This window comes from Paenibacillus sp. YPG26, assembly GCF_023704175.1.
GTDB lineage: Bacteria > Bacillota > Bacilli > Paenibacillales > Paenibacillaceae > Fontibacillus.
Window position 1 is genome coordinate 586,200 of sequence record NZ_CP084530.1, and the last position, 115,343, is coordinate 701,542.

At 51.2% G+C, this 115,343-nt stretch carries 109 protein-coding genes, 1 pseudogene and 1 riboswitch (2 of these 111 cut by a window edge); of the genes and pseudogenes, 82 read left to right on the forward strand and 28 right to left on the reverse strand.

Annotated elements, in window-relative coordinates; translation table 11 throughout:
• On the forward strand, positions 1-102 hold the 3' portion of the coding sequence (locus LDO05_RS18830) for a hypothetical protein (RefSeq protein WP_276575535.1). The gene continues 21 nt to the left of window position 1, outside the view; 102 of the gene's 123 nt are visible here — the last part of the coding sequence; its start codon lies beyond the left edge, outside the window; it ends in the stop codon at positions 100-102.
• Between the two features lie 112 nt (positions 103-214).
• Here the strand turns inward: LDO05_RS18830 and LDO05_RS02615 are convergent, their stop codons facing one another.
• Positions 215-1,771: a potassium/proton antiporter gene (locus LDO05_RS02615; RefSeq protein ID WP_251377371.1), complete on the reverse strand. Its 1,557-nt coding sequence runs from the start codon at positions 1,769-1,771 to the stop codon at positions 215-217.
• 238 nt (positions 1,772-2,009) lie between these two features.
• Between LDO05_RS02615 and LDO05_RS02620 the strand changes: the two genes are divergently transcribed.
• The 4 genes from LDO05_RS02620 (at position 2,010) to LDO05_RS02635 (ending at position 5,877) form a co-directional block, all read left to right on the forward strand.
• Positions 2,010-3,515, forward strand: coding sequence for an HD-GYP domain-containing protein (locus LDO05_RS02620; protein WP_251377372.1), 1,506 nt, complete (start codon positions 2,010-2,012; stop codon positions 3,513-3,515).
• Positions 3,516-3,689: 174 nt separating this feature from the next.
• Positions 3,690-3,890 carry a CsbD family protein gene (locus tag LDO05_RS02625; RefSeq protein WP_251377373.1) on the forward strand — a complete coding sequence of 67 codons (201 nt, stop codon included), beginning with the start codon at positions 3,690-3,692 and terminating at the stop codon, positions 3,888-3,890.
• 182 nt (positions 3,891-4,072) lie between these two features.
• Complete coding sequence (locus LDO05_RS02630) at positions 4,073-5,500, forward strand: ATP-binding protein (RefSeq protein ID WP_251377374.1); 1,428 nt, start codon at positions 4,073-4,075, stop codon at positions 5,498-5,500.
• On the forward strand, positions 5,497-5,877 hold the full coding sequence (locus LDO05_RS02635; RefSeq protein ID WP_251377375.1) for a RidA family protein: 381 nt from the start codon (positions 5,497-5,499) through the stop codon (positions 5,875-5,877). Before LDO05_RS02630 ends, LDO05_RS02635 begins: the two co-directional genes overlap by 4 nt.
• A gap of 109 nt (positions 5,878-5,986) precedes the next feature.
• On the opposite strand, the gene LDO05_RS02640 is transcribed toward LDO05_RS02635, so the two are convergent.
• Positions 5,987-6,745, reverse strand: coding sequence for a TspO/MBR family protein (locus tag LDO05_RS02640; RefSeq protein WP_251377376.1), 759 nt, complete (start codon positions 6,743-6,745; stop codon positions 5,987-5,989).
• A gap of 254 nt (positions 6,746-6,999) precedes the next feature.
• On the opposite strand from LDO05_RS02640, the gene LDO05_RS02645 reads away from it, so the two are divergent.
• Both LDO05_RS02645 and LDO05_RS02650 read left to right on the forward strand, forming a co-directional pair.
• A complete protein-coding gene (locus LDO05_RS02645) occupies positions 7,000-10,104 on the forward strand; it encodes a DEAD/DEAH box helicase (protein WP_251377377.1) in 3,105 nt (1,034 codons plus the stop codon).
• Positions 10,105-10,303: 199 nt separating this feature from the next.
• Positions 10,304-11,209 carry a hypothetical protein gene (locus tag LDO05_RS02650; RefSeq protein ID WP_251377378.1) on the forward strand — a complete coding sequence of 302 codons (906 nt, stop codon included), beginning with the start codon at positions 10,304-10,306 and terminating at the stop codon, positions 11,207-11,209.
• A 230-nt stretch (positions 11,210-11,439) separates the two neighbouring features.
• Here LDO05_RS02650 and LDO05_RS02655 read toward each other — a convergent pair whose 3' ends face one another.
• Positions 11,440-11,811, reverse strand: a complete 372-nt coding sequence (locus tag LDO05_RS02655) for a hypothetical protein (RefSeq protein WP_251377379.1) — start codon at positions 11,809-11,811, stop codon at positions 11,440-11,442.
• 287 nt (positions 11,812-12,098) lie between these two features.
• On the opposite strand from LDO05_RS02655, the gene LDO05_RS02660 reads away from it, so the two are divergent.
• Complete coding sequence (locus LDO05_RS02660) at positions 12,099-12,872, forward strand: zinc ribbon domain-containing protein (protein WP_251377380.1); 774 nt, start codon at positions 12,099-12,101, stop codon at positions 12,870-12,872.
• Positions 12,873-12,953: 81 nt separating this feature from the next.
• Entirely contained in the window at positions 12,954-13,262 is a 309-nt protein-coding gene (locus LDO05_RS02665; protein WP_346657610.1) for a hypothetical protein, read from the forward strand.
• Between the two features lie 337 nt (positions 13,263-13,599).
• Here the strand turns inward: LDO05_RS02665 and mscL are convergent, their stop codons facing one another.
• Complete coding sequence (mscL, locus tag LDO05_RS02670) at positions 13,600-14,076, reverse strand: large conductance mechanosensitive channel protein MscL (RefSeq protein ID WP_251377381.1); 477 nt, start codon at positions 14,074-14,076, stop codon at positions 13,600-13,602.
• A gap of 241 nt (positions 14,077-14,317) precedes the next feature.
• A riboswitch (purine riboswitch) is annotated at positions 14,318-14,417 on the forward strand.
• Between the two features lie 129 nt (positions 14,418-14,546).
• Between mscL and LDO05_RS02675 the strand changes: the two genes are divergently transcribed.
• Positions 14,547-15,131 (forward strand): xanthine phosphoribosyltransferase, encoded by a 585-nt coding sequence (locus LDO05_RS02675; protein ID WP_251377382.1) that lies wholly within the window; start codon positions 14,547-14,549, stop codon positions 15,129-15,131.
• An 18-nt stretch (positions 15,132-15,149) separates the two neighbouring features.
• A complete protein-coding gene (locus LDO05_RS02680; protein WP_251377383.1) occupies positions 15,150-16,502 on the forward strand; it encodes a nucleobase:cation symporter-2 family protein in 1,353 nt (450 codons plus the stop codon).
• A gap of 256 nt (positions 16,503-16,758) precedes the next feature.
• Here the strand turns inward: LDO05_RS02680 and LDO05_RS02685 are convergent, their stop codons facing one another.
• The 3 genes from LDO05_RS02685 to LDO05_RS02695 all read right to left on the reverse strand — a co-directional run bounded on the left by LDO05_RS02685 (position 16,759) and on the right by LDO05_RS02695 (position 19,448).
• Complete coding sequence (locus tag LDO05_RS02685; RefSeq protein WP_251377384.1) at positions 16,759-17,097, reverse strand: DUF4870 domain-containing protein; 339 nt, start codon at positions 17,095-17,097, stop codon at positions 16,759-16,761.
• 106 nt (positions 17,098-17,203) lie between these two features.
• Positions 17,204-18,382 (reverse strand): MGDG synthase family glycosyltransferase, encoded by a 1,179-nt coding sequence (locus LDO05_RS02690; RefSeq protein ID WP_251377385.1) that lies wholly within the window; start codon positions 18,380-18,382, stop codon positions 17,204-17,206.
• Positions 18,383-18,428: 46 nt separating this feature from the next.
• A complete protein-coding gene (locus LDO05_RS02695; RefSeq protein ID WP_251377386.1) occupies positions 18,429-19,448 on the reverse strand; it encodes a serine hydrolase domain-containing protein in 1,020 nt (339 codons plus the stop codon).
• A gap of 491 nt (positions 19,449-19,939) precedes the next feature.
• On the opposite strand from LDO05_RS02695, the gene LDO05_RS02700 reads away from it, so the two are divergent.
• The 8 genes from LDO05_RS02700 to LDO05_RS02735 all read left to right on the forward strand — a co-directional run bounded on the left by LDO05_RS02700 (position 19,940) and on the right by LDO05_RS02735 (position 26,851).
• Positions 19,940-20,128, forward strand: coding sequence for a hypothetical protein (locus LDO05_RS02700; RefSeq protein WP_127199002.1), 189 nt, complete (start codon positions 19,940-19,942; stop codon positions 20,126-20,128).
• Between the two features lie 148 nt (positions 20,129-20,276).
• Positions 20,277-21,026: a type I methionyl aminopeptidase gene (gene map / locus LDO05_RS02705; RefSeq protein WP_251378586.1), complete on the forward strand. Its 750-nt coding sequence runs from the start codon at positions 20,277-20,279 to the stop codon at positions 21,024-21,026.
• A gap of 385 nt (positions 21,027-21,411) precedes the next feature.
• A complete protein-coding gene (gene coxB, locus LDO05_RS02710; RefSeq protein WP_251377387.1) occupies positions 21,412-22,449 on the forward strand; it encodes a cytochrome c oxidase subunit II in 1,038 nt (345 codons plus the stop codon).
• A 90-nt stretch (positions 22,450-22,539) separates the two neighbouring features.
• Positions 22,540-24,348, forward strand: a complete 1,809-nt coding sequence (ctaD, locus tag LDO05_RS02715) for a cytochrome c oxidase subunit I (RefSeq protein WP_251378587.1) — start codon at positions 22,540-22,542, stop codon at positions 24,346-24,348.
• The gene (locus LDO05_RS02720) at positions 24,345-24,971 is read left to right on the forward strand and encodes a cytochrome (ubi)quinol oxidase subunit III (RefSeq protein WP_251377388.1); all 627 of its coding nucleotides are present in this window, start codon (positions 24,345-24,347) and stop codon (positions 24,969-24,971) included. Before ctaD ends, LDO05_RS02720 begins: the two co-directional genes overlap by 4 nt.
• A gap of 3 nt (positions 24,972-24,974) precedes the next feature.
• Positions 24,975-25,295 (forward strand): cytochrome C oxidase subunit IV family protein, encoded by a 321-nt coding sequence (locus LDO05_RS02725; protein WP_251377389.1) that lies wholly within the window; start codon positions 24,975-24,977, stop codon positions 25,293-25,295.
• 102 nt (positions 25,296-25,397) lie between these two features.
• The gene (ctaG, locus tag LDO05_RS02730) at positions 25,398-26,291 is read left to right on the forward strand and encodes a cytochrome c oxidase assembly factor CtaG (protein WP_251377390.1); all 894 of its coding nucleotides are present in this window, start codon (positions 25,398-25,400) and stop codon (positions 26,289-26,291) included.
• Positions 26,292-26,386: 95 nt separating this feature from the next.
• Positions 26,387-26,851 carry a DUF420 domain-containing protein gene (locus tag LDO05_RS02735; protein WP_251377391.1) on the forward strand — a complete coding sequence of 155 codons (465 nt, stop codon included), beginning with the start codon at positions 26,387-26,389 and terminating at the stop codon, positions 26,849-26,851.
• A gap of 160 nt (positions 26,852-27,011) precedes the next feature.
• Here the strand turns inward: LDO05_RS02735 and LDO05_RS02740 are convergent, their stop codons facing one another.
• Entirely contained in the window at positions 27,012-27,554 is a 543-nt protein-coding gene (locus tag LDO05_RS02740; RefSeq protein ID WP_251377392.1) for a hypothetical protein, read from the reverse strand.
• 265 nt (positions 27,555-27,819) lie between these two features.
• On the opposite strand from LDO05_RS02740, the gene LDO05_RS02745 reads away from it, so the two are divergent.
• The 9 genes from LDO05_RS02745 (at position 27,820) to LDO05_RS02785 (ending at position 38,211) form a co-directional block, all read left to right on the forward strand.
• The gene (locus LDO05_RS02745; protein WP_251377393.1) at positions 27,820-28,533 is read left to right on the forward strand and encodes a hypothetical protein; all 714 of its coding nucleotides are present in this window, start codon (positions 27,820-27,822) and stop codon (positions 28,531-28,533) included.
• A 93-nt stretch (positions 28,534-28,626) separates the two neighbouring features.
• On the forward strand, positions 28,627-29,040 hold the full coding sequence (locus tag LDO05_RS02750) for a GntR family transcriptional regulator (protein WP_251377394.1): 414 nt from the start codon (positions 28,627-28,629) through the stop codon (positions 29,038-29,040).
• Positions 29,037-29,957 (forward strand): ABC transporter ATP-binding protein, encoded by a 921-nt coding sequence (locus LDO05_RS02755; protein ID WP_251377395.1) that lies wholly within the window; start codon positions 29,037-29,039, stop codon positions 29,955-29,957. The genes LDO05_RS02750 and LDO05_RS02755 overlap by 4 nt, the downstream gene beginning before the upstream one ends.
• Positions 29,958-29,959: 2 nt before the next feature.
• Positions 29,960-30,865 (forward strand): ABC transporter ATP-binding protein, encoded by a 906-nt coding sequence (locus tag LDO05_RS02760; RefSeq protein ID WP_251377396.1) that lies wholly within the window; start codon positions 29,960-29,962, stop codon positions 30,863-30,865.
• Complete coding sequence (locus LDO05_RS02765; protein WP_251377397.1) at positions 30,858-32,138, forward strand: ABC transporter permease; 1,281 nt, start codon at positions 30,858-30,860, stop codon at positions 32,136-32,138. The genes LDO05_RS02760 and LDO05_RS02765 overlap by 8 nt, the downstream gene beginning before the upstream one ends.
• Before the next feature lie 303 nt (positions 32,139-32,441).
• Complete coding sequence (locus tag LDO05_RS02770; protein WP_251377398.1) at positions 32,442-32,600, forward strand: glycine zipper domain-containing protein; 159 nt, start codon at positions 32,442-32,444, stop codon at positions 32,598-32,600.
• 254 nt (positions 32,601-32,854) lie between these two features.
• A complete protein-coding gene (locus LDO05_RS02775; protein WP_251377399.1) occupies positions 32,855-33,514 on the forward strand; it encodes a stalk domain-containing protein in 660 nt (219 codons plus the stop codon).
• Positions 33,515-33,551: 37 nt separating this feature from the next.
• The gene (locus tag LDO05_RS02780; RefSeq protein WP_251377400.1) at positions 33,552-34,028 is read left to right on the forward strand and encodes a hypothetical protein; all 477 of its coding nucleotides are present in this window, start codon (positions 33,552-33,554) and stop codon (positions 34,026-34,028) included.
• 412 nt (positions 34,029-34,440) lie between these two features.
• Positions 34,441-38,211: an S-layer homology domain-containing protein gene (locus LDO05_RS02785; RefSeq protein ID WP_251377401.1), complete on the forward strand. Its 3,771-nt coding sequence runs from the start codon at positions 34,441-34,443 to the stop codon at positions 38,209-38,211.
• A 62-nt stretch (positions 38,212-38,273) separates the two neighbouring features.
• Here the strand turns inward: LDO05_RS02785 and LDO05_RS02790 are convergent, their stop codons facing one another.
• The gene (locus tag LDO05_RS02790; RefSeq protein WP_251377402.1) at positions 38,274-39,107 is read right to left on the reverse strand and encodes a DUF2935 domain-containing protein; all 834 of its coding nucleotides are present in this window, start codon (positions 39,105-39,107) and stop codon (positions 38,274-38,276) included.
• 335 nt (positions 39,108-39,442) lie between these two features.
• Here LDO05_RS02790 and LDO05_RS02795 point away from each other — a divergent pair, with 335 nt between their 5' ends.
• From LDO05_RS02795 to LDO05_RS02830, 8 genes are all read left to right on the forward strand, one after another.
• Positions 39,443-40,684: a cation:proton antiporter gene (locus LDO05_RS02795; protein ID WP_251377403.1), complete on the forward strand. Its 1,242-nt coding sequence runs from the start codon at positions 39,443-39,445 to the stop codon at positions 40,682-40,684.
• Positions 40,685-40,844: 160 nt separating this feature from the next.
• Complete coding sequence (locus LDO05_RS02800; RefSeq protein WP_251377404.1) at positions 40,845-42,125, forward strand: ArsB/NhaD family transporter; 1,281 nt, start codon at positions 40,845-40,847, stop codon at positions 42,123-42,125.
• Positions 42,126-42,141: 16 nt separating this feature from the next.
• On the forward strand, positions 42,142-42,420 hold the full coding sequence (locus tag LDO05_RS02805) for a hypothetical protein (RefSeq protein WP_251377405.1): 279 nt from the start codon (positions 42,142-42,144) through the stop codon (positions 42,418-42,420).
• A gap of 160 nt (positions 42,421-42,580) precedes the next feature.
• The gene (locus LDO05_RS02810) at positions 42,581-43,744 is read left to right on the forward strand and encodes a cation:proton antiporter (protein WP_251378588.1); all 1,164 of its coding nucleotides are present in this window, start codon (positions 42,581-42,583) and stop codon (positions 43,742-43,744) included.
• Positions 43,707-43,907 carry a hypothetical protein gene (locus tag LDO05_RS02815; RefSeq protein ID WP_251377406.1) on the forward strand — a complete coding sequence of 67 codons (201 nt, stop codon included), beginning with the start codon at positions 43,707-43,709 and terminating at the stop codon, positions 43,905-43,907. The genes LDO05_RS02810 and LDO05_RS02815 overlap by 38 nt, the downstream gene beginning before the upstream one ends.
• 451 nt (positions 43,908-44,358) lie before the next feature.
• The gene (locus LDO05_RS02820) at positions 44,359-44,757 is read left to right on the forward strand and encodes a DoxX family protein (RefSeq protein WP_251377407.1); all 399 of its coding nucleotides are present in this window, start codon (positions 44,359-44,361) and stop codon (positions 44,755-44,757) included.
• Positions 44,758-44,802: 45 nt separating this feature from the next.
• Entirely contained in the window at positions 44,803-45,414 is a 612-nt protein-coding gene (locus LDO05_RS02825) for a flavin reductase family protein (RefSeq protein ID WP_251377408.1), read from the forward strand.
• A gap of 132 nt (positions 45,415-45,546) precedes the next feature.
• Positions 45,547-46,167, forward strand: coding sequence for a DUF1349 domain-containing protein (locus tag LDO05_RS02830; protein WP_251377409.1), 621 nt, complete (start codon positions 45,547-45,549; stop codon positions 46,165-46,167).
• 23 nt (positions 46,168-46,190) lie between these two features.
• On the opposite strand, the gene LDO05_RS02835 is transcribed toward LDO05_RS02830, so the two are convergent.
• Positions 46,191-47,507, reverse strand: coding sequence for a sugar phosphate nucleotidyltransferase (locus LDO05_RS02835; protein ID WP_251377410.1), 1,317 nt, complete (start codon positions 47,505-47,507; stop codon positions 46,191-46,193).
• Positions 47,508-47,552: 45 nt separating this feature from the next.
• Positions 47,553-48,377 (reverse strand): DUF6492 family protein, encoded by an 825-nt coding sequence (locus LDO05_RS02840; RefSeq protein WP_251377411.1) that lies wholly within the window; start codon positions 48,375-48,377, stop codon positions 47,553-47,555.
• A 309-nt stretch (positions 48,378-48,686) separates the two neighbouring features.
• Here LDO05_RS02840 and LDO05_RS02845 point away from each other — a divergent pair, with 309 nt between their 5' ends.
• The 13 genes from LDO05_RS02845 (at position 48,687) to LDO05_RS02905 (ending at position 63,301) form a co-directional block, all read left to right on the forward strand.
• Positions 48,687-50,192, forward strand: a complete 1,506-nt coding sequence (locus LDO05_RS02845; RefSeq protein ID WP_251377412.1) for an FTR1 family iron permease — start codon at positions 48,687-48,689, stop codon at positions 50,190-50,192.
• Positions 50,193-50,226: 34 nt separating this feature from the next.
• The gene (gene efeO, locus LDO05_RS02850; protein WP_251377413.1) at positions 50,227-51,408 is read left to right on the forward strand and encodes an iron uptake system protein EfeO; all 1,182 of its coding nucleotides are present in this window, start codon (positions 50,227-50,229) and stop codon (positions 51,406-51,408) included.
• An 18-nt stretch (positions 51,409-51,426) separates the two neighbouring features.
• Entirely contained in the window at positions 51,427-52,668 is a 1,242-nt protein-coding gene (efeB, locus tag LDO05_RS02855; protein ID WP_251377414.1) for an iron uptake transporter deferrochelatase/peroxidase subunit, read from the forward strand.
• 322 nt (positions 52,669-52,990) lie between these two features.
• Positions 52,991-54,232, forward strand: coding sequence for an ABC transporter substrate-binding protein (locus LDO05_RS02860; protein ID WP_481857015.1), 1,242 nt, complete (start codon positions 52,991-52,993; stop codon positions 54,230-54,232).
• A gap of 68 nt (positions 54,233-54,300) precedes the next feature.
• Complete coding sequence (locus tag LDO05_RS02865) at positions 54,301-55,167, forward strand: carbohydrate ABC transporter permease (protein WP_251377415.1); 867 nt, start codon at positions 54,301-54,303, stop codon at positions 55,165-55,167.
• Positions 55,167-55,985, forward strand: a complete 819-nt coding sequence (locus LDO05_RS02870) for a carbohydrate ABC transporter permease (protein WP_251378591.1) — start codon at positions 55,167-55,169, stop codon at positions 55,983-55,985. Before LDO05_RS02865 ends, LDO05_RS02870 begins: the two co-directional genes overlap by 1 nt.
• A gap of 36 nt (positions 55,986-56,021) precedes the next feature.
• Positions 56,022-57,707 (forward strand): glycoside hydrolase family 13 protein, encoded by a 1,686-nt coding sequence (locus tag LDO05_RS02875; protein WP_251377416.1) that lies wholly within the window; start codon positions 56,022-56,024, stop codon positions 57,705-57,707.
• 122 nt (positions 57,708-57,829) lie between these two features.
• On the forward strand, positions 57,830-58,834 hold the full coding sequence (locus LDO05_RS02880) for a LacI family DNA-binding transcriptional regulator (protein WP_251377417.1): 1,005 nt from the start codon (positions 57,830-57,832) through the stop codon (positions 58,832-58,834).
• Between the two features lie 192 nt (positions 58,835-59,026).
• On the forward strand, positions 59,027-59,734 hold the full coding sequence (locus LDO05_RS02885) for a response regulator transcription factor (RefSeq protein ID WP_276575540.1): 708 nt from the start codon (positions 59,027-59,029) through the stop codon (positions 59,732-59,734).
• A 1-nt stretch (position 59,735) separates the two neighbouring features.
• A complete protein-coding gene (locus LDO05_RS02890) occupies positions 59,736-60,671 on the forward strand; it encodes a sensor histidine kinase (protein WP_251377418.1) in 936 nt (311 codons plus the stop codon).
• 151 nt (positions 60,672-60,822) lie between these two features.
• Positions 60,823-61,746 carry an ABC transporter ATP-binding protein gene (locus tag LDO05_RS02895; protein WP_251377419.1) on the forward strand — a complete coding sequence of 308 codons (924 nt, stop codon included), beginning with the start codon at positions 60,823-60,825 and terminating at the stop codon, positions 61,744-61,746.
• 16 nt (positions 61,747-61,762) lie between these two features.
• On the forward strand, positions 61,763-62,434 hold the full coding sequence (locus LDO05_RS02900) for an ABC transporter permease (RefSeq protein WP_251377420.1): 672 nt from the start codon (positions 61,763-61,765) through the stop codon (positions 62,432-62,434).
• A 15-nt stretch (positions 62,435-62,449) separates the two neighbouring features.
• On the forward strand, positions 62,450-63,301 hold the full coding sequence (locus LDO05_RS02905; RefSeq protein ID WP_251377421.1) for a CPBP family glutamic-type intramembrane protease: 852 nt from the start codon (positions 62,450-62,452) through the stop codon (positions 63,299-63,301).
• 129 nt (positions 63,302-63,430) lie between these two features.
• Here LDO05_RS02905 and LDO05_RS02910 read toward each other — a convergent pair whose 3' ends face one another.
• Entirely contained in the window at positions 63,431-64,351 is a 921-nt protein-coding gene (locus LDO05_RS02910) for a DMT family transporter (protein WP_251377422.1), read from the reverse strand.
• Between the two features lie 129 nt (positions 64,352-64,480).
• Between LDO05_RS02910 and LDO05_RS02915 the strand changes: the two genes are divergently transcribed.
• Positions 64,481-66,013, forward strand: coding sequence for an aminotransferase-like domain-containing protein (locus LDO05_RS02915; protein ID WP_251377423.1), 1,533 nt, complete (start codon positions 64,481-64,483; stop codon positions 66,011-66,013).
• 28 nt (positions 66,014-66,041) lie between these two features.
• On the opposite strand, the gene LDO05_RS02920 is transcribed toward LDO05_RS02915, so the two are convergent.
• Positions 66,042-67,649 carry a helix-turn-helix domain-containing protein gene (locus LDO05_RS02920; protein ID WP_251377424.1) on the reverse strand — a complete coding sequence of 536 codons (1,608 nt, stop codon included), beginning with the start codon at positions 67,647-67,649 and terminating at the stop codon, positions 66,042-66,044.
• A 158-nt stretch (positions 67,650-67,807) separates the two neighbouring features.
• Between LDO05_RS02920 and LDO05_RS02925 the strand changes: the two genes are divergently transcribed.
• The 4 genes from LDO05_RS02925 (at position 67,808) to LDO05_RS02940 (ending at position 71,803) form a co-directional block, all read left to right on the forward strand.
• Positions 67,808-68,806: a FecCD family ABC transporter permease gene (locus LDO05_RS02925; RefSeq protein ID WP_251378593.1), complete on the forward strand. Its 999-nt coding sequence runs from the start codon at positions 67,808-67,810 to the stop codon at positions 68,804-68,806.
• A complete protein-coding gene (locus LDO05_RS02930) occupies positions 68,803-69,804 on the forward strand; it encodes a FecCD family ABC transporter permease (RefSeq protein ID WP_251377425.1) in 1,002 nt (333 codons plus the stop codon). Before LDO05_RS02925 ends, LDO05_RS02930 begins: the two co-directional genes overlap by 4 nt.
• A gap of 18 nt (positions 69,805-69,822) precedes the next feature.
• Positions 69,823-70,830 (forward strand): ABC transporter substrate-binding protein, encoded by a 1,008-nt coding sequence (locus LDO05_RS02935; RefSeq protein ID WP_251377426.1) that lies wholly within the window; start codon positions 69,823-69,825, stop codon positions 70,828-70,830.
• 196 nt (positions 70,831-71,026) lie between these two features.
• Complete coding sequence (locus tag LDO05_RS02940) at positions 71,027-71,803, forward strand: YheC/YheD family protein (RefSeq protein WP_251377427.1); 777 nt, start codon at positions 71,027-71,029, stop codon at positions 71,801-71,803.
• A gap of 636 nt (positions 71,804-72,439) precedes the next feature.
• Here LDO05_RS02940 and LDO05_RS02945 read toward each other — a convergent pair.
• The 3 genes from LDO05_RS02945 to LDO05_RS02955 form a co-directional block, all read right to left on the reverse strand.
• Entirely contained in the window at positions 72,440-73,144 is a 705-nt protein-coding gene (locus tag LDO05_RS02945) for an AIM24 family protein (protein ID WP_251377428.1), read from the reverse strand.
• A gap of 60 nt (positions 73,145-73,204) precedes the next feature.
• A complete protein-coding gene (locus tag LDO05_RS02950) occupies positions 73,205-73,615 on the reverse strand; it encodes a hypothetical protein (RefSeq protein ID WP_251377429.1) in 411 nt (136 codons plus the stop codon).
• 205 nt (positions 73,616-73,820) lie between these two features.
• Positions 73,821-74,711, reverse strand: coding sequence for a helix-turn-helix transcriptional regulator (locus LDO05_RS02955; protein ID WP_346657612.1), 891 nt, complete (start codon positions 74,709-74,711; stop codon positions 73,821-73,823).
• Between the two features lie 189 nt (positions 74,712-74,900).
• On the opposite strand from LDO05_RS02955, the gene LDO05_RS02960 reads away from it, so the two are divergent.
• Both LDO05_RS02960 and LDO05_RS02965 read left to right on the forward strand, forming a co-directional pair.
• On the forward strand, positions 74,901-76,250 hold the full coding sequence (locus tag LDO05_RS02960; RefSeq protein ID WP_251377431.1) for an MATE family efflux transporter: 1,350 nt from the start codon (positions 74,901-74,903) through the stop codon (positions 76,248-76,250).
• Between the two features lie 535 nt (positions 76,251-76,785).
• Entirely contained in the window at positions 76,786-79,035 is a 2,250-nt protein-coding gene (locus tag LDO05_RS02965; protein WP_251377432.1) for an endonuclease MutS2, read from the forward strand.
• A 164-nt stretch (positions 79,036-79,199) separates the two neighbouring features.
• Here the strand turns inward: LDO05_RS02965 and LDO05_RS02970 are convergent, their stop codons facing one another.
• A complete protein-coding gene (locus LDO05_RS02970) occupies positions 79,200-79,685 on the reverse strand; it encodes a GAF domain-containing protein (protein WP_251377433.1) in 486 nt (161 codons plus the stop codon).
• Between the two features lie 178 nt (positions 79,686-79,863).
• On the opposite strand from LDO05_RS02970, the gene LDO05_RS02975 reads away from it, so the two are divergent.
• The 3 genes from LDO05_RS02975 (at position 79,864) to LDO05_RS02985 (ending at position 82,467) form a co-directional block, all read left to right on the forward strand.
• Complete coding sequence (locus LDO05_RS02975) at positions 79,864-80,157, forward strand: hypothetical protein (protein WP_251377434.1); 294 nt, start codon at positions 79,864-79,866, stop codon at positions 80,155-80,157.
• A 177-nt stretch (positions 80,158-80,334) separates the two neighbouring features.
• Positions 80,335-81,729, forward strand: coding sequence for a DNA-binding protein (locus LDO05_RS02980; RefSeq protein WP_251377435.1), 1,395 nt, complete (start codon positions 80,335-80,337; stop codon positions 81,727-81,729).
• Positions 81,730-82,248: 519 nt separating this feature from the next.
• The gene (locus LDO05_RS02985; protein ID WP_251377436.1) at positions 82,249-82,467 is read left to right on the forward strand and encodes an aspartyl-phosphate phosphatase Spo0E family protein; all 219 of its coding nucleotides are present in this window, start codon (positions 82,249-82,251) and stop codon (positions 82,465-82,467) included.
• An 89-nt stretch (positions 82,468-82,556) separates the two neighbouring features.
• On the opposite strand, the gene LDO05_RS02990 is transcribed toward LDO05_RS02985, so the two are convergent.
• Complete coding sequence (locus tag LDO05_RS02990; protein WP_251377437.1) at positions 82,557-83,543, reverse strand: alpha/beta hydrolase; 987 nt, start codon at positions 83,541-83,543, stop codon at positions 82,557-82,559.
• A 162-nt stretch (positions 83,544-83,705) separates the two neighbouring features.
• Between LDO05_RS02990 and LDO05_RS02995 the strand changes: the two genes are divergently transcribed.
• The 9 genes from LDO05_RS02995 to LDO05_RS03035 all read left to right on the forward strand — a co-directional run bounded on the left by LDO05_RS02995 (position 83,706) and on the right by LDO05_RS03035 (position 92,415).
• Positions 83,706-84,284, forward strand: a complete 579-nt coding sequence (locus LDO05_RS02995) for a GNAT family N-acetyltransferase (protein WP_251377438.1) — start codon at positions 83,706-83,708, stop codon at positions 84,282-84,284.
• Positions 84,284-85,045 carry an energy-coupling factor transporter transmembrane component T family protein gene (locus tag LDO05_RS03000; RefSeq protein ID WP_251377439.1) on the forward strand — a complete coding sequence of 254 codons (762 nt, stop codon included), beginning with the start codon at positions 84,284-84,286 and terminating at the stop codon, positions 85,043-85,045. The genes LDO05_RS02995 and LDO05_RS03000 overlap by 1 nt, the downstream gene beginning before the upstream one ends.
• A gap of 98 nt (positions 85,046-85,143) precedes the next feature.
• Entirely contained in the window at positions 85,144-85,737 is a 594-nt protein-coding gene (locus LDO05_RS03005) for an ECF transporter S component (RefSeq protein ID WP_251377440.1), read from the forward strand.
• A gap of 3 nt (positions 85,738-85,740) precedes the next feature.
• On the forward strand, positions 85,741-87,447 hold the full coding sequence (locus LDO05_RS03010; protein ID WP_251377441.1) for an ABC transporter ATP-binding protein: 1,707 nt from the start codon (positions 85,741-85,743) through the stop codon (positions 87,445-87,447).
• Between the two features lie 227 nt (positions 87,448-87,674).
• Complete coding sequence (locus LDO05_RS03015) at positions 87,675-89,165, forward strand: MDR family MFS transporter (protein ID WP_251377442.1); 1,491 nt, start codon at positions 87,675-87,677, stop codon at positions 89,163-89,165.
• A gap of 117 nt (positions 89,166-89,282) precedes the next feature.
• Positions 89,283-89,627, forward strand: coding sequence for a hypothetical protein (locus LDO05_RS03020; RefSeq protein ID WP_251377443.1), 345 nt, complete (start codon positions 89,283-89,285; stop codon positions 89,625-89,627).
• 159 nt (positions 89,628-89,786) lie between these two features.
• The gene (locus LDO05_RS03025; RefSeq protein ID WP_251378594.1) at positions 89,787-90,500 is read left to right on the forward strand and encodes an ABC transporter ATP-binding protein; all 714 of its coding nucleotides are present in this window, start codon (positions 89,787-89,789) and stop codon (positions 90,498-90,500) included.
• A gap of 89 nt (positions 90,501-90,589) precedes the next feature.
• Positions 90,590-91,849, forward strand: coding sequence for an ABC transporter permease (locus tag LDO05_RS03030; protein ID WP_251377444.1), 1,260 nt, complete (start codon positions 90,590-90,592; stop codon positions 91,847-91,849).
• An 80-nt stretch (positions 91,850-91,929) separates the two neighbouring features.
• Positions 91,930-92,415, forward strand: a complete 486-nt coding sequence (locus LDO05_RS03035; protein WP_251377445.1) for a GNAT family N-acetyltransferase — start codon at positions 91,930-91,932, stop codon at positions 92,413-92,415.
• Positions 92,416-92,514: 99 nt separating this feature from the next.
• Here LDO05_RS03035 and LDO05_RS03040 read toward each other — a convergent pair whose 3' ends face one another.
• Complete coding sequence (locus LDO05_RS03040; RefSeq protein WP_251377446.1) at positions 92,515-93,789, reverse strand: BaiN/RdsA family NAD(P)/FAD-dependent oxidoreductase; 1,275 nt, start codon at positions 93,787-93,789, stop codon at positions 92,515-92,517.
• A gap of 340 nt (positions 93,790-94,129) precedes the next feature.
• On the opposite strand from LDO05_RS03040, the gene LDO05_RS03045 reads away from it, so the two are divergent.
• The 3 genes from LDO05_RS03045 (at position 94,130) to nadE (ending at position 97,170) form a co-directional block, all read left to right on the forward strand.
• A complete protein-coding gene (locus LDO05_RS03045) occupies positions 94,130-95,704 on the forward strand; it encodes a two-component system sensor histidine kinase NtrB (RefSeq protein WP_251377447.1) in 1,575 nt (524 codons plus the stop codon).
• A 99-nt stretch (positions 95,705-95,803) separates the two neighbouring features.
• Positions 95,804-96,238, forward strand: a complete 435-nt coding sequence (locus LDO05_RS03050) for a BrxA/BrxB family bacilliredoxin (protein WP_251377448.1) — start codon at positions 95,804-95,806, stop codon at positions 96,236-96,238.
• Between the two features lie 122 nt (positions 96,239-96,360).
• The gene (gene nadE / locus LDO05_RS03055; RefSeq protein WP_251377449.1) at positions 96,361-97,170 is read left to right on the forward strand and encodes an ammonia-dependent NAD(+) synthetase; all 810 of its coding nucleotides are present in this window, start codon (positions 96,361-96,363) and stop codon (positions 97,168-97,170) included.
• 104 nt (positions 97,171-97,274) lie between these two features.
• On the opposite strand, the gene LDO05_RS03060 is transcribed toward nadE, so the two are convergent.
• On the reverse strand, positions 97,275-98,114 hold the full coding sequence (locus LDO05_RS03060; protein ID WP_251377450.1) for an alpha/beta fold hydrolase: 840 nt from the start codon (positions 98,112-98,114) through the stop codon (positions 97,275-97,277).
• A 150-nt stretch (positions 98,115-98,264) separates the two neighbouring features.
• Between LDO05_RS03060 and acpS the strand changes: the two genes are divergently transcribed.
• Both acpS and mutY read left to right on the forward strand, forming a co-directional pair.
• Complete coding sequence (acpS, locus tag LDO05_RS03065) at positions 98,265-98,654, forward strand: holo-ACP synthase (RefSeq protein ID WP_251377451.1); 390 nt, start codon at positions 98,265-98,267, stop codon at positions 98,652-98,654.
• A 32-nt stretch (positions 98,655-98,686) separates the two neighbouring features.
• Positions 98,687-99,874, forward strand: coding sequence for an A/G-specific adenine glycosylase (mutY, locus tag LDO05_RS03070; protein ID WP_251377452.1), 1,188 nt, complete (start codon positions 98,687-98,689; stop codon positions 99,872-99,874).
• Between the two features lie 100 nt (positions 99,875-99,974).
• Here mutY and LDO05_RS03075 read toward each other — a convergent pair whose 3' ends face one another.
• Both LDO05_RS03075 and LDO05_RS03080 read right to left on the reverse strand, forming a co-directional pair.
• The gene (locus tag LDO05_RS03075; protein WP_251377453.1) at positions 99,975-100,169 is read right to left on the reverse strand and encodes a hypothetical protein; all 195 of its coding nucleotides are present in this window, start codon (positions 100,167-100,169) and stop codon (positions 99,975-99,977) included.
• A gap of 174 nt (positions 100,170-100,343) precedes the next feature.
• Positions 100,344-100,958, reverse strand: coding sequence for a superoxide dismutase (locus LDO05_RS03080; protein WP_251377454.1), 615 nt, complete (start codon positions 100,956-100,958; stop codon positions 100,344-100,346).
• Positions 100,959-101,172: 214 nt separating this feature from the next.
• On the opposite strand from LDO05_RS03080, the gene LDO05_RS03085 reads away from it, so the two are divergent.
• The 6 genes and pseudogenes from LDO05_RS03085 (at position 101,173) to folE (ending at position 106,213) form a co-directional block, all read left to right on the forward strand.
• Positions 101,173-102,390, forward strand: a complete 1,218-nt coding sequence (locus LDO05_RS03085) for a chromate transporter (RefSeq protein ID WP_251377455.1) — start codon at positions 101,173-101,175, stop codon at positions 102,388-102,390.
• 349 nt (positions 102,391-102,739) lie between these two features.
• Positions 102,740-103,177: a GNAT family N-acetyltransferase gene (locus LDO05_RS03090; protein WP_251377456.1), complete on the forward strand. Its 438-nt coding sequence runs from the start codon at positions 102,740-102,742 to the stop codon at positions 103,175-103,177.
• Positions 103,178-103,299: 122 nt separating this feature from the next.
• A complete protein-coding gene (gene lepB, locus LDO05_RS03095) occupies positions 103,300-103,896 on the forward strand; it encodes a signal peptidase I (RefSeq protein WP_251377457.1) in 597 nt (198 codons plus the stop codon).
• Positions 103,897-103,925: 29 nt separating this feature from the next.
• Positions 103,926-105,104 (forward strand): annotated as a pseudogene (queG, locus tag LDO05_RS03100) (tRNA epoxyqueuosine(34) reductase QueG); the annotation flags it as partial.
• Between the two features lie 235 nt (positions 105,105-105,339).
• Positions 105,340-105,570 carry a YneF family protein gene (locus LDO05_RS03105; RefSeq protein WP_251377458.1) on the forward strand — a complete coding sequence of 77 codons (231 nt, stop codon included), beginning with the start codon at positions 105,340-105,342 and terminating at the stop codon, positions 105,568-105,570.
• Between the two features lie 49 nt (positions 105,571-105,619).
• The gene (gene folE, locus LDO05_RS03110) at positions 105,620-106,213 is read left to right on the forward strand and encodes a GTP cyclohydrolase I FolE (RefSeq protein WP_251377459.1); all 594 of its coding nucleotides are present in this window, start codon (positions 105,620-105,622) and stop codon (positions 106,211-106,213) included.
• Positions 106,214-106,324: 111 nt separating this feature from the next.
• Here folE and LDO05_RS03115 read toward each other — a convergent pair whose 3' ends face one another.
• Both LDO05_RS03115 and LDO05_RS03120 read right to left on the reverse strand, forming a co-directional pair.
• Positions 106,325-107,647 (reverse strand): Fe-Mn family superoxide dismutase, encoded by a 1,323-nt coding sequence (locus tag LDO05_RS03115; RefSeq protein WP_251377460.1) that lies wholly within the window; start codon positions 107,645-107,647, stop codon positions 106,325-106,327.
• A gap of 86 nt (positions 107,648-107,733) precedes the next feature.
• Positions 107,734-108,762, reverse strand: coding sequence for an alpha/beta hydrolase (locus tag LDO05_RS03120; RefSeq protein ID WP_251377461.1), 1,029 nt, complete (start codon positions 108,760-108,762; stop codon positions 107,734-107,736).
• Positions 108,763-108,995: 233 nt separating this feature from the next.
• Between LDO05_RS03120 and LDO05_RS03125 the strand changes: the two genes are divergently transcribed.
• Both LDO05_RS03125 and LDO05_RS03130 read left to right on the forward strand, forming a co-directional pair.
• The gene (locus tag LDO05_RS03125; RefSeq protein WP_251377462.1) at positions 108,996-109,739 is read left to right on the forward strand and encodes an IclR family transcriptional regulator; all 744 of its coding nucleotides are present in this window, start codon (positions 108,996-108,998) and stop codon (positions 109,737-109,739) included.
• Positions 109,740-109,858: 119 nt separating this feature from the next.
• Positions 109,859-110,155 carry a hypothetical protein gene (locus LDO05_RS03130; RefSeq protein WP_251377463.1) on the forward strand — a complete coding sequence of 99 codons (297 nt, stop codon included), beginning with the start codon at positions 109,859-109,861 and terminating at the stop codon, positions 110,153-110,155.
• A 207-nt stretch (positions 110,156-110,362) separates the two neighbouring features.
• Here the strand turns inward: LDO05_RS03130 and LDO05_RS03135 are convergent, their stop codons facing one another.
• Genes LDO05_RS03135 through LDO05_RS03145 form a run of 3 tightly spaced genes read right to left on the reverse strand, consistent with a single transcriptional unit; the run spans position 110,363 to position 113,557 of the window.
• Complete coding sequence (locus LDO05_RS03135; RefSeq protein ID WP_251377464.1) at positions 110,363-112,006, reverse strand: alpha/beta fold hydrolase; 1,644 nt, start codon at positions 112,004-112,006, stop codon at positions 110,363-110,365.
• Between the two features lie 46 nt (positions 112,007-112,052).
• Positions 112,053-113,153, reverse strand: a complete 1,101-nt coding sequence (locus LDO05_RS03140) for a DUF1648 domain-containing protein (RefSeq protein WP_251377465.1) — start codon at positions 113,151-113,153, stop codon at positions 112,053-112,055.
• A gap of 2 nt (positions 113,154-113,155) precedes the next feature.
• On the reverse strand, positions 113,156-113,557 hold the full coding sequence (locus LDO05_RS03145; RefSeq protein ID WP_251377466.1) for a GntR family transcriptional regulator: 402 nt from the start codon (positions 113,555-113,557) through the stop codon (positions 113,156-113,158).
• 174 nt (positions 113,558-113,731) lie between these two features.
• Between LDO05_RS03145 and cysK the strand changes: the two genes are divergently transcribed.
• Positions 113,732-114,667 carry a cysteine synthase A gene (gene cysK, locus LDO05_RS03150; protein ID WP_251377467.1) on the forward strand — a complete coding sequence of 312 codons (936 nt, stop codon included), beginning with the start codon at positions 113,732-113,734 and terminating at the stop codon, positions 114,665-114,667.
• A gap of 147 nt (positions 114,668-114,814) precedes the next feature.
• Here cysK and LDO05_RS03155 read toward each other — a convergent pair whose 3' ends face one another.
• Positions 114,815-115,343: the final stretch of a copper amine oxidase N-terminal domain-containing protein gene (locus tag LDO05_RS03155; protein ID WP_251377468.1), read on the reverse strand. Its footprint extends 656 nt past the window's final position; only the last 529 of its 1,185 coding nucleotides appear in the window; its start codon lies off the right edge, out of view — the gene reads right to left on this strand; the stop codon is at positions 114,815-114,817.

A 115,343-nucleotide genomic window follows, 5' to 3' on the forward strand; every position in this document is an offset into this window, starting at 1 on the left:
TGGTATACCGTTGGTTTTTATATACTCTTGGCGGTCGGAATCGCCCTGCTGGGCGGCTGGCTGCTCTGGCTGAATAAGAAAGCCAAGAATAGCAAAAAGTAGTCGCTCCTCCCGTTCCAGTCACACAGTCTGGAAGCCAATTATGATCACAAAGGCCCGTCAAAGTTATTGCTTTGACGGGCCTTTGTGCAAGCTGGCCCAGCAGCGGGATGCCTTACAGTGGGTCTTTCAGCTCGGGCTCCTTGGGTTCTTTATTCGTGCTCAGATCAGGCTCACCCCGAATGAGTTCAGGCTCGGGAGCCCTGGGGGCAAAGGGAACCTCCTGAAAGCGGAATACCTTCTTGATCCGCTCACGTTCGGATTTGGGACCGAGGATATAGAGCGTGTCTCCCTCTTCAATAGTGGTATCTCCAAGAGGGGTAACGATCTCCTCCCCGCGTATGACTGCGGTCACCAGCACATCAGGCGGCAGCCCGAGACTGCGGATTTCTTGACCAACGACCACCATGCCAGCATGGATATGGAGGTGGTTGATCTCCGACTTGGTCTTGCCCAGAGAGACCAGCTCCAGCAGCGAGTGGGACTGGTTGGTTACTGTATCGACAAGGCCGAGCTTGACGGCAAGCGGAGTGATGGTCGCTCCCTGAACTAGCGCAGAGGTCAGGATGACAAAGAAGACGACATTGAAGAACAGCCGACCATCGGGCAGACCGCTGATCAAGGGATAGGTGGCAAGTACAATAGGTACGGCGCCCCTTAGCCCCGCCCAGGAAAGTACGAGCTTTTCTTTGAAGCTGAATTTGGAGAACACGGTGCTTGCAAATACGCCAATTGGACGGGCAACCAGCATAAGAATAAGGGACAAGGCAAGCCCTTGAAGCATGATAGCCGGGAGTTCCGCGGGAAAAACGAGCAGACCGAGCAGCGTGAACATGGTGATCTGCATAATCCAGCCAAAACCTTTGTTGAAGTGAAGAATGGACTGGCGGTAGGTGAGATCGGAGTTACCGAGCACAAGAGCCATGACATATACAGCGAGCAGGCCGCTGCCATGAAGTGCTGAAGTCAGACCATAGGTCAGGACGGCAAAAGCGATGGCCAGCACCGGATATAACCCGGATGAGTCAAAGTTAATCCGGTTAATCACTTTCACGGCAATCCAGCCAAGCAGAAGTCCAAAGACAAGTCCCAGCCCCATCTCCAGAATGAAAGAGAAGATTAAATGGATCAGGTTATGATCGTCGGGATGTTGAATCCATCCAATCAGGGTTACGGTCAGAAAGACGGCCATGGGATCATTGCTTCCCGATTCCGCCTCCAGGGTGGAGGTCAGCCTTTCTTTGATATTCTTGCCTCCGAGCACAGAGAATACCGCGGCAGCATCCGTTGATCCAACGATAGCACCGAACAGGAGACCATCAACGAGGGGAACATCCAGAATCAGCATGGCGCATACCCCCACTACGGCGGTAGTAAAGAGGACACCTACTGTGGCAAGCAAGAGGGCGGTGGGTAATACGGGTCTGATGGTGAGAAACTTGGTCTGCATCCCTCCCTCGAACAGAATGACGATCAGGGCAAAAGTGCCGACGAGTTGAGTAAGGAAGGCGTTATCGAAATAGAAGAAATTGCTAAGTACCATCCCAGCAGCAATGAAGAACACAAGTGCGGGAAGTCCAAAACGGCTTGAGAACTTGGTCGCAAAGACCCCAACTAACAATAGGCTGGCCAGCAGGATAATAATCGAACTGGTTAAGGCTGTTAAGTCCATGGCCACCTCCAGGTAATATGAATTTCATCTCTAGTGTACTTCTGCTCTACGGAAATTATTAGACATGAACGGCAATTGTTGAAACAATGGGCCGAGCATGTCAACTACGATCCTTTTGTAGAAGGTAAAGTGGCGGAACTGCCGAATATAAATTGTAGCTCTGTCAAATTATTGGCAGAAAGTGCCGATAATGACTTGTAGTCTTCTCTTATAGCAAAGGAAGGGGCGATACGCTTCGATGATCTACCGTACCTTTATCTCCCGGCTCATGCTTAATTATCTCATTGGATCCATAACGGCGGTTGCCGGAGTTGGAGGGCTGATGATATTTACCACACTGGATATCCCGTCTAGTGAATATTTATGGCTTGTCCTTGTCCTGGCCGTCTCTGTGTCCTCGATGATGAGTCTGGAATGGATGGTCTTCCGCCGTCATATTAGACCGGTCAAGATGGCTTTTCAGCAGGATATTCATGATTATCCCCAGCTGCAGAGAATCTATATCCGTCTTCACCAGCTTCCTTCCCTGGCGGTGAAAAGGATACTTGGACCACATCTGTTCGGTCTGTCCGTTCCCGCCGTCCTCCTGACACAGTGGCTGATTCAGTCGGGGAGGCTTCATATTCCAAAAAGATATGTCATACTGGCTATCCTGGGTGCCCTGCTTATCGCTGCCATGCATGCCATGATTGAATTCTTTCTGACTTCCTATGCGATTCGGCCGGTGCTCGAAGAGCTTCAGCGCATGAGCAGCCGAAGGTTCGGTCTTGAGCTGTCACTGGGCGGTCAGGTGATGATGTCCATTAAGCAGAAGTTCAGATGGGGAGCGTTCCTGATCGGGGCTTTTCCCCTGCTGCTGTATGGGCTGGCCGTCCAGCTTCGGATTGGTCATCTCCAGATCTCGGGAGTGGAGTACTGGAAGTGGGCAGGTTATATTCTCATTGTTGCTTTGGGATTCGCCCTCTTCGCCGCCTGGCTGTTAACCAGAGATGTGGAGATTCCGATCCAGCATCTATATGAGCGTATGGCCGAGGTGAAGGAAGGCAACCTAAACGCACAGGCGAAGGATATATTCTCGGATGAATTCTCAAAGCTGGTGTCCGGGTTCAACCATATGCTTAGCGGTATTAAAATACAGTCGGATCTTAATAATCAGCTGATAGGAAGTTATTTCGCCACCCTCGCGGCCGCACTGGATGCCCGGGATCCTTATACAGCGGGCCATTCCCTGCGTGTGGCTGATTATGCGGTACAGATTGGACTGCTCGCGGGACTGCCCGGAGAGAAGGTGGATGCGCTCCGCAAATCTGCGCTGCTGCATGACATTGGGAAGATCGGGACAAGGGATTCCGTTCTGCTTAAGGAAGGCCGCCTTACAGATGAGGAATTCGAGCAGATCAAGCAGCATCCGGCTATGGGAGAGAGCATTCTGCGGCAGATTGAACCGGCTGACGCTATGGCTCCTTTTCTGTCCGGGGTGCGGTCCCACCATGAACGATTTGATGGAAAAGGATATCCCGATCAGCTGAAGGGAGAAGAAATCCCCCTTTTCGGGCGCATTATCGCGGTGGCTGACGCATTTGACGCTATGACTTCCAACCGGCCTTACCGTAAGGGGCTTGATGCGGACCGGGCGATTCAGATTCTTGAAGAAGGCCGGGGAACCCAATGGGACCCTTACTATGCCGGGTTGTTCGTAGAAGATTACCACAGGAGAAAGAAACAGGGGGAGTATGCGGGTTAAGACAAGGAGACTTTTCGAAGAGCGAAAAGTCTTTTTTTTGTCAGCTTTAATGAGGGCGAACCGAGTGAGCGGGGGATTCATGCAGAGAAGGCAAGGGTAAATAACAAGGGAGAGGATCCTTTATCATACTTCGTAGAACCTACATCAATTATAGATTTCGAGGAGCTGATAACTATGGATAGCAATGTATTTAAAGGAAAGTGGAACCAGCTTAAGGGTGAAGCCAAAGTACAATGGGGCAAATTGACGGACGATGATCTGGATGTCATCGCTGGCGAGAAGGATAAGCTTGTAGGTAAGCTTCAGGAGCGGTATGGCCATACGAAGGATGACGCGGAGCGGGAGTATAACGACTGGGCCCGCAGTCGCCAGTAGGATAGTCAGAATACCAATAGATGAGTATGGAGACATAAAGACGCAGACCTTCCCATAGGTCTGCGTCTTTATTTGCCGTGGATATGCTATCTCTAACCTATGCTTCGTGCTATGATGGGAGAAGCGGGGTATTTCTTGAATATTCCATACATATGAAGGGTTCCTACAACAGGAGTGAGCAAATGGGCTTTAGGGATATGTTCCTGATGAACTTGGGGATGTTGATAAGTGTGGCCTACCTGGCGAACGTGCTGTACAAGTACTTGTTCAATTTCACGTCGGGGAAAGTGAAATATGCCAGTTCCGTATTACTGATGATTTTTGCGGGTTGGATTTGTATGAAATTCGGGTTTCGGTTGGGTGATAATGTCATCTTCGATCTGAGATTTCTCCCCCTGCTTATCGCGACCGCCGTCTATTCACAGCCGCTGACCATTATGATTATTGGCCTTGGAATCGGGCTGGTGAGACTTACCTTCGGTGTTAACGAAGCGGCCCTGGCGGGATTGTATAATCTTGCGATCCTGGGTGTCCTGTGCGCCGGACTGAATATCTGGCTGCGAAGAAGTCAGCTGCGGCTTCTGGTGAAAGCGGGCCTTACAATCCTCTTTGTGAATATCATTAATACGATTAATATCAGTTGCTTCGGGGTTATCCCGTTCGACCGGTATATGCTTGAGATAGCCCCGGTAGTTTTTCCGATGGGAGTGGGCTTAAGTACAGTGTTTGCTCTGATCTTGAGAGACTTCCAACTGGAGAAGAACCTGACTCTGGAGCTCAAATACACGAACGAGCTTCTTACGAAGCAGGCGGAGGAGCTCCAGAAGACCCGGATCAAGCTGGAGGAACGGGCCAATCAGCTGCTGCTGGCCTCACAATACAAGTCTGAATTTCTGGCTAATATGTCTCATGAGCTGCGTACACCGCTCAACAGTATCCTGAATCTGGCCCAGATTATCGAGGAGTCTGGCCCCAAGGGTGCCGATGATGAGAACCCTGTATACGGGGCTATCATACATAAGTCGGGCCAGGACCTGCTCCAGCTGATTAACGACATCTTGGACTTATCGAAGGTCGAAGCGGGCCGTCTGGAAATTTCAAGGGAAGAGATCAGCCTTCGTGAGCTTGGGGAAGTGATTGACATGCAATTTAGACACCTGGCGGAGCGGAAGGGACTTGAGTTTGAGATCAGACAGGATGAAGATCTCCCGGATCAGATAGAGTCAGATCCCCTGCGGATCCAGCAGGTGCTTCGCAATCTGTTAGCTAACGCTTTCAAGTTCACTGATGAGGGCAAAGTCAAGCTGGAGATCCGCAGGGAGAAGCCGGAGGATCTGACTCAGGGAGAGTGGATTGTATTTGCCGTGACGGATACTGGAATCGGCATAGCAGAGGACAAGCACAGGCTCATCTTTGAAGCGTTCCAGCAATCTGATGGTTCAATCAGCCGTAAATACGGTGGAACGGGACTTGGGCTATCCATCAGCCGTGACCTTGCAGATCTGCTGGGAGGCTTCATTCGTCTTCAGAGCAAGAAGGGGATTGGAAGTACATTCTTGTTCTTCGTTCCCCTAAATAACCATACAGAAAAGGAAGGGATATCATCGTGAACAAAAACGCAGTCTCAACAACTAAAGCACCGGGCGCAATTGGGCCTTACTCTCAAGGAGTTGAAATTGGTAATCTTATCTATACCTCGGGCCAGCTTGGGCTGGATCCGGTAAGCGGTGAGCTTGCTGAAGGCGTAGAGAAGCAGACGGTACAGGCGCTTCGGAATGTTCAAGCGATTCTCGAAGAGGCGGGAAGCGGTCTGGATCAGGTCATCAAGACTACAGTATTCGTGAAGGATCTGGCTGACTTCACGAAAGTGAACGAAATATACAGCACCTTCTTCACTGAGCCGTACCCGGCCCGCAGTACCGTAGAGGTAGCCCGTCTGCCCAAGGATGGACTGGTTGAAATTGAAGTGATCGCACTCAAGAAGTAGAAGCGGATTCACCGAGAAATAGAATGAAGCAGAAAGAAGACAGCTCTGATTAAGAGAGCTGTCTTTCTTTTTCTATAACATTGAGGTATAGGCATGACGGAAAGTGAACCTAGTCTCGTTCCCGGATTCGAATGAACAGCATCCAGACCGAATATACAAAGAGGATAAGAGCCACAAGTCCCGCTACCAGATAGACATTCCGGGTATCCTCCTGCTTGATTGCAATGGCAATATAGGCCCAGACAAAGACAAGCGGGAGCACACCGTCCCGGGCCGGGTAGCTGAGCACCACGGCCAGGACAGCACCGATGGCCAGCATAATAATGGCCCGCTGGGGACTTGAGAGTCCGAAGCCGTCCCATTCATTCCTGGAGAGGACAACGGCTGTATTCACCAGGGTGGCCACACTGATCCAGCCGAGATAAATGCTGAAGGGTAGACGGACGAACCAGATCTCGCCTAGCGTGGGGAAGGTGATAGCGCGGGTTTTGCGGTAGATCACAACAAGGCTGATAAATAATGCAAGCATGGCGGCTAAGGAGAGCTCTATGTATAAATAATGCCACAAGATAATCCATCCCATGTTGAGTATGCAGGAGATCACGAACCAGATTCCGATGGATTGTACCGAATCCCGGCCTTCATATGAGCGGTTCGCTTGATAGATCACAAAGCAGGCCAGCAGCAGATAGATTAGGGACCAGATCGAGAAGGCGTATCCCGCGGGAGTGATCGGCGTAGGATACATATCTGATATTTCCCCGGTAGAACGTCCACCGAGAGGCAGTACCATGGCAAGTGTATTCATGATGATAACGCCTATAAAGAAGAGGACATTCCACCATTTATAAGAATTTTGAGTATACATGCAAAGCCTCCAGTCAAAAGTTTATTATAATGAATATACCCAGAAGCTGGATATTGCAAGCGTGCAGCGAAAAGGACCAGGTGCTCTTGTCCTCTTCACTTGATGCATATGCAGAAGATGGAGACTCAACGACTAATTATGGAACATTTTTGTGTAAGAGAGAACTGACCGTTTTTAAAATGACGGTTTGTCGTATAATATGTTAGTAATGTATGTGTACCGGATATGCAATCGTGAATAGACAGGAGAAAGCAATGAATCAACACTTGTATGGAATTTGGCTCGGAGACGTATTCTTCTGCTTCTCGGGGGAAGCATCGGAATCGAAGGTGGATGCCTGGACAGCCTCACTGAGGAGGCTTGAACTCGCTTACGGGGCGCGTCCTTTTCAGCAAGCGGCACTGCGGCTTGCCGAGCTCCGCTGGACAGCACCTGCTCTTCGCGGCGCAGCCCGCCGGGGTGAACGGAAGGGACTGCTGGGGAGAACACTTGAAGGCTTGGCCCTGTCTCCCGGGGAAGCTTGGCCTCTGCTGCTGAATTACGAGGAGTCGGAGATGACGGCGAAAGGGATAATGCCAGGGGAGGAAATGACCTACTGGAGCTGCGCGGCAAAATTTGCGCTGGAGCTGATGCTCCGCGGCGCCATTGCCCCATCGGCACGACCGGCTGCCGTTCCGGGTGCCCGCAGACGGAGCGGTCAATTGGCGCTCAGGGCGGTATGGGGGCCCCGGCTGGATGATATCCATGACGAGGAACGGTTCCGGCAGCTTGCTGGCAGCATGCCGCCTATCGGGCTTGCGCCTGTGCAGCATGTGTCTTCGGAGGAGGAGCTCTCTGTAGAAGCCCGTCAGCTCGGTGTGCTGCATTCTTTTTTGACGGCGTTCATCGATTATGAAGTGCGCAACACAACCAAGGAGCTTGGCAAGGAGCTGAACTCCGTGAAAGGCAGATACCGCAGAGGCGTCTCGCCGCTGATTGAGCTATGGTGGGAAGGACTTCTGAGCGGTGACAGACCCCTGGATATTCAAGGGACTGCGGCTGAAATTGAAGAGCTGGCCGGAGAGATCTCGATTCTGGGCGGAGACCTGCCTGACGCATCCTCAGAGGATGAACCAGCACCAGGTGCCGGATTTCGCCTCTGCTTAAGACTGGAGCCCCCAGGCGAAAGTGAGGCGGCAGAGTCTTCGGCGCGCACATGGGGACTGTCGGTCTGGGCCGAGGTGCCTGAGGATGCGACACTTCTGCTCCCGGCGGCTCTGATCTGGAATCAGCCGAGCCAGGAAATGCTGATCCGTGGACGGAAATACAGCGGAGTGCAGGAGAATCTGCTGCTGCGGCTGGCTAAGGCTGCGGAGGTCTCGCCGGAAGTGGCCGCCGCTATGCAGGTGCCCCGGCCTGAATTCGTCAAGCTGAGTCCTGATGAGGTCTATTCGTTCCTTAGCAAGTCGGTGCCCGTGCTGCGGAAGCATGGGGTCACTGTACAGATGCCTGTACGATGGACTAAGGAAGGCAAGCGGCGGGCCGGAGTCCGGATTAAGACTTCAAGCTGGGATCCGGTAGAAGCGGGCAAGGGAGAGAAGCCCAAGCTGGGGGTTGAACAGGTCGTCCATTTCGAGATGGAGGCTGTGCTGAGCGGCCATAAGCTTACCCAGGCGGAGCTTGCCGAGCTTGCTTCAGCCCGTGCACCTCTGGTGCTTTTCCGCGGGGAATGGATTGAGATTGATGTCAAGGAGATCCGTCAGGTCCTGCGTTATATGAAGAAGCACGAGCAAGGCAGCATGACCTTCAAGGAGCTTATGCATCTGACGAATGATTCCCTGGAGGAAGGTCGTTATGAAGGCCTGTACGTGGAAGGGGTAGAGACGACCGGGCTGATCGCCGCACTGATGGAAGGGGGAGTGCTTAAGAATCTGAAGCCTCTTCCTGTTCCAGTGTCTCTGCAGGGAACACTCCGGCCTTATCAGGAGCGGGGATATCAGTGGCTCTCTACCATGAAGTCACTCGGATTCGGCGCTCTTCTCGCAGATGATATGGGTCTTGGCAAGACCGTTCAAGTGATCACCACCCTTCTAAGTGACCACGTGGAAGGTACGAGGCTTATTGTCTGCCCGACATCTCTGCTGGGGAACTGGCAGAAGGAGCTCAGCCGGTTCGCCCCGGAGCTTCGGCTGTATATCCATCATGGAACGAACCGGCTTCATGGAGAGCCATTCATGAAGGCGTGCAGGGAGCATGATATTGTTCTTACAACCTATCATCTGGCGGGACGTGATGCCAAAGAGCTGAAAGAAGCCCAGTGGGAGTCTATTATTCTGGATGAAGCCCAGTATATTAAGAACTACAGTACCAAGCAGGCACAGAGTGTGATGAAACTGAGCGCTCCTCATCGTATTGCGATGACGGGAACACCGGTAGAGAACCGGCTTAGTGAGCTGTGGTCAATCTTTCAGTTCCTGAATCCCGGGTATCTTGGCACTTATGCTTCTTTTCGCAAGCAGTATACAGGAGGAGGAGAAGAGCAGGCGACCGAGCTGCTCCGGCTGCGGAAGCTTGTTGCCCCGTTCCTGCTGCGCCGTCTGAAGAGTGATCCGGACATCCGCAAGGATCTGCCGGAGAAGATTGAGATCAAATCGTACTGCTCGCTGACGGTAGAGCAGGCAAGACTATACCGGGTGGTCACCGATGATCTGATGTCCCGGATTCAGGAGAGTACCGGTATTGCCCGCAAGGGACTCGTGCTGTCATCACTGACCCGGCTCAAGCAGATCTGTGATCATCCTTCACTGTATGACCAGGCGAGACCGGAAGGGATGGCGGGACGATCCGGCAAGACCGAGCGTCTTCTGGAGCTGCTTGATATGATCCGTGAGAACGGCGAAGCTGCACTAATCTTCACGCAGTATGTCCAGATGGGCGAGCTGCTTGTGAAGCAGCTGGCAGAGCATTATGATACAGCTCCATTCTTCCTACACGGGGGAGTGGCTAAGAATGACCGGGACCGGATGGTGAATCTGTTCCAGGAGGGCAAGGGTCCCTCCATCTTCATTCTGTCCCTCAAAGCAGGAGGCGTGGGCCTCAATCTTACCCGCGCCAACCATGTCATTCACTTTGACCGCTGGTGGAACCCGGCTGTGGAGAATCAGGCCACCGACCGTGTCTTCCGTATTGGACAGGAGAAGAATGTGGAGGTTCATAAGCTGATCTGCCAGGGAACGCTGGAAGAACGGATTGATGAATTGATAGAACGGAAGAAGTCTTTGTCCGAGCAGGTGGTAGGCTCTGGGGAGCAGTGGCTGACCGAGATGTCGAGCGAGGAGCTGCAGAGCCTGATTACCTTGCAGACGGGTGACTGGGGTTAGGATCTTGCAGGTGGACAAATGGGACCGGCATGACTAGACGACAGATGGGTCGCGAGTAAGCCGGTTGAGCTAACGTGAACCTGATGGAACCGGGCCAGCCTGGGTTTCAAGCTGGTTGTGCAGCATTATTCATATTCAACCGGAGACGTGACTTAAGAGGGCAGTTGAAATCGCGAGATCAGAAGGAGGGGGACGGGTGATGAAGAGGACCAAGCAGGAAGGACGGGTGACCGCTTCCGAAGGTGAGCTTCAAGTGGAGCTGGGTGTGAACCAAGAGCAGCAGGAGAAGGCCGCAGTGGAAGGGACAGCGGAAGTGGAAACGGGAACGGGAACTGATACTGAAACAAAAGCGGAAACAGAAACAGGAACGGGTACTGATACAGAAACAGAGGCGGAAAACACGCGTCCTGTCTGCACAGTAACCTTTCCGCTTGCTGCGCCGGACGCCGGGCTGCTGGCCCGGCTTGTGGAGCAGCTCGGCTCGCGCCCCCTGGAGCTCGCCGAGCTGCTCCAGGGCGGGCAGCCCGCCAGCGCTGCGGCGCTGCTGCCTGCGGAGCCGCCATGGGCGCAGGCGCCGGGCGGCACAGCTTCCGGCGCGCCAGCTGGCGCCTGTAGCTGCGCCGCCAGCGGCTGCGCCCATGTCGCCGCGGCCGCGAAGCTTGCCGCGGCGCAGTGGAAGGCCGCGCCGCAGCTGCGCTTGGCGGCGCTGGGGCTTGCGCCGCAGCGCCTGCAGGGCGCGGTCTTCGCGGCCTGGGCGGCGGATGCCCCTGCGGGAGCATCCGATCTGCCGGCCGCGGCTGCCCGCCGGAGCGATGCGGGCAGCCGCGCGGAGCGCCAAGGCCCGGCCCTGGCCGAATGGCTGGCCGAGGCGGCGGAACAGGACCGGCTGCATGTGCCCGGTCCGCAGTTCCATGACGTCAAGATCAGCTTGACGTCAGAGGAAGAGCAGCCTGCGCCTGCTGCGGATGCGCAGGCCTGGGCGGAGCTGCTGCCGGGGATTCCCGGCGCGGCGGCCGGGGTTAGACGCATCGAAGCCCGGCTGATGGAGCGGACCCGGGAGCAGGGGAGAAGACTGTCCGCCGTGCGGCAGTCTTCCTCACCTTAGAGGCGCCACTCCCAAGCGCTCAGGTGTATTTAATGCACTAACCGCACAAACCGCACAAGCCGGCACCAACTCGTAACAGGTCACTCTAAATCACTTCAATCAAACTAAGTTGCTCCTGAACCAAGAGAACAAGGCTGGCTTCGCGAGAATGCTCGCAAGGCCAGCCTTGTTCTCTTATCTTGAAATCCTGGTTCATTACGCAGGAAATCTTGTTCCTTAGCCCACGAACCTTATTTATTCGTGGGTGAACCTTCGCCATATCCTTTGTCGTCGTAATCGGAGTTCTCCAGCTTGCCGAGCACCCCCAAGCTCTCGATGGCCTGTCTCGTCTTCTCATCGCCGATCTGATGCAAGTACGCATAGACAGCGATAAGCTTGTCGTTGTAATGATCGGTGGCTTCGTCCTTGTCGGCCGATTTATACGGGACGGGTGCCCGCTTCAAGGTGTACTCGTCCTCTTTGGCTAGCTCATCCAGCTTATCCCGGAGCAGACCGAGCTCTTCATCATCCAGATCTACTTTGTATTCTGCCGATTCATTCTCTACGTCTTGAATAAGTTGATGTGTGACCGAAACGTAATATCGCGTCTTCGCATTATTCATCCCAAGTTCACTCCCGGTATTTTTATACTTCTATACACGTGGTTTCGGCGGGTGAATCAGGGCATTTTCCCAGAAAGGTCGAAATCTGGTATGATATATGGGATGAATGATATACTGCATGAAAGAGTTGTCTGGTTTCTTGAAAGTAATTTATTCATGGGATGAAGTATCGGGATTTGACATGGATAATGGTTTCAATTCATAGTGAAGTGTATAAGACAATTAAGAAACCAGATGCCGCCTTTCAATTCAGGGAAGGTTTTAGGGGAAATGGGAGGAGAACGTTTATGGATTTCTTGCAGCGAATTAAAAAGGGTGCGGGTAAGGCGACTGAGCGTGCGCAAAATGCGGTTGAAATCAGCAAGCTAAATAACCAAATTTCAAATATTGAACGTGAGATGGGGATTTACTTCCAGCGTATGGGGCAGGTCTTCTATGAAGGATACCGCGAATCGGATATGTCCAAGGCCGAGAAGGAAATGATGGATCTGGCTAAAACCTGTGATCTGCTGAATGAAGAGAAGGATGAGCTTAGACTCAAGATCGCCTCACTGCGCAATGAGAGATTATGCGCGTGCGGCAAGGTGGTTCCTGAAGAAGCGATCTTCTGTCCTTATTGCGGCCAAAAGCTTGAGAAGTATGACGGCGGCGCTGCGGCCAAGAAAGCTCAAGACGTGGAGCCTGTGGCTGAGGCCCGGGAAGAAGCAGCCCCTACATACCAGGAGAAGAAATCTATTGATTTGGATCCAATTATTCTGGAGCCGGAATATGTCTCAGAGCGTGAACGGCTGAGTCCCGAAGAGGAGGAACGCCGTCTGCGTGAGCTGGAGCGCGAACGGGAGCGGCAGCTCGAGCTGGATCGGCGTATTCGCACATGGAAAGAGAATGTGCTAAGTCCTGACCAGGAGCAGGAGCAGGGGAAGCAGGCTCATTCAGCATATCCTGTGGAAGAGAAACGGTATGAGGATACTCCGCTTGAGAAGACGAACTGCCAGATTTGCGGGGCGCCGATTCCTAAAGGGACTAAGTGGTGCCCGAGCTGCGGATCTGAACAGATTTAGGCCTTTTGCAGTGAAATAACGCACATCGCATTAATTTACTCTATATTAGGGTAGACTTCTAGAAACGACCAAGGAGTGTTGATGATGGAGTGTATTGTGCATTTTGATGTAGTTCATCCCGAACAAGTCAAGGCGCTACGGGGATTAATTATACTGGAAGCGGGCAAAGCGCCAACGGAGGCTGACTTCCTCAGTATGTTCCAGGATATGGGCTATGAACTCAGGCTGTCCGATAAGGAGAAGCTCGTATTTACCCCTCTGAATGCGGACGCGGATTATAAGGAGATTCGTATCCGGGATCTGGATACCGGGGAAGATTCATATGTGGAGGACCGCAACTTGAAGTCCGTAATCTCGAATCTTCTGCCTCCGCAGTCCAAGCCGCTTTAGAAGAATAGGAGCATTGTATTATAGAAGGGAAGGCCAACCGGAATTGATATGCTCCCCTTGGCAGACAGGTTTTATTATTTCACCTGTCTACCTAACGGGGGCACTTCAAATCGGGTGGCCTTTTTTGAGTTATACTAATACATCTCTATAAGATTGAGGCGTATATACCTGGTCTCTAACCATGGCATGAATCAATTCCACGTACACTGCACCCCAGGCGTGGCTCTATTGGGGAGTCCTGTTAATCCTCTTTTCAGTAACTGTGTATTTTTCTGTCTATCCGAAGATTCAAACGGCTGGAGGGATGAAAGATACTCCTCACCTTTATAAGCTCATTTTACCTTCCAAGTTCTGCTCCCTCGCCCTCCAGCACCGAGGTGCAGTGAGCACAACGGGTCGCTTTGGCCGGAATATCGGACATGCAATAAGGACATTCCTTGGTGGTCTTCTCCGGCTCGGGCTTCTTCTCTTCCGCACGGCGGATGAAGTTAATGCCTTTAACCAGCATGAAGATGCAGAAGGACACAATGAGAAAATCAATCAGGGTATTGATGAACTGACCGTAAGCGATGACAGACTTGCCTTGTTCAGTAACCTTAGCCAGCGAAGGCCAAGGGGAACCGACATTATCCAGCGGATAGTACAGGTCCTTAAAGTTCACGTTACCGAGAATCTTGCCGATCGGAGGCATGATGATATCATTGACCAGCGAAGTCACGATCTTCCCAAAGGCCGCCCCCACAATGACCCCCACTGCCAGATCAATCACATTTCCTTTAACCGCGAATTCTTTGAATTCTTTTATAAAACCCATGCTCGTCTCTCTCCTTTTATCAAATAACAAAAAGTTCATGCAGTCTATTGTACATGAATGATAATTCTGGGCAATAGTGTCTTTTATAGTATAAAGCTAGAATAAGCTGCAGGCGAAACATGTCGGATTTTGAAAAAAAATCGAAAACTCCACGAAATACCTCTTTATTTCTGGGCATTTCTTAAGTTATACTTCTAACATTGAATGAAACCTATTTATATACTTTCATTTCTTTTTCATTAGGAAATGATTCATTACTTCTCGTATATGTGCTGGAATGGGCCCGCACGTTTCTACCAGATCACCGGAATGATCGGACTACGGGCAAGAGCAGATTGTGAATTCACTCCGTGCCAGCGTGAATAGCTGTCGCCGTGCTTAGCCCATTCTCCGAACTTCGGAGGATGGGCTTTCGAAATCTATCAGGAACAAGCCGATCTGCAGTTCAGAAATTGGAGGGGGAAAAAGAGATGAAACTGTTAAGGGATAAGGTTATGCAGGAAGGGATCGTGTTAAGCGATCAGGTACTGAAGGTCGATTCATTTCTGAATCATCAGATGGATCCGGTGCTTATGAAGGAAGTGGGACGGGAGTTCACCCGCCGCTTCGCAGGTGAAGAGATTACGAAAGTGCTGACGATCGAATCCTCAGGTATCGCTCCAGCCATTATGACGGCCCTGGAGCTTGATGTGCCGATGATTTTTGCGCGTAAGCATAAGTCGCTGACCCTTCGGGATAACATCCTGGTTGAGAAGGTATATTCCTTCACGAAGAAGGAGTCGAACGAGATTACCGTATCGAAGAAGTTCCTGTGTCCGGAGGACCGGGTGCTGATCATTGACGATTTCCTGGCTAACGGGGAAGCCGCATTTGGACTGGCCCGTATTGTGGAACAGATCGGCGCCAAGGTGGCGGGGATCGGAATCGTGATCGAGAAGGCGTTCCAGCCTGGAGGAAGACTGCTGCAGGAGGCTGGTTATCAGGTGGAGTCTCTGGTACGCGTTGCTTCTCTGGAGAACGGAACGGTCACTTTTGCGGAAGACGTTATTGAATAATTAGAGGGCAGGTGCAAGATGGCGAGAGAACGTATTTTTCAGAGAAACAGACACCCTATGCAGACTTTCTCATTGGGGATTCAGCACGTGCTGGCGATGTATGCCGGTGCGGTAATTGTCCCGCTGATCGTAGGTGAAGCATTAAATTTGAGCCAAGAGCAGCTGACCTATCTCATTGCCATTGATCTGCTGGCTTGCGGTGTGGCATCCCTGCTTCAGGTATGGGGTAACAAGTATTTCGGGATTGGACTTCCGGTTATGCTCGGGTGCGCCTTCCAATCCATCTCTCCCATGATTGCGATTGGGACCGAGGAAGGAATGGGCGTCTCCGCCATATATGGCGCGATTCTTGCATCAGGGCTGTTCGTGTTCCTGTTCGCAGGCATGTTCAGCAAGCTGATCCGTTTCTTCCCGCCGGTGGTCACAGGTTCAGTGGTTACGATTATTGGGGTGACCCTGATTCCTACAGCCTTGGGCGATCTTGGCGGCGGCAATCCCGAGAAGAATCCGGAGTTCGGGAGTCTGCTGAATCTGGCGCTGGGCTTCGGCGTCCTCCTGCTGGTTATACTGCTTAATCGCTTCGCCAAAGGGTTCGTGCGTTCGATCTCCGTCCTGCTTGGTCTAGTCCTGGGTACCCTGGCTGCCGCGCTTATGGGTAAGGTGGATTTCTCTCCGGTACTTGAAGCAAGCTGGTTCCACGCGGTTCAGCCGCTTTATTTCGGAGTACCGACCTTTCATGTGTCCGCGATTCTGACGATGATCCTGGTGGCGATTGTCAGCGTAGCGGAATCGACAGGCGTGTTCCTGGCACTGGGCAAGATTGTGGATAAAGAAGTGACCTCGAAAGACCTGGCCAGGGGATACCGGGCTGAAGGCCTTGCCATTATGCTTGGCGGACTCTTCAATTCATTCCCTTACACGACCTATTCCCAGAATGTCGGCCTTGTCCAGATGAGCCGCGTGAAGACCCGCGATGTGATCGTGGTCGCGGGCGGATTGCTGGTCCTCATCGGCTTCGTACCGAAGATCGCGGCGCTCACCCAGATCATTCCAACGGCTGTGCTTGGCGGTGCGATGGTGTCCCTCTTCGGTCTGGTTCTCTCTTCGGGCATACGGATGCTCGGGGATCAGGTGGACTTGAACCGGTATGAGAATCTGCTGATCATTGCCTGCTCGGTCGGCATGGGTCTTGGTGTTACCACGGTACCAACCTTGTTCGACCAGCTTCCAAGCTGGCTGCGTATTCTTGTAGATAACGGGATTGTAGCAGGGAGTGTGACAGCCATCATCATGAATCTGTTATTCAATGGGATGCGCGGGGCTTCGGAGTCATCCTCCGCAGCTTCCCATGGGGAGACTTCGGGCGTCTGAATTTAAAAGCTATGGCAGCTTCTACTGTCTGAAATTACTGATTAAAATTATAAGCCGCAGGTCCTCTAAACAGGATCTGCGGCTTTTTGTGCTGCATACAAAGGCCAGAACTTCATTCCATGGAATAACAACGGACAATAGCTGTTAGGGATATGGCGTCCAATTGAAATGGATAGCACCTCCGTAGAGCACCGAGACCTCTTCGATATTTGGTACCTATATAGCCGTAAATATCTCTCTGTGGCTGTGAAGCAAGCTAGAGGCGCCGCATCTGATCCTCAGCAATATCGCCGATAAGAGGCACTTTATAGAATCTTCCCATCAGGGATGCCAGCATGAGAAGGACCCAGAAGACAGCGCCAGTCAGCCCGAGCAGCATGGAGGCGAGCCCTCCGATTAGCGGGACGAATCCGGCTGCCACATGACCAAGGGCTAGCAGGCCGAACAGGATAATGGATTGAAGAGCATGGAACATGACATACCGGCTGCGCTTCTCCAGGGCAAGCATAACCGCACCGCCTGCGAATGGAATGAGATAACAGAGAAAGCCCGCCAGGTTCTCGGGCAGACCTGTAGAGGATCTAAAGGGCGACAAGAAATCACCTTCTACACATACAGGATGAAGGAGCGGCCATTAGCCACTTGTCCTTCTCTCTACATTGTATGCATAGCCCGTCTGCCCAGAACTAGAGCAGCCTTTCCTAGACCGCTCCTACAGGACAAGCGAGTTCAGCATCCGCCGGAGCAGAGTTCCAAGTCTCAGAGAACCATTGTTCCAGAATATCATTCACAATCAATTCGGCGGAATTGGGCCTCCGCAGGAGTTCAATCCGCTCTTGCCTTTCTTCGAGATGGTCTATGGCAGCGAATAACCCCTTAACCTGGTCCACCAAGTCGGAAGGTGTATAGGCGATGGACGCGATTCCCTTACTCTCCAGATACCGGGCGTTATTGAGCTCTTGACCAGGCACAGGCCTGTACAGGAACATCGGCAGGCGGCTGGCCAGAGACTCGGACAGAGTGATGCCCCCTGGCTTGGTAATGATGCAGTCACAGGTCTGCATCAGGCGGGCAACCTCGTTCACGAAGCCGAATACCTGAAAGTTCGGCCTGTCTCCATACTGCTCCTGCAGAATGCGCTGAAGCTCCACATTTTTGCCACAGGCGGCAATAACCTGGAAGTCCCCGCTGCCGAGCAGGGGCTGGATCATATCGCGAATTCCTTGCATCACGCCGTAAGCGCCCGCCATAAGAAGAACCGTCTTCTTACGGGGATCCAGCTTCTCCGTAACTCGGGGGTCGGGCTCATGTGTCCGCCCGAAGTCAGGCTTGATGGGAATCCCGGTGGCCAGCACTCGGTGCTCTGGAATTCCGCGGCTGACGGCTTCAAGCTTCAGATCATCCGTAGCCACATAGTAGCGGTCCACTCCGGGATGAATCCAGCGGCCGTGGAGATCGAAATCGGTCACCACATTTACAAGCGGCAGGGACAGTCCGGTCTTCTTCATCAGCTTGGGCATGACCAGCTGGGGGAAGGTGTGAATGATCAGATCCGGCTCATGATCGGTAATCATCTGTTCAAGCTTGCGCATGCCGAACGAGTGCAGAATATTTGAGAAGGGCTTATCCGGCTGCATATCCTTGGTAACGTTATACACCCAGCCATAGACGGCTGGAAGGGTCCGGAAGCTCTGCATATATACGAATTTGGTTAAGCTGTTAATGACAGGGTGTGCCATAGCCATCAGATCCAGAAGCACCACATTATGAATACCCTTATGATGAAAAGAAGCCTCAATGGCCTTGGATGCCTGATAATGGCCATCTCCATAGCTTGCGTAGAGCACCATAATTTTCGGTGATTTGGCTGCAGCATTCATACAGATCAATTCCTCCTCTGACATCTGGGGCTTGAATGTTATCTTGTCATGTCCGCATAGCTGGGATTACATAATTCCTCAACAGCTGCCGGGGATTTCTCCACCGGCTCACCGTGCTGTCGGCTGTAAATACCACGGTTGCTTCCAAGGAGGGGATCAGAATAATCTGCTGACCTCCGTGGCCGTGGGCGTATGTGAAATGGACTCCATCTTCCGTGCCGTTCCACCACTGATAACCATAGCTGCCATATCCGAAATAAGGTTCAGACCGCGGGATGAACGATTGCTGGAGCCACTCCTCCGGCACGACCCGCTTCCCTTCCCATATCCCCCCATTCAGGCACATCTGGCCGAATTTGGCCATATCCCGGGAAGTAAGGGACAGTCCTATATGACCCATAGTATGCCCTTCGGCACTTGCCGACCACCCCGCATGATAAATGCCAAGGTGCTCAAATAAATGCGACTGCGCGTAACTAAAAGCGCTGTACCCGGTCATCTCTGTTAACAACACGGAGAGCATATGGGAATCGGTACTTCTATACTGAAATGTCCCCAGCATTTCCTCTTGAACGGGCAGTCTCAAGATGAACCTGGCCAAGCTGCGGCTCTTGTGGAACCGGTGAATGAACTTCTCTCCAAGCTTTGAGCCGGTCTCCCAGTAGAGCCCGGAGGTCATAGTCAGAAGATGTCTTAAAGTTATTGTATCCCATAACGGATCAGGCCGGGATGGGGCATATTTGCTCACAAGCCCCCACACGGGGCTGTCCAGGTCCTGCATTTCGCCTCGCGCTAAGGCAATCCCGATCAAGACAGACATGAAGCTTTTGGTAGCGGACCTGAGATCATTCAGCGAGGCGATATGATAGCCGTTATAATACTTCTCATATATGAGCTGGCCGCGCCTGACAACGAGGAAGCTGTGCATTCGGGGGTACTTGCGCAGAATTAGAGAATCCGCGTCGTCCAGCCATGCGGGGTCTGTATCCAGATCTTCCGGCCGCGCGGACGGGAAGGATGGAATGGAGGCGGCGGATGAGACAAGTATAGGTGTAGGCTGGTTCATAGGGATCCGATCCTCCTGCCGGGGAATTTGGCTTCTACTCTTATTTTAACCCTTAGTTTGCCCGATAAATAAACTATATGTAAATTCTTTCCCTAATCGCCTGGCAAAAATGTGCGAAATGAAGAAAGCTGAAACCCTTTATTGAATATGATACAATGGAAAAGGATAGGAGGTCGTTCGAATACCCCCCGGGTCTACACTAGAGAGACCGGTCTGTGTGACAAGAGAGACTTAGCAGGCTTGTTTCAGTAAGACTTATACAGGGTATTTAAATTGTCAGATGCCTGCCGGAAGGCAGAGTTTATGTTCCTATGAACCGCTGCCAGCTTGGCTGTTTTTTTTCGCCGAAGCTTGCCGGGTGGCTGTGAGGGCTTGCTTGTCCCACTTCTGCTCATTAGCGGCACCAAACCACCATATGATAGTACTTGCAGATCTTTTCGGCATTCTCGAAATCGGAGCATTAACTACAAGCGTTCTGGGAGGGAATTACTATGGCAACGAAAGGTCACAATGAAGTCAAAGAAAGTCTGCGCGAGATGACACGGATTTTCAGGCCGAAGGACCCCAAGAAATTTGTCAAGGAGTATGTCCGTAAATACCGCATTATGGGTGGCTATGAAGAAGAACTGACGCATCTGGTTGAACATGAAATGGGCAAGTTGGACTCTTCCGTGTCCTGATCATCTGATCCATGAAGAAATAACGCACTACAACTATATAGACATAACCCAACCGCCTGCGGACAGGCGGTTTTTTTTGTTCTCTTGCATACATATATTACATCACTCTGTCAGGAGTGGATGTCTTGAGCAGGAGGAGGGGGAGCGACTGAGAGCAAGTCTGAGAACCAAGGAAGAGATCAAGCGGATACGGGAGGCCGGGCGGATTCTTGCCGCGTGCCACCGGGAGATTCGGAAGCTGCTTGCCCCGGGAATCTCCACGCTGGAGATCGATGCTTTTGTTGAGAGCTACCTGAAGAAGCACAAAGCTACACCTGAACAGAAGGGCTACCGCGGCTTCCCGTATGCAACATGCGCCTCTGTCAATGATGTGGTATGCCATGGATTCCCGGATTCCCGGCAGCTCCAGGCAGGTGATCTTGTAACGATTGATATCGTAGTGAACAAGGACGGCTGGCTCGCGGACTCGGGCTGGTCCTATGCCGTGGGGTCAGCCGGCCCCGCCGGACAGTATTTGCTTGATAAGACACATGAGGCGTTGTATGCAGGAATTAACAAGGCCGCAGCAGGAATGAGAACAGGGGATATTGGCCATGCGGTGCAGACCGTGGTGGAGCATGCAGGGCTTGGCATCGTTGCACCGCTGGTAGGCCACGGGATCGGTAGAAAGCTTCATGAGCCGCCAGACGTGCCCAGCATCGGCAGCCCTCGTACAGGTACTTTGCTCAGGCCGGGGATGGTCATTACGATTGAGCCTGTAGTTACACTTGGCGAGACAGGGGCGGTGTTCTGGGAAGAGGATGGCTGGACCGTACGGACAGCGGATGGTTCCTTGGGCGCCCAATTCGAACACACCGTAGCTATTCTTGAGGACGGACCGCAAATATTGACGGACTGAAAAAGAGGGGAGACTCTCTTTTTTTGTCTTCTATTATACTGAAAAGAAGCGGAATTTTAAGAAAAATGTCACATTTTGAAGTTCATATTTATGGTCCTTACAGAGCTTGTCAAGGTCAAATCCAGGCAGGGGGCATGACCAAGGGGGGATGGGTGAAATCGCTTGCAAACCCAGTGTTGGCGCGACTTTTCGTAATTTTGAACAATTTGTGAACTACCCTTGAATCATTGACAAATTTGTGTACTAATCATATGCTTAATTAGTGATTGTTCGAATTGACAGGATAGCAGTTTCCGTGATAGAGCAAGTCGATTGTTTCCTTATTATAGGGAAGGGGTACTTGTGACTATCAGCGGAAGACAAACGTTAAAAGTGGGGTAGATCAATGATGAAACGGTGGCAGGCTGTGAAACGGCTCTTTCCTTTTGTGGGGCTGGTGCTGTTGTTGTCCGCTTGCGGTCGCGAGGATTTGTCCGCATTAAGACCTCAAGGACCTGTAGCACAAGGACAATTTGATTTAATGAAGCTTTCCATTGCAATTATGATTGTCGTTCTGCTCATTGTATTCGGTATTGCCGGTTATGTTTGGATGCGTTTTCGCCGTAGACCGGGACAAACCGACATTCCTGAGCAGGTGGAAGGCAACTTCAAGCTTGAAGTGATCTGGACTGTCATTCCCTTAATTTTGGTCATTATTCTGGGAGTTGCTACGGTTCAGAAGGTATTCGCTCATGGCGAGAATTACTGGAACGACAAGAACGCGGTGAAGGTGAAGGTGACTTCACACCAGTTCTGGTGGGAATTTAACTATCCTGATTATGGTGTAACCACTGCACAGGATCTGATTATTCCAACGGGTAAGAAGATTGCCTTTCAATTGAAGACAGCCGATGTTCTTCACTCATTCTGGGTACCTTCATTGGCAGGGAAGACGGATACCAATCCGGAAGGCGCTATCAATAACGCCTGGTTCACTGCAGACAAAGAAGGCGTCTATCTTGGTAAATGTGCCGAGCTGTGCGGTCAATCCCACGGCCTAATGGAATTCAAAGTCAAGGCGGTCAGCCAGGAGTCATTTGACAGCTGGGTTAAGGCCATGAAGGAGCCTGTGGCTCTGCCGGAAGATCAAGCAACCGCGGAAGTCTTCAAGAACCAGTGTCTGACTTGTCACGCGATCGGCAGCGAAGGCGGTCCGTCCGCACCGAACCTGACAGGAATCGGTGGACGTGAATCGGTAGCCAGCATTCTTATTAACGGACAGGACGGCACCGCGAAAGAAAACCTTAAGACCTGGCTTGAAGATCCTCAAGCCGTGAAGCCAGGCAACACGATGCCGAATCCGAAGGAAGACCTGAAGCTAACCGATGAACAAATCGACGCGATAGCGGATTACTTGGCAAATTCAAAATTAAAGACTGACTGATTCACCCGCATGGAGCAACTTGGATAGGAATTTTTAAAGGGGGTACAAACCTTGGCTCACGCTCACAGTGTCAAGCGCCATACGGGACTGATGGACTGGTTAACCACAGTTGACCATAAGAAGATCGGCATCCTGTACTTAATTGCCGGGGCTTTATTCTTCGGAATCGGCGGAATCGAAGCTTTATTGATCCGCTGGCAGCTTATCAAACCCATGAACGACTTTGTGTCAGCGCAGACTTTTAACGAACTTATAACCATGCATGGCACCACAATGATCTTCCTTGGCGTAATGCCGCTCATCTTCGCTTTGATGAATGCGGTTGTTCCGCTTCAGATCGGGGCACGCGACGTTGCGTTTCCTTTTCTTAACTCGCTTGGCTTCTGGACGTTCCTGTTCGGTGGTGTTCTTCTGAACATCAGCTGGGTTATGGGCGGCGCGCCGGATGCCGGCTGGACGGCTTACACTCCGCTGTCCTCGAAACTCTACAGTGATACACACGGGGTTGATTTTTACACCGTGGGTCTGCAGATCGCAGGTCTCGGAACCCTGATCGGGGGCATCAACTTCCTGGCTACGATTATTACGATGCGTGCACCGGGAATGAGCTTCATGCGTATGCCGATGTTCACATGGACCGCATTTATTACTTCAGCTATTATTCTATTTGCTTTCCCTGCCATTACCGTGGGACTTGTCCTGCTAAGCTTTGACCGGATACTCGATGCGAACTTCTTCGATGTCAGCGAAGGTGGTAACCCGGTTCTATGGCAGCATATATTCTGGATTTTCGGACACCCTGAGGTGTACATACTAATCCTTCCGGCTTTCGGTATTATTTCCGAGGTCATTCCAACCTTTGCCCGTAAGCGGTTGTTCGGATACAGTTCCATGGTGTTCGCTACCATTCTGATTGCCTTCCTCGGCTTCATGGTATGGGCTCACCATATGTTCACTACGGGCATGGGCCCGGTAGCGAATGCGCTGTTCTCGATCTCGACGATGCTGATCGCGGTGCCAACAGGTATCAAGATCTTTAACTGGCTATTTACCTTGTGGGGCGGGCAGATCCGCTTCACAGCAGCTAATCTCTACGCATCCGGCTTCATTCCTACCTTTGTTATGGGTGGGGTTACAGGGGTTATGCTTGCATCCGCACCTGCGGATTACCAGTTCCACGATACGTATTTCGTAGTAGCGCACTTCCACTACGTTATTGTCGGTGGATTGGTTCTCGGACTATTCTCGGGCCTGCACTACTGGTGGCCTAAGATGTTCGGCCGTGTACTGGATGAGAAGCTTGGCAAGATCGGCTTCTGGTTCTTCATCATCGGCTTCCATCTGACCTTCTTCGTGCAGCATTTCCTTGGTCTTATGGGTATGCAGCGCCGTATCTTTACTTACCTGAGGGGGCAAGGCTTTGATACTTTAAACCTCGTAAGTACAATAGGAGCTCTGCTGATGGGCGTTGGGGTTCTCGTATTCTTGTTCAACGTAATCGTAACAACAAGAAAGCCTGCGGGTGCGCCTAATGATCCATGGGAAGACGGCCGTACACTGGAGTGGTCGATTCCATCTCCTCCTCCGGAGTACAACTTCAAGCAGATCCCGCTTGTGCGTGGACTTGATGCTTACTGGAAAGAGAAGATGGCTGGACATACGGAGATGACCCCGGCTGAACCGGTTGGTTCCATCCACATGCCATCGGCATCCATTCTTCCATTTGTCATGTCAGCGGGTATCTTTGTTGCAGGGCTTGGATTTATGTATCATCAATATGTAGTACTGGTTCTGGGTCTGGTTATCACGTTCGCCTGCATGGCGATCCGGTCGCTGTATGATGATCACGGCTGGCATATCGATCCAGAGGAGACTACAGAGAAGGGGGTAAAAGAATGAGCGCACCCCATGCTGAACAGGTGACATCGGCTCTTCCCCATGAACCGGAGAAAGCCACACTTGAGGGCCGTAATAAAGTACTCGCGTTCTGGTTGTTCCTCGGAGGGGAAGCCGTGCTATTCGGAACGTTGTTCGCCACGTTCCTGGCGCTTCGGGAACAGATTGCCGATGGCCCGAGCGCGAATGAGTTGTTCAAGCTGCCAATTGTGGCAGCCGCAACCTTTATCCTCCTGGTAAGCAGCTTGACCAGTGTATTCGCCATCCAGGCGATGCATAGAGGGAATAAGAAGTCGCTGTCTTTATGGTTGATCGTTACCGTTATTCTTGGCCTCGGCTTCCTTGGCCTTGAGATATACGAATTCGTAGAGTATGTAACACATGAGAAATTCGGCATGACGACGAGCGCGTTCAGTTCGGCGTTCTATACGCTGGTCGGCTTCCACGGAGCCCACGTGTTGTTCGGGGTGGTATGGATCTCGCTGCTGATTGGCCAGCTGGCCAAGAAGGGCTTGACTGTTGTAACAGCACCGAAGGTTTACGTATCCGCGATGTACTGGCACTTTATCGACGTTGTATGGGTATTCATCTTCACCGTCGTATACCTCCTTGGAAAGGTGGGTTAAGACATGTCAGAGCATAATACGAACCAAGGCGGCGCGGTGAAGCACAGACACCGTACGGAAGGGCCTCAGAAGCACATCGTTGCCTTTATCTTCTCCATCGTGCTCACTCTGATCGCCTTTGCAGCCGTGGCTGCGGGCGGTGTCAATGCCTCATTTACGATCATTCTATTGGTCGTCATGGCGATCCTGCAGGTGCTTGTTCAGTTGGGATACTGGATGCATCTTAAGGATAAGGGGCATATGATTCCGATTCTGTTCATGGCCTTCGGATTCTTCGTAGCCGGGACAGCCGTAATTACAGCTTTATACTGGGTTTGGTGGTAAAATAGAGAGGAGGCTGGCTTACAGCCCCCTCTTTTTTGTACGATGAGACATTTGTCACACAATCGACAGTAAATCCGTGCCAGCAGATAAGGAGGTTTTGGTATGCTGGGATTAGAATATTTCAGCTTTAGAGATTTATGGAGCCCACTGTTCTTAGCCGTGGTCCTTCTGATTACCGCAGGCTATTTACTGCTAATGGGGCCGCTGAATGAGCGTTTCAAGAACGGCAGCCCAGTAAGTGCGGGAAGGAAGATCGCTTTTGCAGCCGGAATGCTGGTGATCTATCTGGCTCAAGGCGGGCCTGTCAGCCTGCTGGGTCACATTATGTTCAGCTTCCATATGCTTAGTATGGCGCTGACTTATCTTGTAGCCCCTCCGCTGCTGATGCTGGGCATACCGGATTGGGCATGGAGAGGGATTCTGAAGTACAATCCGCTGCGCCGCTTGTCTTTTCTCGCTCATCCTATTGTGGCGGCCGTGCTGTTCAACGGGTTGTTCTCGTTCTATCATATTCCTGCGGTCCATGATTACGTCATGCTTCACTTTGGGGTTCACCGGCTGTATTACTTGGTGTTATTTGCTTCATCGGTCCTCATGTGGTGGACACTGGTTAACCCGCTTCCGGAATATTCGGAGACCAAGGGTCTCAGGAAGATGGCCTATATCGCGATAAATATGGTGCTGCTTACTCCGGCGTGCGGGCTGATTATTTTCTCATCGACAAGTCTCTATGCGACCTACAATGATCCGGCCGTTTGGGCCAAGGCGATGGGCTACTGTGTATCCGGGGATACTTCGGCTTTACTCCAGGTATTTGGCGGGCCAGGGTATTTCGCCTATATGGATACACATGTAGATCAGCAGGTTGGCGGTATTGTGATGAAGTTTATACAGGAGATTATTTTTGCTTCCATGCTAGCCATGGTGTTCAGGAATTGGTACAAGCAGGACAACAAGGATGATGAAGTATATGGAAATGAGCTGAAGAACGCCTGACAGCACTTGATTCCATGTAAATATGCTGATCCGGAGCTCTGCGGGAACGCGGCTTCGGAATTCAGCAGCAAGTCGAACAGGAGGATGAAGTTAAGATGGATATGTACACGCTGTTTCCCACAATCAGTACGTCCTTTATCGTAATCAGTGCGATTCTGGTTGCTATTGGTTGGGGACTCATTATTAAGGGGAGAAAGGAAGCGCATAAGAAGGTGATGATTGCCGGAGCCGTGGCGGCTCTGATCTTCTTCATCATCTATGCCTCCCGGACGATATTAATCGGCAACACGAATTGGGGCGGCCCGGCTGATCTGGCGATTTATTATCAAATCTTCCTGATCTTCCACATTATTCTGGCCACCGTTGCCGCTGTATTTGGTCTGACTACACTCACCCTTGCCTTCAAAGAGAAATTCGCGAAGCACCGTAAATGGGGACGAGTGACGGCGGTAACCTGGTTCTTCACCGCGATTACCGGTGTTGCCGTGTATGTTCTGCTGTATGTTCTGTATCCAGGCGGACACACCAAGTCCATGATCGATACGATTTTTGGATTATAGGGTAGAGATCAGGTAACGAATTGTGAACTGTATAGGATAGAGTGATAGGTAAAAGGCCGGCGGGAGAGCCGCTGGCTCAGTCTGTAGACAAAGTTCCGAAAGGAACGGGTCTACAGACTTTTTTTATTGAGGGAATACCTTGTCTATGGTTAATTGTAATTTAAGGTTCTAGCAGCTTAGATCGCTCAGCAACTTTGAACCAGTTATCAGAACCGATTTCTTCTACGATTCGTTCTTTATCGGTAGTATTCTGGAAAGCCTCGCTATACTTGAATTCCTTAATATAATCATTTCCCTCTGAATCAATAATGTACATATAGTATTCTGCGGTTGAGGTACCGTTCATTTCATAAGCATACTGAAAAACATAGATACGATCGATTGTCCCGGCTGAGGGTAGCACGGCAGGAATACTGCTTTCCTTCCAGTCATTCACATGCTTTAAGATTCTCTCATCACTATGTACCAAGAACAATTCGGGCTGAGGTTTTTTTGATCCTGTCCTGTAGACGGATAAGTAAGCTATTGCTGGAGCATGCTTGGTTCCATTCGCACTTAGCCGGCTTTCAGCCGGGTTGGGGTGGGTACTTGCGGCTTGGTTTTGGTTTGGGCTTTGGCTTTGGCTCATACTCACGGAACAAGCGGCCATAGTTGTAACTACTAATACAGATGTGAATAACACTAGCTTCTTCGGCACTTTCATACGACAACTCCCCGAGTCAATAATTAGCATTCCTCTATGATGTTCCAGATTATCACAGATGTGGATTTATATCTTGCATAATAACTGTTTCCGTGTGTGGCTGTAGATTCCTGCTTAAATTTTAGAAATTTACATCATCCTCATTGACATGGTTAATTCTGGACATTATACTGTGTATAAAGATATATACAGTAAGCACATTGATCACAGTCTATACACACTACATACCTGATCACTTCATCAAGATAAGAGAGGTTGATGTTTTATGCATACATGGAGAGATGGCTGGTTTATTTTTTGGAACAACTTAAGGAGTGCGCCATTCTACCTCCTATGGAATATCGTCTTCATGCTCTATATGGGATTTATGACCAGCCTATTGTTCACACCGGAGAATAGAGATCTGACAGATTCCGTACCTGATTTCATGATGCTTCTGGTCATTCCGTTCACCGGGTTCATGTTCTGTAAAAGAGGTTTCAGATACCTGATGGATGACTCTTACACGCAGATGCTATTTTATTACCGAACCCTGCCCATACCGCTGAACGTGGTTATGCGGAGTAGAGTCATACAAGTTTTATTCGCTTTGCTATTCAATAATCTGATCTTTTTTGGATTCCTGCTTCTTGTGAATTACTCGTATTGGTCGGAATTAAGTACAGTCGGCTATATCTCATTCGCGCTGACCTGGGTTGGTTACGCTTTGCTGATGACCGGAAGTTATATCTATTTCGAGTATTTGAAACGGGGTGTGATCTACATGTGGGCAAGTATGATCGTGAATGCTTTGGTAGCCACCCTGGCCTTCGTAGTGTATATGAATGGAGGCAATTTGATCCGCTGGATCATGGAATATTCCAAACAGTACGGACTTCTGTCGCCTGTAATGTGGGGCAGCTTGGCCATCGGAGGACTGCTCCTTAGTCTGATATGCCGCATAACGCTCCGGAAGATGGCCGTAAGGGATTTGGCTTAAGCTTATAGATGAACGATATCAATCAGAGTCTTCAGTCTGCTGCACATAATATAACGATTTTCTACTTTGAGAACTGAAGGTGAGGTGCGAAAGGTGTGGATTCCCATTCAAATTAATGAGAACAGCGCCGAGCCTTTGTATCACCAGATCAAGACACAGCTTCGCTCGCTCATTGTCAGTGAGCAGATTGAGGAAGGAACGCTGCTTCCTTCCATCAGGGAGTTCGCAGGGAGTCTGAACTGCAGCGTGATTACAATCCGGCGCGTATATCAGGATCTGGAGAACGAGGGGTTTTTGCGTACACGGCAGGGAACAGGTACTTTCGTAGCCAAGGTGGGTCAGGGGGAACGAAGTGAGTACCGCAGATCGGTCGTACAGGAAGCCGTTGAAGCGGCTGTGGATACGGGGCTCGCCGTGCAATACGGAGAAGACGAGCTTAAGGCGCTGTTCCTGCAAATATTGAAGCAGAAATATCATCACCAGCAGAAGGAGGACGATTCCAAGTGACAGAAGCATTGGCCATGCAGATGATAGGGGTTCGCAAGAACGGAAGGCGCAAGCCGATAGGCCCTCTGAACCTGGAAATACCGTCTGGCTATGTGGTGGCTCTGGTGGGGCCGAATGGTTCAGGCAAGAGCACGATTATGAACCTTATCCTGCAGACCCTTCAACCAGACGAAGGGGAGCTGAGCTGGTTCGACAGGAAGATAGGCGGGGTGCTGCCAACAGAGCTTAGACAGCTGATCGGATATGTCCCGGAGGTTCCTTTATACGAAGAGAACAATAAGACGGCCGGGGAAGCCGCCGCCTTCAGGGCTCACTGGTATCCAGGATGGGATCAGCAGAGGCTGGAGGAGCTGCTCATCCGCTTCGAGGTGCCAGAGAAGGTAAAGCTAAGCAAGATGTCCAAGGGAGAGCGGCGCAAGTTCGAGATTGCGGCCGCGCTGGCCTGCCGGCCCAAGCTCCTGCTGCTCGATGAACCTTCATCGGGACTGGATCCTTTTGCCTGGAAGCATATGATTGAAGTGCTCCGCAGCTGCCTGGAGGAAGAGGAGATTACGATTGTACTCTCGACCCACATTGTGGATGAGGTGAAGCGTCTGGCCGACTATATTGCGCTGGTCCATCAGGGCGAAGTGAAGGGCATGGTGGAGAAGGATGCGCTCATGGGCTGCTGGAAGGAGCTCTGGGTCCGTGCTTCAGACAGAGCCCGGCTCGAAGGACTGGCGGATATTCTTGAGATTCATGAGGCAGGCCCATCCGGCTGGCGGCTTAGGGTACAGAACGCGGCGCAGCTTGAGGATATTTTGCTGGAGCGGGGAGTAAGTATCTTGAAGAGTCAGGGGCTTGAGCTTGAGGACATCCTCACGTTATGGATGAAGGGCAGATTGCCTGAAGAGATCAAATGGAAGAGGGGAGAATAGGAATGGCGCAACCATTGGTAATTGATAATCTATTCAAGCAGTATGGGGAGAAGACAGCGGTTAACGGAGTCTCGCTGGATGTGAAAGAAGGAGAGATCTACGGACTTCTGGGTGGGAACGGCGCGGGGAAGACGACAACAATGCGGATGGTTCTGGGGATTATCTACCCGGACGGAGGACGCATTCAGTACCATGGCAAGGACTACAGCAGTGAGCTTCAGCACGGTATGGGATACCTGCCTGAAGAGCGGGGCTTGTATCCGAAGGTGAAGGTCAGTGACCAGATCATCTACTTGGCGCGCCTGCGCGGGATGAGTTCCAAAGATGCCGAGAAGAGCCTTCGCTACTGGCTCGACCGGTTCGAGGTGCCCGAGTATTACGACAAGAAGATTGAAGAGCTGTCCAAAGGGAACCAGCAGAAGATGGGCTTTATCGCGGCGGTGGTTCACCGTCCGAAGATTCTGATTCTGGATGAGGCCTTTAGTGGCCTGGACCCGGTGAATGTCGAGATTCTGAAGTCCACTGTAAAAGAGCTTCGCGATAATGGAACAAGCATCCTGTTCTCCACTCACCGCATGGAGCATGTTGAGGAGCTGTGTCAGCGGATTACGATTCTTCACCGTTCCAATCCGGTATTACAAGGCAATATCAGAGAGATCAAGCAGCGTTACCCTAGAGAGCAGATTGTACTTAACACTATCGGAGAAGTAACGGGACTTGAGAAGATACAGGGCGTACAAAGTGTAGAAAAGCGTGAACGCGGCTACCTGATACATATTAACAACGTTGCAGCCGCAAGAGAAGTCCTGCATATGGCCATGCAGCAGAGTGAAGTCGAGCATTTCGAGATCAAAGAACCAACGCTTAACCAAATCTTTATCCAAGAGGTGGGTGAATCCAATGAATAAGCTGGGAACGGTTATTGGCTTTACATTTTGGAATAAGGTGAAGACAAAGGCATTTGTGGTTACAACGATTATATTTGCACTGCTTGTTACAATTGGAGTTAATGTTCCTTATCTGATCAAATTGTTCACCGGGGATGACGGCAATAATGAGACGAAGATCGGGCTGATCTACGGCAGTCAATCCGAGATTGCCCTTCGTCTTGAACAGTTCGCGGCGAGTCAGCCGCAGGCCGGCTTCAAGCTGGTGAAATATGAGCAGGCCGATGAGAAGGTGCTCGCCAAAGACATTGAGGACAAAAAGATTGACGGGTATCTACAGTTCAAGGATGCTCCAGCCGGGCAGTTCCCGCAGGCGGTGTATACCTCTAAAGACGGCAATCTCGGAATGGGACTTCAGAGTACCCTGCAAAGCGGGCTGCAAATTGTGAAGACCCAGTATATCACCAAGGGGTCATTGAGTGATGCCCAGGTAGCAGCATTGAACCAGCCGGTTCAGATCGACGCCCAGCAGGTTAAGGGGCAAGACGGCGCTGGGACAACTGGCAATGAGAAGCAGACAGGTGCGAACTATGTTTTTGTCTATATCATGATTGTGCTGTTCTGGATGACGACTATGATGACAGGGAACATGATTGCTTCGGAAGTGACTTCCGAGAAGAGCTCGCGGATTATGGAGATTCTGATTACAAGCGCGTCTCCGTTAACGCAGATGTTCGGCAAAATTATAGGTATGTTCCTGATCGGTATTGTGCAAATCGTGGTCTTCGGAGCCGTACTTGCCATCAATGTGATGCTGCCTCATAACCGTGCCGCGTTCTCCCAATTTGATATTGATATCAATCAGCTCGATCTCAGCGTGCTGCTCTACGGACTAGTGTTCTATGTACTCGGATATCTGCTGTTCTCGACCTTGTTCGCGGCTATAGGCTCCATGGTCAGCCGTACTGAGGACCTGGGTCAGGCAGTTATGCCGATTACCATGATCAGTCTGGCTTCATTCTACATCGGTACGTTCAGCGCATCATCACCTAACTCACTGATCCTCAAAGTCGCATCTTACATCCCGTTCACTTCCCCGGTATCCATGCTGATCCGTGTAGGTCTGGGAAATGTGGCGATGTGGGAGGTAGGCTTATCCCTGTTGATCTTGATTGTCTCCATCTTCTTATTCGGATGGCTGTCCGCCAAGATCTATCGCACCGGGGTGCTCATGTACGGCAAGCGTCCTACCTTGAAGGAAGTCCGCAAAGCTATGCAGGCTTATAAGATCTAAGTATATAGCTGCTGTATATTTGAATTTAAGCGATTCTGAAAAGATAGATTTAGGGGAGGAATTGTAATGACAAAGCAATTCTATCTGCTAATTATGCTAATGTTCTGTCTTACTAATACATTGATTTTAACGAATCGAAATGAGCTGCCTATTAATGATTTGGTACTGGGGATTATGACTGGCATCTCGATAGTAGGAAATATCTATATATTAGTCCAGTTGAGCAAGAGAAAAAGCCTAAGGAAACTATAAACTCTCAGGTAACCGGATCACAGACTAACCAAAACAGTGAGGTGGTGCCAGATGAGAAAGGATATATTTGGAATCAGCTTGGCTATAGGTGTCGCTCTAGGAACCGCATTTGGTCTGATTATGGACAATTTGGCCATAGGTATTGCGATTGGAGTCGCCCTAGGGGCCGCGTTCGGAGCCAACTATGACAGAAGGGACCGGAACAAGTAGTCCTATCGTGAAGGCAGTTACCGCAGAAAGACCAGGAGGATCAGAACATTGATCCTTCTGGTCTTTTCTACATGCAGTACTAACTAAGCCGCGCTGATACTGGCCTTGCAGTAGTGCTTTTCATTAGTAATGGTGTGTTTCGGGCTGCGCTGGTTTAATTTAGATAGTATACTGAAATATGTAATTATTTGGATTCCAAGCTGCTTTATCAGGTTAATGACTTAAGGAAGACAATACGTGAAGAGGGGATAGCTATGATAAGGAAAAGAAATCTTGGAATTGCTCTTGCAATTCTCGGCATGACGGTTACAGGAGCTGCGGGTGTATATGCTGGCAGCAATCTTCAACAAATCAAGGCTTATCTGAATTATGGGCTGGGCGTGGAGGTTGACGGCACCTTACTCAAGGACAGCTCAGGACGCAAGCTGAATCCGATCACTTATCAGAATGTCACTTACCTGCCGGTGCGGGCAGTGGCTCAAGGTTTAGGCTCTACGGTCAATGTTAACCCTGCGGGCAATACGGTACAGATCAAATCCGGGCTAACCGACACAGTGCCGGGTACTTCGCCATCCATACCTGCAACGGACACGAAGGTCAAATCTAGTTACCTGCCCTCTGATTTCAGAATTCCGGAGGATGCGAAGTTTAATGCGTTCATTCAAAGCACGGCAGCCGGCAAGAAATACGTCATTGTTGAGTTCACCACCAAAGATAGTTTTGAGACGTTGTACAGCGAGTATAAAACCTACCTGACGAACCATGGCTTCCAAGATGTTATCGAGTCCAAGAATGCGGATGAATTCAGCTTCAATACCAAGAATACAACCCAGTCCTGGATCATTAGCGGAACGATCACCAAGAAAGACAATGAAACGCTAAGCTCCATCACCATTAACTGGTCCGAACAATAGTGTACTTATCAATTAGTAAAGGACTGATCTCATGCGAATGAAATCCAGCATTGCTCTGCTGCTCTTAGCTGCTTCTGTGTTGACTTCGGCCTGCGGAACTGAGCCGGCTGTGAAGAAGCAGGCAGACACCGTCCCTGTCTCCACACCGAGTGCTCCGGCAGAGAACAGCACCACGCCTACAACTACGAACGGGGCAGCTGCTCCGAAGTATTTGCCGCCAAGCTTGCCAATTCCGGAGGATGCTCAATTCACCCATGTCCAGGAGACGATGGAGAACAACAAGAAATCGTCCACCGTTATTTTTCTCACAGGAGAAGAGCTTGAGAAGCTTGGAGAGGACTATAAGCAGTTCTTCCAAGCGGAACAGGTGAAAGACAGCAATGAGCTCATCGATAAATCCTCCATCGTAATGAACGGAGAGGTTGCCGGGAAGTACAGCCTGTCCATTACAGGAGGAGCCTCCGGAAGCAAGCCGGAATTACGGGAGATTACTATTCATTTCGACGAGCTGTAACTTCCGGGTGAAGTGAGGCCTAACTTGAAGAGAATGAACAGGGTGGGACAATTAACTGGATATCAGAGAAGTAACCGCTAAATGGCCAGGAGATCAGATTGTTGATCTGCTGGTCTTTTTTCAGTTAGGGGATCATGGAGCAGGGGGGGATTCAGTTAAGTTGTTCTTGGCTTTGTCCATGAAATAGCGGCTCTAATCTATTGTCTTTACTGGCTAACAGGCAAGTTGAGAGAGGAGAACACCGGCGCTTCCAACAGAACAATAAAAAATTCAAGTTATTACATAATAAAATCAATTTACTCTTCTAACCATTAAAAATACCATATTACTAAGTCATCCTGCTGTTATGTAACTCGCAGAAGGTCAGCAGCAGGTAAGCATTAATTCTAATCCAATCAAGAGGAGGATGTTCATGAAGAAAAGTAAAAAGTGGCTGGTCATGCTGTTGGCTTTCGTCACTGTAGCGGCTTCCGGCCTGGTCACCGCCAAGCAAGAAGTGCAAGCAGCCACTTCGCTCACGCCTGCCGCGGCGAAGATTCCCGGCAGCAGCAACCCGGTCATAACACATAAGTACGGTGCCGATCCTTATGCCTTGACTTATAACGGTCGAGTCTACCTCTATCTGACAGATGATCAGGCCCAATGGGAGCTGACTCCCGATACGAATAACAATTACTCCAATTGCCGCAGCATTACCATTATCTCTTCCGCGGATATGGTGAACTGGACCGACCATGGCAAGGTGCCGGTTGGCAAGCAGGTAGGCGGAACTACCTGGGCGAACAATGCGTGGGCCCCGGCGATTGCTGTGAAGAATATTGACGGTAAGGATAAGTTCTTTCTGTACTTTGCCGATAATGCGTCAGGTATAGGCGTATTGGAAGGCGACTCTCCGATCGGACCTTTCCATGATCCGCTAGGGAAGGCCCTCATCGACAGAAGCGTCCCCAATGTCACCATGAAGAGTGTGCCTTGGCTCTTTGACCCGGCCGTATTGGTCGATGACGATGGTAAGGCCTATTTATACTTCGGGGGCGGGATCGACGGATTGGATGCTAATAATCCCAAATCATCCCGCGTCGTACAGCTGGGCGATGACATGACCAGCATCGTGGGAACCCCGGTAGAGATTGATGCCCCGAGAATATTTGAAGATTCCGGCATTCATAAAATTAACGGCAAGTATTACTATTCCTACTGCTCGAACTTTAGCGGCAAGGATGGAGCGGGTTACCCGCCTACGGGCACGATCGCTTACATGGTCAGCGATAATCCAATGGGACCATTTGAATACATCGGGCCGATTCTTCCGGGACCGTATGTGTTTGGTAACGGGGATGCGGGAAATAACCACCATGCCATCTTTGAGTTCAAGAATAAATGGTATATCACTTACCACACTCGCCAGGTCAACATTGCACAGAGACAGATTAACGGTCAGACAGGCCACAGGGATTACCGCTCGCCGAGTATCACCGAGCTTCAGATTGATTCGGAGACCGGGTTGATCACCCCGCTTGTGATGGAGAACAAAGGCGCGGATCAGTTACAGCCTTTAGATCCATATACTAGAGTGGAAGCCGAGACCATTGCATGGAACGGAGGCATCTCTACCGAGTCATCCAGCCAGCCGGGTGAAATGGTAGAGAGCATTAATCTGCAAGTACGTGATATCCATCAAAATGACTGGATTGCGGTTGCCGATGTGGACTTTGGAGAGACCGGAGCCGGTGCGTTCACCGCAAATGTTGCAAGCGGTTCCAATGGCGGTGCCATTGAACTACGGCTGGACAATCCGGATGGCGCTTTGATTGGAACCCTTCCAGTCTCGTCTACCGGCGGACCGGATCAGTGGAAGACCATGACAACAAATGTCTCAGGCGCTGTGGGCACTCACGATCTGTATATGCTGTTTAAGGGAGAAGGCACAGGCAATCTCTTCACATTCGATTACTGGAAATTCACGGAGAAGAGCGATTCCAAGGAGCTTGTCGCTATTCAGGCAACTTTGAACAAGCCCAAGATCGACATTGCCGCCGGCAGCAATACAGCCAATCTAACCGTCAACGCCATCTATGCCGATGGAACCCGTGCCGATGTTACCGCCGAGGCGGTGGCAGTGCCGGAACAAGAAGAGATTGTCAATATCAGCAGCGGTGTGGTTACCGGACTTAAGCATGGGGCAACGAACATTAATATAAGTTATGGTGGGAAGACCTCTGTTTTGTATGTGGAAGTAAAAGATTTGAAAGATGAGCTTACGGTGAAGAAGCTTAGTATCGACAATGCCAAGCCGATACTCGATAAGGGCGGCAAGGCTTCATTTAAGGTAACCGCTAAATATGTAGACGGTCATACCGAGGATGTGACTGAAGCGGCATCATACGACAATGGTGCCCCGAATGTGGCGGAGGTACTGAATGGACTGATTACGGCCAAGGACAGCGGTACTTCTACTGTGGTTGTCAGTTTCAAAGGCAAGGCAGGCTATGCGGTAACGGCCCAGCTCTATGTCACCGTCTCGAACCTCTCGGAACCCGTTAAATATGTGATCAGAACAAGTAATCCTGTATTTGATGGACCTGCAAAAGTAGTATACGGTGACGTCATCGGATTTTTTGACGCAGGGAAGAATGGAGAGCCTGACGGTGCGGTTACGTTTAAAGTGAATGTACCATCTGCGGGGAAATACAAAATGTCCGTATTCAATGCTGTTGTATACGGAACCGTGTCCCATCAGTACACGATAAATGGGGATGCAAGCAGTACGGTCAAATACACTTATCCAGGTGCGGCAGGATGGAAGTTATCTCCGTTCTCTCAAGAAATTACGTTGAATGAAGGAGATAATACAATTAAGATTGCCCACGATCCGGGGGTAGGTGGTGCGGCAGAAGTCCAGTATGTTGTACTGCAGGGGTTAGACGGAGACCATGCTTTTATTCCGGTTGCAGGCGTATCCCTCGACAAGTCCACCCTCACGATGAAGGCAGGGGACACGGGCACTTTAGTTGCTGCTGTGAATCCAAGCACGGCGACAGACAAGAAGATTGTTGTTGTCGCAGAGGGAAGCGCGGCTGCAGTTACCGAAGCTATATATGGTGAGGACGGTACACTCCGTGTGCAGCTCAAGGCTGTTGAGCCGGGAACCGCAACGGTCAAGGCGTATGCCGGAGGCTTCGCTGCGGAGACCCTTGTAACCGTAGAGGGAGAAGTGACCCAGCCAGAGGTTGCAGTAACCGGGGTTACCTTAGATAAGAATACGGCTGCGATTGAAGTTAATCATACAACACAACTGAGCGCCACAATTACCCCGGCAAATGCAACGAATAAGAAGACTGTATGGTCCAGCAGCAACGAAAGCGTAGCGACGGTTGACCAAGCCGGACTTGTTAAAGGAATGAAATCAGGTACCGCAATCATTAAAGTAACGACTGAGGACGGAAAACTCAGTGCGCAATGTATAATCACCGTTAAAGACCCGTCCAGCGGCGGCAATCCAGGTGGCGGCAATCCAGGTGGTGGCAATCCAGGAGGTGGCAGCTCTGGCGGCACGGGCTCGACCAAGCCTGACACGCCAAAAGACGGAACTGAACCCGTAGGACAAAAACCGTCGGAAGAGCCAAAAGAAGGCCAGCCAGCTTCTCCTAAACCAGTGGAATTCAAAGATGTGGTTAGTCACTGGGCAGGAAAAGAGATTCAAAAGCTGGTAGAAAAGAAAATCATAAGCGGTTATCCTGACGGAAGCTTCAGACCGAACCAGGAAATTAATAGAGCCGAATTTATCGCGCTAATCTGCAGAATGCTGCAATTGAAGCCTGTTGACGGACAATCCGCATTCAAGGACGTGAACTCGGATGTATGGTATGCCGGTTATGTGAATGCGATAAAAGCAGCTGGAATCGTTCAGGGGTATGAGGACAGAAGCTTCAAGCCTAATCAAAAAATCACAAGAGAAGAAGCCTTTGTGATCCTTTATAGGGCGGCTGCCGGTAAGCTGAATGCCTCAGGCAGTAACCCGAGCTTTACGGATGATGCGGCTGTATCGGCATGGGCAAAAGAAGCGGCAGATGCATTAGTGGAGGCAGGCGCAGCAAGCGGGTATGCGGATGGCACCCTGAAGCCCAAGAATAATATCACCCGCGCCGAAGCCGTTAAGGTTCTTGCTTACTTTGTGAAATAATCTAGCAATAGGAAGAACCTGCTGAGTTTATCAGCAGGTTCTTAGCTGTATGCACAGGGATTCTACTGGGGAAATGAGGGCTTCTTAAGGGAACAGCTCATGGCTACCTCTCTTAGCTCGGGAGCAAAGGAGCTGAGGGAGATGATGAAGTAACAGGTCTCGGGAAAGTGGTGCTCCAGAAACCGGAGCGTGGTTTTGTTCAGCACCTCTGTATTCTCGTAGCGTGTGACCACCATGTTGATGAAGCTGTTCAATTCAAGCACGGTGGTACCTACTTCACGAGCCAGCAGCTGCTGACGTTTGAACCCGGGAGGGGAGAATCGCAAGTAACCTACCATAGCCTGGTTCTGAACTATGAAGCTTTGTATCTTGGCGGAGTAGACATCCAGACGCTGAATGATCTCTCTTTCCAGAGGATCCAGTGAATTCCGTAGCAGGATAGCATGGCCAAGCTGATCCTCCAGCCATAGATCCAACAACTCGACTACGGACAGCTGGGGAGCGTACTGGCCCTGCACATAATAAGACAGCTGGCGTAAGTACTCCTGGTTCTCGTTGAGAGTGCCGTTGAAGTAGGTAGGGGACAGGCTGACCTGAACTTCATTATTAATCCGCAGCCGCTGCAAATTCCCCTCAAACTCATAATATCCCTTGGCGACCGGCCAGATCTCTTTGGCTAACTGGATCATCCTGTCTGAATTTACCGCTTCGTCCCTGGGCAGGCTGTACAATTTGGTGACGAGATCTCCAAAAGCTTGAATATACCGGTCAGCCCCCGTTATCCATTGTTTCTCATAGGGAGCAAGGCCTTCCAATACGAATATGGCGTGATCCTGCAAGATGGGAAGCCAAAAATCGTGCTCCTCCCAAATGGTGATGCTTCTAACTTCTGACAACGTGCTTCACCCCGTTCTACCGATATTCTCTGAGAATCATGCAATTATAGATATGCCTGAAAGAGACTATAAATTCCTGCCCGGAGCTGAAGAACGCGGCGATTATTCTTTACATTGCGAGCAGCCCCTTGTTATAATGACGCTAGAATTTGATACTGAAGATCACCGGAGGAGCCTGCCAACAGCGGGCTCTCTTTGTCTTTTTATACTTTAGCAGACTACAGTGATGCTTGATAACTGCTTTAAATCCTATGTACTTGGTTATGATGTGAAAGTAATGTTTGTAGTGAACATGCTTATATTATGAATGAGTCAAGAAAGGGGTAGCCTACAAAATGCACCATTTCAATGAAATTTTCATCCAGTTATTAATTCTTCTGGCGGTCTCTATGTTCGTGATTGCGATTGCCAAGAAATTGAACCAGCCTTACTCAATCGCACTAGTTATCGTCGGGCTTCTGCTGGGGATAACGCATGTTCCTTTATTAGAAGCAGCCGAGACATACATAACGCAGACGCATGTTTTTCAGGCAATTATTATCTCATTATTCCTGCCTATCCTGCTCGGAGACGCTACCCTGAAGCTGCCCTTCTCCCATCTAAGGGAGCAGAGCAAGCCCGTTCTGGCTCTGGCGCTCGGAGGAACTCTTCTGTCCTTCCTGATTATCGCGCTCAGCAGTTATTACGTGATAGGTCTTCCACTTATTGTGGCATTTACCTTTGCCTCGCTGATGAGCGCAACCGATCCGATCAGCGTTATCTCGATCTTCAAATCGCTGGGGGTTCCCAAGTCTGTCGTCACTATTATTGAGGGAGAATCCCTGTTCAATGACGGGATCGCGGTCGTCTTGTTCCAGATTTCCTCTATTTATCTCCTGTCTTACATGGAAATGGGCTGGGTTCCGGGCATCGGGAGCGGGGTGCTCCTGTTCCTCAAATTCGCACTGGGCGGTGCAGCCGTGGGCGCGGTGATGGGCTTCGCATTCTCCCAACTGATCCGGTTCTACGATGATTATCCGCTGGAGATTGGATTCTCTATGCTGCTCTTCTTCGGTAGTTACTTTATTGCAGAGCATTTCCATGTATCAGGTGTAATTGCGGTGGTTGTAGGCGGACTGATCTTTGGCAGCTATGGATCGAAGATCGGAATGTCGGAGCGGACAGAAATGAACATCAACTCATTCTGGGATGTCATCACCTTGATCGCCAATTCACTGATTTTCCTGATGATCGGCCTGGAGATCAAGAATATAGACTTTGCCCACAAATGGCAGATGATTATACTGGCCATTGTCATTGTCCTCGTTGGACGGACACTGGCACTGTATACGAGCGTTTCGATGCTGCGAAGCTTCCCAAGACCCTGGAAGTCTGTGCTGAACTGGGGAGGACTCAAAGGGAGTCTGTCTATCGCGCTCGCGCTGAGTCTGCCGCAGTCGTTCGAAGGGCGGGAAGACGTGCTGGTGCTGACCTTTAGCGTGGTCCTGTTCTCACTGCTGGTACAGGGCTTAACGATTAAGCCCCTGGTAATGAGGCTGGGTCTCGGGGGTCAGAAGCAGGAGTCCAAGCACAATTAATCTTTACATGTACAAGTATACTTTGATATAATGACCTAGAATTTGATATCGGAGATCACCGGAGGAGCCTGCCAACAGCGGGCTCTTTTTGTCTTTTTTTCAGATATATCGCATTGTCTAGAGAAATACAGTACACAGAGCATCATTTGGGGGAGGATTTATGGAACAACAGGCATACTGGGCAATAGGCATATTTTTATTCATTTACGCACTGATCATTTCGGAAAAGATTCACCGGACCATTGTTGCTATGCTGGGTGGCATCCTGATGGTAGGGTTCGGGATTGTCAGCCAGGAGAAGGCTCTGCATCACATTGATTTCAATACCTTGGGACTCCTGGTTGGAATGATGATCATTGTTAGCATTACCGCGGAGACGGGATTGTTCAAATACATTGCAATTTGGGCAGCCAAGAAGGTGAAAGGGGAGCCTGTCCGGATTCTGATTGTGCTCGGGCTCATTACGGCATTCGGTTCGGCGTTCCTCGATAATGTGACCACGGTACTGCTTATGGTCCCAGTTACATTCAGCATCACAAGGCAATTGAAAGTGAACCCCTTTCCATTTCTGTTCACCGAGATTATCGCATCCAATGTAGGGGGGACGGCAACACTGATCGGCGATCCGCCGAATATTATGATTGGTTCGGCGGTCAAGGAATTAACGTTCATGGCGTTCATTACGAACCTGGCACCCATTGTAATCATTATCATGCTGGCGTATATTCCTTTATTCGTCTTGATGTTCCGGAAGAAGATCCAGACTACACCCGAGCTAAAAGCAAGCCTGCTCAAGCTCGATAATTCGGAGCTGATTACGGATCACAAGCTGCTCCGCAAATGTCTGGTTATACTAGGGTTAACCATCTTGGGATTCTTCCTGCATCAGACGCTGCATTTGGAATCGGCAACTGTGGCTCTTGCGGGGGCGTTCCTGCTCCTGCTTATGACCGGGGAGCACACGATGGAGAAAGCACTCTCCCGGGTGGAATGGACAACGATCTTCTTCTTTATCGGATTGTTCGTACTTGTATCCGGATTAGTGGAGACAGGAGTAATAGCGGAATTGGCTGCGAAGGCCATCGAGTGGACCGGAGGCGATCCGCTGGCTACTTCCATGCTGATTCTATGGCTCAGCGCCATTGCCTCTGCCTTCCTGGATAACATTCCTTTTGTGGCGACCATGATTCCCATGATTCAGGAGATGGGGCAAATGGGTATGCAGAATCTGGAGCCGTTATGGTGGAGTCTTGCGCTTGGCGCCTGTCTGGGAGGGAATGGTACCCTGATCGGAGCGAGTGCGAACCTGATTGTAGCCGGACTGTCCGGCAAGGAGGGTTATCCTATACGTTTCGTGGATTATCTGAAGCTTGGATTCCCGCTCATGCTGCTCTCGATCGCGCTGTCGAGTGTGTATATTTACCTGCGTTATTTGATGTGAGGAACGGGGGGCTGTTATGTTAACCTATCAGATTGACCCGAAGAGGCTGGATCTCGCCGAGACCCAGGATGGCACGGATATTGAATTCTATATCAAGCTTCATGATGAAGTACACGTAGATCAATTCAGACTCGTGCAGCAGGTCTTCGACAGTAATGCGGATTACACGGATGCGCTGTTCTATGCTTACGCTAACCATGAATATAAAGTGATTGTGCGACAGGAGCACTACAACGATTTTGTGATTGAACTATTCAAGGCCCGCCTGCTTCGAAGTCTGGAGTGGACGGATTAGGGATTCCCAAGCTTACATTCGAATAAGTTGTACCTGGAGGAGCCTGTCACCAAGGGAGAGCTGTGTCTAAAACACAGCATTCCCGTGGTGGCAGGCTCTTCTTGTCTAAAATAGCTGTAAATTGGGCATCCATAAATTTGCGAAAGTGAAGGTGAAGAGTATGTTGATTTTTGAAATGGCTATTATTCTACTGGCTTCCAAGCTTGCGGGAGATCTAAGCGTCAAGCTGCGTCAGCCGGCAGTACTTGGCAAATTATTAATCGGGATTATTTTGGGACCTGCTCTGCTCGGACTTATCCAGGAGACAGACATTCTGAACGAGATCAGTCAGATTGGTGTGATTCTGCTGATGTTTATCGCGGGACTGGAGACCGACACAGAGGAATTCAAGCGGACTGGTAAGGCCTCAACCTATGTCGGACTTGCGGGTGTGATATTCCCATTAGCCCTTGGGTACGGAGCGGGGATTCTGCTTAATATGACGCCGCTGCATGCCGTATTCCTGGGACTTCTCCTGTCAGCCACAAGCGTAAGCATCTCGGTACAGTCCTTGAAGGAAATGGGCCAGTTAAAGTCCAGAGAAGGCACAACCATTCTGGGTGCCGCTGTGATTGACGATGTACTGGTGATTATAGCTCTTGCCTTCCTGATGAGCCTGTCGGGTGGAGATGTTAATCTAGGCCTGGTTATTCTGAAAAAAGTCGCTTTCTTCGCGGTCGCAATCCTGTGCGGTTGGAAGCTGGTTCCTTGGATTCTGCGCAGGTTCGCACCGCTGCAAGTATCCGAGAGCGTGGTATCAGCGGCTCTTATACTCTGCTTCATGTTCGCCTATCTGGCTGAATATACTGGAGTTGCGGCAATTATCGGAGCGTACATCGCCGGGGTGTCGATCAGCTTAACCGGCTACCGGCATGAAGTGACAGAGAAGGTGGAGACGATCAGCTACGCGTTCTTTGTTCCGGTGTTCTTTACAACTATCGGTGTAAAAGTGGACTTCACAGGCATGTCCTCGCATATCGGACTGATTATCTGGCTCAGCCTGCTTGCTATCGCGACCAAGCTGTTCGGCTCGGCACTTGGCGCAAGAACAGCCGGCTTCAACTGGCGGAGTGCCATGGCTATCGGGGCAGCGATGGTATCGCGCGGAGAGGTCGCGCTCATTATCGCCGCAATTGGGCTTGAGGCGGGCTTGTTAGCTCCAGACATGATGACAGTCTTAGTTATTGTCGTGCTCATCACGACCATGGTTACGCCTGTATTGATGAAGCTGTTCTTCAAAGAACAGGATGAAAGTAAGCTTCAGGAAGCGGGCGGGAGAAGCTGAAGCTAAGGTCTGGATCAGGGCGGGAGAAGCTGGAGTTGAAGTTGAAGTTAAAGTTGAAGTCTGGCTGGATCAAGGGCGGAAGCTGCTTGTTGACCGGCGGCTCGAAGGAGTGATAGACGTGGCTAATTATAGCCTGGCCGGAGCATTGGGTAATTCCGTGTGACGCTTGAAACAGGAGAAGTTATTCTGACCATATTAAGGGGGCTGTCCATGGCAGCCCCTTTTTAATATTTTCTCATAGAAGACCATTGACAGATTCAACGAAGTATAATATCTTTAATTCAAGATAATTAAATTAAAGATAAAGGCGGTGACCATTATGACCATGGTCCATAAGCTCCTAAGCAGGGAACTGGGCAGTCCGGGCAAAGGATAGAGCGAAGGCGAGTAGTAGATAGGGAAATGCGAATAGCGATCAGTGACTAGTGATCAATTTTACGAGTGGAGAGAAAGAAGAAAGAGACAAATAAAGCATTGAGAGAAATGAAAGAATACAGGGAAAGAAATAGTGCAGAAGAAAACAGTGCAGAAGGAAACAGAAAGCATAAGGACTTTTTTTGGTCAAATATCTTAAAATAAAGATAAATAAAAAACAAAAATGGGAGATGAATATTATGATGGATTTGGGATTGTTGATTATTCGGTTGGTTATCGGGTTGTTGTTCATTGGTCACGGGGCACAGAAGCTGTTCGGGATGTTCGGCGGTTACGGCCCTAAAGGGACTGGGGGCTGGATGGAATCGGTAGGCATTAAGCCTGGTGTTGCCATGGCGGTGATCGCCGGCTTGATGGAGCTGGTGGGAGGAGCCTTGTTGGCTCTTGGACTGCTTACTCCGGTCGCCGCAGTCTTGATTGCCTTTACTATGGTAGGCGCCATTGTGAAGGTGCATGGTCCGAATGGTCTATGGGCAACTGCGAATGGATATGAATATCCACTGGTTGTGCTTGTGGTAGCTGTTGGGGTTGCGCTTACCGGAGCAGGAGCTTATTCACTGGACGCGGTTCTTTTCTAAGTTGTTATATAAGTGAGCATACAATAAGTTTAGAGGAGTACGCCTATGATATCCATTGACCCTGCACTTCAGGAAGATAGGGATAATTACAAATTGCTTATTGGGAGCGTGGTCCCCAGGCCGATTGCACTGGTCACTACGCTTACAGAGAAGGGAATACTGAACGCGGCCCCGTTCAGCTATTTCTCTATCGTCTCCAGCAGCCCGCCTTTGTTGTCCGTGTCGGTCCAGCGCAAGGACGGCCAGATGAAAGATACGGCCCGGAATGCAATCCGGCAGGGTGAGCTGGTCATCCACATTGTAGATGAAGCCAACGTGGAGGCCGCTAATCAAGCGGCGGCCAGCCTGCCGCCTGATGATAGTGAAGTTACCGCGGCTGGGCTAACCCCGGTGCCTAGTGAAGCTATCCATGTCCCGGGCATTGCTGAAGCAAAGGTTAGAATGGAATGTGTGCTGGAGCATGCATTCGAGCTGGGAGGTACCCCGGAGGCACCTGGCTGTGATCTGCTCATTGCCCGTGTGGTTCGCTTTCAGGTTGCGGAGGAGATCATTCACAGCGGAAGAATTGATGCCGGGAAGCTGGCACCCGTTAGCCGGATGGCGGGGGACACTTACTCCTCATTAGGGCAGTTGTTCCCACTAGAGCGGCCGCAGTAACTACACGAAATAAGCCAGCAGATTGGTCATACCCTGTATACTTGACAGAGGTATGACCAGACACTGCTGGCTTTTCTTTGAATTACCTGATTTGTTATTATCAACATATCTAAAGAGAGGGAGAGTGATAGAGTGAGAGTGAGTCACACCATTAACTTCAGGGCGGAGCATGCTTTGCCTGAAGATTATTACTGGGTCAATGAGCCCGAACTGGTCAAGTGGAATGAGAACCAGGGATTGGTGCTTACGACCAAGCCGGATACGGATTTCTGGCAGCGAACGCATTATGGCTTTCAGCGGGATAATGGACATTGTCTATTTACCAAGGTGGCGGGGGATTTTGCTTTTGCCGCAGAGGTCTCATTCGCCCCTGTGACCCAGTACGATCAATGTGGCGTTATGCTGCGTGTCAATAAGGAGCATTGGATCAAAGCCTCGATTGAATACGAGAATGAATCTTTTAGCCGGCTCGGTTCGGTGGTGACCAACAGAGGATACTCAGACTGGGCGACCACAGATATTTCGAATGACATCAAGTCGATGTCTTACCGGATCAGCCGGCGGGGTCAGGATGTATTAATTGAGTATAAAGCCCCGGAGGCAGAGTGGAAGCAGATGCGGATCGCTCATTTGCATGAGTTGGCGGAGATCGTGGAGGTAGGTATCTATGCTTGCAGCCCGCGTGACCGTTCTTTCTCCTGCTCGGTAGCACAGATTTCCCTGGGTCCTAATCGGTGGGAGCAGGAGGAATAGTAGCGGGTTGATGGGCTGGAGAGTCAGTCTCTGGCCCCCTTTAGCTGCACGCTTACGAACTCCAGCTCCGTGTCAGCTACAAGACTGCACGGAGTGCCAGACTTTATCTCAAGCACATCTCCGGATTTTACGGCCCTTGGTGGACAGTCATCAATCGTCACTTGTCCTGAACCGGATAGGATCATCCAGATCCCCTTCCAACCCGGTCTGCCAGGCTCACGAAGCTGCTCGCCCTGAAGGACACGGACGGTGGATATGATCTCATCAGGTGCCTCCGAAGGACCGGAACGGCGAAGAATCTTGACCCGGCCCCAGCTGTATTCGGTAGTTGAAGGCAGTATAGACCGTCCGGGGTCCAGCTCCTTGATCCGGCTGCTGTTCTCTTTGGAAGCGACCAGAATCCCGTCTGGACTCGCGGCGATGATCAGGTTGGATACACCAATCACATGAATCGGCTGATCCAGTTCGCTGACCAGATGCGTATGCCGGGAATCGTCCGAGATGCTGCCGGGTCCAATCGATTCGGTTCCCAAATGCTTGGTGAACGTATCCCAGCTGCCCAGGTCCTCCCAGGCTCCCTCATAAGGAACAACTACCGTATTCTTCGTATGTTCCACAATTTCCTTGTCGAAGCTTGCTTCAGACAACCCCTCATATATTTGCACCAGCTGTCCATTATCTTCGGGCAGACCAAATTCAAGAAGTGCTTTAGAAATGAACTCTAGTGAGAATGCAAAGACCCCGCAGTTCCACAAGGCCCCCTTCTCCAGCAGCCTGCGTGCCTGAGTCATGTCCGGTTTCTCCGCGAATCTGGTTACCCGATAATAGCCATCAGCCTTATCTGTCCCGGCTGCTTCAGGTACAATATAGCCATATTGCGTCGAAGCACAAGCAGGCCGGGTTCCGACCAGGGCGATGTCAGCACCTGAGCTTGATAGAACCGATGGCAAAGTACGAAGCAGCTCGAAGAAGCTTGCCTCTACAAAGGGATCGACCGGCATGAAGATCAGAGGCTCATTCAGATCAGCATCCGGCTGAGACTTCAAGTAAGTGCAGGCTAGGGCAATAGCCGTCAGAGTTCCACGCTTATAGGGTTCTGTAAGGATAGGGATGAGGTTCCCAATCTGACTGCGCACAAGCTCCAGCTGGCTGTGATGGGTGACAATGGCTGTTGAGCCAAGCAGACCGGCCTCACCGAGCTGCCGGCATACCCTTTGGATCATAGATTCTCTGCTCCCGTCTGGGCCGGGCAGCAGCTTAAGGAAGGCTTTGGAACGGACTTCACCGGATAGCGGCCACAATCTTTTGCCGGAACCTCCGGACAGCAGGATGATTCTCATGTGCACACCTCCTTGGAGATACCAAATAAGAGCTCGGCCCTGGCCTCATATAGAGTTCTTCTTACGAAGGGAATAGCCGCTGCGTTTATGGAAGGACAAAGAGCGGTAAGCACGCGCTAACTGCTGCCTCTCTGGAGCGGGAACCGCCAGGATGGATTTCTTGAATTCTCTATTGAGGGTAGGTCTCAGCGTGATCGCGCTTGGATAATTCGAGCGGAGAAAGTTACCATAGGTCTCAAATTCGGAGAAGCCAAACTGCTTCCTGCGGTTAAGCTGCTTCAGGATCGCCGTGTACCAGCGGACACCGTGTCTGTGCTCGATGATCCGCTTGAGCCGGCTTAGCTTGACCGAATCAAACAGCATGTAGTGGTTAACAAAGGACTTGGGAGAGCGGGCCTTCTGTCCGAGCAGGCGGGCATGAATATGGAGATATTCCGGATGCGTCCAATTCCGGTAGTAGAATATGGTCTTGCCGTTCTGCAGAAAGGTATGGGGGCGAATCAACACCGTATCCGCATCCGTCACGAGAAAGTGACGGTTCCTGCAGATCCTGTCGCCATTCAGCTTGAGAAGCTGCTGATAGAGCCAGCCTGAGCGGTCCCAGGTGCTTGACCGGTAGGTAATATCTTTCTTGGTGATCGGCAGCACGTGATGCTCATGGACAAAGGTACAGTTCTTCGTCCGGCATAAACTCCGGATTCTCGCACTCTCCGGGGATACGATATAAATGGTGCCGATAGGGTGCTGGACATAGCTGCGGATTCCGTCAATCACAAAGGGCAGGGTGCCAAGATCCTTTTCAATGGCAGGTATCAGTACATCAATCGGGGTTCGCGCGCTTAACGAGGCCAGAGCTGTGATGTCGTTCATCTCCCTTTATTAAAGTCTATAAAACTCATGCCGTCTTAAAATCTTAAAGCTATAGTTCAAGATATGCCGGGGAACGGAGGACTGTTTGTGTATCTGTCTTCTGCCGTCCGCCGTCTTAGGGTAACGCATCATATAGTCATTTCTCTCATAAATAATGTTGTCACTATCAGTTAGTGATAGATTGCCGGGAACCCGCATTGTATTGACAGCAGGGGTCTTTGTCTTTATAATATTTCTAGCCAATAATGAGAATCATTATCACTGGGTTCGGTAGATTTACAATCGCTTAAGGACGGGGAGTTGACAGGTATGTTAGGCACGGGCTCGAAGCTGGGGCGGGTTCTTTCCATGATGATATTCTTTCTTATCCTGACGGGAGGTTCTGTCCTGCCGCTCGGTATCACTCCTTCTGCAGCTGCAGAGGCTGCCGCAAGCGGGAAGATGGAAGGTGTCCTGGGGAATCTTAGCAAGCTGAAGACGGCCCTTGGCCAAAGTGATCTTGATCAGGCGGCAGCGGCTTTCCGGCCGATCAAGAAGTGGTGGAACACGAACAAGCATGAGGTCAAGAAGAACTCGTTGTCGATGTCTCTCGAGATTGAGGGCCAGATCGCCGGAATTTCGCTAGACCTGCTGAATAAGGAAGCCTCCAAGGCCTTGGACAAGGCGGGTACGTTGGAATTCTCATTGATTAATTACCGGGATGGTGCTTATATCGGCAACGATGGGAAGCAGCAGATGACCTTGAGTGTCTACATCATGAAGCTTAGAGGAGCCGCAGACCTGATCGGGAAGCAGCAGTGGACTGAGGCGGGAGCCGAAGTGAAGCAGCTGCAGCAGCAATGGTTGACCGTGGAAGGCGATATTGTCAGCAAATCAGCCGAAGTCTACAGCAGCACCGAGAGAGATCTCGTTCTGCTGGATGCTTATTTGGCCAATCCTGAGCAGAGAGATCAGGCACAAATGGTTATCAACCGGATGATTAGCGCTCTGTCTCCCCTGGCTGGAGCGGAGTACACCTGGATTGATGCGGCGCTTATTCCAATACGCGAAGGGCTCGAAGCGCTGCTTGTAGTCGGCGCCCTGCTGATGTATGGGAAGAAAGCGGAATCTACAGCAGCCAGCCGCTACGTGGTCTTTGGATCAGCTGCAGGACTGCTCGCCAGTATAGCCGTGGGATTTGCAGTGGTTGCCTTCTTGTCATCGAGCTCGTTCGGTCTGAGCAATTCCTTGATTAACGGCTGGACCGGCGTTCTGGCCAGCTTCCTTCTTCTATATGTCAGCTACTGGCTGCACCGCAATGCGGATGTGAACCGCTGGAAGCAATTTGTGGAGAGCAAGAGCTCCAAGGCGCTGTCGGGCGGGAAGATGTTCTCGCTAGCCCTGCTTGCTTTTTTCGCCATCGTGCGTGAAGGACTGGAGACGGTAATCTTCCTTATCGGGATGGTAGGCAAGATGTCAGGCGCATCACTTGCAGGCGGGATCGCTGCAGGGTTCGGTGTGCTCGCCTTGGGCGCGTTTATTCTGATCAAAGCAGGAACAAGGCTGCCAGTAAGACCTTTGTTCCTGGTATCCAGCGTAATCGTCTTTTATCTATGCTTCAAATTCATGGGCTCAGGGATTCACAGCCTCCAGATGGCTGGCGTACTCCCATCGACAGTGCAGGAATACCTGCCGGAATATGCGGCAATCAGCCTGTATCCTTCCTGGTACAGCACCCTGCCGCAGCTGATCTTCCTGCTGGCCGGAATACTGGTCCTTATCCTGAGCCGCACATCAGGCAGACGCACCAAGCTTCGCACAATATCATCGCTGTAAGAACACTTTTAATCATATCGGGGGAATTAAGATCATGTTGTTCAAAAAGATAACGTCCATTGCTTCCATCTCAGTTGCGAGTGTGCTCCTGCTGAGCGCGTGTAACCAGGCTGCTCCCAAAGAAGCGGCTCCGGCAGAGAAGACAGCCACGAATCAGACTCAGGCTGCTGTAGATACGAAGAATCCTGTAGCTGAGGATGCAGGCAAGCTGCAGGAGGAGGTTAAGAAGCTTCAGGATGCCATCGGCAAGAAGGATACGGCAGGTGTGAAAAGCCTGGGCAAGTCGATCAACGATACGTGGCTGTCCTTTGAGAACACGGTACGCCAAGCGTTCCCGCTTGAATATACAGAAGTTGAGAAGTATGAAATGCCGATCTTCTCGGCATCCGCCTATGACAAGGTTGATTTCGAGAGCCTGAGTTCCAATGCCGATAAGCTGTATACCGCTTTGGAGCAGTTGAAGAATGCCAAGCCTACTACCGCTAATACGTCCGAGCTGCTGAATAAAGCTGTAGACAACTACAAGGCCTTTGTCGATGAACAGGCGGATAACCTGGCCGTGCAGACCAAAGCCTTCGCTGAAGCGGTCAAAGCTGGCGATAGCGAACGGGCGAAGCAGGAATATACGAAAGCCCGGGTATACTTCGAGACGATCGAGCCGATTGCAGAGAGCTTCGGAGACCTGGATCCCAAGATTGACGCCCGTCTGGCAGATGTAGAGGATGAGAGCACCTGGACTGGATACCACCGGATTGAGAAGGCGCTGTGGAAGGACAAATCACTCGCCGGACAGGATAAATATGCTGACCAGCTTATCAAGGATACAGAGGAGCTGCAGAAGCAGATCAAGGGCCTTAAGCTTGAGCCAAAAGTGATGGTTGCGGGCGCAATCGAATTGTTAAATGAAGCAGCAACGTCCAAGATTACAGGGGAAGAAGAGATCTATTCCCGTACAGATCTGGTCGACCTTGCCGCCAACGTGAATGGCTCGAAGACCGTATATCTGGCAATCATACCTGCGTTAAATGAGAAGAATCCCGATTTGGCTACCCAATTGGATAAGCAGTTCCTGGCAACCGAAGAGCTTCTTCGCGGCCATCAGAAGGATGGACAGTATGTGACCTATGACAAGCTGTCCACAGAGCAGATTCGCAAAATCAGCGATCAGCTCAGCCAGCTGTCCACGTTAATGACTCAGACGGCAAGTATTCTGTAGGTACCGGGAGAGATAAGAATGGAACTCGAACCTAACGAGAAGCAGAAGCAGAGTGTATCGCGGCGTGACTTCCTCAAGCTATCCGCCATAGCAGGGACTGGAATTACACTGGGCGCAGCGGGTATGGGGGCGATCATGGGGATCGTGAAGCCGGAGAGCGGAAAGGCGGCCGCGCTGCCTAATGACCGGATATCCCTCTACGGACAGCATCAGGCTGGAATTGTCACTCCACAGCAGACCTATATGTATTTGGCAAGCTTTCACCTAACCGGCGATGATCGTTCCTCGGTCATTCGCTTATTCCGGGACTGGACCAAGTTCTGTGATCTGAGCACGGCCGGTGGCACAATGAAGACGGGAGACAACACCCTGCTTCCGCCGAGTGATACCGGCGAGACCCTGGATCTGCCTGCTGCGAAGCTGACTATAACTTTCGGCTTTGGCCCTACTTTTTTTCGGCAGGAAGGCAAGGACCGCTTTGGTATCGCGGCGAGAGCCCCTCGTTACCTGAAGGATATTCCGCGCATGCCCCGCGAGAATCTGGACCCGTCGCTGTCAGGCGGAGATGTCTGTATTCAGGTGTGCGCAGAGGATCAGCAGGTGGCATTTCATGCGGTGCGTAACCTGATCCGTCTGTCTACCGGTTATGCCACTGTGAACTGGATGCAGGAAGGCTTCATTAGCGCAACGCCGGGGAAGACACCCCGGAATCTGTTCGGCTTCAAGGATGGCACGGCGAACATCGAGCACGATACCTCTTCCGGTTACGACGATGTCGTCTGGGCAGGAGAAGGCGAACCCGATTGGATGAAGGGGGGCTCTTATCTGGCCTACCGCAAGATTCGGATGCTGCTCGAGGTGTGGGACCGTACTTCGCTTAAGGAGCAGGAAGATACCTTCGGGAGATTCAAGGAATCGGGAGCCGCCTACGGAAGAACAGGGGAATTTGATGCTGTGGATATGTCTAAGCAGCCGGATACTGCCCATGTGCATCTAGCCAAGCAGACAGGCCAGAGAATTCACCGGAGAGCCTATTCGTATACGAATGGAGTCGATCCGCGCACAGGGAATGTGGATGCCGGGCTTCTGTTCCTGAGTTATCAGAAGAACCCGGAGGCACAGCTTCTTCCGATGCTTAGATTGATGCAGTCCAGAGATAAGCTCAACGAGTATACCATGCACGTGGCCAGCGGCCTGTATGCTTGTCCGAGAGGGCTCAGAGAAGGGCAGTATATTGGCCAGAACATTCTGGAAGGATAAGTCCCAAAGACCTCTCTCCATAAATTGGAGAGGGGATTTTTTTTAGCTAACTAATTGACAAAGAAAAAGGGGGAGTTTATATTCTTAGTAAGCGTTTACGCTAATTGCGTACGAATGCTAACAATCACACGAATTTAATCACACATATTTTTTTCACGCAAAAGGTAAACGCTTACTTTTTGGACAGAGGATGGTGTTAAGGGAGTAGGGGACTTGCTTGGAGCTGTATCTTGGATTTGAGGCTCATTGTTCGCGGGGGTAGAGTAAACGTTTTCTATCATGTCATTTTCACACAATCAAATTACATTCAGGGGGAATTACGATGACAATGAAAAAAGCAATCATGCCGCTTCTTGCAGGAGTGTTAGCTGTGTCGATGTTAAGCGCGTGCGGGTCCAAGAGTGACGGAGGGTCATCAGGCGGAGCGGTAAAAGTGGAGTTCTTCCAGAACAAGCCCGAAGCCAAGGCTACCTTCGATAAACTGATTGCCAAGTTCAACTCAGCTAACCCGAACATTAAAGTGACCCAGGTGAATCCACCGGATGCGGAGACGGTACTCAAGACACGCGTTGCCAAGAAGCAGGTTCCCGATGTCATCGGTATGGGTGCAACAGATACCTATTCCACCTTGTCCAAGAGCGGTCTGTTCGAGAATTTCACGAATGATCCGTTGACCAAGAACATTCAGCCGGCCTACCTCGATATGCTGAAAGCCCAGACCGGGCTCAGCGAGCTGAACGGAATTCCATTCTCTACGAATGCCAATGGTGTGATCTATAACAAAGCGATGTTCAAGGAATTGGGTCTGACCGTTCCCACAACCTGGGATGAATTCATGGCCGTCGCACAGAAAATTAAAGATGCGGGAAAAACACCATTCTACCTGACGGTGAAAGATTCCTGGACTACACTCATTCCGTTCAACGGGCTGGAGCCAGGTGTTGTAGGGATTGATTTCTTCAAACAGCGCAAGGAAGGCACAGTTACCTTCAAGGATAAATTCCGCGAGGTCGCTGACAAGCAGCTGCAATTGCTGTCCTTCGGACAGAAGGACATGTTCGGGAAAGGATACAACGATGGCAACGTAGCGTTCGCCAAGGGACAGTCCGTAATGTACCTTCAGGGCGTATGGGCGATTCCTGAAATTCAAAAGGCCAACCCTAGCATTGAGCTTGGTGTATTCCCGTTCCCGGCTACCAATGACCCGGCCAAGAACAAGCTGGTATCAGGAGTGGATACCCTGCTGACAGTATCCAAGAGCTCTGAGCACAAAGCCGAAGCCAAGAAATTCATCGAGTTCCTGCTGCAGTCGGAGAACGTGAAGCAGTATATTACGGAGCAGAAGGCATTCCCTGCGGTACAAGGTGTAACTCAGGATGATCCTAGCGTAGCTGATCTGAAGCCTGCTTTTGAGAAGGGCGAGTTGGTAGACTTCGCCGACCATTACATCCCGGGCGCGATGAAAGTCGATACGATTATCCAGGGCTTCCTGCAAAAGAAAGACGTGGATGCCTATCTGAACTCCCTGGATACAGAGTGGGACAAAGTCGCTAACCGCAAGTAATTAAGCAAAAATGAGGGGAGAAAGGCGGAGTATTTCCTTTCTCCCGCTTTCTTCAGGGAGGACTCCAGATGGCAAAGCGCCGAATCGCCTATTATCTGATGACTATACCAGCTCTTGTACTGTTCTTTGCTTTTCACACGTTCCCGGCGATCCAGGGGATCTACTACTCCTTCACGAACTGGGATGGATTTAATACAGCCTTCGACTTTGTAGGCTTCAAGAATTACGTGAACCTCTTCAAGGATGAGAATGTGCTGAATTCATATCTGTTCACATTCAAATACGCCATAGTGGTCACAATTCTGATCAATGTGCTCAGCCTGCTCATTGCGCTGGGTCTCAATTCGAAGATCAAATTCAAGAACTTCTTCCGCGGTGTGTATTTCCTGCCCAATATTCTGAGCGTTCTTATCGTGGGCTTCATCTTCAACTATATCTTTGCGAATGTGCTTCCTGTATTCGGGGAGAAGATCGGCAGCGCATTTCTCTCGGAGAACATTCTTGGGAAGGAGAACTGGGCCTGGATCGGAATTGTCTTTGTAGGCGTATGGCAGGGCATTGCCTTCAATACCATTCTGTATCTTGCCGGGCTTCAGACCATCTCCAAGGACTTGTATGAAGCTTCAAGCCTGGATGGAGCCAGCCGCTGGAGAGAATTTTGGAGCATTACGTTCCCGCTGCTTGCGTCATTCTTCACGATTAACATGGTGCTTGCGATGAAGGGAGCCTTGATGGTATTTGACCAGATCGTAGCCTTGACTGGCGGCGGGCCGGGAAGGGCGACCCAATCGATCTCACTGCTGATCTATAACGGCGGCTTTCAAGGCGGGGAATTCGCCTACCAGTCTGCCAATGCAGTCATTTACTTCATCGTGATTATCGTGATCTCCGCGCTGCAGCTTAAATTTCTACAAAAACGGGAGATGGATATGTGATGAGAAAATCAACGAATTGGCCGATTACAACTCTCATTGCGCTGGGATCACTGCTCATTTTATTCCCGCTGTACTTAACGGTAAGCATCGCCCTGAAGAACCCGGAAGAAATGGCGCGTTCCATCTTCGCCCTGCCGACAGGGCTGCACTTTGAGAATTTCGCAAATGCGATAGCAGCAACCGACTTCTTCACCGCATTCAAGAACAGCGCGCTGGTAACGGTGATTTCGGTCTTGTTCATCCTGCTGACGAATTCTATGGTATCCTATGCGATTGCGAGGAATATGAACAAGAGGTTCTTCAAAGGCTTGTATTTCTACTTTATCAGCGCTATGTTCATTCCGTTCCAGATTATTATGCTTCCCGTCGTCAAACAGACAACGGCCTTCAACATGAATAATATCGTGGGACTCATTATTCTGTATGTAGTATATGGGCTTGCGTTTAATGTATTTGTATATGTGGGCTACATCCGTTCAATTCCTTACGAACTGGAAGAGGCGGCTACCGTGGACGGGGCAACCACCTGGGGAACGTTCTGGAGAATTATTTTCCCGCTGCTTGCACCTATCAATGCCACCATCGGGATACTGTCCTGCTTGTCCTCGTGGAATGACTTCCTGCTTCCACTGGTCCTGCTGGGCGGCCCGGAATCGTATACGCTCCCTTTGGTTCAGTATGTGTTCCAAGGCCAATTCAGCACCGACTTCAACCTGGCCTTCGCATCGTATCTGCTTGCGCTCCTGCCGATGGTCATCGTATATCTGTTCGCCCAGAAATGGATTATTAACGGAATTACGCAAGGTGCTATCAAGTAAGAGAACTATTAAATCAAGATTAGAGGAGATTAGACAATGGATAGACAGTGGTGGAAAGAAAGCGTAGTGTATCAAATCTACCCACGGAGCTTTATGGACAGCAACGGGGATGGCATAGGGGATTTGCAGGGTATCATTTCCAAGCTTGATTATCTGAAGACACTAGGCGTGGATGTAGTATGGCTCTCGCCAGTCTATGAGTCTCCTAATGACGACAATGGCTATGATATCAGCAACTATCAGGCGATCATGGATGACTTCGGAACCATTGAGGACTGGGAGGAGCTGCTAAAGGGCCTCCATGACCGTGGGATGAAGCTGATTATGGATCTGGTAGTCAACCACTCCTCAGACGAGCATCAGTGGTTCGTAGAGTCCCGCAAATCCAAGGATAATCCCTATCGTGATTATTATATTTGGCGTCCGGGCAAGGACGGCAGGGAGCCGAACAATTGGGGTTCCTTCTTCAGCGGTTCGGCTTGGGAATACGACAAGCACACCGATGAGTATTTCCTTCATCTGTTCTCCCGCAAGCAGCCGGATCTGAACTGGGAGAATCCGAAAGTCCGCCGGGAAGTGTACGATATGATGACCTGGTGGCTCGATAAAGGCATTGACGGATTCCGGATGGATGTCATCAACCTGATCTCCAAGGAGCAGCAGCTTCTGGATGCGGAGGGGCCGGAAGGCCAGTACCATTTCGGAGGCAAGAGCTTTGTGAATGGGCCGCGTATCCACGAATTTCTTCAGGAGATGAACCGTGAGGTATTGTCTAAATATGATGTGATGACCGTGGGCGAGACAGTCGATGTGACACCCGAAGATGCGGCGCTGTTCGTTGGCAAGGATCGCGGCGAGTTGAACATGGTATTTCAGTTCGAGCTGATGGGCATCGACAGCGGTCCTAACGGCAAGTGGGATGTGACGCCATGGACACTTGCCGATTTCAAACGGGTGGTTAGCAAATGGCAGACCGCGCTCCAGGGCAACGGCTGGAACAGTCTGTACTTGAATAATCATGATCAGCCGCGGATGGTATCACGGTTCGGTAATGATTCATCGCCGGAGCTTCATAATGTATCAGGGAAGATGCTGGCTACCCTGCTCCATACGCTGCAAGGGACGCCTTACATTTACCAGGGTGAAGAGCTTGGCATGACCAATGTGCGCTTTGAATCTATTGAAGATTACAAGGATATTGAAATTCTTAACATGCATCAGGAATATATGGCTGCGGGCAGAGATGAGAAGACAATTATGGAATCCATCTACAGCAAAGGAAGGGACAATGCCCGTACGCCAATGCAGTGGAACAGCGGTCCTCAGGCCGGATTCACCACCGGAACTCCGTGGCTGCCCGTTAACCCTAATCACGTAGACATTAATGCGGAGCAGGCTGTGGCTGATCCGAATTCCATATTCCACTACTATAGAAGATTGATAGAGCTTCGCAAGCAGCATGATATCATCGTCTATGGCGACTATCAGATCCTAAGAGAAGAGGATGAGCAGATCTATGCTTACCTGCGTACTCTTGGCAATGAGAAGCTGCTGGTTGTGCTTAATTTCTACGAGGCTCCGGCGGAATTCGTACTGCCAGACCAAGTTGTGTTCTCCCGGCAAGAGCTGCTGATTAGCAACTACGAAGTGCCGGCAGATAGTATTCTTAACCACATAAGCCTTCGACCATACGAGGCTAGAGTGTACAAGCTGCAAGATTAATCACGATTAACGATGATTTCCAACACATAAAAAGCACGTTCTGTTCAGATCTATTCCCGACTCTGGAAAAATGAGGTATGCTATAGAGTAAAATTGATTCATTCAAAGAGGAATGTGTAGCTATGAATCCAACAATTAAGGACGTGGCCAAGAAGGCCAACGTATCCATTGCGACGGTATCCCGGGTTCTTAATAATCTGACAGGATATTCGGATAAGACCAGGCAAAAGGTACTTCGGACAATTGAGGAAATGGGCTATCAGCCTAACATGATTGCGCGGGGCTTAATTAGCAAGCGCACACAGACCATAGGTGTACTCTTCCCGAATGTATCCAGCTCCTTCTCATCGGCACTGCTTCATGGAATTGAAGAATTCGCCTACAACCATAACTACAGTGTGGTGGTGTGCAACACGGATGAAGATGGAAAGCGGACACTCAAGTGTCTGCAGGTGCTGCGGGAGAAGCAGGTTGACGGCATTGTCTTCGCAAGTGAGCAGCTTAAGGATGAGTACTATAACGCTCTCGCAGTCTCGGGAATTCCCGTGGTCCTCGTCTCCTCGGAGACGGACCAACCGGGTATGCCTTATGTCAAAGTGAATGATAGGGAGGCAGCCTATGATGCGACCGAATATCTCATTCGCAGAGGGCATACGCGGATTGCCATGATTGGGGGTACGAAAAGTGACCCGCTTGCCGGAGTACCCAGAGTCGAAGGTTACGCGAAGGCGCTTGGCGATCACGGTATTCCTTTTCGGGAAGAATATGTGGCTTATGGGGATTTCGGTTTTGAAAGCGGTTGTAGAGCTATGGAAGAGCTGCACAGCCGTTCCCTGGATATCACAGCTATCTTTGCAGCGAGTGACGAAATGGCCATTGGTGCTCTCTCGGTGGCTGCACGTCATGGGATACGAATTCCAGAGGAGCTCTCAGTAATAGGTTACGATAATGTGGAGCTTGCGGAGATGGTTGTACCCCCGTTAACCACGGTGAATCAGCCTTTAAGCTTAATGGGGAGTACCGCTTGCGAGAAGCTTATCAGTATGATTGAGACCGGCCAGGCTGCCCAGAGCACAATTGCCTCGCACCATATAGTGGAAAGACAGACTGTGAGGACGCTTAATTAAGGGAGAAGCTGAGTGATTGGCGCCGCTGGCTATAGGCTGAATTTTACAATAATTCATAGACAACTTGTGGGAGACAGAACTGGACTTAGGTCCAGTTCTTTTATTTTAGGAATTCCATATTGTGACATATGGCGCGGGGATGTTAAGGTTAAGTGAGTAAGATGATTCTAGTAGAGCAAGGCGGGACAGAGCGTGCAGCATAAGATATTGTTAATAGAAGATGATCCGTCTATAAGTGAAATGGTGCGGGATTATCTGGTCAGAGAAGGTTATGAGGTTGCCACCGCGTTCGATGGGCATGAAGCGGAGACGGCCTTTGCGCAGGGGGGTTATGATCTGGTTCTGCTTGATCTGATGCTTCCGGGACGTAACGGTACGGAGGTGCTTCAGCTGATCCGGCAGGAGAGCCTGGTGCCTGTCCTCATTATGTCCGCCAAGGATAGTGATGTGGACAAAGCGCTGGGACTCGGCTTCGGTGCCGATGATTACATAACCAAGCCATTCTCCATGATTGAGCTTGCTGCCAGGGTGAAGGCGGCGATACGCCGGGCGGGATATTATGCGGCTTCAGAACAGCAGACGGAGTCTTCTGCGGGCAAGCCTCTTCACCTTGGGGAGCTGATCATTGATCTGGATAACTTCTCAGTAATGAAGCGAGGAGAAGATGTGAAGCTGACGGCCAAGGAGTTCCACATTCTAAGGCTCTTCGCAACCAATCCTAACCGGGTGTTCACGAAGGCACAGGTATACGGATTTGTCTGGAATGACGACTATTTCGGCGACGACAATGTAATTAATGTACATATGCGCAGACTGCGCGAGAAGATTGAAGACGATCCATCCCACCCTACGTACATTCAGACGCTGTGGGGCATTGGTTACAAGCTGGGGGAATTCTAACGTGATCCTGATCTTATCTCTTGTCATCCTCATTCTGGCCGTGCTCCTTGCTATGCAGCTAATGAAGCTCAGGGCCCGTTCCCGGCAGCTGGATGAGATCCATCAGGCGGTAAATGCAATCAAAGAAGCCGGCACCCTGGAACGGGTGCTGCTGTTCACTGACGATGTGCAGCTTCAGCGTCTTCTGGTCGATATGAATCGACTAATTGAGGATACCCATCAGGTCGGGGCGAAGCAGCGAGCACTTGAGTCCTCTATGCGAAGGATGCTCTCCAACATTTCGCATGACCTCAAGACGCCTTTGACCGTAGTCCTGGGGTACACCGAGACCATGATTCAGGATAACCGCCTCTCTGATGAAGAGAGGGAGAAGCTTCTACATAAGGTTCACAGCAAGGCGGCTGAAGTTCTGGAGCTGATCAACAAGTTCTTTGACCTGGCCAAGCTGGAATCCGGAGATAAGCAGCTGCCGCTTACGCCGGTTAATGCGGGTGAAGTATGCCGCAGGAATATCCTCTCCTTCTACGACTTGATCCATGCCCAAGGAATGGAGGTCAACATCGAAATTCCGGAGAGCCCTATCTTCCTTTTATCCAATGAAGAGGCACTTGACCGGATTCTGCACAATCTGATCTCCAATGCGATCCGCTACGGAAGCGAAGGGAAGCTGCTGGGGCTTAGCCTGCGTGCGGATGAATCGGACGTGGTGATCGAAGTATGGGACCGGGGGAAGGGGATCCAGGAGAGTCATCAGGATAAAGTGTTCGAGCGTATGTACACCCTGGAGGATTCAAGGAACAAATCGTATCAGGGAAGCGGCCTTGGGTTAACCATTACCAAGCGGCTTGTAGAGCAGCTGAACGGCCGGATCACGCTGAGCAGCAAGCCTGACGTACGCACGACGTTCACGGTGAAGTTTCCACGAATGAAGGTGTAGGTTCACGGTTAGTGCTATTTGATCTACCATACTTAAGATATAAGTAAGATTCAGTTAATAAAAAAGAGAATTCCTCTCCTTATGATAAAGATATACAGATGAAGCAAAGCAAGTGCTTCTCAGGTGAGAACCACACAAGGGAGATGAGAATATGGGATATATACTTAAGACCAGTCACTTAACCAAGACGTTCGGCGGCAGTGATGTGGTGCAGGACGTGAGTATGAAGATAGCGCAGGGTGAGATTTACGGGTTCCTTGGGCCCAACGGTGCCGGCAAGACCACGGTCATGAAGATGATTACGAATCTGATCAAGCCGACAGGCGGGGAGATCGAAGTTTTCGGGGAGAAGCTGACAGAGAAGTCGTACGGCGTGCTTAAGCGGATGGGCAGCATTATCGAATACCCGATATTCTATGACCGGTTGTCAGCCCGTGAGAATCTCGATCTGCACTGTGAATACATGGGCTTCTACGACAAAGGGGCGGTTAGGGATGCGCTGGAGCTTGTGAAGCTGCATAACATTGAGAAGAAGTCAGTCAAGGACTTCTCCCTAGGTATGAAGCAGCGCCTCGGTATCGCCAGGGCTATAATCACCAAGCCGGAATTTCTAATCCTTGATGAACCTATTAATGGTCTTGACCCTGTCGGGATCAAGGAGCTCCGGGATATCTTCAAGATGCTCAGCCAGCAGTTCGGCATTACGCTGCTCATCTCGAGCCATATTCTTGGGGAGATTGAGCAGATTGCCGATACTATAGGTGTGATCCGTGAGGGGCGGCTTGTTGAAGAAGTAGCGATGAGCACGATTCGGGAGAAGAATACGGAATATATTGAGCTGACGACCAGTGACTACAAGAAAGCGGCATTTGTGCTGGAGAATAAGCTGAACATCCGTAATTATAAAGTGATTGACGACAAGTGCCTGCGAATCTATTCGGATGGGATCTCGCAGCGGGACTTGGCCAAAGCTCTGGTGAATGAGAATGTAGACATCGAATCGCTTAATCTGAAGCGGCATTCGCTTGAAGATCACTTCCTTAGCTTGATCGGCGGAGGTGAGGGCGTTGCTTAAGATGATGAGGCTTGAGATGAAGAAGTTTAAGCTTTGGGGAATAGCAAAAGGGGTAATCATCTGTAACCTGGCTATTATGGCTTTTGTCACCGCGATATATTTTGGAGAAATTGAAGAGCTGAATTCCTCTTTTAGCACTTATGATTCTTTCTTTACTATTATTGAGACGTTGATTAGAGTCACCTTTCTCATTTTTGCCTCGGTCTTGATGTCGAGGCTTGTGATCGAAGAATACAGGAACAAGACAATACAGTTAATGTTCATGTATCCGATCAGCCGTAAGAGGATTTTGGAATCCAAATTAATTATTGTATTCGCATTTACAGCGATTGTTATATTTCTATCGAATACAGCTCTTGATGCCATAGTTATTTTGATAGATCAGGTTTTTTATAATATTATTCCCGAAGAGCTGACTACCGAGACAATAATTAAGAGTTTCGTACGTATTGTGTTCACCTCCCTCTCAGCGGGGGGGATTAGTCTGATTCCTCTTTATTTTGGAATGAGGAAGTATTCGGTACCAACAACGATCGTATCTGGAATATTGATTAGCAGCTTAATCTCTTCCAATACGAATGGGTTCACACTCAGCAATATTATCGCAATCCCTATCGGGCTGTGCCTTGTAGGAATTCTCATCGCTTACATGACGATAAGGAATGTAGACACCAAAGACGTTGTATAAGAAAGGACTGCAAGAATGCTTAACAAACTAAGCGGTTATAAAGGCGTAATCCTCCTATGCCTCACCAATCTGCTGCTGCATTATCTTGTCCTCTATCCACTTGGATTAGGTCAGTATATAGGGCCGGAGCATCCTTATCTGTTCGGGATTATTAGTTTGGGGATCGGGCTCGTCCTGCTTACGGTAACAATTTTATATATTCGAAGAGTGGAGCATAAGCCGCTCGCTTCTCTACGAATCAAGAGCGGCCGCAAGCATTTGATCTTCTCGCTAGCAGTTATCTTGGTAACGGTAGTCCTGCATCTCGTCTATCTGAAGAGCCTGGATGAGGCAGGGATTCTGAGAGCTTACTTCAATACTCACTATTTCGAGAATGCGCAGCTTGTACCTATGCTGCTGGTCACCGGGGCAGGCTGGTTCATCAATGCCTTTTATGAAGAACTGCTTCGTGCCTATATCGTGCTGAAGCTCAAGCATTGGGCTCCCGTGCTTATGTTCCTGACTATTGGCCTGTTGTCCATTGTCATGTCTATATTTGAGGGTCTGGATATGGTCTACTCGGCGCTAGTCTTTATCGTGAACACAGCATTCCTGTATGTATATCTGAAGAGCGGCTCCATCATCCCGGTTACCTGTGCACATTTTATTTACAACTTTACACTGGGGCATCTCTTCGGCAATGGAGCTGTGGCATTTCTCAGAGTCGAGGGAGAGACCTCCCTTTGGTACGGAATTGCGCCATTTCTTCTCTACATTGTCATTCTCCTAGTAATGACCAAGCTGATCTACGGGGATGCTTCTGTACAGCACTGTATAAGAAAAATAGAAAAGAGCGGGCAGCAATCCCGGGCAAGCCGGATCCACTAGCTCTCAATAGAATATAGCCAAGCAGGCCCGGAGGAATCTCTCTCCGGGCCTGCTTGGCTATTGTCCTTCATGTCTGTGGTTACCCGGAATATACGGATCCCTGGCTGTCATCCAATGTTCCCGGAAGAGTCACGATCCGCTTTCGTTGAAGCTGATCTTGCGGCCAAACAGCTGGCGAAGCGCAGGGGCATTAATGAGGATAAGCCCGCTGATTATGACCAGCACCCCCGCAAGTGTATTCCAGGAGACGGGTTCATGATACAGCAGCATGCCCAGCAGGAGGGCAATGACCGGGGAAATATACAGCCAGGTTGACGGGAAGAGCGGGGTGGTCCTTGCGACCAGCCAGTAAAAGATCGAATGAGCGACCATGGAGCCAATCACAATGAGATAGAGCAGGGAATAGATGGCCTGCGGCTCTAGCAGAGAATGGAGATGTACATCCTCTGTGAAGAACGACATGACCAGCAGTCCGCCTCCGCCGTACATCATCTGGGCCGCATTCAGTGCAATGGGCGAGATTCCTTGGAAGCGCGGCATGACATGCTTGGAATAAAGCGCTCCGCCCGCGTAGAAAATTTCACCGATCAGAATCGTGACCGAGGCCAGGATCCAGAAGCGGCTGGTGTGCACCGTAATACCCGGAAGCAGGAGCAGCGCAACGCCCGCGAATCCGATCAGGCAACCGGCGACAGCGGTTATTCGTGTCCGCTGGCGCAGGAAGATCGTCTGGAGTAGTAGAATCATGATCGGTCCTGTAGCGGACAGCACCGCGGCAATACCTGAAGATATATACTGTTCGGCCCAGTATAACGTAGCGAAGGTGCCAAAGGTAAGCCCGAGCCCTGTAAGCATCATCTCCTTGCGCAGCAGCAGAGCTAGCGGAGCCTTCCGTCTCCATACCATGAAGCCGAAGAGGATCAGCCCAGCCAGGAAGAAGCGGAATCCCCCTCCGAAGAATGGTGTAAGCCCCGCATCTATTCCCCATTTGATAGCCAGAAAGGTTGTACCAAAAATCAGACACATCACTGAAAAAGCCAAGTAAATCATACACGTATCCCCCTTTTGCTCTATTATAAAGAATAGGATATAGAACAGATCAACGATAAATAGAACAGATGAGGGGGGATCATCCTTGTTATGGTTCTATACTTGAAATGAAGCAAAGGGGGATGTCTCATGAATAAGCCAAATTCCGTCAATGAGGAGCTCATTCACAATGGAATTGAACATGTCAGTGTAAATGGGAAATCGGACATCCATGTGCAGTCTGATCGGGGGCTGGGCGGTACCCATCCACAGCAGCGGCTGTTCCAGCAGGTATACGATCTTCTGCTTGAGAAGCTTGCGGGCAGGGAATGGGGAGAACATGAGAAGCTCCCTTCGGTGAGAACTCTAGCTGCGAAGCTGGGTGTGCACAGATTAACGGTGCTCAAAGCTTACCAGCTGCTGAGAGAGACAGGTCATGTCTACGTTAAGGAAAAGTCAGGCTACTACGTGCTGCCAGAGAAGCAGCGCGAAGATCATACAAGCACGAATGTGGGTAATTATCTCCCCGAATCCGGAGACTGCTGGCCTGTACGGCTGCACTCGTTCTCACAGGCCTTGGTTGATCCGGCTCTGCTGCCGAATCGTTATTTCTCGGAGTATGCCAAGAAGGTGTTCGACTTGTATCCCAAGGTGCTGAGCACCTACTCCTCTGTGCAGGGAGATGAAGAGCTCCGCTCTGTACTATGCCGCCTCTTCGCTAAGACGCATCAACTGCATCTGACCGCGGATGATCTGCTGATCACAACCGGAGCCCAGCAGGCCATTGATCTGATCGCAAGGGCTTTCGTACAGAGGGGCGATGTTGTTCTCATCGAGAGACCTACTTATCATGCGGCTATCACTATCTTTGAGGGGTATGGAGCCCGCCTGGTGCCTGTAGATATATCTCCAGATGGGTATGACCTGGTCCAACTGGAGAAGCTTATGAGACAGCATCAGCCCAGGATGTTCTATATCAACCCCACTTTTCATAATCCGACCGGGTATACGGTTCCTGTACGGCAGCGCAAGCTGCTGGCCGAGCTTGCTGAGCGGTACCATTGTCTGATTGCCGAGGATGATTCCTTTCGCGACATCTATTTCAACGAGGCACCGCCGCCGCCTGTAGCATCCTATGATACGGATGGATGGGTGCTCTATATTCGCAGTTTCAGTAAATATGCGGCCCCAGGGCTGCGCGTAGCCGCTGTATGCGCCCAGCCGCCACGAATGAACCTCCTGCTGCAGTACAAATACCAGATGGATAACGGGGCTCCGCTGCTGAACCAGAAGGTATTCCTGTTATATCTGGCTTCAGAGCGGTTAACCGGACATTTGGAGAAGCTTAGAATTGCCTTGGAGCTCCGTAAGGTTGCGATGGAAGAGACGTTAAGGGAAGCAGGCTGGACGTGGGAGAGTCCTGATGGAGGATTAAGCTTATGGGTTCAGCTTCCTGAGGGTGGAGTGTCAGCCGAGATCCTACTGGAACGCTGTGCGCAGCACGGCGTCTCGTTCTCTCCAGGTATTGCCCATGATCCGCTGCGGGAGATGCGAAGCTATATCAGGCTCAGTTATTCATTCGTGAATGAGGCCGAGATCAAGACTGGTATGAGGAGACTCATAGAGTCGGCCAATCCTTCACATTCTCCCCAAGCAGCGGTAGTGATTGAGCGAAGGGTCTGAGGACTGAGGACTAAGGACTGTCTCCCGCCTACTGGAACTGCCCGAAGTAGCGGACACATTCCTGAATTGTAAGCTCTCTGCCTAGCGGCCCCCAAGGGTCCCATTCCTTGCTATCCGGGACATATACTTGCCCGTCTGCGACTGCACGCAGCTCCCGCCAGACCGGATTCGTACTCAGCTTGCCCAGCGCGGCCGGATCACTCCAGACAACCAGAATCCGCTCAGGGTCCATTTCTGCTAACCGGGACAGCCCTTGACACAGATAAGCCTGCTCATCCGCCATCTCATAAGGCTGGAATCCAAGCTGCCCGAACAGCAGGTCACTGAGAGCATGATTGTTCCCCGTATACAGACGTATGTCATCCTGCATGACGCGAATTACAGCCCATCTTCCTTGGCCGGTAAATGACCTGAGCGAGTCTTTGCCGGTCTGCTGGACATGGGCCATTCTTCTAACAATCTCCTCCGCCTCGTCCTCCTTACCCAGGATGCCGGCAACGGCCTCCAGATATCCAGTCCAGCTTGTAATTCCATTTAGATGAACGGTGTTCTCATATCCAGCCCAGGCGGCACCCCCCAGGTTATTGTTGAAGTCCATCTTGATAATCACATCAGGAGAGAGCGGGGTAAGCTCGGTATAGCGGATTCTGCGTTCCGCATTCAGCGCAACGGTATCTTTAAGGAGACCGGTTAAGTAGCTTGGATAACCAAGACCGGCATAGGTGCTCGGAAAAGAAGGCCCTGCCACCGGCTTAACGCCGAGCGCCAGCATATGATCCTGTAGAAAGAGGTGGCTGACGATAGCCACTCTTTTGCCATGTCTTTTGCGGTACAGGGTAGGGGACATGCCTTCGCTCTTCTTGAACGTTCTGCTGAAGTACAGCTCGTCCTGATAACCGACATGGCGGGCCACGTCCTTCAAAGTCCGGTCCGGCTCACGCAGAAGGGTCTTCGCCTTCCTGATCCGAAGCTGAGTCAGGTAGCTGCCGGGTGACAGACCGGTAACTCTCTTGAAGGCCCGGCAGTAGGAGCTCGGCGTTAAGCCGGCCAGCTCGGGGAGACGTCTCAGCGGGAAGCTGTTCATATAATTCTGCTCCATCCAATTGAGGGTGCGTTCAATCGCGTTGTCGGTTTTTCCATAAGACAGCCTAGTGGAGGAGAGCAAATAAAGCAATTGGTTGAACAGCATGCTCCGGCTGAATTCCGCACCGGATTTCATGGATGCACCGGGCTCCTCGGATTGAAGCAGTTGAACCACAAGCTCCTTAATGTCAGGCAGATGGAAGGAGTCCAGATTGAAGAACTCCTCAGCCACCGGTGACAGCCCCCATTTGGCGACAGCAGGCGGAGCAGGTTCAGCCGCATCCAGCATGACGCCCAGATAATGAATATACACAAGCGTCAGCGATCCTTTGGCGGAAGCCTGGAGCTCGAGGGAGGTCTCGGGGGCGATGTGCAGGACCGCGCCCGGTTTAAGCTCGTATCTATATCCTCCAAGCTGCGCTGTCCCGGTACCTTCCATGACCAAGCCGAGGGCAGCCCGGCGCGCCCGGAAGCTTCTTATTTTGCGGCCAGCCGGGAGCTTGTGCTGTTTGATTGAGAGAAGAGCATAGACAACAGGAAATTTCATAATCATTGAACCCCATCCTTCAGACAATATAATCCATGAAAAGAAGACAAATTCGTCCATAGTCAAAAGACTGCATTTTCATTATATTGAAATTGAGAATCATTATCAAATAGAAAGGGTAGGCCATTTTCATCCGGCTTGACTGTAACTGTCTTATGGAATGTATGATCCGAAGTGCCAGAGGGAAGCTCATGATACTCGCTGTGCTTATCTTACTCCTGTCCCTGGGCATGATAGCCAGCCTCATGCTGGGTTATCATCGGTTCGGAATGAAGGCGTTAGTGGGTGCCGTATTTCAATTCAATGGTTCGGAAGACCATTTGCTGATACGAACTGTAAGAATTCCGGCCGTCTTGATCTCTGCCGCTGTAGGTGCGGGCTTGGCTGTTGCGGGCGCAGTGATGCAGGTGTTGACCAGGAATCCGCTGGCGTCCCCATCACTGCTTGGCATTAACGCAGGGGCTGTTCTATTGATTGTGATCTTTCTATCCTTCGCCAGTGGAGATCCCGGCATGGGGGAATTGGTGTGGATCGCATTCACAGGCGCGGCGATGACAACGGTATTCGTCTATGTACTGGGAAGAGCTGGTCCTGGCGGGTTTCAACCAATTAAGCTGACCCTGGCGGGCGCAGCCTTCGCTGCCCTGGCTTCCGCAGCCACATCTGCAGTGATGCTGCTGAACAACGAATCGCTTGGCGAGACGCTGTTCTGGCTGATCGGTTCAGTGACAGGGAGGAAGCTGGAGCATTTAACAGCTGTAGCTCCCTATATGCTTGCGGGTCTGCTTATCGCGCTGGCTATGAGCCGATCTCTGAATGTCATGGCTCTGGATGAGGATGTTGCCGCAGGGCTGGGCCAATGGGGAGGACCGGCGAAGGCTGCGGCCGTCCTTAGCGTTGTGCTGCTTGCAGGCGGAGCTGTCGCTGTGGCAGGGCCGATCGGCTTCGTTGGGTTGATTGTGCCGCATATATGCCGGTATTTGATCGGTAGTAATCATTACTGGCTGCTTCCTTATTGCGCTGTAGCCGGGGCACTGCTGCTTGTCTCTGCAGATCTGGCATCGAGGTATGTGCTCATGCCCAAAGAAGTCCCCGTTGGATTACTGACAGCTATGCTTGGGGTTCCCTTCTTCATCTATCTCGCAAGGAGGGGAGCAGCATGAGACGGGCTGTAATATTCGGGCTAGTTCCTCTGCTGTTACTGGTGCTGCTGGCCTCCATGATCTGGAGTGTGTCGACAGGGGCGCTGCCGATTTCTTTTCTTAAAGCCGGGGCCGCCTTGTTCGGAGGCGGGGATGAGCAGACAAGGCTGCTGATCTTCAAGCTCAGGCTGCCAAGAGTGCTCGTAGCGGCTATGGTTGGAGCGGGTCTTGCCGTTGCGGGGACGATCCTGCAGACGATCTTCCGCAATCCGCTGTCAGCACCTGATATTGTGGGCATTAATGGAGGGGCATCTGTCGCAGCCGTTGCCTTCTTGACGCTTATGAAGGCCGACGTCAGTATTCACTGGCTTCCTGTTGCGGCCTTCGGCGGTGCGCTCATCGCAGCTGCACTTATATACATATTGGCTTATACCAGAAATTCATCCCCGCTTCGCCTCATTCTTGTTGGAGTTGGCATCTCCTCGGCTGCATCAGCGCTTACTACTTTTCTTCTCATTAGCGGGGATTCTTACCGTGCAGATCAAATATTGAATTGGCTCACGGGAACTGTGTATGGCAAGTCCATGGAGCACGCGGCTGCCCTGCTGCCTTGGGTCGTGATCTTTATTCCGCTTGCCTGGGGAATGTCAAGGCATCTGAATGTCATGCTGCTTGGGGATACCGTGGCTATGGGGGTCGGGAGTGCCGTAGAGCGTACCCGCCTCGTGCTGCTTCTAATCGCGGTATGTCTGGCTGCATCTTCTGTTAGTGTAGCGGGAGGGATTGCGTTCATCGGCCTGATGGCCCCGCATATCGGACGAAGACTGGCTGGTAATCAGCATGCGGGGCTGATACCTGTGACTGCGCTGATTGGCGCTATACTGCTTGTCCTGGCTGATCTAGCCGGAAGAACAGTATTCGCCCCGAAGGATCTGCCTGCAGGCATATTTACGGCAGGTCTGGGTGTACCCTTCTTTTTCTACCTATTCTTCAAGAACAACGGCACGTCCGTCAAATAAAAAGGAGAGATTCATCCCATGAAATTATTACATCCTAATCACAAGTTCATATCATTAACGATCATGCTATTGCTGGCATTCTCAGTTGTCTTGTCCGGCTGCGGTCAAGATAGCGGCAAGAGTGCGGAGCAGAAGCCGGCGGATACGTCCGCAGCGGCCGCAGCGAATCCGGTAGACGAAGAAATCCGCAAGGTGAAGCACAGCATGGGTGAAGCCTCCATTAAGGGTACGCCAAAACGTGTAGTAGTGCTTACACAGGAAGGCACAGAAGCCCTGTTGGAGCTTGGGGTTAAGCCCGTGGGCGCGGTGAATTCCGGTCTTGGAGATGACTGGTTCCCTCATATCCGAGCTGAGATGGAGGGGGTTACAGAGCTTGGAGACGAGTCGAAGCCGAACGTGGAGCTGATTCTCGGTCTGAAGCCGGATCTGATCATCGGCAACAAGATCCGGGATGAAGAGATCTATTCCCAGCTGGAAGCTATAGCCCCAACCGTATTGTCAGAGGAGCTCTCAGGGAGCTGGAAGACGAACTTCAAGTTATATGCGGAAGCGCTCAATCTTAAGTCAGAAGGGGATGCCGTTCTAGCGAAATACGAGACGCACATTCAGGAAGCGAAGTCGAAGATCGGTGATAAGTTGTCTTACAAAGTATCGCTCGTCCGTTTCCTTCCTCAAGCGGTGCGCCTGTACAAGAAGGATACTTTTGCCGGTGTGATCTTAAGCGACCTGGGCTTCGCCCGTCCTGCCGTTCAAGACAAGGATGAGTTCATGGAAGTGATCGGCAAGGAGCGTATGGCCGACATGGATGGAGATGTAATGTTCTATTTCAATGCCGACTATGACGAGAAGAAAGGCGGCACGAAGATGCAGCAGGAGTGGTTCAAGGACCCGCTCTTCACCAATCTGAATGTAGCTAAGAAGAATAAGGCATTCCAAGTTGATGAAGTGATCTGGAATTTGTCTGGCGGGATTAAATCCGCCAATCTGCTAATCGATGATATTGTATCTAAATTTCAGTCTCTATAACCCATAATGTTCAGAGCTGTCCACTCAAGTGTTCAATTGAATACTTGATGGGCGGCTTTTTTTATGATCCGGCTGGTAACTCCCGGTGTCCTATATGATTTAGGCTGCTGGTTCAATCAACACTGCAAGGGTTCGCATACGATAATTTGTGTGAAATCCTGTTCGTTCATGAGATGGATAGAGAGGGACGATGACGATGATTGGGCAGAAGAAAAAGTCTTCAAGAAGCACACTGACAAGCAAGTGGATAAAGACCAATGTACTGCTTAAAAATCCGGCGATCCGCAAATACATCCCGGATACCCGAAGATTTAACGCCCAGAATCTGAAGAGCATGCTGAACGCCTATGGGATGGTCTACATTAAGCCGGAGCGTGGGACGCACGGACTGGGCGTAATCCGGGCGGAGGTGGGGATAGAAGCTGGGAAGCCGTATAAATACCAGTTCGATACGACAACAAGGACGTTCAGTACATTGGCGGCCTATTACGCCAGCTTGAAGAAGGCGGTAGGAACCCGCAGCTATTTGATCCAGAAGGGGATACACTTGCTCAAATACAACAATCGCCGGTTCGATATCCGTATCATGGTTCAGCTAAGCCCCCAAGGGAAGTGGGAGACAACGGGACTGATCGGGAGAGCGGCGCAAGAGGGCAAGATCGTCACCAACTATCACAGCGGAGGACGCCCCATGTCTGTGAACGTATTGCTAACCCCTCATGTCACAGGCACCAGGCAGACAGCCCTCATTCAAGAGCTGAGCCGGTTCGGAGAGCGAATTGCCAGAGCTTATCAGTCCACTTATCCGAATTTCAGACAGATCGGGGTGGATGTCGGCCTCGACCGGTCACTAACCCCCTGGATTATTGAGGTCAATACGAGTCCTGACCCGTATATATTTAATCAGCTGTCAGATAAAACGATGTACCGCAAAATCATGCGCTATAGACGGGCACAGGGCATCAAGAAGTAATTCACTGGATGAATACTAGGCTGTCCCTGGCGGGTAGTCTCAGACTGCAGGGATTCTCCCGGCAGTCTGAAAGTGCTTGGCAGCACTCTTGTTTTATTTTTCAGAGAGTAGAGGATTCTAGCTAAATTGACCGGCTGAAGAGACGAGAATCCTATTTTAATAGCTTAATGATCTTGGCTACCAGGATAAGAAAGAAATAAATCAAAAATACATTGATTAGATAATAATCAATACGAATTGAACTCTGCTGTAGATTACTCCACAACAGAATTTCATATCCGTGATGTAGAACTTCTGTATGGCCACCCTTATAGTAAATAAAGGAAAAAGGAAATCCAATTCTACTCAGATTTTGTCCTAGAAACAAGGACAGTGCCGCTAAAATTGTGCTGAGACCTAAAACTTTTATGTTTATTTTCATCTGAATCACCTCACCGTTATTCTAATAAATACATATTCATAGCTTAAGGGAGATTGTTAATTTACCTTCATAAAACTTTAAAATAATGAAACTTCGAATCCCGCCAACAAGTAAGAGCCAGAGATTGTCTTTTCCGGCTCTTATTTGTTGGATTTAAACAGTAAAGTTGTAGTCTAAAGCTTATTTGAGATATAAGCCATTTATTATAGATTCGTCTATTTGATAAATACGCCCCCGAAGGGAATGGCCTCCCGAAGGAATCGCTTGACGATGCCGTCATTGCTCAGATCCTGTTCCAGCCGCTGGCTTTGGCGTCCTGCCTGAAGAATGACTTTCCCTGATCCGGTCATCTTCCACTGGTAGCTCATGTGCTGGCTGGCCAGGTGATTCCCGTATACCGACAGCTCCATCTTTGCATTCTCCGGGTAAGCAACCACGCTGCCAGCATCGACGTACAGCGGCTCATTCGGGTCCAGAGCCACCTCGCATACCTGACCTTCAGTCAGTATACCGATCTGCCCGCTGCCGGAGAACTTCATCTTCACGGCATCCCGGGTGATCAGCATATTCTTCATATTCAAGATCCGGGTCTGCATGGTTACCCCCTCTGTATAGAAAAAGAGATGGCGGAAGTCGTACAGAAGATCGCTCTCCGGGGTAAGCTCAATCGGCTTCATACTATAGGACGCCGGAAGGGCGGCTACAAATTCACAGCCGCCTTTCAGATCGGCCTGGATCAGCTTCTTTTTGCGGTACATCCCTTTTACATTCATAAGCCGGTCGCTCCGGTTGGCGGATGGCCCTTTGAAGGCAATAATCTGCTGGGGATGAAGGACGTGAATCTTCTCATTCTCTTCAAGCAGGAACCTGACCGCTTGTCCACCAATGTGGCTTGATTCCGTCTCGTGGATAAGCTGCATGACGGTTCTCCTTCCTTAGTTGTGTAGTGAATTGCTGCGCTTGTGGTACAAGCTCAGTGCTTAGCGCCGCAGGACAACGCGTAGCACCCGCAGCAGAATAAAGTATCCGGCTAGCAGCGCGGCCCCGGTAATCAATAAGACACGAATCCGCTTGGAGCTGGCCTGGCGGGCAGCCTCCTGGTCCATAAGGGTCTGTACGGTCTCGGTCAGCTTCTTATTCTGCTGAATAAGAGCTTCGTTCTGCTGCCGATAGGCCTCCATCGTTCCTTGAGCCTCTTCAAGCTTGTTTACCGTGCTTTTATAGTCCTCTTTCAATTGATTGACTTCGTTAGGGAGCTCGGTAATCTCCTGGACCCCATTGAACAGGTCATCGAAATATCCCGCGTTAGCGGAAGGTGTGATATAAAGTGAGCCAGCACATATCATCGGCAGGAGCACCAGGATTATTTTTCGGAATAGGCAGTGCTTCATCCAGGTTCACCACCTTATTATTAGTAGATTTCAACAAGTATTACGTACGGGGACTCCGCAAAGTTTCCGAGGCAGGTGCTGCTCCATAGGGATATATATTATTACCCGGGCAGGACGAGTCTGCATTTCAGATGGGATTTAAGAACTGAAGCTTCGACCATGATTGTAAAGGTTTGGAAAATATAAGTTTAGAAAAAGCTTGGAGCTAGGAGAACCGCTGCCTGAATTTGCGCGGTGACAGCCCTTCCTGCTTGGCGAACGATGAGGTGAAATAAGCGGGATGGTTGAATCCCACCTCCTCGGAGATCCGGGTAATGGACAAATCGGTCTGCAGCAGCAACAGCCTGGCCCGGGCGATCCGGTATTTCAGTAAGTAAGCCGCAGGCGAGCAGCCGAATACCTTTTGCATACAGCGGGCGATGTACACAGGGTGAAAGTTCAGATGTTCCCCAAGCGCCTTGGCGGTTACCTCCTCCTGATAATGGGCTCTGAGATAGGCGGCAGCACGCTCCGCACAAGCAGCCTTTGGAGAAGGGGCGTCTGTAGTCAGCGTATCGGACAGCTGCTGAATCACTTCCTGGAACAGGGCCTGCTGACGCAGCCGCGTACCAGGCAGATGAACATTCTGATTCATCAGGGTGAGCTCGTGCAGCATGTCATAGAACTTGTCAGGCTGCAGGAGGGGAGTATATTGGGGAACGCAGATCATAAAGGGAGTGATGGAATAGGCTGGCAGGAATGGAGGCGCTTCTACGGCAGAGTCCCGCGGGTAGCCGGGCATGGATATAGAATCCTCGATCGGCTGCCACTCTCCCTGGGTATGAAAATGCAGCCAGTAATAGTGGGTTTCCTCCGTACACGCGAGAGTAGAATAGTGATAAGCGTCAGGACGGAGAATGAGCGAGTGTCCTTCCCTTACCTCATAGTGCAGGTCTTCCTCACCCACATACAGAGTTCCTTTCATGACTACGAGCAGATCGAATACGCCAATATTCCGTCTCGCAGGATGCTTACTCCCGGCCGGGACCTCGGCTAATCCGCTAACGATGTAATAGGGCAGGGGAGGAACAGATAATTGCAGCAGCGGCACACACATTCACCTCCGGGATATGAATTCAGGTTGGAAATTTTGAAGTTTGGGTTCAAATACTGATACTACGCTCCCAGTATACCATCTATAATTTGTTTACACATACAAAGTTACTTGGGAAGGTGTTGCTAGGTGAGCAGTTTGGAAAAAAATAAGTTTACTCTATGGGCGCTGTCGTGGCCCATTTTTATTGAATTGTTTCTGCAATTTTTGCTGGGCGCGGTGGATACGTTGATGGTCAGCCGGATTTCAGATGATGCGGTTGCGGTCGTCGGCTTCTCCAATCAGCTGTTCAACGCGTTAACCACGCTCTTCGCAACGGTTGCCGGCGGCGCGGGCATCTTGATTGCCCAGAAGCTTGGCTCGCATAGAGAGGAAGACGCAAGAACCGTAGCGATTATCTCGCTGAAGGTTACGGCTCTGATCGGAGCCTTGTTAAGCGTGCTGCTGATCGCCGTGCCCGGGCCCATTGCACAGATGCTGCAAATGCCGGAAGAGCTGCTGCCGCTCGCTAAGACGTATATCTCCATCGTTGGAGGCGGCATGATTCTGACGGCGATCATGTCCACACTCAGCACAGCGATCCGGAATACCGGCAATACGCAGGGACCGATGTATACAGCGGTCGGCATGAACATCATTCATATTGTGATGAATTACGGGTTTATATTCGGGGCGATCGGGTTCCCGCAGTGGGGGCTTGCGGGGGTAGCGGTATCCACATTGGTCAGCAGGCTCATCGCTACGCTCGTGCTTGTGTTCATATTTATCGGCACATTTCAGCGTAACATCGTCTGGTCGGATCTTCGCATCTTTGACCGCAAGCTGTTCAAGGAGATTATGCAGATCGGCTGGCCGCTGGGCGTGAATATGGGCTGCTGGGTGTTCTCGCAATTAGCGATCTTCTCATTCTTAGCCATGCTGGGGACCCAGGTTCTGGCGGCAAGAACCTACATGAACACGCTGGAGTCGTTCTGCTTCCTGCTGGGCTATTCTATCGCACTGGCCGCGCAGATTCAGATTGCCCACCTGTTCGGAGGGGGGAAGACGAAGGAAGCATACAAGTCCGCCTACCGGGCTCTGAAGTTCGGGCTGCCGCTGGTCACCATAAATGCATTCATTCTGCTGCTCTTCGGCAAGTCCCTACTCGGATTGTTCACAACGGATCCAGAGATTCTTACGATCGGGGTGTCCCTACTCTGGATGAATCTGCTGCTGCAGCCGGGCAAAATGCTGAATATGGCGCTGGGAGATGCACTAAATGCGCTTGGTGATACCCGGTTCGTCATGTACAACTCGCTGGTCTCCATGTGGATTATCGCAACAGGCTGCTCTTATCTGTTCGGAGTATCGCTGGGATGGGGCGTTGTTGCGATCTATGCTTGTATGATTATCGATGAATATGTCCGCGGGGCGGTGGCATTGATCCGCTGGAGAGGGCGCAAATATCTGCGGAACAAAGAAGCCGAGATGGAGCGTGAACGCACGGAAAGCTTGAGGGCGGCTGTGCCTGCTTCAAATGAGGACAGACTTAGCTTTAGCTAGAGGAATTCCTCTGGCTAAAGCTGGTTGACTCGGGAACATGTCTTCTGTTAAATTATAGGAAGAATTGAACCGCGGGGATCGCCTCGCCGGGTATCATTCCTATATTCCATTTTGGTAAGGGGAAATCTTGATGTTGGTGAATGTTCTTAACTAATAAATTTCATAAGACTGTTACGAAGGAGATGACTGGCGACGCTGGCTTTAAGCGTATGCTCTGTTTGATTCTGTCCTTCTGCGGTCTGAGATTTAGTTAAGAACACGCGGTACATCAAACGGCGCCTTACCTGCTGTTTTATTTCCAATGTACACTACACCGTGCTGTTTTTCAGCACGGTTTTTTTGTGTTACGGAGGGGATTGGGACAGCTGTATATGGGGTGGACTGAAGAGGCTGGATGCTAAGCTGCTTTCCTGGGGAAGGCGGTTAGAGACCGGTATATCTACAGTGCACTCCCTATTTAGAGGGCAAAGAATGACGTTAAGCATTCTTTGCCCTCTTTGTGTTATCTAATTATAAATTTCAGGAGGTTACACAAATGCAGCATTATACGCTAAACACACTGGAGTACGACCAGATCAAGCAGGATATCATGACTTATGCCGTCTCTTATGCAGGCAGGGAGATGGTCAGCAGCCTTGAGCCGACGAATCTGATTCATGTGATCCGAAGGTCCATGCAGGAGACGCTGGAGGCGAGGCTCATACTCGAAAAAGGCTCCAGTATCCCGCTGCCGTCCCTTGATGGAATTGAGCAGGTCGTGTCCCTGCTCGGAACAGGATACCTGTTCGGGGAAGAGGACCTCATGGCTGTCTACACCTTCCTGCACAGCTGCACCCAGCTGCGGAAGTATATGGACGGCAAGCGGGAGCTGGCTCCGGAGATAAGCTCCTATTCGGCTTCGCTGCGGGAGCTTCCGGATGTGCAGAAAGAGATTCTCAGGTGCATTCGTCATGGAAGAGTAACCGATGAGGCCAGCCGCGAGCTGGCGAAGGCGAGACAGCGCATGAATTCAGTGAGAGAACGTATCCAGAAGAAGATTCAAGGTATCATGTCCAGATATCAGACGATCCTGCAGGAGAGTCTGGTCAGTGTCAGGAATGGGCGCTATGTCATTCCGCTGAAGAAGGAATATTACCGCCAGGTCAAAGGGAGCGTACTGGATTATTCAACGAGCGGGCAGACGGTATTTGTGGAGCCTTACGAGATATCGGGGCTTCAAGCTGAGCTTGAGCTGTTGCAGGGGGATGAGAGCAGGGAAGAGGCCAAGGTTCTCAGCATGCTGTCCGACATGGTGGAGCAGGGGACCGAAGAAATCCGGATAAATATCAAGATTACCGGAACTTATGATTTTATCTTCGCCAAAGCCCGGCATGCGGTCGCCATAGGGGGCCAGGCGGTGGAGCTTAGTGAAGAAGGCCAGACCCGGCTGCTTGGCGCCAGGCATCCGAAGCTGCTCCAGAACATGGTTCCACTGGATATCGAGATAGGGAAGAGCTTCAGAACCCTGATTATCACAGGGCCGAATACCGGAGGCAAGACCGTTGTACTCAAGACCCTGGGATTACTAACCCTCATGGTGCAGTCGGGTCTGCTGGTTCCAGTGCTGCCCGGAAGCAGGTTCGGCGTCTATTCGAGAGTCATGGCCGTGATCGGGGACGGACAAAGTATTGAACAATCCCTAAGCACCTTCTCCGCCCAGATTACCAGCTTGGTGGGCATGCTTGCCGCGGCAGATTCACGGACACTGCTATTAATCGATGAGCTGGCTGCCGGGACGGATCCTGGAGAGGGGATTGCGTTATCCACGGCCATTCTGGAGGAACTGAGCGGGCAAGGGGCTTCGGTACTTGTGACTACTCATTTCAATGAGCTAAAAGTTCTGGCGGCGAGAACACCGGGCTTCGAGAATGCCCGGATGGAGTTCGATCCGGTATCCCTGCGTCCGCTGTACCGTCTGACCATTGGTCAGGCCGGACAGAGCTATGCGATAGAGATTGCCGATAAGCTGGGTATCCCTGCTGCTGTGCTTGACAGATCGAGGGCGCTGCTTTACAAGCAGCCCGTCCGGGCAGAAGGGGAACGATATCCGGATGACCGGGAAGGGCCGGAAGAGTGGCGAGACCCTGTTATAAGTGACGTGGGAAGCGAGGAGCAGGTCGGCTCCAGGGAGCAGCCGGCTCGGAATGTCTCGGAGACAGGTACAGGGCGGATAGAAGATGGGGTTGGACGAACAGATGCGAGGGCTGGAGGAACAGAAGCCGCAACAGGACGAACGAAGGCAGGGACTGAGCGGGCAGAAGCTATAACCGGACGGGCAGAATCAAGGACTTGGCGGGCAGAAGAAGTATCTGAGCGAACAGAAGCGGGAACTGAGCGAGAGGAAGCCATAAATACACGACTAGAAAAAGACCACAGTGATCAAGCCCAACTTCCTGGTGCTCAGGAAGAGCGTGAAGCATCGGCAGACCCGGTGGAGCAGCCAGCTGCGCCCCGGAGAGCTTTTGAAATTGGGGATGCCGTTAAAGTCACCTCTCTTGGAAAGGTAGGTATTGTGTACGAGGCTCAGGATCGGCAGGGGATGGTCGGTGTTATGGTTCAGAAGCAGAAGATGCGGGTTAACCATAAGCGCTTGAAGCCGTACATCTCCAAGGAGGAGCTGTACCCAGATGATTATGACTTCGATATTGTCTTTGAGACGAAAGAGAACCGGAAGAAGAAGAAAGTAATGAGGAAACGGCATGTGGAAGGAATGACCATCATCCATCAGCCTGACCAAGACAGGTAGACGTATAGAGCTTGCTTTGATAGACAGCTGATCCGCGTCAAGTATGTGAATCATAACCAGAGGCTAATAAGCGGATCAGCATAATCAGCGGCATTAGCGGCAAAAGGGACATCAATTCATTCCAAGGCGGAATGAGGCTGATGTCCCTTTTTGTAACCGCATGTCTAGACTGCCAGCTCTTCGGTAAGAATCTGAACGAACTTCTCCAGATACTCCTTGTCCAGTTCATCAAATCTTCCCTTCAGCGGGCTGTCAATATCCAGCACGCCAATCAGCTGGCCGTTCTTGATGACCGGAATGACAATCTCGCTGTTGGAAGCCGCATCACAGGCAATATGACCCGGGAAGGCATGGACATCCTCAACAACGAGCGTTCTACGCTCCCCGGCGGAAGTCCCGCATACTCCGCGGCCAAGCGGAATGCGGATGCAGGCCGGAAGCCCCTGGAACGGGCCAAGCACCAGCTCTGTACCGTCGAACAGGTAGAAGCCAACCCAATTCACATCTTTAAGAAATTGGCCAAGGAGAGCTGAGGCATTAGCCAGATTAGCGATCAGGCTGGGCTCACCGTGAACGAGTCCTCTCAGCTGACCAAGAACAGTCTCGTATTGATCATGGCGGGTGCCAGTATAATGATCTGCATGAAACATAGGTGTTCCCCCTTTTGGTGAATCAACGTTTTAATTAGAGCCCTTTTTGAGCCGGATGTCAACAGGTCATTCCCTAGAAATCAAGGCCCGGTAAGGCTTGAAGGCCGCTGAGTGTTTCCTAGGTAGCTGCTCGGGGTAAGTACAGTCTGAGCATCTCACACCGGAAGGAGAGTTATGTATGCGCGCAGATGTGCAAAATTTGTTTATCCGAATTCACATGCTCCACAAAGCTGGAATGGAAGATATTAATATGGGGGACATGCTGCTGCTGCTTGAGAAGCATGGCTACAAGGTTGCCGAGCGTGAAGTGAAGCAGGAGCTCGAGAGGCTGACCGAGGACAATTTCCTCACGCCCCACGATGATCAATATTCAATTACCGGTGCGGGGATTGAAGAGCTGAAAGAGATCAGAGCCGTGCTTCATGGACTCTGCAGCGAGGTTCTTCAGCCGGAGGCGGAACAGACAAGATAATCAAGGTTTAGCTGATATATAACATAGCGAAAAAAAGGCGGCTCTATTACTTATTTCAGAAGGATTTTCCATCTAATCCGGTGAATAACTAATAGGGTGGCCTATTATTTTTTTAATTAACCATTTGTTAAAAATATGCAATTTTGGTATTATTATAGATAGATTAGGAGGTGCTGAATGGAGTCTATGAGCTCAATTCGTTCGGAAATTGAGGATCACCTTTCGAGCTCCGGTTATACACTCACCACATTCGGACACCTTTCCGGAATGAACAGGGGCAGTCTTAGCGCAATTCTGCACGGAACTCCCCCAAAGCCTATAGCTATAAGACAATTAGACATTATTACAGAGACGCTGGGATACCCGGAAGGGTGGTTCTACCATTTATATCTGGATGAGTGTTTTGCCGGAACGAAGGTTTCGCGAAGACGGCTGGAGCCTTATTTGATTCGATGTGCCGAGCTGAACAAGGAGGAATGTCTGAAGGCGGCAATTGTAAGATTGCTGGAGACACCCAAACCGATTGGGATTCTGTTCGATATAGGCGAGAAGCTATATCAGAAGGGCCGAATAGCGGAATCGGCCTTGTTCCATGAAGCTGTGGCGGAGATGGAGAAGGACAGCCATTCCGAGCGTCTCGCCATAAGTCAGTACCGGTTGTTCATGGGAAAGCAGGGACCGGATGCGGAGGAGAACTGGAAGGCCGTGATCCGGTTCGAGCCTTTTCGCAAGCGGCTTCCGGAGAATCACCAGCTTGATGCCCTTCTGAAGCTTGCTAATGTCTGCTTTACACTGCATAAGTGGAAGGAAGTAGAGAAGTACTCTGATGAGCTGAGAGCATTGGCCCAGGCCGTATACCGGGAACAATTGAGACGGAAAGTACGGGAGAAGTCTTGTGAAGTGCTGGATACAGAACGGCACCTGGTGGTCTATTATGGTCAGGGCTATCTCCTGAAGACGGTCGCTCTCCAGAAGCAGGATCTGTATGATAAAGCGAAGAAGTACGTCACCGGCTATGCAGACTTAAGCTGGTTCGAGAATTTGAACGAAATAGGCTGGATGGAAGTCAAGAAATTCAAGGTCTGGGCCCGGGCGAATGCCTATACGCTGGAGATGCTCACTGGGAACATTGATATTTTGCCGGATTACTGTCAATTTCTGCAGGATCACCCTGAAGAGATTCTTCCTGGTCTGCTGACCATTGTTGAATCGGCGAATAAATACGGTTTCTATGCCGACCCTGTTATTGAACAGTGCTCCCAGGTGATCCAGAAGCTTAACAATCAGAACCCCATTGAAGTGGACAGGCATTATTCCTACCGCTACCAGCTCTCGATCTACCATTTCAGGAAGAATCAATATATAGAGGGAATAGCCCACATCCTGGTTGCCCTGAAGCTGGCTTACCTGCAGAACAATGATAGAGATGTCATTCAGAGTGTGACCTTATTTGAGGCTTACAGGGCTCATGCATCGGAACAGCAGAAGAGGGAATACCAGCTTTTGATGGAGGAGATCAGAAGCAAGGAGAAAGGTTATCCTACCGTGGGCCGCCGCTATCATTTCGCATAGTAATCAATTTCGCTGAAAAATCTTTACAAAAATAGAAGTTACCTAGTATTATAGACTTATAGGGAATATTATCCAAATTAGTATAACCCTGTACTACTCACAGATCTATTTCGGCATAAGAGAATGAAATAAAGTCCTGAATCAGGAGGTGAGCAGAATGAAGAAGGTAATCTTGTCTCTGGTCTTGGCTGTAGGAATCTTTAGTGGCGTTGCTGCTGCAGCACCAGCTTCTCACGGCGGTATTCAACCTTTGCTCAACCATGGCGTTGGCGGCTAGGGAATCATACCCGAAGAGCACTCGAGAGAGTGCTTTTTTAATTTCATAGACATTAAGCCGGATGGAATGACTGTAGAATTATCAGGTGCAACCGATAGATACAGATATATAGTGCTTGATATGCAGGTCGTTCGCAGCTGGATAATTCCGACATAAATCCTGATTTTTTGTTTTTGAAAAATATGTTTTTTTGGCATCATGGGGTATGATAAGCTGGTAATGATAGGAGAGAAGGTGAGAATATGGCATCCAAGGCTTATCAACCGCATGAACGACCTAATAAAGGCAGCAGAGTAAATGAAGAACTTCTTACGATTATAGAGAGTCTTAGATACGAACTGGCGGCTATGGCTGGAGAACAGGATTTCACCAATCCCCATGTTCTGGAGCTCAGCCAGCGGCTGGACAAATATATCGTTATGGCACAACACCAAATGGTCAGCGGTTATGCAGTGGAGTAGATTATGGCTAATTGCCTGTGTAAAATAACATAAGCCGCCTTAGCTTGAATCTGACAAGCATAAGGCGGCTTTAAGGCGTTCGGGTATTCTTAGTGCTGCGGCGCAGAAGTAATAGAGATGCCGGACTGGGTGGGCTGACCCGCGTCTATCCTTGAAGTAGAGCCTTCAAGAACTCCATCTATGAAAGCGTGCACCTTCCTGGTGTAGCCTTCGGGGTCCACTCCGTAGGCTTTGGCATGCTTGGCCCCGTCAATGATTAGCAGATCCCTGATTCCAGACTTGGCATCATACATATCCCTGCTCATACGGGTAGGTACATAAGTATCCGCCGAGCCATGAATGAACAACACGGGCAAGAGACTCTGCCGAACCGCCCGGATAGGGCTGACCTGGTCAAGTCGGAACCCCGCCTTGCGTTCAAGGCGCTTATCAATGAGAGACATGAGAGGAAACGCGGGCAGCTTGTTCAGAACCGTCAGTTGATAACGGATTAACTCGGTCAGATCGGAATAAGGGCAGTCGGCAATCACAAATTGGACGTTCGGATGGGCGATGCTCAAGTATTCCAGAACTGTTCCACCCCCCATAGACTGACCATGAAGTCCAATCAGGACATCCTCTCCGTAATGTTCGCGAACCCAGCCCACCCATACTTCGATATCATATTTCTCTTGGAAGCCGTAGGTGGTATAACGGCCTTGGCTTCTGCCGTGGCGGCGCTGATCCACAAGCAGAACGTTAAATTCCTTGTCCTCGAACATGCCTGCGAATTGAGAGGATACCTCTAAGGCCCCCGTATATCCATGTACGATGATAGCCCAGCGTGGGGAGCCTGGGTGGGATTCCAGCACATGTCCCCTTAACAGCAGGCCATCGCGTGAGGTAACGCTAACTTCCTTTTTGATCAGAGCTTCAAATTTCTCACGGGAGAACACTCCTGTCTTCTCCATAAATTTGAACCGCCCTTCGTACGTCTGCGGCCGCATTTGCGTAATCTGACGGAAGCCATACCGGGTGAGACCGCTCAGGGTAAGCAAGATAATGAGTACTACAATAATCACAACGGTGTATGTCATGAGAGAGATTCCTCCAAACCTGGTTCTTAATGCTTATATTATCACCGAAATGTTAGCTGGAATATCGTCTCTGTAAAATTGTTGTCAAGACTTTGACGAGAACGGAGTAAGTATGGTTACCTAGGTTAAGTGGTTAGAACTGCTCAAGGAGGAGTGGACAGAATGTACAGATGCGGGGGAGTCATTCCTGAGCTTCATAGCAGCCGCCTGCGGCTTAGAAGGCTGGAGGATAGTGACGCGGCACAGCTCTTCAAGTATTGGGGGGATGACGAGGTCGTCAGGTATCTGAACATGTCCAGACTGGAAACAGTACAGGATACGCTGGATATGATTAACTTGCTTAATGGCTTGTCCGAGAGCGAAGATACCCTGAGGTGGGGCATTGAGCTGAAGGAAACCGGCGTTCTGGTCGGCAGCTGCGGATTCAATGTATGGCAGCTGGCCGGAGCCAACCGGGGGGAGATCGGCTACGATCTTGGGGTAGATTACTGGGGCAGAGGTTATATGCCGGAGGCTCTGCTCACCCTTATGGAATTCGGCTTTTCTGTGATGGGGCTTAACCGGATTGAAGCGCTTGTGCTGCCGGAGAACAGCGCCTCAAGAAGGATGCTGAACAAGCTTGGATTTCAAGAAGAGGGGCTGCTGCGGGAGTATCAGCAGAATGAACAGGCTGAAGGGTATATTGATCTGTATTTATATGCGCTTTTGAAAAGGGAATTTGTGCAGAGGAGCGTGACATAGTGAGCGGCAGAACTACAAAATTAAAGGGACGCTTCGTTCTTCAGGGGTTCGATCCTCTAAGCAAGCTGGTTGCTCTGATCTGTCTTGCTGCACTCGCGATGCACTGGGAGAATCCGCTTCCGCTGGCATTAATGCTTGTGTTCCTGGCAGGCGCAGCGTGCTTCGGAGCTGGGATGACGCTTGGGGCACTGAGGCAGAGAATGGCTTTTATCGGCGGATTCAGTCTGCCTCTATTCCTGTTGACCACACTTGCGGCCCCGGGCGGCAGGGTGCTTGGGTCGATCGGACCTCTGGAGCTGACTACAGGAGGGCTGTACGATGGTGGTGCGGCCGCACTTCGGATGTGCTGTCTGTTCCTTTCTTCGCTGGTCTACATTGCTTCCACCGATCCCGGAGACTTCGTGATAATGGTGGTACAGAAGCTGAAGATTCCGTATCGGCTGGCGTTCGGGGTATCGATTGCGCTGACATTCCTTCCCCTGCTAGAGCAGGAAGGCAGAGCAGCCGCCGCAGCCCGGGAGATTCGGGGTGGCCGCCCAGTGCGGGGAGTCCGAGGACGGGTACAGCGGATCAAGAGTCATGTGGCTGCCATGTTCACTGCTGCGATTAGACGGATCCAGCAGACGGCGGGAGCCATGGAGTCCAAGGGGTTCGGAGCCTACCCCGGCAGAACCTTCCTCAGAGAGGTGCCGCTTCAGATGAAGGGGCTGCTCATGATGCTGGCAAGTGTGATAGTCACCGCCTGCATGTGGGTCCTGTAGAGGGCTGGACGGCCGATAGAATTATAAATAGGACTTGACGCAGGATAATTGTTAACCTAAATTAATATTGTTAGTTGACAATAGAAAGGGAGATCAAGATGGCAAGTTCCAGAAGAAGCATGGTTGCTTCATTCTCAACCATGGAAATTGTACTTATGGCCATGCTGGCCACAGCCAATGCGGTGATGACGACATACATATCACCCGTCAATCAGGCGCTCAATACGTTGGGAGGGCCGATTGCCACATCATCCATAACCGGAATATATATGATCTATGGACTCCTCGCTTATTATATTATCCGTAAGCCCGGAACAGCGGTTATTACCTACGGGATTGGCGGCGTGGTACAAGCTTTCATGGGCACGGCTTACGGTATAGCTTCCTGCTTCGTCGCCGCGGCATGCTACATGGTGATTGCCGAGCTTGTATTTGCAGTCGTCCGCTACCGCAAGTGGAGTCTGACGGTTCTAATGATAGCCGGAGGAGCCATGGTGCCAATCTGGTTCTTCTTCGCAGCGAACATGTTCGGCTATACCAAGTGGGGAACTCCGGTCCTGCTTATTGCGCTTGGGGTAAGGATTCTGAGTGGGATTCTGCTGTGCGGCCTTCTTACTAAAGTTCTGGGAGAAGCTCTTGTCAGAACCCAGCTGCTGAGACGCTTCGCGATCAGCCGGGGACAGGAAGCCTAGATCTTGAAAGCTCCGGTGATCGAGCTGTATAACGTGACCTACACATACGAGACGGAGAACCGGCCTGTGCTGAATAACCTGTCCCTGGTTGTGGAGCCGGGTGAGTGGGTGGCTGTAACAGGGCGGAGCGGAAGCGGCAAGTCCGCACTGTGCCAGCTGCTGAATGGATACCTTCCCCGTGCCGGAGGTGGAGAACGGCAGGGCATCGTCCGCATCGGAGGAATTGACCCGCTTGAAGCGGAGATTGCGGAGATTGCCGTGCGCATCGGGGTTGTCTTCCAGGACCCGGATGCCCAGCTGGTGCAGGGAAGGGTGGAAGACGAGGTCGCCTTCGGCCCCGAGAATCTGTATGTTCCCGCACCCGTGATTGCCGGGCGGGTAAGCGCAGCCCTGGACGCCGTCCGGCTGACGGAGCAGCGGACAAGCTCTGTCCATGCGCTGTCCGGTGGTCAGCGGCAGCGGACGGGCATTGCCGCGGTCCTGTCCATGCAGACACCAGTCATCGTCTTCGACGATGCGGCGTCCAGTCTGGACAGGGCTTCGCGGGAGCAGCTGCTCGCGCTGCTGCAATCGCTGCACGCGGAGGGGCGCACGCTCTTGACGGTGTCCAGCCGCGTCGATGCAATCGCAGCGGCGGCTGGGCGCCTTGTGGTGCTTGAAGGCGGGGCCGTTGCCTTGGACGGCCCCGCGGCAGAGCTTGTGCGCACCGGGCGGGATCGCCTGGCGCAGCTCGGCGTGCTGCCCCGCGGGGCGGGCCCGGGCGGCGCACAGCCAGCCGCACAGCCGAGCGCTGCGCCAGCCGCTGCGCCGGCGGCGCTGCCGCGGGGCGCGGGCCCGGACGGCGCACAGCCAGCCGCGCAGCCGGGCGCTGCCCGAGGCGCTGCGCAGGCGGCGCTGCCGCGGGGCGCGGGCCCGGACGGCGCACAGCCAGCCGCGCAGCCGAGTGCTGCCCGAGGCGCTGGGCCGATGGCGCGGCCCCGCACAAGCCTGCGCGGCGCGCTTGCCGCTTCGGGCCAAGGCGAGCCGCCGCTGCTTGAGCTGCGGAACCTCACGTTCCGCTATCCAGGCAGCGCCGCCGCTGTGCTCCGCGGCATCAACCTGTCGCTGCGCCCGGGGGAGTGGGCGCTGATCTGCGGGGAGAATGGCTCCGGCAAGACGACAATGTCGCAGCTGCTGATGAACCTTCTCCCCATGCCCCGGGGCTTCTTTTACTGGGAAGGCAAGGAAGCCTCACGCATGAAGACCTATGAGCTGGCGGAGCAGATCGGTTATCTGTTCCAGGAGCCGGAGCACCAATTCGTTGCCTCGAACGTATTGGATGAGATACTGTTCGGACCCGCACGGGACCTGTCGCTTGAACCGGGAGCTTCGGTTCCCGAAGAAGTGAGGCTGCGGGCGGAGCGGCTCCTTGAAGCCGCCGGACTCAGCGGGAGACTGGATGCCTCCCCTTATCTGCTAAGCGGGGGAGAGAAGCGCCTGCTGGGTGCTGCAGCCCAGTTCATGTCCCCCAAGAAGCTGTATATTCTGGACGAGCCCACAGCAGGCACCGATTACGCTGGAACAGAGCTGTTGATTAATCTGTGCAGGGCAGCCTCGGGGGAAGGTGCGGCGCTTCTGATCATCACCCATGAACCTGAACGTTTTGAAGATGAGGCGGATACCCTGTTCACCCTGGATCAGGGTGAGATAAGCAGATCATCCATAAGCTAGCTGTCCGAAGGGATACCCTTCGGGCGGCTTTTTTGTCGTTCGGATTTATGGACTTCCTTTGGGCAGAGGTTTATAATTACATTTTGCAAATTGTTAACACAGCATCGTCTACAATGCTAAGACTAAAGAATTACCCAGAGCAACAGTGTGAAATGATTCTGGAGAAGCGTGTAAATCATCATTTCAATCAACATAGAAGGGTAGGTCATATTCACGTGCAGTCCTCTTTGAAGCGAAACTATATTTTGGCCGGCCTCCTGCTGTCAACCTTTCTTGCAGCTATCGAAGGCACGGTGATCGGGCCCGCGGGACCGAGAATTGTTGGTGACCTTGGCGGGGCCCAGCTGCTCAGCTGGGTGTTCACCGCCTATTTGCTAACGATGTCTGTGGCAACGCCGATCTTTGGCAAGATCAGTGATCTGTTCGGACGGAAGCTGGTATTTATCATCGGCTCGGTACTGTTCCTGGGTGGATCCCTGCTGTGCGGATTTGCTGGAAGTATGGAGCAGCTGATCATCTTCCGGGCAATCCAAGGGATCGGAGCCGGCGGGCTGATTCCGGTAACCTTTACCATCATTGGAGACATCTATTCCATAGAGGAACGTTCCAAGGTGCAGGGCTATGTCAGCTCGGTATGGGGGATTTCTTCCCTGGTTGGACCTCTGCTCGGCGGGTATGTGGTGGACTCCTTGAATTGGAGATGGGTGTTCGGCTTCAATATTCCGTTCGGCCTGCTCTCCGTTGTCTTCATTATCAAATATTTGAAGGAGAACATAGAGAGAAAAAAGGTCAAGATCGACTATGCCGGCGCCGTGACTTTTACGATCGGGGTAGCCGCCCTGCTGTTCGGGCTTGCGGCAGGCGGACAGTATTTTGCCTGGAATTCACCTGAACTTCTGGTTATTCTTCTGGTTGCCGTTATCGCTCTGGTGTTGTTCTTCCTTGTGGAAAAGAAAGCCGAGGAGCCGCTCGTACCCCTCAAGCTGTTCCGCTATAGAGACATCGCCTTCTCTAATATTGCGAGCCTGCTGACCAGTGCTCTGCTGATCGGACTCACCTCCTATTTTCCGTTATGGGTACAGGGGGTTCTTGGCAAGAGCGCGACCCAGTCGGGTCTGCTGCTTGCACCGATGTCCGTGGCCTGGCTTATCGGATCGGTGATCGGAGGCCGCTTGATCGTCAGACATGGCTCGCGCCTGATCTCGTTGATCGGACTGCTATTCGTATTGGTTGGCGCGGGCGGCATGGCATGGATTACGGACGAGACTCCGCAATACCTGCTGATGGTATGGAATGCGCTCTACGGGCTTGGATTTGGCTTCTCGTTCACCGTATTTACAATCATCGCCCAATCTTCTGTGGGCTTCAATCTAAGGGGCGCATCCACCGCGCTGAATTCGTTCGTGAGGTCGCTCGGCCAGACAATTGGAGTTGCTGTATTCGGGGTATTGCTTAACCAGCATATTTCCAGTGCGGCTGAAGCAAGCCGCAGACAGGGAACCGCCGTGACCCAGGACGATATCAACAAGCTGTTATCCCCAGAGAAGATCGCTGATCTGCCGAAGGAGTTGTGGAATACACTTCGTCATTTCCTGGAGGGCGGTCTCCAGCTTCTCTTCATCATTATGGCTGTGATTGCCCTGTTTGGTACGCTGAGCGTGCTTGGTCTGCGGAACAAGCCCCCAGGTACAGAGGAGACGAGCCGGGATCAAGCTTAAGGCTGATTATACGGCTATAGACTTGTGGGAGAGTGGCTGCGCTGGCCTTGACCGCCGGGATGAAGTATAAAAAAGGGTATGCCTCCACACCTTAACAGGTAAGGGGAGGTGTGATAGATGAACGAACCGTTCAATGTGGACCAGAATATGCTGGTTAACGCCTGGCAGCAGCAGCTGCCTGAGTTCCTGAATTCGGGAGACAGCGCCCAGGTGCTTGCGGATGCCAAGGATCCTCAGAGTCTGCGGATTCATATTAATGCAGCAGGGCATCAGTTCTATTCCTTTGACTTCCAGTGTACTTACCTGGATCCTCGCGAGATTAAGGTGAGTCTTGTGGATGTGGAAAGAGCCGGGGATCATGTGGATGAGCGAAGAGATGTCATACAGGATCTCGCCGCCGATTATTCCCGCCACCTGCATGAATGCGCGCAGGCCTTGCACAGAATTACGAATCAGTCTTAGATAAGCAGAGAGGGAAGAGCAGGCTCCTAACCGGAGCGCTGCTCTTCTTTTCTTTGGATTTTTTTGCGACTTTTCAGGGGTTATGCACGTTATTTTAATAAGCTGGGAATTGATTATAGTATCGTGAATACATCCACCTATAAGGAAGGAGCGGGCAGCTTGACTTACGACCAGGAGCATGTGATTCAAGTACATATTGAGGAAGCCGGATACGAGAAAGACAACCCGAGAATCCACGGCGTAGATATCGATGTGCGTGCTGGAAGGCTGACGGGCTTAATTGGTCCGAACGGGGCAGGCAAAAGCACCACGATCAAGACCATCCTTGGTCTGCTGCCGCATTCCAAGGCTGATATCAAGTTCGGGGGAACTTCCGGCAGCTATGCCTATGTCCCCGAACAGCCTGTCTATTATGATACGCTGACGCTCTGGGAGCACATGGACCTCGCCGCGGCCGTCTATGGACTGGAGGAGGCGGAATTTGAACGTGAGGCGTCATATCTGCTGGAGAAATTCCGTATGAGCGAGGTCCGTGATCATCTGCCGGCAAGCTTCTCCAAAGGAATGCAGCAGAAGATGATGCTGATGATCGGCTTTCTGATCCGGCCGGAGGTATACATTGTAGATGAGCCTTTTATCGGTCTGGACCCGAGAGCGACCAAGGACTTCCTGGGACTGCTTGAGGAAGAGCGGCGAAGAGGAGCGGGCGTGCTGATGTCCACGCACGTGCTGGATACTGCGGAGCGTATCTGTGATGATTTCATTCTGATCTCGAACGGGCAGGTGGCGGCAAGCGGAACCTTGGAGGATATCCGCGAAGCAAGCGGTCTTCCGGGAGCTTCATTATTTGATTGTTTCGACAAATTGACTTAACGGCCGCGGGAAGAGGCATTGTCCTCTGTTATATCAGGTCTATCCCGTTCTGACTGGCCTGAATCCACACGAGAAGGAGGAATCCGGGTATGCCGATGATCAGCAGCGAGCGCCTGTTTATGCGCCGGTTGATGGATCATTGCCGTAAGCAGTATGGCGTCATTCGTTCTGTCATAGATATCACAGTTGCCCTGTATATCGTTATTCCAGGAGTTCTGCTGCTGGCGCGATTATATTACGATCTGCTGGCTAGTCCGCCTGAATGGCTGACTCAGCTTCCTTTTGTTGTAATCCCATTGATTCTTATGCTGGTGATAAGTCAAAGCGGGGGGCTCATTCTATACCGCGAAGCCGCTGATATGCTGTTCCTGAAGCAGCATGAACGCTGGCAGAGCCGCCTCCTGCGTCTGGGCTTGTTCTTCAGCATTGCCTATCAAATTATAGTTGCAGCCGTTCTGGTGCTTATCCTTACTCCTGTGCTTCTTCAAGTCTTCCAACTTAACCTGACCGGAATTATCCTGCTGTTCGTAATTACAGCCGCATACAAAACGGCGCTAATTCTTGCAGAGCACCTCGTGCAGGTGCTGTTATCCGGCTGGCGCAGACACGTGGTCAAGTATTTAGCGTTTTTGCTGCTCGCAGCCGGGTATCTGTGGCCATCTGCATTGCTAATCACATCACCCTTGTGGGCATGTATCGCTGTGATAGGAATCATCGCTCTCGCGGCTGTGCTGGCTATCGTCCGTCTCCGGTTAAGAGGAACCTTTCTGGCTGATGTTCGTGAGGACGAGAGGCAGAAGACCGAGCTGACTGCCGTGCTGCTCTCGGGAGCCGTGGATAAGCCTCGTGAACAGAAGTCAAGACCCTGGATATTCCGGAAATCCAACCATCTGCTTCGTTCACGTGAAGCTCCAGAGCGGATTGCCGAGTCTGCCGTCAAGGCCTTCTATCGCAGTTATGTGAACATCCCGTTGTATTTTCAATTTACATTTATAGGCATGACCGCGTGTTATTTGCCTCCTTTTCCGGTAAATGTTCTGGTCTACCTGTCACTGATTATCTTGCTGTCCTACTGGATGAGCGGGTATCGTAAATATTTCCTTAACTCCCGGTTCATGAACATGCTGCCTTTGGAAGAGTCCACCGCCCGCCGCTTGGCGCCTCCGGCGATGAGATTGCTCATGCTGCCAAGTGTCCTGCTGTTAAGCTTGAGTCTTGGCGTTAAAATACTGCAGATCTGGTGGGCTGTCCCTGTCTTTATTCTTGTCGGGCTTGGGGTGAACTGGTGGGTAAGCGCGTCATTATGGAAGGTATTTGGGGTCGGCGCAGCAGACCGGAGGTCAGCATAATGGAACATTGCAGCTTGTAGTATACAAGTGTCCTCCTTGAATAATAGATTGGCTATATCAAATAACGGGAGCTGGTATAAATGGAATACCGTGTGCGTCCGATGAGTCCGGATGATATCAGACAGGTTCAGGTGGTGGCCAGAGCAAGCTGGCATACAGCCTACCAGGGGATCATTCCCACTGAGATTCAGGACCGGTTCCTGAATTCAGCTTACAGTGATGAGATGATGAAGCGGCGCCTAGAACAGTCATTCCTGTATGTTGCTGAAGATCGCGGCCGGATTGTTGGATTCGCCAATTTCTCACCTGTAAATGAAGACAAGGTAGTGGAGCTTATGGCGATCTATCTGGAGCCTGAATATCAGGGTAGAGGAATAGGCTCGGCACTTCTGCAGGAGGGAATTGTCCATTCGGCTGGAGCGAAAGAGGTCTATGCCCATGTCGAGAGAGAGAATAAGGCCGGAAGAAGATTCTATGAATCGAGGAGGTTCGTTACAGCTGCCGAGTTCGATGATGAATTTGACGGTCACAGGTTAAAGACTCTACGAATGGTGCTCACACTATGAGCTTCATAACAGAGGGCTTCGCTGCCCTCCAATGATAACAGGCCACCCATGGAACTCATCCATGGGTGGCCTGCTTATATATGCCCGTCCCGGGACGGACTAACGCTGATGACGGGTGCTCTCTCCGGCGTGGTAACCCGCCGTATATCCTGTAGTGAAGGCGGCTGTAATATTATAACCGCCTGTGTAGCCGTGGATATCGAGAACCTCGCCGCAGAAGAACAGACCGGGCATCAGCTTGGATTCCATCGTCTTCGGATCAATCTCCTTCAGGTGTACGCCTCCTCCTGTTACAAAGGCTTCCTCAAAAGGCCGGGTTCCCGTCGCCTTCACCGGAAAGCCCTTGAGTACAGAAATAAAGGCGCTCCAGGGCTCCTTCGGCAGATGCTCGTACGTAGTATCGCCAGGAAGCCCGGCACGGCTGAAGAGAAGCGGCAGAAGCCGCTCGGGGATCGTTCCCTTGAGGACATTCTTGAGCGCCTTCTTCGGTTCAGCCGCGGCCAGGCGGCGAAGCTCCTGCTCCAGCGAGCCGGCAGAATGATCCGGGAACAGGTCGATCTGAAGCTGGGCTTCCTGCATCTTATGCTTGTTCTTCACCTGCCTGATGAACTGGCTGCAGCGAAGCGCAATCGGACCTGATAGTCCGAAATGGGTGAAGATCATGTCCCCGCGGTGGGAGATGACCGCCTTGCCTTTCGGATTCATAACGGACAGCTCCACGTCCCGAAGAGACAAGCCTTGCAGTTCCCGGCTTACAATGAACGGCTCCTTGGATACGATAGGCACTTCCGTAGGGTACAGCTCTGTAATGGTATGCCCCGCGGCTTTGGCCCAGGGATAGCCGTCCCCTGTGGAGCCGGTGTGGGGAACGGATCTTCCTCCGGTGGCCACGATCACCGCGGGAGATAATATTTTTTTGCCTGATTCCAGCAGTACGCCCTGTACACCTTCCGCACCATAGAGAATCTCCTTAACCGGTTCCAGCGTGCGCAGCTTCACGCCTAGCGAGAAGGCTTTGCCAACCAGCGCATCGACTACCGTCTTGGCTTTATCGGATACCGGGAACATCCGTCCGTTGTCTTCTTCCTTCAGAGCGATACCAAGATCCTCGAAGAATTGGATAATGTCCCGGTTATTGAAATTAGCGAAGGCGCTATAGAGAAAACGCCCGTTGCCCGGAATGTACCGGATCAGCTCATCAATCTCTTTGGCATTGGTTACATTGCAGCGTCCCCCGCCCGAAATGCCCAGCTTACGGCCCAGCTTGTCCCCTTTATCCAGGAGTACAACGGATGCGCCCTGTCTCGCCGCGGCAATGGAAGCCATCAGTCCCGAGGGGCCGCCTCCGATCACAATTACTTCATATCGATTCATGGTGTCTTCCTTTCACTAACCTTGTTGTTGTTAAGTATATCCTATACGAGTGCACCCGCAATACATAATGGGGCATGGTTCCCTATAAAAAACCTATAAAAAACCTCTATAAAAGACAAACCTAAGGGGGTCCATAGGTTATTGTAAAATATTGTCGGCTATGATTTAATCGTTAACAGAACATGCTCCGCGAAGGAGGAAGAACGTGGTTGCCGTTAAGGAAGTGTTACTTCAACTACTCATTGCGTGTTCGCCAGCCTTTCTATTTCCCCTTGTCTTTGAGAGGAGCAACCCACACCCTGCGCAGAACCAAAGGCTGGAGAGAACCTCGTACTACAATATGCTTCTTATGTCTTGTCTGATCAGTATTTTTATCTGCTCCTTGTTCTCGTCTGAGCTATTCGGGATTATCCCGCTTAATTATTTTTTGCCATCCCTGTTCATAGGGATATTGTATGGAAGAAGACGTGACGGCTTGATCCTGGCTGCGGTGGAGCTGGTTATCTACGCAGTTATGGAGACTCCCTTTGATCTCCCGGACTTCCTTCTGCACACAGGTCTCTGCATGTACCCGTTAGTATTCCTGGCGGCTGGCCGGTTCAAGCGGAGTGGACGGCATGCGAAATATGTCACGCTATCTTTGTTTCTTCTTGTCGGCCAATATTTATCGACCTCGATGTCCTTCCTAAGCCTGCCCATGTCTTACCGGATGAACCTTACGATCATCATATTCGGAATTGTGAATATAATCGTTGCGGTTCTGATTGGCAGCCTGCTCCTGTTTGTAATCGAGAGCTCCCTGGACAAGGACAAGCTGCAAATCCAGGTGACGATGTTATCCAGACGCTACTTCCGTGAAGCTGAGAAGCTTCAGCAGATGATGGATGCGGCTCCATTATCGATCCTACTGCTGGATCAGGAGGGGAGGATCGTCTCCCTCAACCGTACATTCCTGACATACTATTGTGCAACGCATCCTATGGCTACCAGGGAAGAACTGGTAGGCAAGTCCCTCCAGGAGATTATCAAGGAATTCGATTACGAAATTGTAGGTCAGCGGGTGGATAAGACGCCTCTGAACACAGAGAATACCAGTGAGCTGGTACAGAGCAACGGCAGGACTTTCTTTGCTAGCACCTCGCCCATCAAGCGGGGACTCACGGAAGAGACGGTGGGAGCCGTGGTCATTATTCAGGACATCACAGAACTGGAAGCGCTTAGAACAGAGCTCTTCAATGTGGACCGCCTCACTCTTGTCGGACAGATGGCGGCAGGGATTACCCACGAAATCCGTAATCCCATGGCCGTGGTCAGAGGCTTCCTGCAGCTGATGAAGGAGAAGAGTCCTTCCACCCTGGATAACTACTACCGCATTGTGATGGATGAGCTGGACCGTGCCAACAGCATTATTAGTGACTTTCTCTCCCTGGCTCAGACCCGCAGTGTGAACAAAGAGGATTGCCATCTGCACGATATTATTCAGGAATTAAGTCCGCTTCTCTGGGCCGATGCGAATCTCCGGGGGCAGAGCATAGAGCTGAAGCTGGCGGAGCAGCTTCCCCGTCTGAAGCTCAATACCAAAGAGATTAAGCAGGTTATTCTGAACCTGTCCCGGAACGCGATGGAGGCGATGGAAGAGAAGGGTCAGCTGACCTTGGAGACGCGGAGCACCCCGGGCGGAGTGGAGCTTTTGGTGACAGATACAGGTCCTGGGATACCGCCCGCGAAGCAGGAGAAGCTGTTCCAGCCTTTCTTCACAACCAAATCACAGGGTACCGGTCTCGGGCTTGCCCTCTGTCTAAGTATCATTGAGCGTCATCATGGCAAAATCTCTGTCAAATCCGAAGAAGGCACCGGCACGACCTTTTCTGTTCTGTTCCAGGAAGATGCAGGGCATCATACGGATGACAGGTGAGGTACAAGCGGAATTTGCTTTCCTGATCCGGAGTTGTATAATAAACTTATCTTTGAAAAACAAGCTGTGAGAGATTAGTAAGTTAAGGAGTGAAGGATCATGTCCATGTCTTTTGACCAATATATGAGAGATATGGTTCAACCTATGAGGGATGAACTGACTCGTCTGGGAATTCAGGAACTTCGTACGCCGGAAGAGGTGGAAGCAAGCTTCCCAGCCTTGAAGGGTACTTCATTAGTAGTTATTAACTCGGTATGCGGCTGTGCTGCCGGGCAATGCCGTCCAGGGGTAGCCCAGGCGCTAGGGCACGACCTTACACCAGACCACTTGTTCACTGTGTTCGCGGGTCAAGACAAGGAAGCGACAGCGAAGGCGCGCGAATACTTCGCCCCTTATCCGCCGTCTTCTCCTTCCATCGCGCTGCTTAAGGATGGGGAGCTCGTTCACTTTATTGAACGGCACCAAATCGAAGATCGCTCTGCAGAGGAGATTGCGGCTGATTTGACCAGCGCATTCGACCGTTTCTGCCGGTAATACTGAGATGATACGCCCTGCAGATCGGACAACCGATTGTGCGGGGCGTTTGGTTTACGTGGAAGTGGGTTAGTGTACATAGTGAAGGTACAGCTCGTTAAAGCCAATAGAGAGGTGATCATATGAGTTTGCAGCAGGAAATTATTGAACGTTTGGGTGTCAAGCCAACTATTGATGTTGATCAGGAGATCCGCAGACGTATTGATTTTCTTAAAGAATATGTGAAGAATTCTGGCACTACAGGACTGCTAATAGCCATTAGCGGCGGGCTCGACAGTGCGGTAGCGGCGGGTCTCTGCAAGCAGGCAACGGATGAGCTTACAGAGGAGCTCGGCAGGGAATATATCACTCTGGGTGTATATCAGCCTTACGGAACTCAAGAAGATATTGCACACAGCTACGAGGTGGCCGAGGCCTTCGGGTTGACCAAGACGGTAGAGACGAACATTGAGGAAGCCGTCAATGAAATTGCGCTTGAGACCGAGCATGGATTGAAAAATATCGGTATTTCCCGGCATATCAGCTATCAGGGGAAAGGGAATGTTAAGGCAAGAACCCGCATGGTGGTTCAGTATGCCATCGCCTTTGAACTTAATCTGCTGGTAGTAGGTACTGACCATGCTTCAGAAGCCATAACCGGATTCTATACTAAATGGGGCGACGGTGCGGTGGATATCACACCACTCAGCTCACTTAACAAGCGTCAGATCCGACAGATTGCAGCCAAGCTTGGCGTGCCGCAGAGCATTCTGGACAAGGCGCCTACAGCTGGCCTCTGGGAAGGACAGACGGACGAGAAGGAGCTTGGTGTCAGCTACGATGACAACAGCGACTATCTTGAGGGCAAGGAGATCAGTGCCGAGGCTCGTGAGCGTCTGGAGAAATATTATCGGAGAACAGAACACAAGCGCAGTCCCATTCCGGGGATCTAAGGCTCTCTGAAGCTGACCGGACATGGCGCATAGCGAATCATAAAGTCAGGGCCGCCCCTATCGGGACGGCCCTGTTATCATGTGAGGTAAGTATATGAAGAAGATTACTTGTTGATCACAGAATGATGCCGATTGCGGAGCACATCCGAGATGAACAGCTCGCTCGCGTTGAGGGCATCCTTCAGCTGTCGGCTGGCTCCCTGGAAGGGGTGGACCGTGTTAAAGGTATGATTGCCGCCTTGAATCTGTATCCAGGGAATATGAGGATTCGCCTGCACGAGCCGGCGGGAGCCTTCAAGAAGATGATCTTCGGTGCCTTGGACAAGAGCAACCGCGAAGTCGGCAAAAGCAATTCGTCCCAGAATATCATACCTCGCCTGCTGCCGATCAAGGTCTTCGAGGATAACCATGTCCAGCGGCATCCGCTGCCCGGTTCTGCTGTTAATCACATGGCTTCGGCCATACTCACGCATCCCGGTCTTCTGCTCCTCTGTGAACAGGTCAAGATTCGTAACACCGTTCCAGGACAGAACCCCTGTTAAAGTGCGCGGATGATCGAAGCCATAGACCAGGCATACCCCGGCGCCGCGGCTGTGCCCGATCAGAAAGAGAGGCAGTGAGGCGAGCTTCGAATCTTGCCGAAGATGGGCGATAAGAACGTCCATATCACGAAGCTCCCGGTCGTAGGTATTAACCGCGAACTTCTCCATTTCCGTGAATTCCTGCGGATGATCACCAATCCCGTTATGGGAGAAATTGAAAGTGATGACTTCATGATGCCGGCTCAGCTGATCAGCGGCGTAGGGGAACATGGCGAAGTCCTTGAACCCTTTGAACCCATGGGCCAGAATAATCAAGCTCTGCGGGTCAGAAGTCTTGGAAGGGTAACGCGTACACCTGAGTATGTCGGTCTCGTCCAGCGGGATATTGAAATCTATGGGCATCAAGCTCACATCCTTATCTGGGTATGATTTGCATTCATAGGTGTCAATCAGTTCCATTATATCACAGGCGGTGTAAGGACTCGCATGACAGCCCTGTAGTTGATACAATGGATGGGAGCATACACATGGAAGAGAAGGAAGGGTATACGTTTGATTCATGGCATCGGGCATGATGTGGTTGAGATTGACCGGATCAAGGCGCTGACTGACAGCTTGCACGGGGAGCGGTTTCTAAGCCGTATTCTGACTGCCGAAGAGCGGGAACTGGCTGTAGGACGCCGGAGGGCTGCTGAGTATACGGCGGGGCGCTTCGCGGCTAAGGAAGCTGTAAGCAAAGCTTTTGGATACGGGATTGGCGGTATATTAGGCTTTCAGGATATCCAGATCATCCCGGATGCTTATGGCAAGCCCTGGGCGAAGCTCTCAGGAGCGGCTTGGGACCGGCTGGCTATAGGAGAACCGGAAGATTACAGCATCCATGTGAGCATTACTCATGAGCGGCACCTTGCGTCGGCTTTTGTCATCGTGGAGCGTGCCTAGTATATAAGGATTTTAGGAGACAAGGAGATCTAATGCAGCAGGATAACCAACATTTTTTTAGTACAGAGCTTCTGGGATGGTATGAACACGCCAAAAGGGATCTGCCGTGGCGCAGACACAGAGACCCCTATTTCATATGGGTATCGGAGATTATGCTGCAGCAGACCCGGGTGGATACGGTGATCCCGTATTTTCACCGTTTTATCGAGAAATTCCCTACCGTGGCCGCGCTTGCGCAGGCACCGGAGGAAGAGGTGCTTAAATGCTGGGAGGGGCTTGGATATTACTCCCGCGCACGTAATCTGCAGGCCGCTGCGAAGCAGGTCACTGAGCTGCACGGAGGAGTCATTCCCGACGATCTAAGCGCCGTGTCCGCCTTGAAGGGGGTAGGGCCGTACACCCGGGGATCGATCATGAGCATCGCCTTTAACCGGCCAGTTCCTGCGGTGGATGGAAATGTGATGCGGGTACTGTCACGGTTCTTCCTGATTGAAGAGGACATCATGAAGGTGGGCACACGCAAATCCATGGAGGTGCTGGCCGAAGCCCTCATTCCGGAAGGCCGCGCCTCCGACTTCAACCAGGCACTGATGGAGCTTGGCGCACTGGTCTGTACGCCCAAGTCGCCTCACTGCCTGACCTGTCCGGTCATGCAGCACTGCCAGGGCCGCATCGCCGGCATGGAGACACAGCTGCCGGTGAAGACCAAGGCCAAGAAGCCGCGGCCGGAGTACCGCCTGGCCGCGCTCATCGAGGGCCGCGGCGCCGAGGCGGGCCGCGTGCTCGTCCAGCAGCGGCCCGAAGCCGGCCTGCTGGCCCGCATGTGGGAGCTGCCGCACGTGCTTGCGGCAGCGGAAGATCCAGCCGGCGGCGCCGGACTGCCTGATGAGCCGGCCATGGACCGGCTCACGCAGGCCCTGGCCGCCGAAGGGCATTACGCGCAGCCGCAGGGGCTGTATGTGGAAGCTGAACATACGTTCAGCCACATTCAATGGTACCTGCGCGTGTACCGCTTCCGCCAGTCGCCTGAGCTGGGCGCCCTGGCGGCACTTGGCGCTGTAGCGGAGTCCAGCGCCGAGTATGAGCTCGCGGCATCGCGGGAAGATGCCCGGCCGCAGACCCGCTGGATCAATCAGGCGGATATGGAGCAGCTCGCTTTTCCAAATGTGTTCTTGAGGATTCTGAATCAATATTTTGCAAGCAGGAACGGACAGGAATAATCCTTGCGTCTTATGATGATAAAAAAACAGCCTTCAACACCGTGTTAGACGGGTTGAAGGCTGTTCGCTTTGGAAGTGAATTCTCCTAAATCAATAATCATTAAATCATACGATTCTCAACAGACTTCATCTTATTCTGCTGGTCAGGGACGCGGCTCTGATCGTGAATCTCCTGATCATGCTCATGAGCCATCTCTCCATTAACGCTGCGGGCGAAGCTGGTGAACTGTGCTTTTTGCTCGTCGGCCTTATGCTTGGACTTCAGCAGTTCCTGTGGATCATTGGTAGTCATCATCACAACCTCCTTCTCAGAGTTGTTATTACTTTACCCACTTCGTCCGTTTCCAATCAGAAAGATTGAGCCTATCGGTACACCTGATTTTCTTATGCAAGATATCCTGTGCCCAAGCTTCACCACAAAGCAAAAGAGGACCGCATGACGCGGTCCTCTCTTCTGGTTGGTGCTTAATTATTTTTTTGCAGCCTCGTAACGCTTGTTCACTTCGTTCCAGTTGATTACATTCCAGAACGCTGCGATATAGTCAGGGCGTTTGTTCTGATATTTCAGGTAGTAAGCATGCTCCCATACGTCCAGACCCAGTACCGGAGTTTGTCCGTCTTGAAGCGGATTGTCCTGGTTAGGTGTGCTGGTTACAGCAAGCTTGCCGTCCTTGCCTACTACGAGCCAAGCCCAGCCGCTGCCGAAACGGGTAGTTGCCGCTTTAGCGAAATCTTCCTTGAACTTGTCGAAGCCGCCAAGCTCACTGTCGATAGCCGAAGCAATCGCGCCAGTAGGGTTGCCGCCGCCATTCGGTCCAATGATCTCCCAGAAAAGGGTGTGGTTGGCATGGCCGCCACCGTTGTTGCGAACTGCAGTACGGATATTCTCAGGAACGGCATCCAGGTTGGAGATCAATTCTTCAACACTCTTATCTTGAAGCTCTGGTGCGCTTTCGAGTGCCGCATTAAGATTAGTGACATATGTGTTGTGGTGACGATCATGGTGGATGTTCATAGTCTGTTCGTCGATATGTGGTTCAAGTGCATTTGCTGGGTAAGGCAATGCTGGTAATTGATGAGCCATTTGTGAATCCCTCCTGTAATGTGATTATTATTTAACACATGCAAAAGAGCACCAATGTATGTACCGATGCTACTATATTTATTAAACCTTATAATAAAAAGTAAATCAATAGGGATGTAAGGAAACACCTGGATATTGACCGTCCAATATGGCATTCTATTCTTATAGAGAGATAGTTCCAGATCAATAGGAGAAGTGGAGGCGGTACCTACTTATGCACAAGGAAGAAACTGCACTGCCGGATTCCTCAAAAGCCGGACAGTCCAGACTCTGGGAGCTTCTTGGTGTCTCTACCAAGCTGGGATTGACCTCGTTCGGGGGACCCACTGCCCATCTCGGTTATTTCCATAACGAATATATCCGGCGCAGGAAATGGATGGACGAACGAAGCTACGCTGACCTGGTTGCCTTGTGCCAGTTCCTTCCCGGGCCAGCAAGCAGTCAGGTTGGGATTGGAATTGGCATCATGCGCGCCGGTCTGCTTGGCGGGATTGTCGCCTGGCTTGGCTTCACGATCCCCTCGGTGATTGCCCTTATCCTGTTCGCCGTACTGCTGCAAGGGACGGATCTCAGCCAGGCAGGCTGGATTCATGGACTTAAGATCGCCGCCGTGGCTATCGTAGCGCACGCTGTTCTGGGAATGGGGCAGAAGCTTGCCTCTGATAAAAAGCGGGCGACGATTGCGGTTCTGGCCGCCGCGGTCATACTGCTGTGGCAGACCGTATTCAGCCAGGTTGTTGTTATTACTGCCGCCGGTCTGCTTGGCCTTTGGTTATACCGTAAGGCGGACGTGCCGGAGGTTCCGGATGTGGATGTGCCCGTGAAGCGCAGCTTCGCAATAGCATGCTTAACTGTGTTAATCGGGCTGTTAGCTGCGCTGCCTCTGCTTCGTATGATTATCGAGCACAAGGGTCTCGCTATCTTCGACAGCTTCTACCGGTCAGGGTCGCTCGTGTTCGGGGGAGGACACGTGGTGCTTCCGCTTCTGGAGAGGGAGACCGCCGGGGCGGGCTGGATCAGCAAAGCTGACTTCCTTGCAGGCTACGGTGCTGCGCAGGCAGTTCCAGGCCCGCTGTTCACGTTCGCCTCATATCTAGGTCAGATGACCGCGGGAATCAGCGGCGCGGTCATTGCCACGCTGGCGATCTTCCTGCCTGCCTTTCTGCTCATCGCAGGAACGCTGCCGTTCTGGAGTCATCTTCGGCGGAATACCAAGGTTCAAGGCGCGCTTGTTGGGATCAACGCAGCTGTAGTAGGTATCCTGCTCGCCGCCCTCTATAATCCGCTGTGGACAACGACGATTATGAATTCAGCCGACTTCGTGCTGGCTTCGATCCTGTTCGTCCTGCTTGTCTACTGGAAGCTGCCGCCTTGGGCTGTTGTCGCGGCCGGGGCAGCTGGCGGCATGGTTGTCTCCGCCCTCCAGGTCTGACTGGCGGCTGGTAGTTATTGTGATAATTTTTGTTCAAATCTATACCTTAGGGGCTTATAAATAGAATAAATCCTTGTCCGCAAAGGCTTCTCTTAATGAGAAGCCTTTGTCATAGAATAGGGGTAAAAAACCAAAATCAATGTAAACGCTTTCTATTAAGCGCTTTCAGAAGAAAACAGGTGATTTGCTTAGATAAATGTGGTTTAATGGTCAAGGAAGCATTAATTTATCGGTTTTTGTCATGAAATATGTTCGATTAATGTAAAATTTAAATCGGCCCAGGTGGAAGGAATCTATGCCGATTTTACTTTGCGTTAATCCATCTTGTCAGGAAAAGGGAGATAATAGGATGCGGGTTCGTTCCTTTCAATTGAGTGACGCAAGTCAAGTCATGGAACTTTTGCAGGTCGCCTTGTCAGAAGATTGCTACGAGGATACTAAGCGGGCTTTTGCCCGGCAGCTTTCTTGGGATTCCGAACTTATTGTAGTAACGGAAGTGGATGGGGAAATCGTAGGTGCTTTAATTGGAACGATCGATCAGAACCTGGGCTGTATCTACCGGGTTGCGGTACATCCGGAATACCGGCGTCAGGGTGTAGGCAAGAACCTTGTGTCGGCTATGGAACAGCGGTTCCAGCAGCGTAATGTAAGTCGTATCATGGTTGCGGGAGATGAACATAATCTGGCTGCCATGCCGCTCTATGAAGCGATGGGTTATGCGGGTCGTATTCTTGAGGCTTTTCAGAAGCTGGGAATCGCGGCTACCCACTCTTTATCCAGATCCTAGATCTTAGAATAAGTCCGAGCTTTATCTCTTATAGCATATCTTTCCGTTCATTGCATTTGGCGGTTGGATATGCTTTTCTATTATTGTAGAACAACATGACATTAATCAGGGCGGGGTGCCGGATGGAACCTGTATTTCCTTCAAGCGGGAAGACTAGCGGACGGGGGCCAGCCTCATCTGACGGCAGTCAGAAGAGCTTGCTCACCGAACTGTGGGAAGTAATTCGAACGGTAGGGATTGCTTTCATTGTATTGCTGCTGCTTAATATATATGTTTTTAATTTGTCAGTGGTTAAGGGGCAGTCTATGGAACCGACGCTGGAAGAGAGCGAAAGACTGTTCGTGAACAAAATAATCTATGATTTCCGGGATCCGCAGCCTGGTGAAGTTGTGGTTCTGAAGGATCCAAGCGATGGGCCGGATAAGAAGGAATATCTGGTTAAGCGTGTTATCGCCGGACCTGGAGATATCGTAGAGGCGAGAGATCGTGAGTTGTATGTGAACAGCATCGCACTGAATGAGCCGTACACGGATATCCGGATTGAGGATGCGGACTTCGGGCCGGTGGTCCTTGAGTCAGACGAATACTTCGTGATGGGCGACAACCGGCATGCCGGGCGAAGCAAGGACAGCCGTTACTTCGGGAATGTGAAGAAGAATCAGATTACAGGCCGTGCTGAATTTGTATTCTGGCCGTTAACCAAGATCCGCGGTCTGTAGCGGATGAATAGAAATATGAGGTGAGAAATATGGCGCAGGAGGAACATTCCAGGGAACCGGCAAGCTCTCCCTGGATGAAGCTGAAGCGTGAAATCCAAGCTGCTGCGTCGTCCCTGGGCATTGATGATATTGGATTCGCTACGGCGGACCCTTTTCTATCTCTGAAGGAAGTGCTGCTGGACCGGCGCCGCAAAGGTTATGAATCAGGATTCGAGGAACCGGATATTGATAAAAGAATCTACCCTGAGCTGTCGCTAGCGGACCCCGCTTCGCTCATCTCCATCGCGGTGGCTTATCCCTCCAAGATGGAGAATCCGCCGAAGTCGGAGCCCGGCGCTAACCGGGGCATTATGGCCCGGTCGGCTTGGGGAAGGGACTATCACCATGTTCTTCGCGAGGCGATGAAGAAGCTTGAAGCATTCATTCGGGAGCGGGTTCCTGACGCCCGAATTGAGAGTATGGTGGATACAGGGGCCCTTAATGACCGGGCGGTTGCTGAGCGCGCGGGTATAGGCTTTCGCGGGAAGAATAGTCTCATTATCTCGCCTAAGTGGGGTTCATGGATCTATCTCGGCGAGCTGATTACAAATATTCCGTTCCCGCCGGATACCCCGGTTACAGAGGATTGCGGGGAATGCACGAAATGCCTGGATGCCTGTCCGACTGGCGCCCTGGTGGGTCCGGGGGAACTGAATGCCCAGCGCTGTGTATCCTTCCTTACCCAGACCAAGGGCTTTCTTGAGGAGGAATTCATGCTGAAGATAGGCAACCGTCTGTACGGCTGCGATACCTGTCAGACCGTCTGCCCGAAGAACCGCGGCAAGCATTGGAGCCACAGGCCTGAGCTACTGCCTGATCCTGAGGTGGCCAAGCCCCTTCTGCTTCCGCTTCTGGATATTGGCAACCGTGAGTTCAAGGAACGGTTCGGAGAGAGCGCGGCAGCCTGGAGGGGCAAGAAGCCAATTCAGCGCAACGCCTTAATTGGTCTCGGGAACTTCAAGGACCGGCTGGCTGTGCCGAAGATCGTTGAAGTGCTGCACCGGGATCCGCGGCCCGAGCTCCGGGGTACCGCGGCTTGGGCGCTCAGCCGGATAGGCGGGCGGGAGGCTATGGACGGGCTGGAGCATGCAGCCGGGACAGAGCAGGATGAGGCTGTCCGGGTACGGATAAGCCGCGCTATAACCAAGCTGCAGGCGACGGATCTCGCCGGGGATTCCAGACGTCCCCCGGCCGGGCCGGAGACGAACTTATGGCTCGGTCAGAATCCGCGGGATATCCGGTAAGGAGCTCCAGCCGTGGGGGGATCGGGGCTGGGACCGCATTTCCGGCAGCGGTTCTCTCGTGATTTTCGGTTTGCCTGCTATGGTTAAAGGATGCTATTATTAGTGAGTGCGTCCGCATGTCCGGATGCCTGGAAGAATCATAACTTAGAGGTGATCGACCATGGTTTATGTCGTTGGTATTATTGCGCTTATCGTTGGTTTGGTCGGCGGATTTTTCATCGGTGTCGTATATCTGCGCAAGCAGTTGACGAAGATGCAAAGTGATCCGCAGATGCTTCAGAAAATGGCCAAGCAAATGGGCTATAATCTGAATGGCAAGCAAATGCAGCGTGCGCAGCAAATGATGAAGAATCAAGGCGGAATGCCGCCGATGAACCGCAAGAAGAAGTAAGGCAGGATAAGCCTTTAGAACAGGCTTTCTTGGAAGGAGGGGGTCCAGTATGGCTGGCGTCAAAGATTACTTGAATACCCAGGTCGGGAAGAACCGGGAACAAGTTGAGCACCATGTGCGGGAAATATTGAAGCTGATTGGTGAAGATGTGGAACGTGAAGGGCTGCTGGACACACCGGCCCGTGTTACCCGCATGTATGAAGAGATTTTTGGCGGTTATGAAGTAGATCCAAGAGAAGTGCTCGGGGTTACATTCGAGGAGAACCACGAGGAGCTTGTCATTGTGAAGGACATTGTCTATTACAGTCAGTGTGAGCACCATATGGCGCCTTTCTTTGGCAAGGTGCATATCGGTTATATCCCAAGCGGAAGAATAGCCGGACTCAGCAAGCTCGCTCGTCTGGTCGAGGCGGTTACACGCCGTCTGCAGGTTCAGGAGCGTATTACTTCACAAATAGCCGATATTATGGACGAGGTTCTCAGTCCACAAGGGGTTATGGTTGTAGTTGAAGGTGAACACCTGTGCATGTGTGCACGGGGTGTGAAGAAGCCGGGCAGCAAGACCGTGACGTCTGCGGTACGCGGAACATTCCGCAGTGAAGCGGCATCCCGGGCCGAGTTCTTGTCCTTGATTAAGTCCTAGAACACAGAAGTGAATATAAGGTAATGACAAGGAGCATGCCAGACAGTGAATTCTGTCTAGGACATGCTCCTTTTGTTCATGTGAATATAAGCGAATTAAGCGAGTTGCCGTTTAAAAAGGCTGCCATTTCAGCTTGCGTGCCTCGTTGTAGCGAGAAGCAGCTTCCGGCCAGTACACGACTTTCCACCAATCCGCAATGTATTTCTTACGCTCATTCTGATGTTTAAGATAATAGGAGTGCTCCCATACGTCGATCGGCAGCAGGGGAACCACATCCCACTGGGACAGGTTCTGATGCTTCTCGGCCTGCAGGATCTCCAGCCGGTGGCTTCTCGGGCTCCAGACCAGAATGGTCCAGCCGCCGCCCTCAACCTCTTCGGCCGCTTTGGTGAATTGCTTCTGAAAGGCTTCATAACTCCCGAAATCCCTGCGAATCTGATCAGCAAGCGCTCCTTCCGGGCGGCCCCCGCCTTTGGGGTTCATGGTTGACCAATATATCGTATGCAGATAATGTCCCGCTCCGTTGAAGGCGAGTTCCCGCTCCCAGTGCTTCACCAGGTCAAAGTTGCCTGTCCTGCGCGCCTCTTCCAGCTTCTTCTCCGCTTTGTTCAGGTTGTCTACATAGCTCTGATGATGCTTGTCGTGATGAATACGCATCGTTGCCTCGTCAATATGCGGCTCCAGTGCATTGTACGGGTAGGGAAGAGGGGGCAGCTTGTGACCTCCTATGGGAACGGGCTGGTCTGGTATACCGGCCGCCGTATTTGCTGGCGCGCCAGAACTTATAGCAGCATGGTTCCCGGAGGTTCCTTGCCCCACGGCGGGTTGATGTCCGGCAGCGGCGGCACCAGAACCAGGCTTATCTATGTTCCCGGCAGCGTTTGTGCCTTCACCCGGATTCACTTCCGCTGCCGTCCCTTCTGGGCCGGGTTCACTGCGGGCATAATCTAGGGCCTGCTGATAAGGGTCAAGCAACGCCGGGGGATTATGCACGGCATCTTCAATAACGCCCGGCCTGTTCAGCGTCTCAAGCACACCCAGGAAATACTCGGACTCGCGGATAATATGAAGAATGACGACCTTGGCCAAAGGAATGGTCTTTACCGCAGCGCTTTGATCCAGCAGGACATACAGCTGGCGAACCCATTCGCGCGATTGGCGGAAGGAAGCATCGAGCAGCCGCTCAATCTGCTTCAGCAGCTCAGGATGCAGCTGGTCCTGCTGGACATGAATAGTATGCTGAAGCAGGTCGTTGGCCGCCTTTTCGGTCTCTTCGAACACTTTGGACCAGTCATTCAGCAGCTTGACATAGGGCTGTTCCAGGGTAGGGACAATGGCTTTGATGACATCGGTATGTTCCTTCTCCTGTTCCTTCCAGAACCGGATTTCTTCCAAGATACGAACAGGCAGATAAGGCCCGTAAACGTAGAGCATATCAAGCGTACCTCCTCCAAAAATAACCTCAATATTGAAGGTATGCGTTGGAGAGCTTGATCTATGCTAATCGTTTCGGGCCTTGTTTATTCCTGCTTTTCTCTTAAGTATGCCTGGGTCTTGCCAAGAAATGTAGAGACACGGCGCAAGTATTCCCTCGGATGCTCACGGAAAATGAGCTCATGATGGGCTTTGTCCACAATCCAGACACCGGACACCGGATTCGTCTGATTCGAAGCAAGCTTCTCGGCAATCGGATAAGGCGCCTTCTCATCTTCCGTCCCATGAATGAACAGGATAGGGAAGGGATATGCCTTCTTCTTGACTTCCTGATAAGGGATCTGACGAAGACTTGTGCCATTCTGTATGGGAAGAAGCAGCTCAAGAATCTCAATGGACGGATGCTGCGGAAGGCTCATCTTTTGACGGATGTTATGATACAGCGTGTCAGGTTCAAGCAGGAAGGTGCTGTCGAGAATCATAGCGTCGACATCCTTGCTGACGAGACCTGCTTGAAGCGCCGTTCCTGCCCCCATGGAGAATCCCCATACGACAATCTCCTTGGCTCCCCGGTGTTTGGCGAGCTGAATTGCTCCGAGCAGCTGCTGGGTCTCTTTCTTGCCCCCGGTGGCTACTTCTTTGCTGTTCTGGGCGGCGAAGCCGTAATCGAACATGATGACATTGAAATTCAGCCGGTGTGCGAAATGAGCGAGATCATACATGGGCACCCAGCTCTCTTCGCGGTTGGCCCCATAGCCATGACTGAATATAATCGTCTTCTTGGAATCAGCGGCGGGAATATACCAGCCCTGCATCGAACGGCTGCCATCTATAGCCGGGAAGGATACTTCCTCATATTTCATACCCTTGGCCATTAGAGGATTAGAGTATAAAGGAGCAACGGTAGGGTTCGAGAGTACCCAGGCAATATACCCGTGGAGGGCAACAAAGCAGAAAACCAAGAAAAATATAATGGACAGCACCAGGGCGACCAGTACATGCTTGAATTTGATGAAGCGTGTTGGCAGAAGCGGCGATGTCTGTGGGTCTCCGGCCGGACCGGAAGATAGGGAAGCATCGCTCCGCGTCGTAGTTGTAGTCGTTGTCGGATTCATGCGAGCCCTCCTTAATAACATTACCTATGGTGATTACCCGGTGGAACACTAATAAATCAGAATAACTGTATAAATAATCGTATGATGGGGAATGGGTAAAGTCAATGCCGGGAAAAAATGGGCTTTTCCCTGTAGGAATACGCTGGAGAGCGGTAGACGGGGCACCCCGTTTGGGATATACTTTATGTAACTGGGTTTCATACAGTGAAACGTTGGGGGAGGGGCTTTCGGGAATGGAAGACCGGAAATTAACTGTACGTGCCGTGGAGAGGGCACTGGATATATTGATGTGTTTTACCAAGTCTGAGGATCTGGGGCTTACGGAGATTTCCAGCCAGATTGGACTTCACAAAAGCACGGTTCACCGCCTTATGGCCACACTTGAGGATAAGGGATTTGTCATTCGGGATGCCGCTACGGAGAAGTACCGGCTTGGGCTTAGAATCTGGGAGCTCTCGGCCCACCTGTCCCATAGCGATAACCCTGCTGTACTGCTGCTGCCTCAGCTGGAGCAGCTTCGGGATCGGCTTGGCGAGACGGTGAGCCTGTATCTTCTGGATGGCATTGAGCGTCTTCGCATTCAAGCGGTCCAGAGCAACCAGGCTATACGCCGGGTTGCCCCGGTCGGCGTCAGGCTTCCGCTGTATGTGGGAGCCTCCAGCAAGGTGTTGGTAGCCTTTGCCGATCCTGGAACGCAGCAAGCCGTGCTTAACAGTCCGGACTGGCCGGCTTCGGTGGACAAGGAGGATTATATCCGTCAGCTGGAAGAGATACGCAGCAAAGGATATGCTACAAGTTATGAAGAGCGTGAACCCGGAGCGGGTGCAGTCTCGGCTCCGATCTTCAATCATGCGGGCCAAGCGGTAGCGGCGCTGTCCGTCTCCGGCCCGGTCAGCCGTCTGTCCCCGCAGACCCTGGTCGAATTCGGGCCTGTTCTGATTGAGGCTGCCCGGGAAATGGGCATGATGATGAATTGATTCTCCGCTAATGAGGAAAGCTTAAGAGACCTGCTCCGCGAGAAGCTTGAGAGATACTTATTTACCCGGCGGTGCAGGGTGTACTTGGATAATTGCTCCACGTTTAGGGAGGAGGAGATGTGTTGATCCTATGGTTATTCTTTTGGGGCGCTGTACTGGCTGCCGGCTTCTCCATCAGCCGCGGCAGGCTGTATAGCCTTGTGACCAGAGGCCGTAGAGACATGATTCCCGGAATGGAATTGAACCGGATTTTCAAATTGATTGGATTATATTGTTATTCCATTGCCACAGTTGGCGTTCTAAGAGAAATTGTTCCCTTGGTGGCCAATCTAAGCCCTTATACTCCCATGCTTAACATTATTCTTGTCTCTTATGTATTTACTGCAACGCTGATTATGCTGGTCAGGCTTCGTTAGGTAAAGGTGGGGTAATGACATATCTGGATTGATCCTATTCTCGGTCAGAGCGGTGGAGCTACATCAAGGAGTGGAGCTACTCCCAAGACGTAAGGAGACGATGGCACTCGTTCAGTTCAGGAGTCCCTGCGTTATGCCTCACATATATGTTGTACTAAGAACGAACGAAGGCCAACCTGATCAGGTTGGCCTTCATTCTTGTATCCTCTAATTCTTCGAATTATTCTTCACCCAAGCCGCAATGTCATTGACCATAGGCTCAGCCACGTGGGCTGCCTGTGCGTATTCTGCGCCCGTCGATAAGGCATCATATTCACTGAGCAGGTGATTGACCTTCGGATAAGACTTGAACTCCACATCCGTGCGGTTCTTCAGCTCGCTCTTCCAGGCGCTGAATTGGCTCATAGGTACCTGCCAGTCATTCTCGCCTGCCAGAATCAGCAGGGGTCCCTTCTGATTCTTAGCCACTGCTGCCGGCTGGTAATCCTTAAGGGTATACCACCAATAAGCTGAGCTTGATCCCAGCGGGAAGCTGCTCGGGAGGTTATCCTGGGAATACTGCGGATCGTTAAGCATCTTGGCCGCCGCCATCCATATCTCCGCATTCTTCTCATAAGGAGCAGGATCACCGCCCAGACTTTTTACACGCAAGATAAGTTCCTTCTGCTGCTCCAGGACCACATCGACAAAGGAGCTGCTTGGCCCGGCAAGCATGATGGAGCCTCTAATATTACGTTCGTCCTTATCCGCGTTCAAGATTAGCGGTAGAGCAAATCCGCCTTGGCTGTGGCCTGCAACGAAGATATGGGACCGGTCAATATCTTGGCGTGTGCTTAAGTAACGGACTGCCGAGATGGCATCATCCACAGTCTCCTGCTTGATCGTAGCTCTAGGATTCGCCGCGAATTTGAAGGTGTGCTCGTAGGTTATTTTATCATAGCGAAGTACGGCAATACCCTGGCTGGCCAGGCCGTTAGCCAGATCCCGGAACGGCTTCGAACCGCCGATGGAGGAATCTCTGTCTTGGGGACCCGATCCATGAACAAGCACAACAACCGGAGCAGGACCGCCGGCAGCGGGCTTGGTTAATACTCCCGGTACAGCGAAGATGCCTTCGCCAATGGTGACTTCTTCTTCTGTGTATGCAGAAGGGTTAACGTAAGATGGATGAGTGTAGGCTGCTGTGCTGGCCGGCCCAATGAACAGATCATCTACCAGACCTTCTTTGTTCAGGCGCAATGTATAGTTAAGCGGAGTAGACGCCGTCTGAAAAGAGTAGGTGATGTTCGTATGCACGCCATTCGGTGTTACGGTTCTTGACAGCTGAGCACCAGGAGTTCCATAGATTTGTGCGTAGCCTTTCCACAGACCTTTGAGCTGAGGAGCGGTCAGGGACAATTGGAAGGCCGGGCTCATCAGCTTCTGGGCCTTTGCGGAATCACCTGATTGCAATGATTGAATGAAGGAATCTCCGGGAAGTCCCGATTCAGCAGGCGGAGCTGGAGCCACCGGGCTCTCCTTGAACCATTTGATGACCGCGTCCGGGGAGATTAGGGCCTGGTTCCGAACTACCCGCAGCGTATCGGAGAGCGTCACGGGCTTGCCGTTTAATTTGGCTGTCTTTTTGCCGGCTGTCATTACAAGTGTTGTGCTTTTTTTGGTGAGAGTTACGGTCTGAGTCTTCTGATTCCAGGTTACCTTCGCCCCGATCTTAACCGCTGTATCGCGGACTGGGATTACGGATGCGGAGCTCTTGGCTGCTGCGCTGGCTGCACCGGGAAGAGAGAGACTAACGGCAAGAGCCGCTGCTGCTGCGGTATGGAGCAGGGTTCTACGTGTACCTTTCGACATTCGTGATTCCTCCTAAATAATGAATGATATATGGGTGAATACTGGCTTAGGGAGCCAGAAAGCTGATGATAAGTATAATAATTGCAAACGGAGCCAAGAAGATCAACCAAGCAAGCGGCCTCGCCATGTTGAGAGTCCAGCCTACACCCATTCTTTTCTCCACAAAAAGGGAAGGGTCCTTCGCGTTGAAATACATATTGCCAAGCTTCCAGTTCGCATCATCTTGCACGACATCCGTGCCCGGGGTCTCCGGACGCGGGCCAATACGGCTCCCGCCCTGCCCAGTCTGGATAGATATAATCAGGGCGGAGATCAGGATGAAGGCAGGGAAGATTAACACTGTAGGCATCAGTACCTCAGGGCGGATGTGCTGGAACATGCTCAGCTGGATTAGGGAGAAGAGCAGGATCATAACTAGACCCGTCATCAGTGTGAACATGGACCATTTACGGCGGAAAATAACATTTTGCTGAACAGAGGCTTCGGCCTTATCAGGCGAGAGCTGCTGCTTGTTGTTGTAGATGCTGCGGTTCACCGCAAAGAACAGAATCAGCATGAAAACCTGCATAATATTCGGGAAGAACATAGCCGTATAGGACTTGTCAACGGATCTGATCACCTTTCCAGACATGCTGTATTTCATTGCAATGGTGTCCGGTGCCTGATCATAGTACTTCCATGTCAGAAGGAAGCTTGCTGCGATGATCACTAGATGGATAAGAAACCACTTGTTCGGGTAGACGAGTCTCTGCTGCCGGAAGCTTGTATCAATGACACGGCGGTCTTTGGCGGGCGGAACCGCTGGCTGTAAGGCTTTATAGCGCTTCATTCTTGTATAGAAGATTCTTTGAATTAACATAATGCTGGCAATGAGTAAGACTGAGTAGAAGGGGAGTGCATAATTCAAAGCCTGTTCATTCATAACGAACAAGATGACCGCTAACCCCGCAAGTAACAGGAACTGTATGATTCCGGTCACCCAGGCATACGACCTGCGCATCCGGCGGAGAGGTTCGCTGTAATACATTTCTTCGGACACGGAGATACCGAAGCTCACCGTTCTTCTGGTAAGGTAGGGGATCGCAATAAGGGCGATGGAGACTGCCGCGAACATAAGAATCAGGATCAAGGCTGAGAGCCAATACATAGTTAATTACCCCTTTCAAGCTCTGTAGGTTGGAGCTCATCATAGATTTGTCCGGCAATAGTCAGAAGCTGTTCCCGCGTCATTCCTCTGCATATCGCTTCGGCGGTAATGGATCTGAGCTGCCTATACTGCTGCTGCATGTACTCCTCTGTGACTGGCGGCATGCCGTCCGGGTTGATAACAACCCCTTTCTGACGGTGGACCAGAATGAAGCCTTCCTGTTTGAGCAGGGTATAAGCCTTGTTCACGGTATGGAGGTTGATGCCGATGTCAGCCGCCATACTTCTTACCGAAGGCAGCGCTTCTCCGGGCTGAAGTTGCCCGCTTGCAATGCCTTCAATAATCTGATTGATCAGCTGCGTGTAAATAGGTACATCCGACTGCATATCAAGTTCAATCATCATGAGGGAGAGCATCCTCTCTATCTGTTATAGTTGAAATATAACAGATATCAGAACTTTTGTAAATAGGCAGCCTGGTTTGAGTATTAACGGTTCATCCCGTATATTAGAAGAAGGTGTTGCAAATCCGATTAACCTGGTGGAATAAGACCATTTTCAACTGAAAGGGATGTACATATGCCGAAGATCGCGAAGAATTTGACGGAGCTCATTGGGAATACACCCTTGCTTGAACTCAGCAATTATACGGAAGACAAAGGGATTCAAGCACGTATTTTGACCAAGCTGGAATATTTCAACCCTGCGGGGAGTGTGAAGGATCGTACCGGATTCGCTTTGATTAAGAGCGCGGAGGAGCAGGGCCATCTTCACAAGGATGCGGTGATTGTTGAGCCGACCAGTGGAAATATGGGGATAGGGCTTGCCTTTGCCGCTGCTGCCCTGGGGTATAAGCTCATCATTACGCTCCCCGAGACGTTCAGTATTGAGCGCCGCAAGCTGATGCAGGCATACGGAGCTGAGCTTGTACTAACCCCGGCTAGTGAAGGGATGGCTGGCGCTATCCGCAAGGCGGAAGAGCTGGCAGCCGAAATTCCGAATGCGTTCATCCCCCAGCAGTTCAACAATCCGGCTAATCCCAATATACATAAGACGACAACTGCTGAAGAGATCTGGCGGGATACGGACGGTACAGTAGACATATTTGTGGCGGGAGTAGGAACAGGCGGTACGATAAGCGGAGTTGGCGAAGTGCTTAAGAAGTACAATCCGAAGGTTCATATCGTTGCAGTAGAACCATTCGATTCCCCGGTGTTATCCGGCGGGAAGCGGGGGGCTCACCAAATCCAGGGAATTGGCGCTGGCTTCGTACCTGATAACTATAATGCAAAAGTGGTAGATGAAGTGATCAGAGTCAAGAATGAGGATGCCTTCGAGACATCCCGCAGACTTGCCCGTACAGAGGGACTGCTGGTTGGGATCTCCTCGGGCGCTGCGGCTCATGCGGCAACCGTGCTGGCTGCCCGCCCGGAGAACAAGGACAAGACGATCGTGGTTGTTCTCCCTGATACGGGAGAGCGGTATCTGTCTACGAACCTGTTCCAGGATGAGTAGGAAGATAAACCATAAATATGTGCTATTCAATATATGATCACAAATGATGAGCAGCGATCCTCCCATAACAGGAGATTCGCTGCTCATTTGACGTTTAGGGTTCTGAACATATGGACAGAGCCGTCCACAGTTAGATTAACGGTTAGCTTAGAGCCAATCCTTCACTTTGACAATCAGCTTATCTGTCTTTTTATCGATATATCTTGGGTATTCGAGATGAATGATCCCATCCTGCTCCCCTTTTACAACGAGCCAATCTCCCAAATAGGGAAGGTCATTCGTATTGAAGAATTCCTGATCTTCCTTGTTCAGAAGCTCATTAAGCACTTTCTTCCTGTCCGTATCAGGGTTAACAAGAGTAAGCATTCCAGTCTTATTAGGTCTAATAAGCAGGTAATCATCGCCCATGCCTTCCACGCTGTAGAGCTCATCATATCCGCCAAGCTTGACTAAGTCGAATTCCTTTTCCACAGAACCATCCTTAGGATCAAGCATCTGAAGCCGTTTTCCGTCTGTTAAGATAGGGCGGTTCTTGAAGCTGGAAATATTGGGACTATCCCGCTGGAAATATTCTACCGATGACTGGTTAAGCAACTTATTATTTTTTATATACGCAGTGTTATTCACAGTGTGAATCATCGGTTCGCCATAATAGTCAACCACTTTAACCATGAAC

Bases quoted from the DNA above. Each gene is read 5' to 3' on its own strand.
- LDO05_RS02870 (WP_251378591.1), top strand. From the start codon at position 55,167: ATGAGAAAATCAACGAATTGGCCGATTACAACTCTCATTGCGCTGGGA.
- mscL (WP_251377381.1), bottom strand. From the start codon at position 14,076: ATGGGTTTTATAAAAGAATTCAAAGAATTCGCGGTTAAAGGAAATGTG.
- LDO05_RS02800 (WP_251377404.1), top strand. From the start codon at position 40,845: ATGGAACAACAGGCATACTGGGCAATAGGCATATTTTTATTCATTTAC.
- LDO05_RS02770 (WP_251377398.1), top strand. From the start codon at position 32,442: ATGAGAAAGGATATATTTGGAATCAGCTTGGCTATAGGTGTCGCTCTA.
- LDO05_RS02925 (WP_251378593.1), top strand. From the start codon at position 67,808: ATGATCCGAAGTGCCAGAGGGAAGCTCATGATACTCGCTGTGCTTATC.
- LDO05_RS03090 (WP_251377456.1), top strand. From the start codon at position 102,740: ATGCGGGTTCGTTCCTTTCAATTGAGTGACGCAAGTCAAGTCATGGAA.
- LDO05_RS02765 (WP_251377397.1), top strand. From the start codon at position 30,858: ATGAATAAGCTGGGAACGGTTATTGGCTTTACATTTTGGAATAAGGTG.
- efeO (WP_251377413.1), top strand. From the start codon at position 50,227: ATGTTGTTCAAAAAGATAACGTCCATTGCTTCCATCTCAGTTGCGAGT.
- LDO05_RS02660 (WP_251377380.1), top strand. From the start codon at position 12,099: ATGGATTTCTTGCAGCGAATTAAAAAGGGTGCGGGTAAGGCGACTGAG.
- LDO05_RS02940 (WP_251377427.1), top strand. From the start codon at position 71,027: ATGATTGGGCAGAAGAAAAAGTCTTCAAGAAGCACACTGACAAGCAAG.
- LDO05_RS02995 (WP_251377438.1), top strand. From the start codon at position 83,706: ATGTACAGATGCGGGGGAGTCATTCCTGAGCTTCATAGCAGCCGCCTG.
- LDO05_RS03020 (WP_251377443.1), top strand. From the start codon at position 89,283: ATGAACGAACCGTTCAATGTGGACCAGAATATGCTGGTTAACGCCTGG.
- LDO05_RS02780 (WP_251377400.1), top strand. From the start codon at position 33,552: ATGAAATCCAGCATTGCTCTGCTGCTCTTAGCTGCTTCTGTGTTGACT.
- LDO05_RS02805 (WP_251377405.1), top strand. From the start codon at position 42,142: ATGTTAACCTATCAGATTGACCCGAAGAGGCTGGATCTCGCCGAGACC.
- LDO05_RS02645 (WP_251377377.1), top strand. From the start codon at position 7,000: ATGAATCAACACTTGTATGGAATTTGGCTCGGAGACGTATTCTTCTGC.
- LDO05_RS02860 (WP_481857015.1), top strand. From the start codon at position 52,991: ATGACAATGAAAAAAGCAATCATGCCGCTTCTTGCAGGAGTGTTAGCT.
- LDO05_RS02980 (WP_251377435.1), top strand. From the start codon at position 80,335: ATGGAGTCTATGAGCTCAATTCGTTCGGAAATTGAGGATCACCTTTCG.
- LDO05_RS03035 (WP_251377445.1), top strand. From the start codon at position 91,930: ATGGAATACCGTGTGCGTCCGATGAGTCCGGATGATATCAGACAGGTT.
- LDO05_RS02970 (WP_251377433.1), bottom strand. From the start codon at position 79,685: ATGTTTCATGCAGATCATTATACTGGCACCCGCCATGATCAATACGAG.
- LDO05_RS03045 (WP_251377447.1), top strand. From the start codon at position 94,130: ATGCTTCTTATGTCTTGTCTGATCAGTATTTTTATCTGCTCCTTGTTC.
- LDO05_RS02880 (WP_251377417.1), top strand. From the start codon at position 57,830: ATGAATCCAACAATTAAGGACGTGGCCAAGAAGGCCAACGTATCCATT.
- LDO05_RS02665 (WP_346657610.1), top strand. From the start codon at position 12,954: ATGATGGAGTGTATTGTGCATTTTGATGTAGTTCATCCCGAACAAGTC.
- lepB (WP_251377457.1), top strand. From the start codon at position 103,300: ATGGAACCTGTATTTCCTTCAAGCGGGAAGACTAGCGGACGGGGGCCA.
- LDO05_RS02950 (WP_251377429.1), bottom strand. From the start codon at position 73,615: ATGAAGCACTGCCTATTCCGAAAAATAATCCTGGTGCTCCTGCCGATG.
- LDO05_RS03080 (WP_251377454.1), bottom strand. From the start codon at position 100,958: ATGGCTCATCAATTACCAGCATTGCCTTACCCAGCAAATGCACTTGAA.
- nadE (WP_251377449.1), top strand. From the start codon at position 96,361: ATGAGTTTGCAGCAGGAAATTATTGAACGTTTGGGTGTCAAGCCAACT.
- LDO05_RS02895 (WP_251377419.1), top strand. From the start codon at position 60,823: ATGGGATATATACTTAAGACCAGTCACTTAACCAAGACGTTCGGCGGC.
- LDO05_RS03115 (WP_251377460.1), bottom strand. From the start codon at position 107,647: ATGCTCTACGTTTACGGGCCTTATCTGCCTGTTCGTATCTTGGAAGAA.
- LDO05_RS03060 (WP_251377450.1), bottom strand. From the start codon at position 98,114: ATGCCCATAGATTTCAATATCCCGCTGGACGAGACCGACATACTCAGG.
- LDO05_RS02655 (WP_251377379.1), bottom strand. From the start codon at position 11,811: ATGAATAATGCGAAGACGCGATATTACGTTTCGGTCACACATCAACTT.
- LDO05_RS03040 (WP_251377446.1), bottom strand. From the start codon at position 93,789: ATGAATCGATATGAAGTAATTGTGATCGGAGGCGGCCCCTCGGGACTG.
- LDO05_RS02725 (WP_251377389.1), top strand. From the start codon at position 24,975: ATGTCAGAGCATAATACGAACCAAGGCGGCGCGGTGAAGCACAGACAC.
- LDO05_RS03085 (WP_251377455.1), top strand. From the start codon at position 101,173: ATGCACAAGGAAGAAACTGCACTGCCGGATTCCTCAAAAGCCGGACAG.
- LDO05_RS02785 (WP_251377401.1), top strand. From the start codon at position 34,441: ATGAAGAAAAGTAAAAAGTGGCTGGTCATGCTGTTGGCTTTCGTCACT.
- LDO05_RS03140 (WP_251377465.1), bottom strand. From the start codon at position 113,153: ATGTATTGGCTCTCAGCCTTGATCCTGATTCTTATGTTCGCGGCAGTC.
- LDO05_RS02915 (WP_251377423.1), top strand. From the start codon at position 64,481: ATGAATAAGCCAAATTCCGTCAATGAGGAGCTCATTCACAATGGAATT.
- LDO05_RS02845 (WP_251377412.1), top strand. From the start codon at position 48,687: ATGTTAGGCACGGGCTCGAAGCTGGGGCGGGTTCTTTCCATGATGATA.
- cysK (WP_251377467.1), top strand. From the start codon at position 113,732: ATGCCGAAGATCGCGAAGAATTTGACGGAGCTCATTGGGAATACACCC.
- LDO05_RS03075 (WP_251377453.1), bottom strand. From the start codon at position 100,169: ATGATGACTACCAATGATCCACAGGAACTGCTGAAGTCCAAGCATAAG.
- LDO05_RS02935 (WP_251377426.1), top strand. From the start codon at position 69,823: ATGAAATTATTACATCCTAATCACAAGTTCATATCATTAACGATCATG.
- LDO05_RS02735 (WP_251377391.1), top strand. From the start codon at position 26,387: ATGGATATGTACACGCTGTTTCCCACAATCAGTACGTCCTTTATCGTA.
- LDO05_RS03005 (WP_251377440.1), top strand. From the start codon at position 85,144: ATGGCAAGTTCCAGAAGAAGCATGGTTGCTTCATTCTCAACCATGGAA.
- LDO05_RS02920 (WP_251377424.1), bottom strand. From the start codon at position 67,649: ATGATTATGAAATTTCCTGTTGTCTATGCTCTTCTCTCAATCAAACAG.
- LDO05_RS02930 (WP_251377425.1), top strand. From the start codon at position 68,803: ATGAGACGGGCTGTAATATTCGGGCTAGTTCCTCTGCTGTTACTGGTG.
- LDO05_RS02680 (WP_251377383.1), top strand. From the start codon at position 15,150: ATGGCGAGAGAACGTATTTTTCAGAGAAACAGACACCCTATGCAGACT.
- LDO05_RS02720 (WP_251377388.1), top strand. From the start codon at position 24,345: ATGAGCGCACCCCATGCTGAACAGGTGACATCGGCTCTTCCCCATGAA.
- LDO05_RS02840 (WP_251377411.1), bottom strand. From the start codon at position 48,377: ATGAACGACATCACAGCTCTGGCCTCGTTAAGCGCGCGAACCCCGATT.
- LDO05_RS02985 (WP_251377436.1), top strand. From the start codon at position 82,249: ATGGCATCCAAGGCTTATCAACCGCATGAACGACCTAATAAAGGCAGC.
- LDO05_RS03030 (WP_251377444.1), top strand. From the start codon at position 90,590: ATGCCGATGATCAGCAGCGAGCGCCTGTTTATGCGCCGGTTGATGGAT.
- LDO05_RS02620 (WP_251377372.1), top strand. From the start codon at position 2,010: ATGATCTACCGTACCTTTATCTCCCGGCTCATGCTTAATTATCTCATT.
- LDO05_RS02690 (WP_251377385.1), bottom strand. From the start codon at position 18,382: ATGAATGCTGCAGCCAAATCACCGAAAATTATGGTGCTCTACGCAAGC.
- LDO05_RS02630 (WP_251377374.1), top strand. From the start codon at position 4,073: ATGGGCTTTAGGGATATGTTCCTGATGAACTTGGGGATGTTGATAAGT.
- LDO05_RS02965 (WP_251377432.1), top strand. From the start codon at position 76,786: ATGCAGCATTATACGCTAAACACACTGGAGTACGACCAGATCAAGCAG.
- LDO05_RS02945 (WP_251377428.1), bottom strand. From the start codon at position 73,144: ATGCAGCTTATCCACGAGACGGAATCAAGCCACATTGGTGGACAAGCG.
- LDO05_RS02865 (WP_251377415.1), top strand. From the start codon at position 54,301: ATGGCAAAGCGCCGAATCGCCTATTATCTGATGACTATACCAGCTCTT.
- LDO05_RS02990 (WP_251377437.1), bottom strand. From the start codon at position 83,543: ATGACATACACCGTTGTGATTATTGTAGTACTCATTATCTTGCTTACC.
- mutY (WP_251377452.1), top strand. From the start codon at position 98,687: ATGCAGCAGGATAACCAACATTTTTTTAGTACAGAGCTTCTGGGATGG.
- LDO05_RS02745 (WP_251377393.1), top strand. From the start codon at position 27,820: ATGCATACATGGAGAGATGGCTGGTTTATTTTTTGGAACAACTTAAGG.
- LDO05_RS02740 (WP_251377392.1), bottom strand. From the start codon at position 27,554: ATGAAAGTGCCGAAGAAGCTAGTGTTATTCACATCTGTATTAGTAGTT.
- LDO05_RS03105 (WP_251377458.1), top strand. From the start codon at position 105,340: ATGGTTTATGTCGTTGGTATTATTGCGCTTATCGTTGGTTTGGTCGGC.
- LDO05_RS02910 (WP_251377422.1), bottom strand. From the start codon at position 64,351: ATGATTTACTTGGCTTTTTCAGTGATGTGTCTGATTTTTGGTACAACC.
- LDO05_RS03050 (WP_251377448.1), top strand. From the start codon at position 95,804: ATGTCCATGTCTTTTGACCAATATATGAGAGATATGGTTCAACCTATG.
- folE (WP_251377459.1), top strand. From the start codon at position 105,620: ATGGCTGGCGTCAAAGATTACTTGAATACCCAGGTCGGGAAGAACCGG.
- LDO05_RS02650 (WP_251377378.1), top strand. From the start codon at position 10,304: ATGAAGAGGACCAAGCAGGAAGGACGGGTGACCGCTTCCGAAGGTGAG.
- LDO05_RS02615 (WP_251377371.1), bottom strand. From the start codon at position 1,771: ATGGACTTAACAGCCTTAACCAGTTCGATTATTATCCTGCTGGCCAGC.
- LDO05_RS02700 (WP_127199002.1), top strand. From the start codon at position 19,940: ATGGCAACGAAAGGTCACAATGAAGTCAAAGAAAGTCTGCGCGAGATG.
- LDO05_RS02835 (WP_251377410.1), bottom strand. From the start codon at position 47,507: ATGAGAATCATCCTGCTGTCCGGAGGTTCCGGCAAAAGATTGTGGCCG.
- LDO05_RS03120 (WP_251377461.1), bottom strand. From the start codon at position 108,762: ATGAATCCGACAACGACTACAACTACGACGCGGAGCGATGCTTCCCTA.
- LDO05_RS02775 (WP_251377399.1), top strand. From the start codon at position 32,855: ATGATAAGGAAAAGAAATCTTGGAATTGCTCTTGCAATTCTCGGCATG.
- ctaG (WP_251377390.1), top strand. From the start codon at position 25,398: ATGCTGGGATTAGAATATTTCAGCTTTAGAGATTTATGGAGCCCACTG.
- LDO05_RS02675 (WP_251377382.1), top strand. From the start codon at position 14,547: ATGAAACTGTTAAGGGATAAGGTTATGCAGGAAGGGATCGTGTTAAGC.
- LDO05_RS02810 (WP_251378588.1), top strand. From the start codon at position 42,581: ATGTTGATTTTTGAAATGGCTATTATTCTACTGGCTTCCAAGCTTGCG.
- LDO05_RS02975 (WP_251377434.1), top strand. From the start codon at position 79,864: ATGCGCGCAGATGTGCAAAATTTGTTTATCCGAATTCACATGCTCCAC.
- LDO05_RS03135 (WP_251377464.1), bottom strand. From the start codon at position 112,006: ATGTCGAAAGGTACACGTAGAACCCTGCTCCATACCGCAGCAGCAGCG.
- efeB (WP_251377414.1), top strand. From the start codon at position 51,427: ATGGAACTCGAACCTAACGAGAAGCAGAAGCAGAGTGTATCGCGGCGT.
- LDO05_RS02640 (WP_251377376.1), bottom strand. From the start codon at position 6,745: ATGTATACTCAAAATTCTTATAAATGGTGGAATGTCCTCTTCTTTATA.
- LDO05_RS02625 (WP_251377373.1), top strand. From the start codon at position 3,690: ATGGATAGCAATGTATTTAAAGGAAAGTGGAACCAGCTTAAGGGTGAA.
- LDO05_RS02820 (WP_251377407.1), top strand. From the start codon at position 44,359: ATGATGGATTTGGGATTGTTGATTATTCGGTTGGTTATCGGGTTGTTG.
- LDO05_RS02875 (WP_251377416.1), top strand. From the start codon at position 56,022: ATGGATAGACAGTGGTGGAAAGAAAGCGTAGTGTATCAAATCTACCCA.
- LDO05_RS03125 (WP_251377462.1), top strand. From the start codon at position 108,996: ATGGAAGACCGGAAATTAACTGTACGTGCCGTGGAGAGGGCACTGGAT.
- LDO05_RS02695 (WP_251377386.1), bottom strand. From the start codon at position 19,448: ATGAACCAGCCTACACCTATACTTGTCTCATCCGCCGCCTCCATTCCA.
- LDO05_RS02795 (WP_251377403.1), top strand. From the start codon at position 39,443: ATGCACCATTTCAATGAAATTTTCATCCAGTTATTAATTCTTCTGGCG.
- LDO05_RS02900 (WP_251377420.1), top strand. From the start codon at position 61,763: ATGAAGAAGTTTAAGCTTTGGGGAATAGCAAAAGGGGTAATCATCTGT.
- LDO05_RS02955 (WP_346657612.1), bottom strand. From the start codon at position 74,711: ATGTGTGTGCCGCTGCTGCAATTATCTGTTCCTCCCCTGCCCTATTAC.
- ctaD (WP_251378587.1), top strand. From the start codon at position 22,540: ATGGACTGGTTAACCACAGTTGACCATAAGAAGATCGGCATCCTGTAC.
- LDO05_RS02905 (WP_251377421.1), top strand. From the start codon at position 62,450: ATGCTTAACAAACTAAGCGGTTATAAAGGCGTAATCCTCCTATGCCTC.
- LDO05_RS02815 (WP_251377406.1), top strand. From the start codon at position 43,707: ATGAAAGTAAGCTTCAGGAAGCGGGCGGGAGAAGCTGAAGCTAAGGTC.
- LDO05_RS02760 (WP_251377396.1), top strand. From the start codon at position 29,960: ATGGCGCAACCATTGGTAATTGATAATCTATTCAAGCAGTATGGGGAG.
- LDO05_RS02825 (WP_251377408.1), top strand. From the start codon at position 44,803: ATGATATCCATTGACCCTGCACTTCAGGAAGATAGGGATAATTACAAA.
- coxB (WP_251377387.1), top strand. From the start codon at position 21,412: ATGATGAAACGGTGGCAGGCTGTGAAACGGCTCTTTCCTTTTGTGGGG.
- LDO05_RS03145 (WP_251377466.1), bottom strand. From the start codon at position 113,557: ATGATGATTGAACTTGATATGCAGTCGGATGTACCTATTTACACGCAG.